This window comes from Nocardia sp. NPDC051832 (assembly GCF_040681285.1).
Classification (GTDB): domain Bacteria; phylum Actinomycetota; class Actinomycetes; order Mycobacteriales; family Mycobacteriaceae; genus Nocardia.
Window position 1 is genome coordinate 903,015 of sequence record NZ_JBFAYL010000002.1, and the last position, 112,099, is coordinate 1,015,113.

A 112,099-nucleotide genomic window follows, 5' to 3' on the forward strand; every position below is an offset into this window, starting at 1 on the left:
CCCTGGTCGGATGATCGGCCTCTACCGGCCGGGAACCTCACCGCTGCACCGCATCCCGGCCGGCCCGAAAATCCTGCTCCTGATCGCCGCGATCGTCTCGGCAACCCTGTTCGCCGACAGCCCTTTCCGAGTCGGCCTCGCCGCCGTGCTGGTCGCCGCCTTGTTCGCCCTGGCGCGCATCCCCGCCGGAGTCGCTGTGGCACAACTACGCCCGATGACCTGGATGCTCCTGATCATCGCCGTATTCCAGCTGATCCTGACCTCCCCCGCCCAAGCCTTCGTAGTCTGCGGCGTCCTGCTGCTCTCGGTAGCCCTCGCCGCCCTGGTCACCCTCACCACCCGCGTCACCGACCTACTCGACACCGTCACCCGCGCCCTCACCCCCCTGCGCCGCTTCGGCATAGCCCCCGACCGAATCGCCCTCCTCCTAGCCCTCGCGATCCGCTGCGTCCCCCTCCTCACCACGATCGTCCAAGAAGTCGCCGAAGCCCGCCGCGCCCGCGGCCTGACCTGGTCCATGACCGCCCTGGTAACCCCGGTCCTGGTCCGCGCCCTCCGCACCGCCGACGCCCTCGGCGAAGCCCTCGCCGCCCGCGGCGTCGACGACTGAATCGTCCTGGGCGGCAGCTACTTCAGGGCCTACACGGAGACGACGCGGATGTGCTTTCCGCAGAGCTTGACCATGTCGTCGGTATCGGAGGTGAGGATGACGGTCGGCTTGGTCGCCCGGAGCGCGGTGGCGGCCACTACCGCGTCGATTGCGTACTTGTGGCCATGCAGACCTGCCGTGCGGAGTAGGTCGATGGCGTGGAACGTGATCTCATCGGTGACCGGTTCGATCCGCAGGCGTGACAGATACCAGCGAAAGCGCTCATTCTTCGCGCGCATGTCGTACCCCTCCACGGGGGTGAGTGCGCTGACCGCGACCCGGAAATCGTTGTCTTGCGCTTCGCGGACAAACGCGGTGACCCGCTGGTCCGCCGCACACCACTTCGACAAGCCTTCGCTGTCGAGTATCACTGTCCCAGCGCTGAGCCTGCTTCGTGTTCGCGCCACCCTCATTCCCCCTGTAACTCGGGCGAGGATTTCACCTCGCGAAACAGCGCTGCCGCCTCATCCTTGAACTCCTGGGGAATCGGCGCGGCCTGGGCTTCGTTGGCGACCAGCGCTTCTTCCAGGAGATCTCGTTCGATCTGGCGCTCGACGGCGGCGTCGACGTAGGCGGAGAATCCCCGCGAGCCGACCCGGTCACGGATCGCGCGAATATTTCCGGCCCGCAGCGAGACGCTCACCTTTGCCGCCGGACCCTCTCCTGGCGGGAAGTCAGCAGGTAGTGCACTCATTCTTCAAGTTTACTACTCGAAGTGGCAATTCGTGGCGCTACTTCGCGGTGGTTGCGACGTGGTGGACGCCGTGGGGGAGGGGGATGTGCTGGATGGGGGTCAGGCGGTCGGGGGTGACGCGGTAGATCTGGAGGCCGGAGCCGGGGGAGGTGGGGGTGCGGGGTTGGTAGATGGTGGCCAGGAAGTAGTTGCCGGTGGGGTCGAAGGCGCCGCCTTCGGGGAGGATGCCGTCGAGGGGGTAGTCGCCGAGTTTGGTGAGGGCGCCGGTGGTGGGGTCGAGGCGGAGGAGGGAGACCGAGGCTTGGGGGTCGTGGGCCGGGGAGTCGGGGGGAAAGACGGTGCCGCGCATATTGATGGTGGCTATGCGGTCGCCGGCGGGGTTGATGGCGATGCCCTCGGCGGACTTGTCGGACTCGGCGGTGGCGGTGACGTGGTGGTCGCCGGTGGCGGTGAGACGGATGACGCTGAGTTTGGAGCGGGTGGCGGGTAGGCGTTCGGCGAGGTTGGTGGTGGTGAGGTTGCGGCCCCAGTCCGAGGTGACGTAGTGGCGGCCGTCGGGGGTGAAGCGGCCGACGAAGGGGTCGGCGCCCGTGGTGACGGGAGCGCCCCAGGGGCGCAGGCCGGTGTCGTCGACCGTGAAGAACGCGACGCGGTTCTGCGTGGTGATGTTCACCGCCACCGCGCGGCCGTTGGGGTGCCAGTGCACATTGGTCGCGAGCGCGCCGCCGCGCGGGCGGGCGGGGTCGCCGGTGATGCCGAGCGTGGCCAGGTCGTACTGGCGCGATTCGCCGAATCCCGTTGTGGTCCAGGGGATCAACTGGATGATCGAGGCCTCGGCGGTGTTGGATGCGGTGGCGATCCGGGCGCCGTCGGGGCTGACGGCGAGCGCCTCGGGGGAGTGCGCGATCGTCGTGGTGCCGATGATGCGCGGCGAGCTCGAAATATCCACGGCGAAAAGGCGATTGCCCTGCGGGAGCTGCTGCGCCCGGGTCATGCCGGGTTGGCGCTGACCGAGCCGTTCGGTCACGAAAGCGGTTGTGCCATCCGGGGATAGCGCGAGCACCTCCGGAGCCGAGGTCACCGAGTTGGAGACTTCCAGGTGTTCGGCGCTGACCTCGCCGTTGTCGATGCGCAACCGGGTGAGCAGGTCACGCTGCCCGTCCGGGGCGAGCACGCCGTCGACGTAGGTACTGGCCAGGTAGTCCCCGTCGGAGACGGTGACTATTCGTTCGATCGTCACTGCGGCTTCGTCACCGCCCGAGCCGCAGGCGGTGAGCATCATGAGGGCGAGACAGGCGGAGAGTGTAGTGCGGGTGCGCATACGGCCAGTTTCGGCGCGGCTGTGATCGTGATCAATCGGGATATCCGCCTGTGTGATAGTGCAATACGATCACAGCGTGGATCTGCGCTCGGTCGAATGCTTCATCCGGGTCGCGGAGACCTTGCACTTCGGCCGCGCCGCGGAGGAGCTGCATCTGAGCCAGCCCGCGTTGAGTCAGCGCATCCGGACACTCGAACGCGATATCGGCGCAAGGCTTTTCGAGCGCAACCGGCGGTCGGTGCGGCTCACCGCCGCCGGTCACGCCTTCCTGGCCCCGGCGAGAACTGTTGTCACACAGGGTGAAAGAGCCGTGGACTCGGCTCGCCGCGCGGCGCAGGGCCGGCAGGGCCGACTGCGGCTCGGCTGCACCGTGATCGCCTCCTACACCGCCCTCCCGCAGGCGATCCAGGAGTTCCGGACCACCTGTCCCGAGGTGGAGGTCGATCTGGTCGAAGTCAATTCGCCGGCGCTGGAAGCGGCGCTGGATCGGGGCGAGATCGACCTCGGCGTCTTGCATCCGCCGCTGGAACGCCCGCACCTGCGGCTGCGCGCGCTGCCCGCCGAACCGTGCGTCCTGGCCCTGCCGGCCGGGCACCGGCTCGCCGAGCGGTCCACCGTGTCCTTCGCCGACCTGGCGGGCGAGCCGATGCTGGCCGCGCCCCGTAGCGTGGGACCGGTGTTGTTCGACAAGATGGTCGCCTGTTTCCGCGCCGCGGGCGTGGAGCCGCGCATCGTGCAGGAGGCGACCCCGGTGACGACACTGGCCGGATTGGTCGCCGCGGGCGCCGGCCTCGGATTCGTCACGCGCGGAGTCGCGACGGCGACCCGGCCGGGAGTGGTCTTCCGGGAGGTCCCCGGCGCACCGGCGGTTCCGATGGCGGCGGCGTGGGCCGCGGCGGAGCCGTCACCGGCAGGGGGCAGGTTCCTGGGGATTCTGGCGCGTCATCTGGGGAGCGTGAGCGCCTAATAAAAAAGGGCAAGGAGTGCGTTCTCCTTGTCCCTTCTCAATATATAGCGCACCCGGGGGCTTGCGGCAAGGCCGGGGTGCTGGCGCATAATCGCTGGCCGAAGCCTGGACCTGCGGAAATGGGAGTTGCGAATGCCTGTGTCACCTCAGGGATATGAAAACGAATTGCGGTCCGAGCAGGACTACGTGGCCGGGCTCTACGAACGGCTGGACGCCGAACGCACCCGAGTGCGGGGGAAATACGGGGCGGCGCTGAAGGGCACCGGCGTCTCGGCGATGGAACGAGACTTCGAGGTCCGCGCGCTGGCCAAGGAGGCCAAGCGCCTCGACGTCGCCGACAACGGCCTGTGCTTCGGCCGCCTGGACGCCGTCACCGGCGAACGCTCCTACATCGGCCGGATCGGCCTCTTCGACGAGGCGGACGAGTTCGAACCGCTGCTGCTGGACTGGCGGGCGCCGGCCGCGCGCGCGTTCTATGTCGCCACCGCCGCGAGCCCGGAGAACATGAGCCGGCGTCGTCAGTTCCACACTCGCGGGCGGCGCGTGGTCGACTTCACCGACGAGGTCCTGGGCCGCCCCAGCGGCGACGAGCACGGTGCCGACGCGGCGCTGCTCGCGGCCGTCAACGCGCCGCGCGGGCAGGGGATGCGCGACATCGTCGCGACGATCCAGGCCGAGCAGGACGAGATCATCCGGCTCGAACATCCGGGCGTGCTGGTGCTCGAGGGCGGCCCCGGCACCGGTAAGACGGTGGTGGCGCTGCACCGCGTCGCCTATCTGCTCTACACCCAGCGCGAGCGGATGGAACGGCAGGGCGTTCTGGTCGTCGGCCCGAATCCGGCGTTCCTGAACCACATCGCGCATGTGCTGCCCTCGCTGGGCGAGACCAATGTGGTGTTCATGACCGCCGGTGAGCTGCTGCCGGGTCTGCGCACCACCGCCGAGGACGCGCCCGAAGCCGCACGGCTCAAGGGCTCGCTGCAGATCCTGGACGTGCTCGCGGCGGCGGTCGCGGATCGGCAGCGGCTACCCGCGGAACCGATCACGATCGAACTGGCGGACGCCACGGTGCGGATCGACGCCGGCACCGCCGAGTGGGCCAGGGACGAGGCGCGCGGCACCGGCCTGCCGCACAACGAGGCGCGCGCGAAGTTCACCGAGATCATCACCTATGTGCTCACCGAGCGGGCGATCGGCCGGATCGGCAAGGGCTGGCTGGACCGCTCGGACAAGGAAGCCTGGGAGCAGATGCGGGAGGACCTGCTCGCCGAACTCGCCGAGAACGAGGCGTTCACCGCCGCGCTGGACCTGCTCTGGCCCACGCTGTCCCCGGAAACCCTGCTGGCGGAACTGTATTCCTCGCGCGACCGGTTGCGCGCGGCCGGCGGCGACGAGGCGCTGTACCGGGCCGACGGCGCGGCCTGGACGGTCTCGGACGTCCCGTTGCTCGACGAACTGTTCGACCTGCTCGGTTCCGGCAAGCCGGTCGACGACGCCGCTGAGCGGGAACGCCGGGCCGAGGCCGCCTACGCCGCCGGGGTGCTGGAGCAGCTGCTGGTCAGCCGCGAGGACCACATGGACGACGAGGACCACCTGTTCGCCTCGGACATGCTCTTCGGTGCGGACCTGGCCGAGCGATTCGTCGAGCGCGACACCCGCGAGCTCGCCGAACGTGCTGCGGCGGACCGGGATTGGACCTACCGGCACATCGTGGTCGACGAGGCGCAGGAGCTGTCCGAGATGGATTGGCGGGTGCTGATGCGCCGCTGCCCGGGCAAGTCGTTCACGATCGTCGGCGATCTGGCGCAGCGCCGGTCGGCGGCGGGCGCGACCTCGTGGGGGCAGATGTTCGAGCGGTATGTGCCCGGCCGCTGGGTGTACCGGTCGCTGACGGTGAACTACCGCACGCCGGCGGAGATCATGTCGGTCGCCGCCGCGGTGCTGGCGGAGTTCGCGCCCGAGGTGCGGGCGCCGGAGTCGGTGCGTTCGTGTGGTGTCCAGCCGTGGGCCCGGAAGCTCGCCGACGATGAATTGTCTTCGGCTATCGAGGAATTCGTGCGGGACGAAGCGGGGCGTGCAGGCACCAGCATCGTGATCGGGCCGCCCGGTGTGCCGGGGACGGTTCCGGCTTCGGAGACGAAGGGCTTGGAGTTCGACGCCGTGCTCGTGGTGGATCCGGAGCGGATCCTCGCCGACGGTCCGCGCGGTGCGGCCGAGCTCTATGTCGCGCTGACCCGCGCCACGCAGCGCCTCGGCGTGCTCCATCACGGCCCCTTGCCGCAGGCTCTGGCCGGGCTCGCGGAGGTTGGGCCGCCCGCTCGGGTCGGAAATCGGCGGTAGGCCCGGGTTTCCGGGACGCATGGTGTCGGTTACGCGTCGGAACGGTCGCGGACCGCACACAATTCCCTAGCGTTTGCTGAATATTTGCTATACAGCATTCGGTGATCGTTCCGTTTGCTGTTCGGCGAAGGGAGTTGGCGGTGGCGATGCGGCGCAGACAGGTACTTGCCGGACTGGCCGGAGCGACGGTCCTGACCGGATGCGGACTTGTCTCGAAAGACGCCGGCCCGCCGCCCGCGCCGGCCGTCATCACCTTCGGCCCCGAGCCCGATGGTCCGGAAGTGGATCCGCGCAAGGTGGGCAGCGTGGCGGTTGCCGCTGGAACGCTGAAGTCGGTCGAGTGGGTCGACGAGACGGGCCGCGCGCTGCCGGGCATCCTCGCCGAGGACAGGAAGACGTGGTACAGCGTCGAACCGCTCGGCTACGGACACACCTACGCCGCGAAGGCGGTGGCCACCGGGGCGACCGGCGATGTCACCGCCACCAACACCTGCACCACGGTGCTGCCGCCGCGGCTGACCGACGTGTCCCTGCGCTCGGCCAGCCTGGACGACTTGGTCGAGGGTGACACCCACGGCGTGGGCTTGATCGTCGTCGCGGTCTTCGACGAACCGGTCGATCGGGCTGCGGCGGAACAGAATCTGAAGGTCATCACCGATCCGCCGGTGCCCGGCGCCTGGTTCTGGGTCTCCGATCGCAACGCGCACTGGCGCCCGGAGCGCTACCACCGGGCCCACAGCACCGTCACCGTCGCCGCCAACCTCTACGGAGCCCGGCTCGGCGACGGCCTCTACGGCGCCCGCGATCAGCGCGTCACGGTCAACATCGGACCCGAGCGCATCGCCATCGCCGACGACAACACCAAACACGTCGAGGTCTTCGAGAACGGAAACCTGGTGCGCAGCATGCCCACCTCGATGGGCATGGGCGGCGGCACCACCTCCGGCAGCAAATACCTGTCCTTCTGGACCCCGCCCGGCGTCTACACCGTCCTGCAACGCCAGCACCCGGTGGTCATGGACTCCGCCAGCTACGGCCTCACCGGCTCCGGCAGCTACAAGGTCACCATCAACTACGGTGTCCGCATCAGCCACGACGGCATCTTCCTGCACGAACTGGCGTCCAGCGTCTGGGCCCAGGGCAACACCAACGTCTCGCACGGCTGCCTCAACCTCGGCCCCGGCGACGCCGGCTGGTTCTACGACTTCATCGGCCAGGGCGACGTCGTCGAAGTCCGCAACACCGGTGGCGACCCCCTCACCATCTGGCAAGGCGGCGACTGGGGCATTCCCTGGGACCAATGGGTCGCCGGCTCTGCCCCGATCTGACCACCGACCTGCCTCGCGCTCGAGCATTGCCGAGTGTGCGGTCTCGACCCGTACTGCGGTGGCAGGCGGCAGATCTATACCCACTCGTGCTCCCGCAGCGGCTATCGGCTGTGCGGGAGCACGAGTGGGTATGTGGTTGGGAGTGCGGTCGCGGCGGTTAGGCCGCGGTGGCGAGCAGGCGGTTGGGGCGGGGCCAGCGGGGGTGGTCGGGGTCGATTACATAGGGATGGGTGTGGCGGTAGTGGGTTGCGTCGACGCGTTCGGCGTCGAGGAGGAGGGCTGGGTCGGTGGTGGTGATTTCGTGGAGGTGGGTCAGTTGTTCTGGGTCGTGCCGGGGCCACAGACGGAGGGCGAGGATGAGTCCGGTGGCGGCGAGGGTGAGCAGGGTCAGCCAGGTGACAGTGAAACCTGTTGTGGTGGTTAGCCATCCGGCGATGGGGTAGGTGATCAACCAGGCCAGGTGGGAGAGGGAGAATTGGGCGGCGAAGAGGGCGGGGCGGTCGGTGGGGCGGGCGGAGCGGCGGAGGATCTGGCCGGTGGGGGTGAGGATGGCGGCGGTCCCCGCGCCGATGGTGGACCAGATGGCGAGGGCGGCGTATCGGCGCCAGTCGCCGGAGTCGGCGGTGGACAAGGCGAGGGCGGCCGTTAGGCCGAGGAGGAGGGTGGCGGCGCCGGTGAGCATGACGGAGCGAGCGTCGATGCGGTCGAGGACGCGGGGGAGGGCCAGGGCGACGAGCATGGTGCCGAAACCGTTGGCGGCGAGCAGCATTGCCACGCCGGACTGGGTGCCGCCGAGAATGTCGCGGACGTAGTTGACGGTGTTGACCATGATGACCGAGCCGGCGGCGGCGACCACCAGATTCAGGCCGAGCAGGCCGCGCAGGCGAGGTGTGGCGGCGAAGATGCGCATGCCGACGGTGATGCGTTCGCGGAAGGAGCCGGCGGTGGCGGCTCCGGCGGCGGGGATTCGGGTGCCGAGGACCAGCGCGGCCGAGATGGCGAAACCGATCGCGGTGCCGACGAACAACCAGTGGAAGCTGATCAGCATCAGGGCGGCGGCCGCGAGCATCGGGCTCAGGAGGGTCTCCATCGTGGTGGCGAGCTGGGCCGCGGAGAGCGCGCGGGTGTATTCGCGTTCGTCGGGCAGGATGTCGGGAATGATCGCCTGGTACGTGGGAGTGTATGCGGCGGAGGCGGTTTGGAGGATGGCGATCAGCACGTAGATCTGCCAGATCTGGTCGACGAACGGTAGCGCCAGCACGATGGCGGCGCGGACGAGGTGCAGGCTCGTCAGGAAGCTTCGGCGGGGCAGGCGGTGGGCGTACGCGCCGACGATCGGCGCGACGGTGACGTAGACGACCATCTTGATGGTCAGTGCGGTGCCCAGGACGGCGGCCGCGGAGCTGCCGGCGAGTTCGTAGGCGAGCAATCCCAGTGCGACGGTGGTCAGGCCGGTGCCGAACAGGCCCGACACTTGGGCGGTGAACAGGCGCAGGTAGTCACGGTGGCGGAACAGAGTGGACATCAGAGGCTCTTTCTCGGGTAGTTGGCGGATCGCGGTTTCGTCGGCAGCAGCAATCGCACACGAGGGACTCCTTTCGGAAGGGCGCTGAGCGGGCAGAAAGGTGCCCGCTCAGCGGGTTTCAGGCGCGGGCGGCCGCGAGGGTGAAGGCGGCGGTGCGGACCACGTCGCCGTGCTTGAAGTCCAGGAACAGGCGGTAGGTGCCCGGTCCGGGGACCGCGGTGTGGAAGGTGATCTCCGGTCCGGGAGCGGTGACGCCGTCGCCGGGTTCACCGTTCGGGTGCACATGGACGTAGGCCAGATCACCGGCCCGAATGACCACCAGATGACCGAAGGCGGCCAGGTACGGCTGAAGATCGGTGACCAGCTGCCCGTCCTTGCGCACGGTGAGGGTGATCAGCTGACCCGCACCGTCCACCAGGTCGCCGTCGAGCGTGACCTCGTATCCGTCGACAGCCGCGGTCCGTGTGACCTCGGGGGTGGGCTGCGGCGCATAGGTACCGGCCAAAGCCAGATCCGCTCCGAGCGTGATGGTCTTGCCGAGCGCACGCGGCGCGATATCGGTGAACACCCGGTACGCACCGGCCTCCGGAAGGTTCAGCCGCACAACCCAAGTCCCGTCCGCGGTCAGCTCGGGATGTACATGCCAGAACCCGGTCAGCTCCCGCTGCACCACGATCAGATGCAGCTGCCGGTCATGAATCGCGTCGTACTCGGTGACAGCCGTGCCGTCGGGGCCCACGATCCGGAACCGGAAATCGATCTCGCCGGGTGCGGCGATCGGCGCGGCCAGCTCCAATGTGTAACCGTCCTGGGTGATTTGGAGCCCACCCGGCAGTCCGCCACCGTGTCCGGCGTGTGCGTCGTGCCCAGCATGCGCGGCGGGGGCGGCGGGGGCGGCGGCCTGCTGGTCGTGCCCGGCATGCGCGGCGTGGGTGGCGTGCTGGTCGTGACCGGCATGAGGGTCGTGACCAGCGTGCGCGGCGTGGGTGGCGGGGGCGGCGTGCTGAGCGTGGGCATCGTGTCCGGCGTGGGCTCCGTGCGCGGCCTCGGTGGTGTGGCCGGCGTCATCCCCGTGCGCGCCGTGGTGGTTGGTGTGGGTCTGGGTGGTGGTCATCGTCCCGGCCTTTCCGATCTTGTTTGTCCGACGACCAGAAACTTATACCCCCCTGGGGTATGACGCAACCGGGTGTGATGCAGCCCACTGGCGTGGAAACCTTTGCGGCGCAGGGTTGACATTTCAATACCCTACGGGGGTATGGTTCGGCCCCGAGTTCGAACACACCCGGAAGGACGGAACCGAAATGTCAACGCAGAATCCACCGGCCACGCGAAAGTGGTTGGCACTGGCGGTGATTGCCGCCGCACAGTTCATGGTCATCATGGACACCTCGATCATCGGCATCGCGTTGCCGAAGATGCAGGCCGAGCTCGGGTTCTCGCAGGAGAACCTGACCTGGGTCTTCAACGCCTATGTGATCGCCTTCGGCGGTCTGCTGCTGCTCGGCGGACGACTGTCCGACTTGCTCGGTGCCCGCCGCGTCTTCGGCGCGGGTTGGCTTGTGCTGCTTGCGGGTTCGGTCCTAGCCGGGGCCGCGGGCAATGTCGCATTCGAGCTGACCGGCCGCGTGGTCCAGGGCGCGGGCGCGGCGCTGATCGCACCGTCGGCGCTCACCCTGCTCATGATGCTGTTCGGCGGATCGCCGAAGGAGCTGACCAAGGCCCTCGCGGTATACGGCGCCGCGGCTCCGGCCGGCGGCACGGCCGGTGTGTTTCTCGGCGGCGTGATCACCGAATACATCAGCTGGCCCTGGGTTTTCTACATCAACATCCCGATCGCGCTGCTCGCGCTGATCGCCATTCCCGCCCTGATGCCCAGCGCACCCGCCCGCCGGGGTTCCATCGATCTGCTCGGCGCGATCACCGTGACCGCGGGCTTGGCCGCGGCCGTCTACGGCATCGTCCGGGCTCCGGAAGTGGGCTGGGGATCCGGTGAAACCTGGGGCGTCTTCGCCGCCGCTGCCGTCCTGCTCGGCGCGTTCGTGCTCGGCCAGACCAGGCACCGCGCTCCGCTGATGCCGCTGGGCATCTTCCGCGCCCCGAACCTGGCCGCCGCCAACATCGCTCAGCTCCTGCTCGGCGCGGCGTGGGTGCCGATGTGGTTCTTCCTGAACCTGTACCTGCAGCAGGTGCTCGGCTACAGCGCGTTCCCGTCGGGCGCGGCACTGCTCCCGATGACCACCTTGATCATGCTCGGCATGATCGTCCTGGCCCCGCGGGCGATGCAGCGTTTCGGCGCCAAGCCGATGATCGTCACCGGCCTGATCGTGCTGGCCCTCGGCTTGGGCCTGATGTCGCTGATCCGGCCGACCGGCAGCTTCTGGGTCGACGTGCTCCCCGCCTCCCTGGTCGCCGCGGGCGGCATGGCGCTGGCTTTCATCCCGTCCCTGGGCACCGCGATCGCCGCGGCCCGTCCGGAGGAGGGCGGTCTCGCCTCGGGCCTGGTGAACGTCAGCTACCAGGTCGGTTCCGCCGTCGGCCTGGCCGCGATGACCGCGGTGGCAACGGCTTTCGGCGCCGACCAACTCGGTGACCTCCCGCGCCTCACGGACGGTTTCGCGGCCGCGTTCCTGGGCGCGGCGGTGATCGCCCTGGCCGGAGCCGGGATCGCGGCGGTCACCATGCGCACCCCGGCGCAGGCGGAGGTGGTGCCCGAGACGGTCTGACGATGCCACCGGCACAGCACGGGTGGTCGCGGAATCTCCACGACCACCCGAATTGTGTCGCGGCTCAGCGTTGCAGCGTCGTCTCCTGCGTCATCCGGGACAGCTTCTCCGGATTGCGCACCGCGTAGAGGCCGGTGATCCGCCCGTTCTCGATGCGCACCGCCACCACGGTGTCGATCTCGTCGTCGAGCCGCAGCACCAGGGCCGGGTAACCGTTCACCTGCGTCGGCGCCAGCGTGGCCGCCGGATCGATCCGGCTCAGCACCCGCGCTACCACTTCCGCGCCCACGATCGGTTGCAGCGCAGCCTGTTTGACGCCGCCGCCGTCGCCGAGGAAGACGACATCGGGGGCGAGGATGTGCAACAACCCTTGCAGGTCCCCGGACCGGACCGCACGCTGGAACGCGGCCAGCGCCGCCTGGGTCTCGGCGGGCGAGGCGACGCCGCGCGGCCGCCGCGCGGCCACGTGTGACCGTGCGCGATGGGCGATCTGGCGCACCGCCGCCGGCGACTTCTCCACTGCCTCGGCGATCTCGTCGTAGTCCAGATCGAACACGTCGCGCAGCACGAATACCGCCCGTTCGGTCGGGGTGAGGGTTTCCAGGACCAGCAGCATCGCCATCGACAGGCTTTCGGCCAATTCGACGTCCTCGGCCACGTCCGGCGTGGTGAGCAGCGGCTCGGGCAACCAGGTCCCGACGTAGGACTCCTTGCGGCGGCCCAGTGTGCGCAGCCGGCCGAGCGCCTGGCGGGTGGTGATCCGCACCAGGTAGGCCCGGTGTTCCCGCACGGAATCGAGGTCTACTCCGGCCCAGCGCAGCCAGGTCTCCTGCAACACGTCCTCCGCGTCGGCCGCCGAGCCGAGCATTTCGTAGGCGACGGTGAACAGCAGATTGCGGTGGGTGACGAACGCCTCGGTGGCGCGATCTCGGAACTCTGGCACGTACACAAGACGCCTCTCGCGCCGGTTCTGTGACACCTCATATCGGTGGCGTAGGTCACAATTCGGTGCTGTCACAGGGCGCGGGTCCCCGGCATCTCATGGTCGTTCACCGCAACGCAACGAGTGAGGACGGCATCATGGAATCCCGTATCAACCTGGCAGACAACGAGATCGGCGCGAAGTTCGCCAAGCGGTTCGGCAACGCCAGCCTGGTCATCGCCCAGTCGCCGCTGTCGAAGACCATCCAGGAACTGGCGTCGCTGCGCGCCAGCCAGATCAACGGCTGCGGCTGGTGCGTCGACGTGCACACCAAGGAACTCGCCGCCGTCGGCGAATCGGCGACCCGGATCAACCTCGTCGCGGCCTGGCGCGAGGCCACCGTGTTCACCGCGGCCGAACAGGCCGCGCTGGCCTTCGCCGAGGAAGGCACCCGCCTGGCCGACGCCTACCACGGCGTGTCCGACGAAACCTGGGAGCTGGTGCGCGAGCACTACGACGAAGACCAGGTGATCGCGCTGGTCGGCGTGGTCGCCATGATCAACGCCGCCAACCGGCTCGGCGTCATCCTGCACCAGCAGGGCGGGTCCTACGAGGTCGGCACGTTCGGCTGAGAACGGAGCTGGGCCCCACCGGCTTTCCCGGCGGGGCCCAGCCGCCCGGATCACGAGGCCTGACGGGTCGGCATGATCGTGATCTGCTGCAAATTGACGCGCGCCGGCTGCGCCGCGAGGTAGTGGACCGCCTCGGCCACATCCTCCGGATTCAGCCAGGTGATCGTCTCCTTGGCGCCGGCCAGCCACTCCAGCGCGCCGGGATCGGTGACGTGGCCCTGCAATTCGGTGCCGACAATGCCCGGCTCGATCACCGACACCCGGACGTCCTTGGCCCCGAGCTCCGCGCGCAGCGTGCGCGACAGATGCGTCACATAGGCCTTGGTGCCCGAGTAGACCGCGAAGCCCGGGAAGATGTTCTGCGCCGCGATCGAGGACGTGTTGACCAGATCGGCCACGCCCTTCGCCGCCGCCGAGTCGATCAGCTGCGGCAGGAAAGCGCCGATGGCGTTCATCAGCCCGGACACGTTCAGGTCGATCTGCTGCTGCCACTGCTGCACCGCCACCTGCTCGGCCGGCGCGGGCAACATCACGCCGGCGTTGTTGAACAGCAGGTCGGCGGGGCCGAATTCGGCGGCGACGCGCTCGGCCGCCGCGGTCACGGCCGCGGCGTCGGTGACGTCCACCGGCACCGCCAGCGCGACGCCGCCGGCCTGCTCGATCTCCTTGACGAGCTGGTCGAGGCGGTTGGCGCGGCGCGCCAGCACCGCCACTTTCGCGCCCGACGCGGCCAGCCGCTTGGCGGTCGCTTCGCCCAGGCCGCTCGAGGCGCCGGTGACGACGGCGACACGTCCGGCGAAGGTGGAGGCATTCTGAGTCATCTGGGTTTTCTCCTCGGTGTCGTTCGCGGCGAATCGGCCGCGTACTAAAGACAACTCCGCGCGAGCGCCCTTCCGAGGGTCAAAACCGGCCCTGCTCGACCTCGGTCCGGCGAACCTCGGTCCAGCAGACCCACCTTGGTTGCCACCGGTGTGCCCGGCACCCGGCACACTGGACGCCTGAACGTCGACGACATTCCGATCGGCGGGACCGGGGGGCATCCCATGCGCCGGGTGAGAACATCAGTACTGCACCACCGCGGTCATTGGAGTCCCGTAGGCCGACCAGCCCTCGATCGAGAAACGTTGCCTCGACGCAGGCTGCGCCTCCCTGGCTGGGGTGCTCTTAACCAGCGTGCCCCGGCTAGATCGACGTTCACGCCTCGAACTCCTTCGCCAACCGCTTGAGCCGATGCTTGCCGTCCGTCACGCCCAACGCCAGCTGGCTGAGGGGCTGGTCTGCCGTCAGCTATCGGGCAACGGTGGTCGGACTGTCGAAATACTGTCTGGAACCGAAGCTTCGACATACACCGTTGTCGGCTCGATGGATTGGCCGGTGCTGCTGTCGGTCGGAAATTCCATAATGACGAATGGGCCGCTGCCGCCACTGAGTGGGAATCCGGCCGCGAGCGGAACGATCCGCACTTCGACGTTGTGAAACGCCGTGATCTGCTCCTGGTTCATAACCCTTCTCCTCGGGTCTCCGGGTCTCCGGCTTTGCTGTGACGTCGGCCTTCTCAACGTGACCGGATCCTATCGTGCAGATGGCGGGGCAGCCCAGTCACGACCTGCCACACCGCTACGTTCCGGCCCAGTTCAGGGGTCGGTGGTGGCCGCTGGTTGGCGGTTGAATCACCCCACATCGCAGCAGCTTTCGTGGTGCGCACAATCCGGTCGACGGGTTGACAAACCAATCGCAGCCAGCCAGGGTTGGTGCGGCTGTAGCCGACTGTTCGAAATCAAATGGGGGCATTGATGCCAATCGACCAGAAACCGCTGCCCACTTTGGGCAGCATATTTTGCTGTGAGGTGTTGTGATGGCGGGTGGATTTTACAACCACTTCGATGACCCTGATGAGTACTGGGACGAGGAGCCTAGACAGCTCAATGTCAACCCTCCGAATCCGGTTTTCAGGCCCATCGCACCGCAACCAGAACCTCCGCGTCGGGCCACGCACGTCGAGCATCATTTCGACGCACCTTCGACGGCAGCGTCACCACAACTTGCAGGCACCTCCTCCACCTCAACGGAGTTCCGGAACTCAGGCCGATTGGCGGATGAAACTCACGGCCAGATCGCCGCGTTCCATGCCCGTGTTCGTGGTGCCTTAGACGGGGTTGAGAGCCACCCGCATACCGCACGATCTGATAATGGGTTGGCCGTTGCCGTCGTGTCGGGTGATGGGCGTCGAATCGTCGACATCTCACTATCGCGAGGCCTCGGCGATCTCAGCCGTCCGGCATGGGCGTTGACTGAGGAATTGACCACGACCTGCGAGGCCGTAGTAGATGCGGTGAATCGAGCCCGGCAGTCTGCGCACGATCTTGGAATCGAAGGTCTCCGACGAGAGTTTCCCGGTTTGTTCGATCTACTGAACGACTTGCGATGGGAATAGGTCGCGGCGACAGACGCCAGAGAGTTCTAAAGCGCACAGTAAAGGTGAGGGAAATTGTCTGAGCTAAATAGTGTGTACGATCTAGTTGACGAGATAAATCGAAACTGGGACCGAACTGTCGCGGACATTCGAAACGGTAAGCCGCAGCCAATCGATACGCACTCGATGAAAATCGTGGACCAACATGACGGTTCTGAATTCGGAACGGTAGTGATCGATGATCTTGGAACCCTCAGATCCATCACGCTGGATCCATACGCGGTAGTCAGATCCAATGAGCACGAGATTCTGGCAGCAATAATCGCAACGATAAATGCGGCATTTACGAGAGCATCTGACGCCTGGGTCGAAGGGAAAAACTAGTGACAGACTTTCGTGTCGTACCGGATGCGTTACGAACACAAGCAAAAGAACTTGAATCCACATCAGGCCACTACCTGACCTCATCGAGGTACGTCGCGGACAATCGCATGGGGGCATATGTACTCGGCGTTCATGGGCGTGATGTCGCAACCGTATTTAATGACCAGCTACTGTTGGCGGTTGAAAGCAAGTTGAAGCAGACACAAAAATCAATCCAGGAAGCCGCGGAAAAGATCGCCTATGTTGCATGGGTATTTGAGAACAAGGATTACGAGTACTATCAAAAATTCGGATACCAGAACGAGCGGCTAGGTAACTGATCGTGGGCAGTCGAACAACCAAGGGGTACGCGGTACCCGAAGATCACAACCCGCTCAAACTCTCCGACGACCTGGTATTCCCTTGGGGTGCTGCGAGCACGGTGGTGACAACTGCGCAAGAGCTTGGGATTCCTCTTGTGAAAGAAGCCGTTGACACAATTCACGCCATGTTGGGAAATCCAGGCGAGGTCGCCAAGGTTGTCCAAGCTTGGCAAGAGACTGTCAAGGAACTAACCAAAGCCATCGATGGCAGTGACGATGGAAAGAGCCTTGCCACTGCAAAGGAGGAGTTGGGTGCCCGCTGGAATGGTGGCGCACGAGAAACGGCTGTTCTCTATGTCGACCGGATTATTACGGCGACGAAGGAAACACGCGGCGTTGTCGAAGACATCGCCAATAAGATCGACTCATTTCGATCTGCGATCATCGATAATTACAAATCTGCCATCCAAGCGATCTCTAAGTGCGCCCAAATTCTCGTTACCCTCGGTGGTGGACTCGCAAAAGCTACCTTTGAGATTACCGAAGGTAAGATACCAGTCGGCGACTACGTTGAGAAGGGGACAAAGGCGATAGCCGAATTCATGGCGGTAGCGGATAAAGTAGCTACAGACATAATCGACTACAGAAATAAGCTGCTCGAAAACTTGAGTGTCATCTTGACATCTGCTGCAAAGATCGAAGTCCCTGGCGAGATGGCGGCCTCCGCGGGCGATGAAAACGCTTGGGTCCCACGGTATCCGACTGGCCCGGCAGTAGGGACCGTTCCTGCCAAATGAGACATCGGCGAGCGCGCACTACAACGATTCTTGGACTCATAGCCGTCTGTGTTATGGCGGGGGGTGTGGGATGCTTCAGTCAGGCGAGCGAGACCGAACAAGCACGCTTCACGAAAGTGCCAGAAGATTGTTCAGTTTTGATCCAGCCAACTGAGAAAGAATTGAAGGAATATGCCCCCTCATCGCTTACCGAAAGAGAGGGATTCAGTCATGTAGACATGTCGGAGTTGCCGGATTCTGTGCGCAAACGCACACTGATGTGCAGCGCGAACTTCACTGACCCTGTGTTGCCGATAGGCAGCGGTGTCGGGGGCAATCCTCGATCCCGATCTGTATCCGTGACGTTGAAAGTTTTCGCCGATCCAATGAATGCGGTATCGACGGCAATCAATTCCGTCCAAACGATCAGAAGTCAGTTTTCCGGGAACGCCGAGGATCTCAGTGTTGGCGACAGAGGTTTTATTGGAATCGGGAACGATTCTGGGCGAGTTGTTCGAGCGAATGCGTACTTTCAGATCAGCAACCTGATTGTCGATGTGATCGCATCAGGTGAGAACTTTTCCGGGATCTCAGATACGTCGTCAACCGGATCGCCCCAACTCATTTCAGAAGTCACAGAAGCCGCAGAATCTGTTGCGCGGGCAGTTGCCAACAACGTCGAGGTGATAGTGCCTTCGAAATAACAGGCGACTGGCCCCACCGTCTGAGCGGTTCTGTGCCAACAGATTCCCTGCCACCGTCCCAGTTTCAGGGTGCGGGCCTGGAGGTCGAATGGCTCGATGTCCGCGACTGCGATCCCAGGTCCGCCTGACGGCTGGTGTTTGACGTCATCTGAGCCTCCTGAGAACCCCAATACCGCCCTGAGAGGCACCCGTTTCTTGACGGGTACCTCTCTTTTGTGCAAATTGTTGTATTGGCGTGCGAAAATGGCCCATTCTCCTCGGTGTCGTTCGCGGCGGATCGGCCGCGTACTAAAGACAACTCCGCGCGAGCGCCCTTCCGAGGGTCAAAACCGGCCCTGCTCGACCTCGGTCCGGCGAACCTCGGTCCAGCAGACCTACCTTGGTTGCCACCGGTGTGCCCGGCACCCGGCACACTGGATCCGTGGAGCACAATGCCGAGCTGAAGGAGTTCCTGCGCAGCCGCCGCGCGCGCCTGAACGTCGACGACATGCCGATCGGCGGGACCGGGGGCGTGCGCCGGGTCCCGGGCCTGCGCCGCGAGGAAGTCGCGCAGCTGGCCGGGGTGAGCGTGGATTACTACAGCCGCCTCGAACAGGGCCGCAACCTCAACGTGTCCGACGAGGTGCTGGACGCCGTCGCTCGCGCGCTGCGCCTGGACGACACCGAACGCTCCTACCTGTTCCAGATCGCGCGCGCCAACCCGCGCCGGGCTCGCCGCCGCAGCCCCGCTCGCGTGCAGCGCGTGCGGCCCGGTATCCGCCGCATCCTGGAAACCCTCGACGACGTGACACCGGCGTTCGTCTTCGGCCGCCGGATGGACGTGCTGGCCAGCAACCGCCTGGCGCGCGCCCTCATGACCGACTTCGAGGCGCTGCCGCCGCGTGACCGGAACCTGCTGCGCTACACCGTCCTCGACGAATCCACCCGCGAGCTGTACGCCGACTGGGAAGAGGTGGCCCGTGACAACGTCGGCGTCCTGCGCCTGGACGCCGGCCGCCACCCCGACGACCCGCTGCTGGCCGAACTCGTCGGCGAACTCTCGATCAAGAGCCCCGAATTCCGGCGCTGGTGGGCCGACCACAACGTCCGCGAACGCAGCTACGGCACCAAGCGCTACCACCACCCACTGGTCGGCGATCTCAGCATCGAGTACGAAAGCGTTTCGCTCCCAGGCGATCCCGACCAGACCCTCTGCCTCTACACCGCTGAAGCGGGGTCGGCTTCGGAGTCGGCGCTACGCCTGCTCGCCAGCTGGACCGCGAGCGCACCCGCGGTCACCGAGCTCGCTCCATAGCGTTACCGCGGCGTCGTCGGCCTGCCGTGGTCAGGCAGCGGAGGCGAGCTGATTCGTCCACACCGCGAGTCGGACGCGGGCTCGCGAATTGCGGACCAGCGCGGCAGGTTTCGCTTGCTCGGGGCCTTCGTAGTAGCCGCCGTTCACCACCGGCGTCGCCGGTGCGCTCAAAACGCTGAGCAGCGCGGCGGGACCATCCAGCGGGGCTTCGGCGTGGCTGCGGGACTCCGGCATGTCGATCTCGAAATCCGCGGGATCCACGTTCACCACAGTCAGTTCGGCGGGGCCGGTTTCGGCCAGCGAACGGCCGAACATGGTGAATGCCAGCTTCGACTGCGCGTAGACCGCCAGCGGGGTGTAGATGCCGCGCGTGCGATCCAGGTCCGAGTACTCGACGGTGCCGGCCCGGTGCAGCCGCGAGGTCACGTTGACGACGCGGCCGTGGGACGCGGCAAGCTTCTCAGCCAGTGCCGTGGTCAGCCGTTGCGGTGCGAGATAGTTGACCTGGAACGTCAGTTCGTAGCCGTCATTGGTGTGGGATTTGCGATGCGTCGCGGGGCTGGAGGCAGCATTGATCAGCGCGTCGAGCCGGGGCCGCAGGGTGAGTTCGCGGCCGAGTTCCTCCACTTCCGCCAGGCAGCGGAAGTTGGCGTGCACCGGGGACAGCAGGTCGGCCGGCACACCATCGAGCACCAGCCAATCGATCGCCTCGTCGGCGGCGGCCTTGGTCTGCGCATGACACAGGACTTGGGTGCCATCGCTCGCCAGCCGCCGCGCGGTCGCATAACCGAGGCGTTCGTCGACGCCGGTCACCAGCACGGTCCGGAACTCGGAAGTGAACTCGGACATGATTCTCCCATCGGGTGAGGGTGTGCGGCCGCTCCAAGTGCGGTCATGGCTGCCAGCAAAATCGAACACCTTCCTGGTCGGCAAGATTCCGGCACGGAATTGATGAATTCCTAGCGCGCCAACGGATTTCGGCTGCCTCGCCGCCGTCAAAATTTCGTCAAAGGGCGCTGAGCCGGCTGGTGTGGCCTTTGCGCACGAGACCGGCGGTTACTTCTCGCGAGCGCGGTCGATGGGTGCGCCGGAGAGGCGTCAGCGAGTCGCAAATTCGGGTTCGGGCCCCTGGTCGCCGCCTGCCAGGTCATGCGATGGTCTGACACCGGCTCGACGTGGAAGAGGTTCGGTGATGCTGAAGTTCGGGGTGACCCCGTGGCAATTGCGCAGTGCCGCAGGGAAAATGGGTGATCTTCGGGATCAGGTGAACGGCATTCTCGGTACCCTGGAACGCTCGCTGGCCGCGAAGGGGGCGGCGTGGGGCGGTGACGGGTACGGCAGCACCTTCGCCGACGGTACGCAGGGGTATCTCGCGGCGTGGGAGAACCTGACCGAGGGAATGGACAATACCGTGACCACCCTGGACTCTTACTCCGACGGGCAGTACAAAGCCGCCGAGCTGCTCGAGCGCACAGACCACTTTTCCGCGCGAAAGCTGCGGTGACGGGTGTCGATCAGCATCCCCAGCGAGCTCGAGTGGCTCGGCTGGGTCGCCGGCTCGGACTGGCCCGACGGTAACGAAGACAAGATGTGGGCGATCGCCGAGGACTGGCGCAGAGCCGCCGCCGACATCCGCGACCTGCTGCCGGATCTGGCCGCGGCCCGGAAAGCGACCCTCGAGGCATATCCCTGGGGCGCGGGCGTCGAGGCCATCACCGCACGCCTCGACGAACTCGACCACGGCCCACAGTCGCTGGAGCGGCTGGCCGAGGTGATGGAACTGGTGGCCGAATCCGCCGACGGGCTGGCCACCGAGCTCGAGTACACGAAAATTCTGGTGGTCAGCTCGCTGGCCATGCTGGCCTTCGAAATCGTTGCGGCCTGGACCTTTCCGCCCACCGCGCCGTTTGCCGAGGCCACGGCGATCGCTTTGACCAGGGTGGCGGTGCGGCTGCTCGGTCAGCGAGCAGTCAGCGCCATCGCGCAGTTCGCCGCCAAGACCGGCATCGCGGCGCTGACGAAGTTCCTGGCCAAGCATGTCGCCTTCAGCACGCTGCTCGGCGGCGGTCAGGACCTCGCCATCCAGGCGTATCAGGTCGGCGCGGGTCACCGCGACGGCATCGATTGGAAGCGCGTCGGAACCACCGCCTACACCGCGGCAGCGGCAGGCGCCGTGGGCGGACCTGTCGGAGGCCTGCTGGCGAAAGGGGCCGCGAAAGTGGCGCTGCCCGGGGGACGGTGGGCGGATATGGGCAAGGGAGCAGTCGTCGGAGCCGGATCCGGTATGGCCGGTGCTCTGGGTGCGTGGGGCGTCGGCGGTATCGAGAACGGCTGGACCTGGGATCCTCGCCTGCTCACCAGCGGCGCCGCCTATGGCGCGTTGACCGGCGGCAGCAAGGGTTTCCGCCATTCCGCGTTCGGACGTGGGCCGGCCGCAGGCGGTTTCAACGCCGCCAGGCCCGCGAATTTCGGTGCTGACGGCAGCGCGCCTGCGGTCCTGCCCTCCGGCGGGGTGCAGCCTGGTCGCACCGGTGCGGCGACGGTCAACGGCAATCGATCCGGGCAGCCGTCGAATTCGGGTGCGCCTGCCCGCATCAGGCTCTCGACCGATGGCTCCAATGGAACGCTCCGAGGCGCCCAGGGCAGCGAGCCCGCGCAGGCCACCCCTCGGGCTCCGGGCGGAGATGCCTCCGGTCACGGCCTGAGAGGCGCTGGGGCCGAAGGTGTCGACGGTCGCGGCGGAACCACCTCCGGCCACGGCCCGAGAGGTGCTGGAGACGAAGGTGCCGATGGTCGCGCCGGAACGCCGAACCCCATCGGCGCGAAGGAGACCGGCTTGCCGGGCACCGGCGCTGCCGACAGCGGAGTCGTGGCAGGACCGAAGGAAACCTTGGCGCCCGTGCACGGCGACGGAGGCGATACGTCCGCGCCTACTTCGATGACCGGTGACGGAGGCGATTCATCTGCGCCTGCGCCGATTGTCGGCCACGGTGACGGAGGCGATACATCCGCGCCTACATCGATGGCTGGCCACGGTGGTGAAGCAAGCGCGCCCGCCCCGCGCGAGACCGGCGAATCCGCCTCAGCCGCAACCCAGCCGACCAGTTCGGCCCAGGAGGGTGCGGCTCCGGCCGCACGCGAACACCTGCCGCAACAGGCGACAGCGCAGCAACCGTCCGAGTGGGCAACGGCTCAACCGCACGGTGATGGCACGGCCGAAATGCCGGCCATCGCACCCGGACAGAGTTCGGCATCCGGCGGCCAAGCTACCGCCGGCGCACCGGTCGCGGGCGAGAGCAGCACTCCGCGACCCGAAGCCGGGGCCGATGGTCGCACGGCCGTACCGGTGGGCCGGGGCGAGCCGCGTACAGGCGCATTCGAGGTCGCCCGGCCGAAGAGCGAAGCCCTCCAATCGGTTCAGAACAGATTGCGGCAGTGGGGTATCGATCCGGACGGACTGACTCCGGAGCAGCTGCGGCAGGCGAGCGAGGAGGCGCTGGCCCGCGCGGGCGACGAGTTCGCAGAACGAACAGCGGCCCTCGAAGGCGCCGGATTACGGCCCGGAGAGTTCGCGATCGAACGCAGGCAGTTGCAACGCCAGATCAACGAATTCCTCGAGCTACGCGCGACCTTGCGATCCGACCTCGACCAGCTCGGAACCAACGCGGGAACGCAGCCGATCACCGGCGAGAATCGCTCTTCGACACCGGATCCGCAACCCCGCACCGGGGTAACACCCACGCCGGACCATGAGCGCGGACCGCAACCCACCCCGGGCGAGCGGAGGACCGGCGAACTCCCCGACACCACCTCGAAAATCCCATACACCCCAAGGTATTTCGGACTCCCACCAATCCCGCAGTTCGAGGCCGCCGCGCCGCCGGCCCAGTCGGTTTGGGAACCGCATCCATCACCGCAGCCAGAACCAGCGCCCGCACCCGAGCCAGAGCCCAAACCCGAGCCTGAGCCGGAACCGGAACCGGAACCCGAGCCCGAGCCGGAACCCGAACCCGAACCGGAACCCGAGCCTGAGCCGGAACCTGAACCGGAACCGGAACCGGAACCGGAACCGGAACCTGAGCCCGAGCCGGAGCCGGAGCCCGAGCCCGAGCCGGAACCTGAACCGGAGCCGGAACCTGAGCCGGAGCCGGAACCCGAGCCCGAGCCGGAACCTGAACCTGAGCCGGAGCCGGAACCCGAGCCGGAACCTGAGCCGGAACCTGAGCCGGAACCCGAGCCCGAGCCGGAACCCGAGCCCGAGCCAGAGCCGGAACCTGAACCTGAACCCGAACCGGAGCCTGAGCCTGAGCCGGAACCTGAACCCGAGCCCGAGCCGGAACCTGAACCGGAGCCGGAACCTAAGCCCGAGCCGGAACTCGAACCTGAGTCGTAGCCGCGGGTCGGTGGCAGCGGTCATCGCTGCCACCGGAATCAATGCCCCAGTGCCGTATCGGCGTTCGCCCTCAGATTGCGGTTGTGGCCGACAGCGGGTCGAGCGATACCGGTAAGCGTTGAACCCACCGGAAAATGCTTGCGGCCGTGGATGACTCGGTAGCGGGCGCCCGGGTCTCGGGACGCCCGGGCGGTCACGGGTGCAGCCAGAGATCCCAGCCCATACACAGCACGGCCGCAGTCAGCGCGCCGAGGCCCAATGCGGTCATGATCGCCCACACTTCGATCGAGCGGCCGCCGCCGAGCAGGATCAGAGCCCCGAACACCAGCGTCATCAGTGGTCCGGCGAAGCGGTATCTGATTACAAACGGTCGCAACGTCTTGTCTCTCTTCCTGCTGGCGTCAGGACTACTGTGCAGGGCGACCGACCGCGTAACCGCTGATACTTACGGAATCCAAACGCTCGGGCTGTCGGCGCGCACGTCGTAATCCGGACTCCGGCCCGCGGGCGTGACTAGATGGAATGCTGGTGGCCTGGACTCGTCGAGGGAGGTGTGCCGTGGTTTCCGATTCGGAGTTGAATCCCGCTGCGGTCGAGGTCGGCAGTTTCTTCCCGCAGGATCCGCAGGCCGTGTGGCTAGCCCTGACCGAGCCCGACCTGATCGAACGCTGGCTGATGCGCTCGGTCGGTTTCGCCGCCTGCCCCGGAACGCATTTCATCTTCCTGCTGCCCACCACCCAGCCTTCCAGCGAGATCGCCTGCGAAGTCCTGACCGCCCGCCCCGCCGCCCGGCTGACCCACACCTGGTTCGACCTGCGCGCCGCCCATCCCGCCCGCTGGGTCGTCGACTGGACCATGCAACCGCAGGGCCGCGGCACCCGGCTCCTGCTCACCCAAACCGGTTTCGACATCAACGACCGCCGCCAGAAGATGATCCGCAACGCCATGGAACGTGGCTGGAAAACGAGCTTGGTCCGGTTGCGCACGGTGCTCGACGAAGCGTGACGCTGACGGTTTCGCCTGCGACGGTGCGCCGCCTGCCGGCACGTATCGTGGCGGATTGGGACTGGGGTGACGAGAACCGGAGGGTTTGAAGTGCGGGTGCGGCGGCGGTCGTTGCTGAAGTGGAGCGGACTGGCGGTGACCGGATTGCTCGTTGTCGTGGCCGGATCGAATGCGTGGTTGTGGCTGGTGTCGTCGGGGCATCGGTCCGAGCCGGCGCAGGCGCCGATCGCGCCGGTGGTGATCGTGCCGGGTGCCAAGGTGGCCGCGGACGGCACGCCGATGTCGTATCTGCGCGGGCGGCTGGACGTCGCGATCGATCTGGTGCGGGCGGGGAAAGCCACCGGAATTCTGGTCTCGGGTGACGCCGGTGGCGTCTCCGGCGACGAAATCGCCTCGATGACACAGTATCTGGTGGCGCAGGGGATCGATCCGGGACTGATCCGAGCCGACCCGGCCGGCCTGTCGACCCGGGAGACCTGCGAGCGCGCCCACCAGCGCTTCGGTATCGAGCGCGCCCTCATCGTCACCCAGTACGAGCACCTGCCGCGCGCGGTCGCGCTGTGCCGGGCCGCCGGCATCGACGCCGACGGCGTCACGGCGTATTGCGAATGCCGTCGAATCACCGTGGTGCGCAACAATCTCCGCGAATGGCTCGCCGCACCCAAAGCGATCTTCGCGCTGATCTTCCGAAGCCCCTAGACTTCCGCTCGAAAGGAGGGCCTCTGGTGAAGCGAAACCTGAACTGCCCCTGTGGCGAACACATCGTCGGAACGGACGAGGACGACCTGGTCGAAAAGACCCGCAAGCACCTCACCGAAAACCATCCCGGCCACGACTACTCGCGCGACGAAATCCTTTTCATCGCCTACTGACCCCGCACCGCGAGTGGCGCCGTGGCGCCACTCGCGGGCTCGGAAAATGAGTTGCCGGGCTGGTGCGGCCGCTGAGAGGGTGGGGTCTCGGCGGAGTGACCCAGGGGGAGTGTGATGAGTGATCTGCTGCTGGAAGGCGTCGTCGGATCGATCGCCTACGGGCTCGATACCCCGGCCAGCGATGTCGACTATCTCGGTGTCTACGTCGAACCGACGCGGACCTTCCTCGGGCTGAATCCACCGACTCGCGACCGAGGCACCCGGCACGGCCGGGACGGCGCCGACGCCACCTACCACGAGGTCGGGAAGGCGATGGGCCTGATCCTGTCCTGCAACCCGACAGTCACCGAGATCCTGTGGCTCGACAAGTACACCGTCGCCACCGATTTCGGCGTCGAGCTGGTGAGCCTACGGTCGAATTTCCTTTCCGCGCAACGGGTTCGGCATTCGTACTTCGGCTACGCGATGGCGCAGTTCCGCCGGATGCTGCAACGCCGGGAAACCCAGGGACTGCAGGACACGCGCCTGCCCAAGCACGCGCGGCACACCATGCGATTGCTGTGGCAGGGCTACGAGCTCTACACCACCGGCGTCCTGCCGGTCCGATTGCCGGACCCGGAACCGTATTTCGAGTTCGGCCGCCAGCTGATGACCGAGTCCGGCGAGGCCGCGGCGAAGGCGCTGATCGCGGAATACGAGCAGAAGTTCGACACCGCGAAAACGGTGCTGCCGGAGCGGCCGGACGAGGCCCCGCTCGAGGACTTTCTGCAACGGCTGCGGCGGGCGAATCTGGACTAGTCGCCGCCGCCCATCTCGCCGATGTGGTGCGATCGATCGCAGGGCCGGAACTGGTTCGCGAACGCTCGACGACACAGGAGGCAACGAGATGAAGCTGCAATCCGGACAGGTCGCGGTGGTGACCGGCGCTGCCAACGGGATCGGCCGCGCCCTGTCGGAAGCGTTGCACGCCCGCGGGATTCGCGTGGTGCTCGCCGACATCGACGGCGAGGCACTGGCGCAGGCCGCCGCCGAGATCGGCCCGGAGACGGTCGCGGTGCCGACCGATGTCTCGGACCCGGCGCAGGTGCAGCGCCTGGCCGACGCCACTCTCGAGCATTTCGGCCGGGTCGACCTGATCTTCAACAATGCCGGGCTGAGCGCGGGCGGCCCGATCTGGCTGGTCGAACCCGGCGACTGGCGCCGAATCTGGTCGGTCAATGTGGAGGGCGTCGTCAACGGCATGCGCACCTTCGTTCCGCTGCTGATCGCGGCGGGACGCGGCCATGTCGTCAACACCGCGTCCCTGGCGGGCATCACCACCGGCATGTTCAACGGCCCCTATGCCGCCAGCAAACACGCCGTCGTGGCCCTCACCGAGGTGCTGCGCGGCGAACTCGCCTTGCTGGCCCCGGAAATCGGCGCCACCGTCGTCTGCCCCGGACCGGTCGATACCCAGATGATGCGCGCGGTCACCGACGGGATCGGCGCCTTGCTCGGCGACGGCGACGGAGATGCTCTGCCCCCGCAACCCGCCGAAGGCTGGTTCGCCGCCCTCAGCCCCGGCCAGTGGCAACGCCTCGCCCCCACCCTCGCCCCGATCATCCACCTGGCCGCCGAGATGATGCCCGCCGCGCGCGCCGCCGAAATCATCCTCGCCGCAGTCGAATCCGACCGCCTCTATGTCACTACCCATCCCCACTGGACGCCCCAGGTCACCGACCGCGTCACCAGGATGGTCGCCGATCTCGACGCGTCGACGTAGCCGCTATTCGGCCGCGCGGAGGGCGTCGACGAACGCATCCAGGGTGCCGGGCTCGAACGGTCCCGGCACGCTGTGCTCGACGCGATGGTCTGTGATCTGGTTCGCGACCAGGTCATAGCTGCGGATGTACGCGGTAGCGGTGGCGGTTCGGGTCCTGGTGAAGTCGGTTGCCCGCGCCAGTCCGGCGTCGACGGCGCGCAGGCGAGCGGCCAGCACCTCCACGGCGCGCCGCTTGTTCGAGTACTGGTTGGTCAGCTCGGCACTGTAGGCGGTGATCCCGCTGGGCAGGTGCGTCAGGTGTACCGCCTGCTGGTTGCCGGCCGGGCGGGTGGATCGGGAGCAGTAGAGATCGATCCGCAGATCGGCCTCGTTGAGCGAAACACGCTCGGGGCGCGCCGTTTGCGGGTAGGCGAGCACCTCCGCGCCGGTCGTGCACGGCTGCTCGGCGGGTTCGACGACCGGGAATCGCCGGATCCGGTGGCCGCCGGTTTCGAACTCGAAGGCTGCCCAGGTCCCGCCGCGGCCGCTGATCGACAGTGTGACGCGGCGGTACCCGAACAGCTCCGAGCGCACCTCTTCGAGGTGCTCGACCGCCCAACCATGGTGCCGGGCATAGGTCCGGTACTGATCGGCGAGGTCGGCGACGAAGAGCGCGGATTCCTCGTCGTCCGCTACGGCCCAGACTTCGAGCAGCACATTGTCCCTGTGGTGCGGGTCCCGCGGTCGCAGCAGGACCGCCAGCTCGTCGGTCAGTTGGTCGACGCGGCGTCGCAGATCGGTGACTTCGGCGGTGAATGCCGGTTCCGCGCACGCCAATTCGCGTGCGGCGGCCAACTCGTCCTGGGCTTCGCGCAGTCAGGTGTAGGCGGCGATCGCGGGGTGCAGCTCGGTCAGCCGCTCGCTGACGCGACGGAGTTCCGCCGCGTCGGCGTAGAGCGACCGATCACCGAGCCGGGCCTCCAGCATCTGATGTTCGGCGAGCAGATCGCGCATTCGCGAGTCGTTCGGGTCCACGGGTCTACCTCCAGGCACCGAGTATCGCATTCGGCGATCGGATCAGCGCGACAGTTCGGCGGCGCCCGCGCGGGCGAATTCCTCGTCGAGGTCGCCGCTCGGCGCGCCGGCGACGCCGATGCCGGCGATGGGGGCGTTGCCGGCGGTGACGGGGACGCCGCCGGCCAGGAAGAGCGTGCCGGGGATGTCGGCCAGGCGCGGGGCCCCGGCGAGACGGTTGCCGAGCTCGGAGGTGGGGGCGTTCCAGGAGACGGCGGTGAAGGCTTTGCGTTCGGCGGAGTCGTAGGACTGCGGCCCGGCGCCGTCGCCGCGCAGGGTGACCAGGGTGTTGCCATCGCGGTCGACCACCGCGACGGTGACCCGCTGGTTCTTCAACTCGGCGGCGTCCAGGGCGGCCTGGGCGGCGCGGGTGGCGGCATCGAGGGACAGATGGGTGCTCTGGCGCAGGTTGCCGGGGGTGGCGTCGGCGGCGAGCGCGACCTGGGCGGTAGCCGGGGTGTCGGAGCCGGTCAGGTCGACGGCGATGGCGCCGGCGCCGATCGCGGCGAGGACCGCGGCCCCGGTGACGAGGCCGGTGAGGGTGCGACGGGAGGTGCTCATGGTGGGGATCCTTTCGGCGGGGATGCTGTGTTGCTGCTTCGATCCTGCGGCACCACCGGGGTCCGCCGAATCGGCGAGCGAGCCGGAGAATGCTGGTAGCCCGGTGGATGCCGGTGTCGTCCGATCGGCTGATACGGACCGTTTGCCGCACGGGCAGAATGGGACGGTGACCGATAAAGCGGAGGTGAGCGACGACCGGGTGCTCGGCGTGATCATGCATGCCGCGTTCCTGTTGCTGGTCGCCGCTTCGCTGGCCCGCTTCCTGCTGCGGCATCCCGATTCCGCTCGCACCCCGGCGATCATCGCGGGGTCGGTGGCGGTAGCCGGGCTCTACGCGCTCGGCGCGCGCCGCGGCCGCGTCGTCTGGCTCGCGCTCGTCGTGGCGCTGTGGATCGTGCTGGTCGCGCTCGCGCCGAGCTTCGCGTGGTGCGCGGTGCCGCTGCTGTACACCGGATTGCGGATCCTGCCGCTGCGGACCGCGCTGATCCTGGTCGCGGTGCTCACCGCCTTTGTCGCGGGCGCGCAGATCAGGCTGGCCGGCTGGCCCGACCCGGCCGTGCTGGTCACCCTGCCGACGGTGGTCGTGCTCGCCACCGCCGTGTTCGTTGCCATGCGCCGGCAGTCCGAACGCCGGCGCGTCCTCATCGACGACCTGATCCGCACCCGCCGCGAGCTGGCCGCGACCGAACGCCGCGCAGGCACCTTGGCCGAGCGGCAACGCCTGTCCATGGAAATCCACGACACCCTCGCCCAGGGTTTGTCGAGTCAGCGGATGCTGCTCCAGGCCGCCGACCGCATCTGGGACACCGATCCGGGCCGCGCCCACGACCACGTGCGCTCCGCCGAGGCCATCGCGGAGCAAAATCTCACGGAGGCAAGGCAGTTCGTCCGCGACCTGGCGCCCGCCGACCTCGCGGCCAGCGGCTCGCTGGCCGCGGCGCTCAGCGCGCTGGCGCACCGGGAGAACACCGCCGGCCTCGCCGTCCGCTTCCACGCGGACGGCGAACCGCCGCGCCTGCCGGACCGCGTCGAAGCGACCCTGCTGCGCATCGCGCAGGGCGCGCTGGCCAATGTTCGCGAACACGCCCGGGCGCGGACCGCCACCCTGACCCTGACCGGACTCGGCGATCAGGTCGTCCTCGATATCGCCGACGACGGCAGCGGTTTCGACGCCTCGGCCCCGCTGCCCGAATCCGGTGATCGCGGTTACGGGCTGGCGGCCATCCGCGCCCGCTTGCAGCAGTTCGGCGGCACCTTGACGATCGAATCCACCCCGGGCGAGGGCACCGTGCTGTCCGCCGCCATTCCGTTGGGAGAGAAATGAATTCGCCTGTGCGCGTCCTTGTCTGCGACGACCACGCGGTCGTGCGCGCGGGCCTGCTCGCCCTGCTGTCCAGCGCCCCCGACATCGACGTGGTCGGCGAGGCGGGCACCGGCGAGGAAGCCATCGCGCTCACCGCCCGCCTGCACCCCGACGTGGTGCTGATGGATCTGCAACTCGGCGACGGCATCGACGGTATCGAAGCCACCCGCCGGATCACGCTGTCCGGCAACGCCACCCACATCCTTGTCCTCACCACCTACGACACCGACGCCGACATCACCCGCGCCATCGCCGCGGGCGCGACCGGCTATCTCCTCAAAGCCGAACGCCCCGAAGAACTGTTCGCCGCCATCCGAGCCGCCGCCGCGGGCCGTCCCGCGCTGTCCCCGCCGGTCGCCCAGCGCGTGCTGGCCCGCATGCGAAACCCCGTGCCGACCTTGACCGCCCGCGAACTCGACATCCTCGCCCAGCTCGCCCACGGCCACGGCAACCGGGAAATCGCCCGCGCTCTGCACATCAGCGAGTCCACGGTGAAAACCCACCTCGGCCGGATCTACGAGAAGCTCGGCGTCGACACCCGCGCCGCGGCCGTCGCGGTCGCCACGGAGCAGCGCCTGCTCGGCTGACCCGCGCGGCGACGAATACTGACCGACCCGCCGGCCGGTACGGTAGGCGGAGTGCATTTCACGAATGTGGTCGACGACGAGCCGAGGTCAGCCGCGCGCTGAGTTCACTTGCCGCGCAACCCCAGGCTGCGCAGTTCCAAGGCCGCCAGCTCCCGCACCGTGGCGTCGTCGCCGCGGCGCCACGCGTTGACGACATCCGGATCGATCCGGTTCAGGCTGCGCAGCGGTTGATTGGCGAGAGCACGCAACGCGAGCAGATCGCGTCCGGCGGGCGCGGCGCGCAGACTCTTCGCCGCGCCCGCCCGCCGCATCCAGCGCACCCGCCGCGGCAGCCACACGAACAGCACCAGGCCGATCGGAAAGATCAGCAGCCCGACGGCGAGGGCCACGGCGAGATCGTCGACCAGCCCCTGCTGATCGTGTCCGGCCTCCGCGATCGAGCGCGCGGCCGCGGCGGCCTTGTCGAACGGTGTGGTCAGCTCGTCGCCGACCACCGGCACCCGCCCGACTTTGTCACCCACATCGCCCAGGTTCTCGGCCATCCCGTTCCCGGCTCCTTCGAGCTTCTGCCCGGGCACAGCCAGCTTGCGCACGAGATCGTGGACCCACCACGCAGCCCGCACTGTGGCATACACCCATGCCACCACCAGCAGATCCGACAGCACCTGGCGGCCGGCGACCATCCCGCGATCGGCGTAAATCTTCACCCGCCAAGGTTCCTCCGCCGCCCGCCGCCACCGGGCTGATTTGGCGCGATCCACCGCGGATCTGCTTGCCCTCAACCGAGGTTGAGGTGATGGAGTGGCCGTATGCGACTTGATCAAGTGACTGTGGGAGCGACCGACCTCGGACGGACCGAGGCTTTCTACACCCTGTTGGGGTTGCGGGCCATCGTGCGGACGAGTGACTATCTGCGATTCGAATGCCCGGACGGCGACAGCACCTTCTCGGTGCATCTTGTCGAGCGGGTGCCGGGGGACGAGCAGATCACCATCTACTTCGAGACCGAGGCGCTCGATGCGGAGTGTAAACGGTTGCGGGAAGCGGGAATCGCCTTCGACCAGGAGCCCGCTGACATGTCGTGGCTGTGGCGGGAGGCGCGGTTGCGCGATCCGGACGGGCACCGGCTGTGCCTGTTCTGCGGCGGGGTGAATCGCCGGAATCCGCCGTGGCGGCTGGCCTGATCGCCAGGTCCCGCAGCGCGGTATCCTGATGTGACTGCGGTCACAGTTTGGTAGCGATTTCCGGTCGAAGCCACGTCAGCCCTTTTCAACACCTTTGCTAAGTCTTTACTATCACCCAGTTCCTCGCGTAACCGGGTAATTGCCGCTCGATTTCGATGCCTGTACATGTTCGACCGATGAACCGAATCCGGCGCTGCCGGTTCGGCGAAGGAGAAATATGTCCACCGACACCGATTCCGCACCACGGACGTCGCCGCGCGGCAGCGCGCACAACTTCTTCGACTTGCTACGGCCGGTACTCCGGCACGATCTACCGGCTTCGCTCGTGGTTTTCCTTGTGGCCCTTCCTCTTTCGCTCGGAATCGCGGTCGCCAGCGGCGCGCCCGTGGCGGCCGGTCTGGTGGCCGCGGTGGTCGGCGGCATCGTGGGCGGCGCCCTGGGCGGCTCGGCTCTGCAGGTGAGCGGGCCCGCCGCCGGGCTCACGGTCGTGGTGGCCACGACCATCAGCCAATTCGGCTGGGCAACTACGTGTTTCATCACCGTGGCGGCCGGTGTGCTGCAAGTGGTGTTCGGGCTCAGCCGCATTGCCCGTGCGGCGCTGGGGATCTCGCCGGTGGTGGTGCACGCCATGCTGGCCGGTATCGGCATCACCATCGCGCTGCAACAGATTCACGTGCTGCTCGGCGGTTCGTCGCACAGCTCGGCCTGGCGCAATGTCGTCGAACTGCCCGGCCAGCTGCTGCACTCGCACGGCCCGGCGGTGCTGATCGGCGTCACCGTCATCGTGATCCTGCTGAGCTGGCGGCATCTGCCCGCCCGATTACGGGTGGTGCCGGGACCGTTGGTCGCGGTCACCGCCGGAACCGTGCTGTCGCTGGTACTTCCGGTCGAGGTGGCCCGGATCCCGCTGAACGGCAGTCTCTTCGACGACCTGGCCTTGCCGCGCCTACCGGAGGGCAACTGGTTCGCGGTGGGCGTCACGGTGCTCACAGTGGCGTTGATCGCCAGCGTGCAGAGCCTGCTCTCGGCGGTCGCGGTGGACAAGATGCACGGGGGCGAGCGCACCGATTTCGACCGCGAACTGCTCGGTCAGGGGGCGGCGAACGTGCTCTCCGGGTTGTTCGGCGGCCTGCCGGTGGCCGGGGTGATCGTGCGCAGCGCCACGAATGTCGAAGCGGGAGCGCGCAGCCGGGCCTCGGCGGTGTTGCACGGCATCTGGATTCTGGTGTTCTCGGTGGCCCTGGTCGGGCTGGTGCGCCAGATCCCGACCGCCGCCCTGGCGGGCCTGCTCATCGTGATCGGCATCCAGCTGGTGAAGCTGGCGCACATCCGGCTCGCGCATCGGACCCGGGACCTGGTGGTCTACGCCGTCACCATCGCCGGCGTGGTGTTCCTGAATCTGCTCGAGGGCGTGCTGATCGGCCTGGCGCTGGCCTTCGGGCTGCTGCTGTGGCGCGTGGTCCGGGCGCACATCGTGGCGAAACCGCTGCCCGGCTGCGAATTCGGCGACCACTGGCTGGTGACGATCGAAGGCAGCTGCACCTTCCTGGCATTGCCGAAGCTGACCTCGGAGCTGGCGAGAATTCCGGAGCAGGCGGTGGTCCGGCTGGAGATGAGCGTCGACTTCCTCGACCACGCCGCCTACGAGATGATCGAGGACTGGGTGCACCGGCGCCGGAACAGCGGCGGCGTAGTGGAATTCGTGGAACTCGGGTCGGTGCGGATGGCGGCGGCGACGGCGGGCCCGCCCACCCGCGGGCACTCCCGCAAGGCGGTCGAAGAAGCGATCGGGCCGTGGCGGCGCACCGCGAATCGGGTGGATCCGGTGGTCGCGGGGATCTCGGCCTACCACCGCGGGCACGCGCATCTGCTCCGCCCGCATCTGGACAGTCTGCGCAATCAGCAGGAAGCCGACACATTCTTCCTGACCTGCGCCGATGCCCGGGTCGTGCCCAATGTGATCACCAACAGCGGCCCCGGTGACCTGTTCACCGTCCGCAATGTCGGCAACCTGGTGCCGGTCGGCAACACCGACGCCTCGGTGGAGGCCGCGCTGATCTACGCGCTGGAGAAGCTGGACGTGCGCACCGTGGTCGTGTGCGGCCATTCCGGCTGCGGCGCAATGGATGCGCTGCATCGTGCGGTGCAGACCGGCCAGGCGCTGGGGGACTGGCTGGCGCACGCGCAGCCGAGCTTGGCACAGTTCCGGGTCGGGCATCCGGTCGCGCGCGCCGCGGCCGCGGCCGGGTTCGCCGAGGTCGACCAGCTGGCGATGGTGAACGTGGCGTTGCAGTTGGAGACGTTGCACGCGCATCCCGCGGTGAATCGGGGGATGCGGGAGCGCGGAGTCGCGGTCCGGGGGTTGTTCTTCGATCTCGCGACCGCGCGGGTCATCGAGGTGACCGTCGACGGCATCGCCGAGTTCGAGGACACGCCCAGTCGCGTTGCGGCGGAACCGGTTTGATCCAGCAATGTGGTGACGCTCACAGCTTTGCAGTGTTATGGTCCCAGCCACTTCGAGGCAACTTCTTAAGTTTTGCTAAGTCTTTACCAATAGCCTTGGGCGGATTTACTTGCCGACCCAACGGCGCGTCGGCGATCGCCTCATCATCACTGGACCTGGAGGAGCCATGGCTGTCGTAAACGACCCAGCCCCACCTGTGCCCGGACCCGGAACGGGTACCCGATCACTGTCTGATCGTCTGAATTCTCTTGCGCGCCACGATATTCCCGCATCGATCGTAGTCTTCCTGGTCGCGCTGCCGTTGTCCCTCGGTATCGCCGTCGCCTCGGGTGCGCCCGTGGCCGCCGGCCTGATCGCCGCCGTCATCGGCGGTATCGTCGCCGGTTTGGTCGGCGGCTCCACCCTGCAAGTGAGCGGCCCGGCCGCCGGCCTGACCGTGGTCGTCGCCGAGTCGATCAGCCAATTCGGTTGGCGCACAACCTGTTTCATCGTGGTCGCGGCGGGCGTGCTACAGATCCTGTTCGGGCTCAGCCGGATCGCGCGGGCCGCGCTGGCGGTCGCGCCGGTGGTGGTGCACGCGATGCTGGCCGGTATCGGCATCACCATCGCGTTGCAGCAGATGCACGTGCTGCTCGGCGGGTCCTCGCACAGCTCGGCCTGGAACAACATCGTCGAGTTGCCCGGTCAGCTGCTCAATCTGCACGGCGGCGACGTGTTCGTCGGCGGCGTGGTCATCGCGATCATGCTCGGCTGGCGCTTCGTCCCCGCGCAGATCCGGGTCGTCCCCGGCCCGCTGGTCGCGGTCGTCGCGGCGACCGTGCTCTCGCTGCTGCTGCCCACGGGCGCGGAGCGCATCGTGCTGGACGGCTCGCTGTTCGACGCGATCGGCCTGCCCCAGGTGCCGGACGGCGGCTGGTCGGCCATCGCCGTCATGGTGCTGACCATCGCGCTGATCGCCAGCGTGGAGAGCCTGCTCTCGGCGGTCGCGGTGGACAAGATGCACAACCTGCCGCGCACCAATTTCGACCGCGAGCTGATCGGGCAGGGCTCGGCCAACGTGCTCTCGGGTCTGGTCGGCGGCCTGCCGGTCACCGGCGTGATCGTGCGCAGCGCCACCAATGTGCAGGCGGGCGCCCGGTCCCGGGCCTCGGCGGTGCTGCACGGCGTGTGGATTCTGCTGTTCTCGGTCGCCCTGGCCGGGCTGGTGCAGCAGATCCCGCTGGCCGCCCTGGCGGGCCTGCTCATCGTGATCGGCATGCAACTGGTGAAGCTCGCGCACATCCGGCTCGCCCGGCGCACCGGTGACCTGCTGGTCTACGGCGTGACCATCGCGGGCGTGGTGTTCCTGAACCTGCTCGAGGGCGTGATCATCGGCCTGGTGCTGGCTTTCGCGCTGCTGTTGTGGCGGGTGGTCCGGGTCGCGATCGTGGCCGAGCAGATTCCGGCGTCGCAACGCTGGCTGGTCACCATCGACGGGTCGTGCACCTTCCTCGCCCTGCCGCGGCTGTCCTCGGCGCTGGCGAAGGTGCCCGCCGAGGCCGACGTCACGGTCGAGATGACCGTCGACTTCCTCGACCACGCCGCCTTCGACGCGCTCTCCGAATGGGTGCGGCAGCAGGAAATCCACGGCGGCAGTGTGGAATTCGTGGAGATCGGCAGTGCCCGGATGGCGGACGCGTCCAGCGGCCCGCCCGCGCGCGGGTTCGGCCGGGCCATGTTCGACGAGGTGCTGGGTCCCTGGCAGCGCGACGAGGAGGAGCAGCGGGATCCGATCACCGCCGGCGTCGCCGCCTACCACCGCAGTCACGCCCACGTGGTGCGCCCGCACCTGGACGAACTGCGCGACCACCAGGATCCGGATTCGTTCTTCCTCACCTGCGCCGATTCGCGAGTGGTGCCGAACGTGATCACCAACAGCGGCCCCGGTGACCTGTTCACCGTCCGCAATGTCGGCAACCTGGTACCCGAGGAAGGCGATGTCTCGGTCGAGGCAGCGCTCGTCTTCGCACTGGAGAAGCTGAACGTGCGCTCCATCGTGGTGTGCGGGCACTCCTCCTGCGGCGCCATGGCCGCCCTGCATCGCGGCGACCACCAGCAGATGGCGCACACCGGAATCGGCGCCTGGCTGGCGAAAGCACAGCCCAGCCTGGACCGCTTCCAGCTCGGCCACCCTGTCGCGAAGGCCGCCGCCGCAGCCGGTTTCGGCGAGGTCGACCAGCTGAGCATGGTGAACGTCGCCCTTCAGTTGGAGACCCTGCACCGGCATCCGTCGGTGCGCGCCGCGATCGCCGAACGCGGTGTCACGGTGTCGGGCATGTTCTTCGACATCGCGTCCGCGCGGGTCATCGAGATCACCGTCGACGGGCTGGCGCACTTCGAGGATCGTCCGGCCGCACCGGAATTGGTCTGACCCACACCGAACCCGCCCGGGCCCTACGGGGATTCCGGGCGGGTTCGCACCTTCGCAAGAATCCTTTAAGGACCGTTGAGCAGGCGACTCGTACTGTGGCTGGTGTGAGCACCGAGCTGGAACAGACCGAGACAACCGCACCCGGCCGCTGGCGCGCCTTCCGCGATGCCATCACCGAGCGCCCTACCCTGAACCTCACCTACCGGATCGGGGTCGCCGTAGTCGGTGTCGCGGTACTGATCCTGGGGGTGCTGGCGATTCCCTACCCCGGCCCCGGCTGGGCGATCGTGTTCGCCGGACTCGGCATCCTCGCCACCGAATTCGCCTGGGCTCGTCAGGCATTGCACTGGCTGCGAGGCAAGTACCGGCAGGGTATGGCCTGGTACACCAGCCGAGGTGTGGTCATGAAAGTATTCGCGGCAGCGCTGACGTGTCTGTTCGTCGTCGCTACGCTCTGGGTTCTTGGCACTTTCGGGATGATCGGCGGCTGGATCGGAGTCGAATGGAAGTGGTTGCACAGTCCCCTGACCTGGTGAACGTTCCGGGTACAGCACTGACCGAGCCGGAGTGGCTGACGGCCCGGATCGCGGAGATGGGCGATTCCTGGGGCACCACCACCCCGCGCATCGCGGGCACGCTGTGGTGGTGCATGACCGCCTCGGCGCTGGTGGAACAGCTGGCCCGGGCCTACGTCGACGGCCGCCCCGCGCCGGAGCCGGCGCTGGATCGCCTCGACTGCGCGGTGCGGCCGGACGGCGGTATCGAACGCGTCCATATTCTCCCCGGCGACGCCGCCGAGGAACTCCCCGGTGACGACGCCGGCTGGTCCCATCGCGCCGCGGCCGCCGCGGCGTTGCGCGAGACGCTGTCCGCGGTGATTCCGGCGGTCGCCGCGGTCTCCGGCGCCGGCGTGCCGTCGCTGTGGGCGATCGTGGCCGATGCCGCCGGCAACCGCGCCCGCGATGCCGGTGATCCCGAGGCCGGGGCCCGGCTCGCCGCCGACGTCGGCGGCAAGCTCCCGGTGCCGCGCTTCGTCGAGATCGGCGGCCGCACCTTCGTCCGCCGGATCTCCTGCTGCCTGGTTTACGAGGTTCCCGGCTGCGACATGTGCACCAGCTGCCCGAAACGCCCTGCGGCGGAGCGGGAAACCTTGCTGGCGAAGCTGGCCGCGGAGAGCTGACCCGCCCGGCCCCGGCTGACGCGGCGACGCGCCGTCGGTGTGGTGCCGATAGCATGGTCGCGCCGGAGCTCAATGCCGCCGGTGATGACGCGTGCGGGAAAGACCCGCATAACAAATAACGCCAAGGAGAAGGCCGCCGTGAACGCCTCAGCCCCCCAGACCCTCGCCGTGCGCATCCTGGTGCCGGCCGGGACTACGGCCGGCGCTGCGGTGCGGGAGGCGGGCCTGCCCACCAAGGGCCCGGACACCGTCGTGGTGGTCCGGGACGCCGAGGGCGCGCTGAAGGATCTGTCCTGGATTCCGGAAGCGGACACCGAGGTGGAACCGGTCGGCGCCGATACCGAGGACGGCCGCAGCGTGATCCGGCACTCCGCCGCGCACGTGCTGGCCCAGGCGGTGCAGCAGGAGTTCCCGGAGGCCAAGCTCGGCATCGGCCCGCCGATCAAGGACGGCTTCTACTACGACTTCCAGGTCGAGCGTCCGTTCACCCCGGAGGATCTGGCCAAGCTGGAATCCCGGATGAAGAAGATCATCAAAGGCGCGCAGCGGTTTTCGCGCCGGGTGGTCGAGATCGAGGACGCCCGCGTCGAACTGGCCAAGGAGCCGTTCAAGCTGGAGCTGATCAACGACAAGTCCGGGATCGACGATCCCGAGGTGATGGAGGTCGGCGGCAACGAGCTGACCATCTACGACAACCTCGATCCGCGGACCGGCGAGCGCGTCTGGGGCGACCTGTGCCGGGGCCCGCACATCCCCACCACCAAGTTCATTCCGGCCTTCAAGCTGACCCGCTCCTCGGCCGCCTACTGGCGCGGTGACCAGGACCGCGAGGATCTGCAGCGCGTCTACGGCACCGCCTGGGAGTCGACCGAGGCCCAGGACGAGTACCTGCGCCTGCTCGAAGAGGCCGAACGCCGCGACCACCGCAAGCTCGGCCTGGAGCTGGACCTGTTCAGCTTCCCCGACGAGCTCGGCTCCGGCCTGCCGGTGTTCCACCCCAAGGGCGGCATCATCCGCAAGGAGATGGAGGAGTACTCGCGCCGCCGGCACGTGGCGGCGGGCTACGAGTTCGTCAACACCCCGCACATCACCAAGGGGCACCTGTTCGAGGTCTCCGGCCACCTCGATTGGTACAAGGACGGCATGTTCCCGGCCATGCACCTCGATGCCGAGCTGAACGACGACGGCACCGTGCGCAAGCCCGGCCAGGACTACTACGTCAAGCCGATGAACTGCCCGATGCACAACTTGATCTTCCGGGCGCGCGGCCGGTCCTACCGTGAGCTGCCGCTGCGGATGTTCGAGTTCGGTTCGGTGTACCGCTACGAGAAGTCCGGCGTGATCCACGGCCTGACTCGCGTGCGCGGCATGACCCAGGACGACGCGCACATCTACTGCACCAAGGAGCAGATGCACGCGGAGCTCACCAGCACCCTGGAGTTCGTGCTCGGTCTGCTCAAGGACTACGGCCTGGACGACTTCTACCTGGAGCTCTCCACCAAGGACCCGAAGAAGTTCGTCGGCTCCGACGAGCTCTGGGAAGAGGCCACCGAGACCCTGTCCAAGGTCGCCTCGGCCTCGGGCCTGGAGCTGGTCCCGGATCCGGGCGGCGCCGCGTTCTACGGCCCGAAGATCTCCGTGCAGTGCAAGGACGCGCTGGGCCGCACCTGGCAGATGTCGACCATTCAGCTCGACTTCAACCTGCCCGAGCGTTTCGAGCTGGAGTACACGGGCTCCGACGGCGGCAAGCATCGCCCGGTGATGATCCATCGCGCGCTGTTCGGCTCCATCGAGCGGTTCTTCGGCGTGCTCACCGAGCATTACGCCGGCGCCTTCCCGGCCTGGCTCTCGCCGGTCCAGGTGGTCGGCATCCCGGTCGCGGAAGCCTTTGCCCCGCACCTGGATTCGGTGATCGAGCAGCTGCGGGATCGGGGCATCCGCGCCCAGGTCGACCGCAGCGACGACCGGATGCAAAAGAAGATCTTCAACAACACCGCGCAGAAGATCCCGTTCATGTTGCTGGCCGGCGAGCGGGACGTGACCGCCGGCGCGGTCAGCTTCCGGTTCCGGGACGGGACCCAGGTCAACGGTGTACCGGCCGCCGACGCGGTGGCCACCATCGAGGCCTGGGTGCGCAACCGGGTCAACGATTCGCCGACGGCTGAGGGCTTCGACATCGTTCAGGCCGGGCAATGACCGAGAGCGACTTCGAAGACAGCATCGTGGATCGCGGCGCGGGGGAACCCGATCGGCTGCAACGGCTTTGGACGCCCTATCGGATGTCCTATATCGCCGAAGCGGCCGCCGCCCCGCGCCCCGCGGACGCGAGCGGGCACCCCTTCACCGACATCCCCAAGATGTCGGACGAGGACGGATTGATCATCGCCCGTGGCGAATTGGTGTATGCGGTGCTGAACCTCTACCCGTACAACCCGGGTCACATGATGGTCGTGCCCTACCGCCGGGTCGCCGACCTCGAAGCGCTCACCGACGCGGAAGCCCTGGAGCTGATGGCGTTCACGCAGCGCGCGATCCGGGTGATGAAGAGCGTGTCGCGTCCGCACGGTTTCAACGTCGGGCTGAATCTCGGTGGCGTGGCGGGCGGTTCGCTCGCCGACCATCTGCACCAGCACATCGTGCCGCGCTGGGGCGGCGACGCGAACTTCATCACCGTCGTGGGCGGGGTGAAGGTGATGCCGCAGCTGCTTCGGGAGACCAGGGCGCTCCTGGCTGCCGCCTGGAAAGAGACGGAATAGCCGCGTGCTGAGCTTCTTCGGTCGCGAAACGTTCGCGAAAGCGACTGCGCCGCTGGGCAAGGCGCTGGTCAAGACCGGGCTCACCCCCGACGCCGTGACCGTCATCGGCACCACCGCCTCGATCGCCGCCGCCGTCACCCTGTTCCCCTCCGGGCACCTGTTCTGGGGGACCATGGTGATCTGGCTGTTCGTCATGTTCGACATGCTGGACGGCGCGATGGCGCGGGCGCGCGGCGGCGGCACCAAATACGGTGCGGTGCTCGACGCCACCTGCGACCGGGTGGCCGACGGCGCCATCTTCGGCGGACTCGCCTGGTGGGCGGTGTATCACGAGCACAACCGGTGGCTGTTCTTCGCCACGCTCGTGGTTCTGGTCACCTCCCAGGTGATTTCGTACGCCAAGGCGCGCGCCGAGGCCAGCGGGCTCTCGGCCGACGGCGGCTGGATCGAGCGGCCGGACCGGCTGATCATCGTGCTCGTCGGGGCCGGGCTGACCGGCATCGGCGGACACTGGGGTATCGAATGGCTCACGTGGGCAGTGCATGTGGCGATGTGGATCCTCGCGGTGCTGAGCATCGTGACGGTGTTCCAGCGCGTGCTCGCCGTGCGGAATTCGCCCGGCGCGCGCGATGTCATCGCACCGGCGCGGCCGCAGGCTCCGGAGGCGCCGTGACCGGCGCCTGTGCGCAACAGGAGGATTCGGGGGATGAGTGACTTGCAGGCGATGCTGACCGATCGGGCCTACGCCGCCGGATGGCGGTTGGTGCGGGCGCTGCCGGAGCAGGCGGCGCGCAATCTCTTCAACGCGGGCGCGGATCGTTTCGCGGCCGGCGGCGGGCCGAAACAGTTGCGGCGCAACCTGGCTCGCGTGCTGAGCGTGACGCCGGAGCATGTGCCGGACGAGCTGGTCCAAGCCAGCATGCGGTCCTACGCCCGGTACTGGCGGGAAGCGTTCCGGCTGCCCGGCATGGACCATGCCGCACTGGGGCGCGAGCTGTCGGTGCAGGACATCCACCATCTGGAGGCGGCGCTGGACGCCGGGCGCGGCGCGGTCTGCGTGCTGCCGCACTCCGGGAACTGGGATATGGCCGGGGTATGGCTGGTGCAGAATCACGGCACCTTCGCCACCGTCGCGGAACGGCTGAAGCCGGAATCGCTGTTCGAGCGGTTCGTCGAGTATCGGGAAAGCCTCGGTTTCGAGGTGTTCCCGCTCACCGGCGGGGAACAACCGCCGTTCGAGGCGCTGGCCGAGCGGCTGCGGGCGAACAAGGTCGTCTGCCTGATGGGGGAGCGGGATCTCACCGGTAAGGGTGTGCCCGTGGACTTCTTCGGCGAACGCACCTGGATGCCCGCTGGCGCCGCGAAACTGGCGATCGAGACCGGCGCGGCGCTGATCCCGGTGCACACCTGGTTCACCGTCGGCGCCGACGGCCGCGAAGGCTGGGGCATGAAGACCGAAGCGCCGCTGGATGTTTCGGTCGGCGTGGCCGCGGCGACGCAGGCGCTGGCGGATCGGTTCGCCGCGAATATCGCCACCCACCCGGCGGATTGGCACATGCTGCAGCCGCTGTGGGAAGGCGATCTGTCCGCCGAGCGCCTGGCTCGCATCGCCGCCGTCCAGGATCCCCGATGAAAATCGGCATGGTCTGCCCGTATTCGTTCGACGTGCCGGGCGGCGTGCAGGCCCACGTGGTCGAGTTGGCCCGGGTGTTCATCGAACGCGGGCACAAGGTGAGCGTGCTCGCGCCGGCCTCCGAGGAGACGCCGCTGCCGGATTTCGTGGTGTCGGCGGGGCGGGCGGTGGCGATTCCGTACAACGGGTCGGTGGCGCGGCTGTCGTTCGGGCCCATGGCCTACACCAGGATTCGGCGCTGGATCGACGGCAACGACTTCGACGTGCTGCACATTCACGAACCGAACGCGCCGTCGCTGTCGATGCTGGCGTTGAAGATCGCCGAGGGGCCGATCGTCGCGACGTTCCACACCTCGACCACGAGGTCGTTGATACTCAGTACTTTTCAGGGTGTGCTGCGGCCGTATCACGAGAAGATCAGCGGGCGGATCGCGGTGTCGGAGCTGGCGCGGCGCTGGCAGGTCGAGGCGCTCGGGTCGGACGCGGTGGAGATTCCCAACGGTGTCGATGTGCCCGCGTTCGCGCGGGCCCCGATGCTGTCCGGCTATCCGAGACCCGGTGGGACCGTGCTGTTCCTGGGCCGCTACGACGAACCGCGCAAGGGGATGGCGGTGCTGCTGGGGGCGCTGCCGGAGCTGGTGCGCCGGCATCCGGACGTGCAGATCCTCATCGTCGGGCGAGGCGACGAGGCGGATCTGCGCCGCGAAGCCGGGCCGCTGGCCGAGCACCTGCGATTCCTCGGGCAGGTGTCGGATGCGGAGAAGGCTTCGGCCATGCGCAGCGCCGATGTCTACGTGGCGCCGAATCTCGGTGGCGAGAGCTTCGGCATCATCCTGATCGAGGCCATGGCCGCCGGAACCGCCGTGGTGGCCAGCGAACTGGACGCGTTCCGCCGGGTGCTGCGCGACGGCACCGCCGGAATGCTGGTCCCGGTCGGCGATTCGGCCCGGCTGGCCGCAGCCCTCGATACCCTGCTCACCGACCGCGAACGCCGGGAGGCGCTGGTGCACACCGCGAATCAGGTTGTCGGCGAATACGATTGGCCGGTGGTCGCCGAGCAGATCCTGCGGGTCTACGAGACCGTCACCGTCGGCCACACCCGGGTGCGGGCCGCCGGATGATTACTTTCTCCGCCACCACGGTCCTCGTCCTCGCGCTGATCGCGGCGGTCGTGCTGTCGATCGGCGTCTGGGCCTACTCCACCGCCAATCGGCTGGACCGCCTGCACGTGCGCTCCGATCAGTCCTGGCAGGCGCTGGACAGCGCCCTGGCCCGGCGCGCGGTCGTCGCCCGCGCGGTCGCGCTCGCGATCGCCGACGCCGAGCAGGCCAAACGCCTGTCCACGCTGGCGGCGCAGGCCGAACGCGCCTGCCGCACCGACCGCGAAACCGTCGAGAATCAACTCTCCGCGGCGCTGTCCGTGGTCGACATCGGTGAGCTGCGCCCGCAGCTGGTCGCCGAGCTCGCCGACGCCGAAGCTCGCGTCCTGATCGCCCGCCGCTTCCACAACGACGCCGTCCGCGACACTCTCGCGCTGCGCACCCGCCGCCCGGTCCGCCTGCTGCACATCGCCGGCACCGCGCCGCTGCCCACCTACTTCGAGATCACCGAGCGCGTCACCCCCGCCGCCTCCACCGGCCTCGAGGTCGACACCGTCCGCACCTCGGCCCGCGTCGTCCTGCTGGACGAGGACGACCGTGTCCTGCTGATGCGCGGCAACGACCCCGCCACCCCCGAGATCTCGTTCTGGTTCACCATCGGCGGCGGCGTCGAACCCGGTGAATCCCTGCGCGACGCCGCGGTCCGTGAACTCTGGGAAGAGACCGGCTACGAGGCCAACCCCGCCACCCTGCGCGGGCCGATCTGGCGCCGCGTCGCCGTCTTCCCCTTCAACCGCGAACTCATCCGCGCCGAGGAACTCTTCTACGTCCTGCGCGTCCCCGCCTTCGAACCCGAACCCGGCAACTTCACCACCATCGAACGCCGCTCCATCACGGCCAACAAATGGTGCACCCCCGCCGACATCGTCGCGATCGACCAATCCGGCGAAACCGTCTACCCCTACCATCTGGAAGACCTGCTTCCCGCGGCCATCGCCGCGGTCGCCAGCGAGGCGGAGCTGGAAGTCACCTCGATCCGCTGATTCCATTCACCGGGACTGAACGTATTCGGTTCGGGGACAACCATTGTCAGCGATGAGACCCGAGTCTAGCCTTAGATCTCATGAACGCCGGCAATGGTGGCAGGCAGCCGCGAATCGCCATCGTCGGCGCGGGGATCTCCGGGATCTGCATGGGCGCCGAGCTGTTGCGGGCGGGTCTGGGCGATTTCACGATCTTCGAGAAAGCCCACGATTACGGCGGCACCTGGCGGGACAACACCTATCCGGGTTTGGTGTGCGACGTTCCATCGCGGTACTACCAGTTCACCTTCGCGAAGAATCCGGACTGGACGCGGCTGTATCCCAGCGGCGCGGAGGTCAAGGACTATCTGGTGCGGGTGGCCCGGGAATCGGGGCTGGACAACCACATTCGGTTCGGCTCGGAGGTCATCGGCGCTCGGTTCGATGATTCCGGCTGGTGGGTGACGACGCTCGACGGCAGCGAGCGTTTCGATTTCCTGGTGTGCGCCACCGGGTTTCTGCATCGGCCCCGGATCCCGGAGATCACCGGGCTGGACGGCTTCGCCGGATCGGTCTTCCATTCGGCGCGCTGGGATCACGCCGTCGACCTCACGGGCAAGCGGGTCGGGATCATCGGGTCCGGCTCCACCGGAACGCAATTGGTGAACGCGCTGGCGGGGCAGGTGCCGCGCGTGACTTTGTTCCAGCGCACCCCGCAGTGGATTCTGCCGACCGCCAACCGCCAGATCTCCGCGGTCACCAGGATGCTGCACCGGCGAATTCCGGTCCTGGGGGCCGCCGCCTATCTATTGTGGCGCGAACTGTTCGGCTTGTTCTCGAAGGGATTGATCGCGCCGGGGTTGACCCGCACGCTGATCGGCCGCGTCGTCGCGGCGAATCTGCGCACGGTGCGCGACCCGGAACTGCGCCGGAAGCTGACGCCCGACTACGAGCCCATGTGCAAGCGGCTCGTCGTCTCCGACGGCTTCTATCGTGCCGTGCAGCGGGCGGACGTCGAGGTCGTGACCGCCGGTATCGAGCACGTCGATCGGACCGGCGTGGTCACCGCGGACGGCGTGCACCACGAGCTCGACATCCTGGTGCTGGCAACCGGATTCGACTCACACGCCTACATGCGCCCGATGGCGATCACCGGCGCGCGCGGGCACACTCTCGACCAGGCCTGGGCAGCGGGCCCACAGACCTTCCAGGGGTTCATGATTCCGGACTTCCCGAATCTCTTCACGCTGATCGGGCCGTACAGTCCCTTCGCCAACCATCCGCTGACCGCGGTCGCCGAGGTTCAAGCCTGGCGTATCACGACCTGGATGCAGCGGTGGCGTGCCGGCGAATTCGAGACCGTGGCACCCACTGCGGCCGCGCACGCGCGATTCCTCGCGGGTCTGCGTGCCGCCATGCCGGGCACGGTCTGGACCTCTGGTTGCCAGAGCTGGTACCTCGGCGCGGACGGGCTGCCCGAACTGTGGCCGTCGAGTCCGGCCGCCTACGAAAAGCTGATCCGGCGGCCGCCGGATCGCGACGACTACCACCTGGGTCACCGGATCCAGACAGTGAAGGCCGACTGATGCGCATCGATGTCCCCCCGCCGCTCCTGCGAAAAATGTTGTGGCTCATGGCTGGTTGGCTGTTCGCGGGCGGCGCGGACTGGCCTGCGGTCCGGAGCCGGATGGCGGTCGGCGGACCACTGGCGGGTCCGCCGCGCGGCGTCCGGGTCGTCCACTCCGAGCTCGACGGCGTGCCCTGCGAAATCCTCACCCCGCCGGGCGGGACCACCGATACCGCGCTGCTTTATCTGCACGGCGGCGGCTTCGCGATCGGCTCCGCGCAGACGCACCGCTCGCTGACCGGGCATCTCGCCGTCGCGATGAACGCCACCGTGTACGCGCTGAACTACCGGCTGGCGCCCGAAAATCCTTACCCCGCGGCCAACGACGATTGCCTGGCCGCCTACCGGGCGCTGCTCGCGCGCGGTATTCCCGCCGCGCGGATCGTGGTCGCGGGCGATTCGGCGGGCGGCGCGCTGAGCCTGGATCTCGCGTTGCGCGCATCCGCGCAGGGGCTGCCCGGGCCGGCTGCGCTCGGATTGATCTGCCCGGTCCTCGATTTGAGCGCCGAGTCCTCGGTCTTCACCGGTCCCGCCGACCGCGAGCCGCTGCTCACCGCCGCCCTGATGCGCCGGTTCCTCGATGCCTACCTGCCTGACATGTCGCAGCGGGTTCGCCGGGAACTGTCCCCACTGCATCGGGAGCTGGCCGGCCTGCCCCCGATCGTGCTGCAGACTGCCGAGGACGATCCGCTGCACGGCGACGCCCTGCGCCTGGCCGATCGGCTCCGCGATTCCGTTGTGCCGCTGGGATTCCGGAGCTATCCCGGGCTGTGGCATGCCTTCCACGCGGTGCCCATGATGTCGGCTCGGGCTCGGGCGGCACTCGACGAGCTGGCTGCCGCGCTCACGGCAGCAGGCGACGCGCCGCGCCGGTAAGCATGCCGCGCACCAGCTCGGCACTCTGATTCATCGTGCACATGCTGGTGAACGCGGCCAGCAGCAGATGCCCCAGCAGATAACCGACCTGCTCGCGGTCGGGCGGAGCCAGATCGTCGCCGATCAGCACGTCGAACCGCGCGAGCATGAAGGCGTAGAGCTCCTCGCGTTCCCGCTCGGCCGTCGGGTCGCCGGAGATCACCGCGAGCACCACGGCCGAGGTGAGCGGCAGGTCCGCGCCGGTGCGATCGATGATCGCGCCGAGCGCCGCCGCCATCGTGGCGGCGGCGCCGCCCGTAGCTCGTTGCGCGGGAACGGCATCGGTGGCCGCCCGGGCCCACTGCGCTCCGACGGCGGTGAGCAGTTGATCCTTGCTGCTGAAGTAGCGGTAGACCGTGGCGCGCGCGACCTGCGCCCGGTCCGCGACCTCGTGCATGGTGACCGCCGGATACCCGCCCGCGGTGGCCAGCTCCCGTGCCGCGGCCAGCAGCCGTTCGCGCCGCTCCCGCTGACTGGACGAGAGGGCGCGCACGGTGGTGAACGTGGCACGAGCGGAGGGATTCATGTGGTCATTCTGCTGGGTGGGATGGATTCCGGGTACCTGAGACGCGAGTCTAGACACCGATCTACAGTGTGCCGCAACAGCACCGAAAAGCTTGTCGCACTGGAGGAATCATGGCCGCACACACACCGGGCACCGGCGTCATCGTCACCGGCGGAGCGTCCGGAATCGGCAGGGCCTGCGCTCGGGCCCTGGCCGCGGTGGGCCGGCCGGTCGCGCTCTGGGACCTGGTGGGCGCCGCCGCCAAGGACGAGGCCGCCGCGATCGCCGAGGAGTTCGGCGTCGCCGCCCTCGGGGTCGGCATCGACGTCACCGATACCGCGGCGATCGACGCAGCGGTCGCCCCGACTCGCGAAACTCTCGGCAGCATAGGCGGACTCGTGCACGCGGCCGGCGTGGTGCGCGCCGAACCGGTCGGCTATCTGGACGCGGAGAAGTGGGACGCCGTGCTCGATGTGAACTTGCGCGCCGAAGCGCTGCTCGCGCAAGCGGTCTGGGCGGATCTGACCGCGAACCCCGGCTCCGCGGTGGTCGGCATCTCCTCCATCGAGGCGTTCATCGGCCAAGCGTTCATTCCCGCCTACGCGGCGTCTAAGGCCGGGCTGCTCGGGCTCACCCGCTCGATGGCACACCTCGGCGGCTCGGTCGGCGTCCGAGTCAACGCGGTGTGCCCCGGCTATATCGACACGCCGATGCTGCGCAACGGTGTACCGCCGGAGTACATCGAGGCGCAGGCGGCGAAGTCGATTCTGGCCCGGCTCGGCCGGCCCGAAGAGGTCGCTCAGGTCGTGCGGTTCCTGATGAGCGATGAGGCGTCCTTCGTAACCGGCACCGAGATCGTGGTCGACGGCGGCACCATGGCCACCGGCGGGCAATAGCAGCTCGGCGATCAGTCGAATGTGCAACCGCTGAGCGGTTTTCCGGCCAGCCGGTCGAGCAGGTACGGGATGACATTGTCGACGAAGCCGTCGATGAGTTCCGGCCCGAAGTGGTTGGGGATGGTGGCGCCGGGGAGGATGGCGGGCAGATGATTGGTGCGGAAGGTGACGGTGGCGCCCCGCGCGCACCAGTCCTGAGCCAGCTGGCGGACCTGGGCGTAGGGGATGGTGTCGTCGTTGATGCCGCTGGTGACCAGGACGGGGACTCCGGGAGTGCGATGGCCGATCCGCTGCTCGGCGAGAATCGCGGCGGCTTCGGGGAGTTCGCGCAGGTGATCCGGTAGTGGGCGGCCGTCCACGGTGAGCTGGGCGGTGCGCAGGAACGGCCGCTTCAGGATGACATCGCCGATGCAGTCGTTGGCGAGCGCGTCCAGCGTCGCCTTGCCTCCTGGCGTGACACGGCGATCGACCTCGGTCGCCAATGCCGGGTACCGGTCCCGGAAACCGTTGAGGGCGAAGCCGATCGCGCCGCCGATCAGATTGCCGCTGTCGATCTGGCCGATCACCGCGAACAGGTCCGCGGGTGGCGCCCCGGCCCAGACGCCCTTCAGATCGAGTTCCGGTGCGTACTCCGGCTGCAACTCCGCGGCGGCGGCCGTCGCGCCGCCGCCCTGGGAGTAGCCCCAGAACGCCAGCGGTGTCGCGGATCCCGTGCCCGCCAGGTGGCCGGCGGCACGCGCGGCGTCGAGCACCGCGTGCGCGGACTCGGTCCGGTTGACGTAGGTGTGGATGCCCGGTGTGCCCAGGCCGATGTAGTCGGTGATGAAGACATTCGCGCCCAGCCCGCTCCACGCGGCGAGCGCCACCGCCTCCTGGTTCGGCGACATCGAGCGCCGGTCCAGATCGACGATGAAACCGGTCGATACCGCGACCGACGCGGCGCACTGGTCGCCCTGGCCGACGGTGCCCGGCGCGATCACGATCGTCGGCCGCGCGCCCGCGCCCTGCCACGGGCGGGTGCCCGCTACATAACTGCCGGTGACGGCTACCGGTGTGCCGTCCTGACGCTGTGAGGTGTACATCACCCGCTGGCCGGCTACCGGCCACTCGGTGCCGGGGACGGTGGCCAGTACCGACATCGGCTCGGTCCGGATGATCGAACCCGGCGTGCCGGCGAACTGTGCGGGCGGATGATAGAACGCGCTGACCGGTTCGGCCGCGGCATCGGTTGCGCCCGTGACGATTCCGGCGGCGGCGCAGCAGGCCAGCGCGGTGCTCAGCGCGAGGCGGCGTAGTCGCGGTGGGGTAGTGACAGCGTGCATGGGTTTCTCCAGATATTCGCTCGCGCACCGGTGCGCGAGGTTGTTCGGTGACCGGAAGGTCAGATCACAGTTCCGACGTCGTGGGCGACGAGGTTGTCCAGGGCGCGTTCGGCGACGGCCGCGATGGTCATGGACGGATTGCAGGCGGCGGCGTTGCCGGGTAGCAGCGCGCCGTCGACGACGTAGAGCCCGCGTTGCCCGAGCACCCGGCCGTCGAGATCGCAGACCGTGCCCATGCAGGCCCCGCCGAGTGGATGCCAGGTCGACGGGAACAGGGCGTTGGTGTCGGTGAGAGTGCTTCCCGCACCGGCGATCCGGTTGGCGGTCGGGCCGATGTGCTGATCGAAGGTGTACTTGTCGCCGTCCGCCGGCCAGTGCAGGATGGCGTCGTCGGTGCGCGAGTCGTAGACGAAGCGGCCGCGGCTGTCGCTGACGCCGTAGCCGACCAGCATCGTGCTGTGCGCGTCCAGGGGCATCGGTGGCGTAGAGGCCTGGATGAGGGTGTGCGCGCTGTGCGGGTCGTCCCAGTTCAGGCTGCCGTAGACGACCGGGCCACCCTGTGCCGCGCCGAATTCCTCGGTGAGGTTGGTCCATACGTAGATGCGGTCGGCGTTGGTGCCCCAGCCTTGCCCGAGGTTGTCGGGCAGATCGGGGATCTGCCCCTTGGCCGCCGCGCGCACGAGCAAGCGGGTGGTGTTGAGACTGCCCGCCGCCAGGACCAGGGCGTCGGTGGTGAGAATCTTGTTCTCCAGCACCGCGCCGGTGGTGTCGATGCGATCGATGTGCACCAGCCAGCGCCCGTCGGCGGCGCGCTCGACATCGGTGACCTGGTGCAAAGTCTCGACGGTGACTCGCCCGGTCGCCTCGGCTCGCGCCAGATAGGTGACGTCGACCGAATGCTTGCCGCCGTTGTTCACGCCGAGCGCGCCGGAACCGTTGGTGTAGGAGGCCGCCATCTCCCCGCGCAGCTCGGCGAGCGCGAAATTCCAGTCGATCGGCATCGGGATCTTCGACAGCGGCAGTCCGGCCCGGCGCACGTGCTCGGCGAAGATCCGCGGAGCCGCATAGGTGGGGCTGGCGATGAGTTCGTCGGGCGCGACGGCCAGGCCGAGCATGCGCTCCACCCGCCGGTAGTGCACCCGGTCCATCGTGGCCCAGTCCAGTTCCGGCGGCAGGTGCGCGTTGAAGACCGCCTCGGCGGGCTGGAGCGACATCCCCTGGTAGATCAGGGATCCGCCGCCCACGCCGGCGGCGCACAGTGCGGTCATATTCACCCCGGACACCGCGTCGATCAGTCCGGTGTAGCGCTCGACGTCGAGGCTGCTGCCGAAGGGGCTGCGCATGGACTGGTGCCAGAGCATGCGCGGGTCGGGACGCGTCGGGTTCGGAAATGTGTCCGCGCCGGGCCCGGTCGGCCAGCGGATCCCGCGTTCGAGCACGGTGACCGGTACCCCGGCCTGCGCCAGCCGCAGTGCGGCCACGCCGCCGCCGAACCCGGAGCCGACCACGACGACGCGATGATCTTCGCGGGTGAGCGGGACTCTGCTGGGCGTCGCACCCGCGGTCCGCGTGCCCAGGAGCATGGCTCCGGCCGCGGCCGCCCCGGTCAGCAGTGACCGGCGCGATATCTCTGGCATACAAGAACTCTCGATCGACCCGGATGAGTAACTCGGTTACTCAAGTAACGGCGTTACTGTAGCGGGGTGAGCAAGGACACGGAAGAGGCTCTGAAAGCCAAGATCATCGACGTGGTCCGCGTACAGCTGGAAACCGAGGGCTACGACGCGGTCCAGTTGCGCGAAGTGGCGCGCCGCGCCCGGGTCTCGCTGACGACGATCTACAAGCACTTCCCGACCCGCGACGAATTGATCGTGACGACGCTCGAGGCGTGGATGGCGGACAACGCCTATGTCGCCATGGAATCCCCGCCGCCGGGGGAGTCGATCTACGACGGCCTGATGCGAGTGATCCGGCACGTGTTCGAGCCCTGGGAACGGCATCCGCGGATGCTGCGGGCCTACCATCGCGCGCGCACCGGGTCCGGCGCCCAGCGCCTGGACAACCATGGCCTGGACGCCGTGCTTCCGATCGCCGCCGCCGTACTCGCGGGGGCCGAGGAGGCCTATCTCCAAGACATCGCCACGATCCTGTCGAACATGGTGTTCGCGCTGCTCGGGCAATGCGCCGACGGCACCCTCGAGGTGGCTCAGGCGCTGCCGTTGATCGAACGCGCCGTCTATCGGCTCACCGCCGACAATGTCCCCGAGGCGACCGCGGCCGTGGCCCGGCGCGCGTCCGCGAGCCCGGCGACGCCGGCGTTGGGCCCCGAGATCGCCGCGCCCTATCGCCGCAGCGGCCCTCCGGAGGCGTGACCAGAACGGTGTGATCTGCTTCACGATCCCGTCGGCTTCGGGACTGGATCGGTGCCCGGAGGGTAAACCGTTCGGGACGCACCCGGCACCGGGTGTCGGCGTTCCAAAGGTTTTGGGGCGGTCCCTGTTCGGCCAGCGGAGGTAACTAGCTCATGTCGTACATGCTCTACGATTTCCTGTTGCCCCTGCTGGGCCCGGCTGCCGCGGAGTATTGGGCGACGCTGCTGGTCGTCGCCCCGCTCTGACGGCGGTCCTCAGGGACCAGGCCAGTGGTGTTCAACTGGCTATCTAGTGGCTTTCTGAGCGGGCCTAGAATTGGGTCGATACTTCTTCAGCGATCCGATTGGCACACATGACTCAGGAGACTGCCGTGACCACGCCCGAGACCACCAACACCGTCGGCACCGCCCGCGTGAAGCGCGGCATGGCCGAGATGCTCAAGGGCGGGGTGATCATGGATGTGGTTACCCCCGAGCAGGCCAAGATCGCCGAGGACGCGGGCGCCGTCGCCGTGATGGCGCTGGAGCGCGTCCCCGCCGATATCCGCGCCCAGGGCGGTGTGTCCCGGATGAGCGACCCGGACATGATCGAGGGCATCAAGGCCGCCGTGACCATCCCGGTCATGGCCAAGGTGCGCATCGGCCACTTCGTCGAGGCGCAGATCCTGCAGAGCCTGGGTGTCGACTACATCGACGAGTCCGAGGTGCTGACCCCCGCCGACTACGCCAACCACATCGACAAGTGGCAGTACACCGTGCCTTTCGTCTGTGGCGCCACCAACCTGGGTGAGGCGCTGCGCCGCATCACCGAGGGCGCGGCGATGATTCGCTCCAAGGGCGAGGCCGGCACCGGCGACGTCTCCAACGCCACCACCCATATGCGCCAGATCCGCGCCGAGCTGCGCAAGCTGCAGGCGCTGCCCAAGGATGAACTGTTCGTCGCGGCCAAGGAACTGCAAGCGCCCTACGAGCTGGTGTGCGAGGTCGCCGAAACCGGCAAGCTCCCCGTGGTGCTGTTCACCGCCGGTGGCATCGCCACCCCGGCCGACGCCGCGATGATGATGCAGCTCGGCGCCGAGGGCGTCTTCGTCGGCTCCGGCATCTTCAAGTCCGGCAACCCCGCCGACCGCGCCGCCGCCATCGTCAAGGCCACCACCTTCTACGACGACCCCGACGTGCTCGCCAAGGTCTCCCGCGGCCTGGGCGAAGCCATGGTCGGCATCAACGTCGACGAGATTCCGCAGCCGCACCGCCTCGCCGAGCGCGGCTGGTAATCAGCTGGGGCGCTGGGTAGTCGATTGCTGGGGGGATGCGAAAGGTCAAGGGGTGCAGACATGAATCGGTGGCGGGGCGGGCCCTTCGCCGTGCGCCCGCTACCAGCGCGCATACCCTCCAGCTAACGCCAGCTACTTTTCCAGGAGTGGGGTGCGGCAAATTTACTGCCAGCAGATTCGCGGCTACTGTTTGCAGTGAATCACCGGTGAGCACAGTCGAATACACGCTTCTGGCAAGGAGTCCGCATGCTGGAAATCGACCAGTTCACCTATGGCTGGCTTACTCCCGTTCTGGCCTACGTCATGTCGGTCACCGGTTCGTTGCTGGCGCTCCGCTGCATGGTGCGGGCCCGCACCGGCGACGGGCACGGCGGCTGGATCGCGATCGGTGCGGTCGCGCTCGGCGGCACCGGGATCTGGGTTATGCATTTCATTGCGATGCTCGGGTTTTCGGTCCGCAACGCCACCATTCGCTATGACATTCCGGTCACCCTGTTCAGCGCCGCGATCGCGATGGGCGTGGTGTGGGTCGGCCTGTCGATCGTGGTGCGGCGGCACGGCGACATCCAGGCGCTGCTGACCGGCGGCGCCATCACCGGGCTCGGGGTGGGGGCCATGCACTATTCCGGCATGTACGCGATGAAAACCGATGCGGCCGTTCGGTACGACCCGTGGATCGTGCTGCTGTCACTGGTGATCGCGGTGGTCGCCGCGACGGCCGCGCTCTGGTTCACGCTGCATGTGCGTGGCCTCGGGGCCACCATCGGGGCGGCGCTGATCATGGGGATCGCCGTGTGCGGAATGCATTACACCGGAATGTTTTCCATGCAGGCGCATGTCGCCGAGCACATGCACGCACCGGCCGGAGCGCAGGCCGGGCAGCTGCTTACCCCGCTGATCGTGGCGGTCAGCATGGTGACCATGGTGACGCTGTTGCAAGTCGGGCTCAGCGAGATCGACGAACCGGACCTCAGCCGGATCGCGGGGCAGCGGGCCAGCCGGTACTGGCCGAGCCAGGACGGCGGCGACCGCGGACCGTCCGACGAAACCGCTAGAGGGACATTTCGGCATCGGCATCGGCGGTGGTGAGGTCGAAGAGCCGGGCCAGGGTGATCGCGGTGAATTCGTCCAGGGGATAGAACAACTCGATCGCCAGCTCCGACAGCGTGATATCCGAGGGCGCGCCGAAGGTGACCATCGTGCTGAACATGCGTAGCTCGCCCATCGGGGTCGCGATCCGCAACGGCACCAGGAACGGGGTCGGATCGCCCGGGTCGGCTTCGGTGCCGGGCGGCACCGGATAGCGGGAGACCTCCTCGTACAGGTCGCGCAGGATCGGGTCGCCGGTGGTCTGGACCTGGCGTAACAGCCGGTCCAGCAGGAACTCTCGCACCTGGCCGTGGTTGATCATGTAGCTGGTGGCGCTCGAGCTGCCCGGGTGCAGGGCGAGGCGATACATATTGGGCCGCTCCAAGAGCTGCTCGTCGACCTCGTCGCGGAACAGGCCCATCGCGCGGTTCGTGGTGACGACGTTCCAGTATCGATCGACCACCACCGCGGGATACGGTTCGTGCGCGGTGAGCATGGCATCCAGCGCGGTGCGCGCCGAGGAGAGTTCGGCGTCGTCCAGACTGCTCTCCCGGTACTCCGGGGCGAACCCGCCTGCCAGCAGGATCGAATTCCGTTCGCGCAGCGGCACTTCCAAGACATCGCAGAGCTTCAGCACCATGACACGGCTCGGCTGCGCCTTACCGGTCTCGATACACGACACGTGCCGCGCCGAACTCTCGGCGGCCAGCGCCAGCTCCAGCTGACTCCACCGCCGCCGCTGCCGCCACTCCCGCAGCAGCGCACCCACCGGAGATTCCCGCACCGAACCCGTCACCCCGACAGGTTATCGACCGCGGGGTCCGCACCTCCATGACCTCTGAGGTCATTGAGGCCATGACCGCCGAGTGGCACCGTCGCTGCCATGACGACTTCGACGATTCTCGACACCGGCCCCGGATTACGAACGACACTGCGGGTAGACGGCTGGAGCACCGGCGCGTTCGGTGTCTTCCTGCTGGCCGCCGCCCCCGTCCTGCGCGACCCGCTCGGCCTGCCGGCTTCCTGGTCGGTGCCCTTCGGCGTCGCCATGCTGGGCGGCGCGGCGGCCCTGTTGCTCATCGCGGGTTACCAGGAGATCCCGGCACGCCTGTCCGGCGGCGTGGTCGCGGTCAACGCCGTGTCCGTGGTGGTGCTGGTGGAGCTCGCCTTCGTCGGCCTGATCCCGCTGACGGCTTGGGGGAGCGCCTTCCTGCTCGTGGGTGCGGCATTCGTCGCGACCTTCGCCGCCCTCGAATACGCGGGCCTACGCCGTGGGGACCGGTGAGATCATGACCGACGAAACAGCAGTCCTTGAATTGCTCCGCACCCAGATGGACGCCTGGGCCGCCGGCGACGGCGCCGCCTTCGCCGCGACCTTCACCCCCGATGCCGACTTCGTCTCGGTCATCGGTGAATTCATCCGCGGCCGCGCCGAACTCGCCACCGTCATGCAGGAGGGCTTCGACGGGTTCATGAAGGGCACCCGCATGGCCGAACCCGACACGCGCACAATCCGATTCCCCACGCCCGACACCGCGGTCCTCGTCACCGTCGGCGACAAACCGATGCCGCCCGGCGCGGCCGCCCCGCCCGAGGCTCGATCCGTCCAGACCCGGGTCGCGGTGCGCGCCAACGGGACCTGGTTGTTCACCACTTTCCAAAACACGCGCATCAGCCAGTTCCCGACGTGAGCTAGGCCGCCACCCGTACCGCCGGTCGGTCCGGATGATCCCAGGCAACCAGGATGTCGGGCTCGGCGTCGCCGGTGCGCTGATGCGTACGCACGGCGTCGACGGTGAACAATTCGGCCGGGTCGGTGCGTCGGCGCAGCGCACCCTCCGACATACGCAGCGCCACGGAGAGATCGAATGCGAGACTCCGGCCGAGCAGCATCGGCCCCGCCAGCAGCAGCACGGTATGCGGTGCGGCGGTGCGGATCCGGGCCCGCGCCGACCGGTCGGTGCGCTCGTCCCACAGAGCGGGCAGCCACTGCCCGTGCCGCCGGAGCGCGACCAGCACTTCGCGATTCACCCCGTCGTAGTCGAACCATGCAGTGCGATAGGTGAACTCGTCGGTCGGATCGTATTCCAGGCGCAGGGAGGCCGGGCGCACGAAATCGTGCAGCGACACCACCTCGGCCGGGCGCCCGCCGGTCCGGAGTCGCTCGGCTACCTGCCGCGCAAGAGCGAGGGGGTCCGCGGCATCGGCTCCGTCGACCGCGATCACCGCGTGCCCCGCCAGCTCCGTCGCACGCGCGGCGATCAGATCGGCCAAGGCGGAGGGCGTGATGGCGGTGAACTCGGGCACCGCACCATCATGCTCGAACTCTTCGACCCGGCTCACAGCTGTCTTATCGTTCCCACAGAGCCACTGGATAGCTTCAGGATTCGACTCTGATCGAACAAAGGACGAGCAGTTGAAGCTTCGCAACACCGGACGTATCGCCATCGCCGGCCTGGCCCTGGTGGCCGCGCTCGGCCTGACCGCCTGCGGCAGTGACGACAAGCCGGACTCGAAGCCGACGAGCACCAGCACCACCAGTGCTCCGGCTACGAGTGCCGCGAACCTGCCGCCGGTTCCGACCGCAGCCGAGTTGAACGCCCAACTCCAGAAGGCTCTCGATCCGAGCGTGCCGAACGCGGAGAAGCTGGGCTGGATCCAGGGCGCCGAAGCGGACCCGGAACTGCCGAACCGCCTCGCCGAGGCCTACAAGAGCACCAACGCCAGCATCGAGGTCACCGATGTCACCGCCTTCGGCGACACCGTGAACGCCAAGGCGAAGCTGGTCTTCAACGGCCAGGAGAACATCGCTGACGTGCCCTTCGTCGCCGAGGACGGCAAGTGGAAGGTCCAGAAGACCTGGGTTTGCCAGATGCTCCAGCTGGCCAACCAGCCCTCGGCGGCCTGCCCCGCCTGATCGCACCAGCCGCGCCCGAACTTCCGTGGGCCCCAGAATTGCGGGCGCGGCGGCGGGCCCGGCGCTCGATAAAATTCGACGCATGAACCGTCATCGGAAGCCATCCCCGATGACGAATGGCCCCGGTGGTTTCGGTTTCGACGCGCAGCTGCGGTCGATCGCGGAACTGGCGGGGTCGAACGCGATTCCGCGCCGGTCCGCGCCACGAGCAGCGCCGCCGCCGGAGCTGGCCGCCGACGCGCGACTGGACGGCTCGATCGTTCCGGAAGCGCGAACCCCACGCGATTCCGATTCGGTGGCGGGCTCGGCGCTCGCAGTACCCGCTCCGCGCGGCGTCTTTCTCACCGGAGCCGCCGGATTCCTCGGTGCTCACCTGCTGCACGAGCTGGCGGCACGGACCGACGCCGAGGTGCACTGCCTCGTGCGCGCCGCCGATCGGGACGCGGCCCGCGCCAGAATCCTCGCCGCGCTCCACCGCTACCGCCTGTGGAGTCCGCAGGTCGCCGCCCGGGTGATCCCGATCGCGGGCGATCTCACGATGCCGCAGTTCGGCCTCCCCACCGCTGAATACGCCGCGCTCTCGCGCGACGTCGACGCCGTCATCCACAACGGCGCACGCGTCAACCACGCCGAGCCGTACGCGCGACTACGCGCGGCCAACACCCTCGGCACCGCGACGGTGCTCCGATTCGCTTGCACCGCGATCCCGAAACCGGTGCATTTCGTGTCGACGACATCGGTCGGATCGGCGACCGCGGCACCCATGTCCCCGGTTCTCGAATCCGCTCGTCCGGCACTCGGCGAGCTGTCCGGCAACGGCTATGTCCTGAGCAAATGGGTGGGCGAGGTCCTGACCGCCCAAGCCGCCGCCCGCGGTCTACCGACCGTGATCCATCGCCCAGACCGCATCTGCGGCAATCCGCACACCGGCGCAGCCAGCCCCGACGACGCCTTCTGGACTCTGGTCCGGGCAGCGATCCTCTTGGGCGGCGTACCTCCCGCCGACCTCGAAGTGAGTCTCGTCCCCGCCGACTATGTGGCCTCCGCGATCGTGCACACCCTGATCCACGCCACTGCCGCGCCGTCGGACCGCCCGGTCGATAGCGCTGCCGCGCCGGTCCACCACTTGGTCAACCAAACCTCGATCCGCTGTGGACTGGTATGGGAACGACTGCGCCACAAAGGTTTCGAGATCGTCACTATGCCGGTATCGGGACTGGCGGCCCGGCTGGAAACCGCCGCGGGCGACGACCCCGATCTCGCTCGCGCGCTCATTCTGGGGGAGCAAGCGGGCTTTTCAGGTACGCCGGTCTCCTGGGACGACTCGAACGCACGCATCGCCCTGGCCGGCTCCGGCATCGACTGCCCGCCGATGAGCATCGATTTGATCGACCGGCACATCGACTACTTCGTCCAGACCGGATTTCTTCCGGCCCCGCGTCACTGATCCGGGCGGTGGGCGAGAACTGCGAACATGGTCACCGAGAAGTGATAGTCGCCGATCTCGACGCCGTGCCGCAGATCCGCGATCAGTTGGTCCCGCTGCTCAGCGGTGATGGCCCCAGCGGCCACCGCGTGGTCGGTGCTGGCACGATACATGGTGTCGATGATCCCGAGATCCCAGATGACCGCGTCGGCGCCGATGTCGTCGACGACCAGGCCCGCGGCGGTGAGCAGACCGCGCAGATGCCGCCCGGAGTCGTGATTGGTGGTCTGGCTCAACCATGAGTCGTTCAGGGCGCGAACGACTTCGGGATCACCGGGATGAATGATGCCGGTCGACCAATCACTGTCGACGAGCACCACCCGGCCACCCGGCCGCAGGACGCGGGCGATCTCCGCGGTCGCCCGAGCGGGATCGTCGAGATGCTGATAAACCCGCTCGCAGCGCACCGCGTCGATACTGGCATCGGGAAACGGCAGGTTGTACGCGTCGCCCTTGACGAACTCGGCCCGCACGCCCAGCGCCGTGGCGCGCGCCTCGGCCTCCACCAGCATGGCCGGATTCGGATCGACACCGGTGGCCGCACCGGTGGGGCCGGCCAGTGCGGCCAGCGCCACCACTTCCGAACCGGTCCCCGACCCGATATCGATCACCCGATCACCCGGCCGCACCGCCAAGGCGTCCAAGGTCCACCGCCGTAGCCGCCGCACGCCCGGCAACGCGGACTGCGCGTCCAGAATGCTGACGAGCAGTGCCTGATGCTCGCTGTCGCCGGGCTGATCAGCGCGGAAGGACGGTGTGGACCCGGGCTCGGCCATGCTCCCGTTGTACTCCGATCCCGGCCGCTAGGCCAGGATGATCAGGGGTTGCGTTTCGGTTGCCGGACTGGTGGATTCGACGACGGCGGTCAGGCGGATGCGGGACTCGCCGAGCGTCCCGCTGAAGGCGCGTCGGCCGTCGGCGACATCGCGCGCGGTGGTGGAGTCGTGCAGATTCAGCGCCCGCGCCCACGCCAGCACCTGCGAATTCGCTTCCCGTGCAGGTAGATCGGGGTGACAGGTGCCGCATAACTCGGCTTCCGCGTCGCCGAAACGAGCGCAGCAATCCCACATCCAGCTCAGTGGGGGTAGGTCGGCACCGGCGATTTCGGTGGCATAGGAGTTCACCAGCTCGGACACGGTGGTGATGGCACGCATTGTCAGCGACTCGGTCACACGCGACAGGGTGTCACCTGTTTGCCTGGGTTGTCCGTAACCCGCAAGCCAAGCGTGTCGGTGCGGAATGCGCCGGATAATGTTGCGCGCATGGCGACGATCGAAGAGGCGCTGGAGATCGAGCGGCTAGAACGCGACATCTTCCGCGGCGCATCCACCAAGACCCAGTTGCCGCGCACGTTCGGCGGCCAAGTGGCCGGGCAGGCGTTGGTGTCGGCGGTGCGGACGGTCGATCCGCAGTTCCAGGTGCATTCCCTGCACGGCTACTTCCTGCGGCCCGGCAATCCGGAAGAGCGCACCGTCTACCTGGTGGACCGGATCCGGGACGGGCGTTCGTTCTGCACGCGGCGCGTCACCGGCGTGCAGGACGGCAAGGCGATCTTCACCATGTCGGCCTCCTTCCACTCCGGTGATCAGGGGCCCGAGCATCAGGACGTGATGCCGCTGGTCTCCGAGCCCGAGGGCCTGCCCGACGCGCAGACCACGATGAGCCCGGAACGCCTGTGGGCCATGCGCGAATGGGAGCACTGGGACATCCGCCCGGTTCCGCCCGGCGAGGTGTCCCGCCGCGACGGCGTCGTCTCCCAGCAACAGGTCTGGTTCCGCTACCGGCATCCGCTGCCCGACGACCCGCTGTTCCACGTCTGCACGCTGGCCTATATGAGCGATATGACGCTGCTCGGTTCCTCGAAGGTCATCCACCCGGACGAGGAGACCCAGAACGCTTCGCTCGATCACGCCATGTGGTTCCTGCGGCCCTTCCGCGCCGACGACTGGCTGCTCTATGACCAGTCCTCGCCGTCGGCGGGCTTCGGCCGCGCGCTGACCGGCGGCAAGATCTTCAACCGTCAGGGCGAACTGGTCGCGGCCGTCGTCCAGGAGGGTCTGATCCGGACGATGCGCGAGGGCGGGCAGCATGGCTGAGCAGTCGGTGATCGCCGCGCGGGAGCCGCAGCGGGCCACGAGTTCGCCCCGTATCGGCGTACTCGCTTTGCAGGGGGATGTCCGCGAGCACTTCGCGGCCCTGGAACACGCCGGCGCGGAACCGGTGAGCGTGCGCCGCCGGTCCGAACTGGACGCGGTCGACGCGCTGGTCCTGCCGGGCGGCGAGTCCACCACCATCAGCAAGCTGCTGGAGGCCTTCGAACTGCTCGAACCGCTGCGCGCCCGCCTCCGCGACGGCATGCCCGCCTTCGGCTCCTGCGCCGGGATGATCCTGCTGGCTTCCGAGGTGCTCGACACCCGCCCCGACGCCCAGCACCTGTCGGGCATCGATATGACGGTGCGCCGCAACGCTTTCGGCCGCCAGGTCGACTCCTTCGAAACCGATCTCGACTTCACCGGCCTGGATTCCCCGATCCGCGCCGTGTTCATCCGGGCCCCCTGGGTGGAGCGCGCGGGGGCCGGCGTCGAGGTGCTCGCGACTGTTCCGAGCGGCCCGTTCGCCGGGCGGATCGTGGCGGCGCGCCAGGGCAATGTCCTGGCCACCTCGTTCCACCCGGAGGTCACCGGCGATCTGCGGGTGCACGATCTGTTCGTCGGCATGGTGCGCGCTACTGCGTAGCCGCGCTCCGGACTACGTACCGAAAGCGCTGATCAACGCCGCGGAATCGAGTATTCGCTACTCGTGATTCCGGTCGTGGCGACCGCGACGATTATCTGATCCGGGCAGCCGAATCGTCCCGGAGTGGTGCTGCACCACTGGATGAAAAGACGCACGATCATGACGAATCACGAATACCCGGCCGAAGAGCGGGTTTGCAATCTGGTTCCTTCCCGCGAAACCGAGCAGGACTGGACTTTTGGTGACGCGGTCGCGGCCGGCACGCTGGGCGTGGTGGCCGCGCTCCCGCAAGCGGTGGATCTGCGCCGCGACTGGTGGACTATCGGCGATCAGGAGGACACCGGCTCCTGTGTCGGCTGGGCGACGGGGGACGGGCTGATGCGCTATCACCTGGTCACCGCGAACCGGATCGACAAGGCCGATCGGGTCTCGCCGCGTTTCATCTGGATGAGCTCGAAGGAGACCGACGAGTTCGTTCAGCGGCCCGAGACCTTCATCGAAGGCGGCGGCACCTCGCTGAAGGCCGCGGTCGAGGTGACCCGCAAGTACGGCGCGGTGCGCGAAGAAATGCTGCCGTTTCACATCGTCACCAAGATGTACACCGGTGCGGAGAACGTGTTCTGGGCGCACGCCGCGCAGCAGCGGGTCGCCTCCTACTTCAACCTGGGCAAGAATCTCGCCAACTGGAAGGCTTGGCTCGCCAACAACGGGCCCATCCTCGCCGGCTTCGGCGTGGACCAGACCTGGGACAACGCCACCGCCAACGGCGGGGTTCTGGAGGAATTCGTGCCCGGCACCGTGCGCGGCGGACACGCGGTCGCGATCGTCGGCTATCAGGCCAACGGCCGCTTCATCGTGCGCAACAGCTGGGGCACGGCCTGGGGTGACCACGGTTTCGCCTATGCGACGCCGGCCTACATCGCGGGCGCGTTCTTCGACGAGTCCTACGGAATCACGCTCTGATCAAGCCCTGGGAAAGCTTCCGTGACCGGCCGAGTAGTCTGGTGAAGTTTCCAGACGTGCAATCGACCTGAAGGAAGTAGGGCATGAGCGGCCACTCCAAATGGGCCACCACCAAGCACAAGAAGGCGGGTATCGACGCGAAGCGCGGCAAGCTCTTCGCCAAGTTGATCAAGAACATCGAGGTGGCGGCCCGGACTGGTGGCAGTGACCCGGGCGGCAACCCGACGCTCTACGACGCCATCCAGAAGGCGAAGAAGTCGTCGGTGCCCAACGACAACATCGAGCGTGCGCGCAAGCGCGGCGGCGGTGAAGAAGCCGGTGGCGCGGACTGGCAGACCATCATGTACGAGGGCTACGGCCCCAATGGTGTCGCCGTGCTGATCGAGTGCCTCACCGACAACCGCAACCGTGCCGCGGGCGAGGTCCGGGTCGCGATGACCCGCAATGGCGGCAATATGGCCGACCCGGGCTCGGTGTCGTACTTGTTCGGCCGCAAGGGTGTGGTCACCCTGGAGAAGAACGGCCTGTCCGAGGACGACGTGCTGATGGCGGTGCTCGACGCGGGCGCCGAAGAGGTCAACGACCTGGGCGATTCCTGGGAGGTCATCAGCGAACCGGGTGATCTGATCCCGGTCCGCCAGGCCCTGCAGTCCGCCGGCATCGACTACGACTCGGCCGAGTCCGGCTTCCAGCCCTCGGTGTCGGTCGCGGTCGACGCCGACGGCGCGCGCAAGGTGTTCAAGCTGGTCGACGCGCTCGAGGACAGCGACGACGTGCAGAACGTGTACACCAACGTCGACATCTCCGACGAGGTCATGGCGCAGCTCGACGACTAGCCTTTGGCCAGGTCTTCGTAGTACTCCGCGAGAGCGGGGTAGTAGTCGCCGAAATCGGGGCGGTCCACACCTGTGTGGGCCGCCCCGAACATGTCCAGGTAGTACTCCCACCCCGCCCCGATCTGCGGCACCATTCCCAGCTGATCGCCGCGCAGATGCTGAATGAAGCGGAATTCGGTGGTGTCGCTCTGCTGGGTCAACTGGACTTCGAGCAGCCACGAGCCGGCCTCGTCGGTCGCGGAGACCTCCAGGCGGTGCGGCGGTTCGCAGACCTCGATGCGCATGTCCGTCCAGGGCTGCCCCTCTTCGAAACTCATCTGCACCTTGATGGTGCGGCCCGGTCCGGCTTCGCCCGTCCACGGCCCGTACCAGCGGGCGGTGCGGTCTGGTTCGGTCAAGCTCATCCAGACGTCCTCGATCGGCGCGCGATAGGTTCGGGTCAATACCAGGTCGTGGCCGGCGTCGGTGGTGTGCAGGCGGCCGGTGGGTTGGATGGTCATGCTGTGTTCTCCTTTGTCGTCTGCCGGGCTGCCTCGGCACGGTGTTCGCGCCGGGTTCGGTAGACCTCGGTTTCCAATGCGTCGAAGCGGCGCTCCCAGGCGCCGCGGCCGAATCGCGCGATCCACTCGGCGAGTTCGCCGAGCGGTCCGGCATCGAGGGTGTAGATCCGCTCTCTGCCCACGAGTTCGGCGCGGACCAGCCCGCTTTCGCGCAGCACGCGCAGGTGCCGGCTGATCGCGGGTCTGCTGATGTCGAATCGTGCGGCGATGTCGCCCGCGGCCAGCTGCTGTCCATCGAGCATTTCCAGGATCTCCCGCCGGATCGGGTCGGCGATCGCCCCTGCCACTTCGTCCACGAGAAAAGCGTAACCGACTGGTTACGCGTTGTCGATGATGATTGCCGGATGGGAGGATTCAGCCATGGTTTCGCTGGTATTGGTCCGTGGTGACATCACCGCGCAGTCGGTCGACGCGATCGTCAACGCCGCCAACTCCTCGCTGCTCGGCGGCGGGGGAGTCGACGGCGCGATTCATCGCAAGGGCGGGCCGGAGATCCTGGCCGAATGCCGTGCGCTACGTGCCTCGCAGTACGGCAAGGGGCTCAGAACAGGGCAGGCCGTGGCGACTACCGCGGGCAAGCTGGATGCCCGCTGGGTCATTCACACGGTCGGCCCGGTCTGGTCGGCCACCGAGGACCGCTCCGATCTCCTTGCCTCCTGTTATCGCGAATCCCTGCGCGTGGCAGACGAACTCGGCGCTGCGACGGTCGCGTTTCCGGCGATCTCCACCGGGATCTACGGCTGGCCGCTCGACGACGGCGCGCGCATCGCGGTGGAAACCGTGCGCGCCAGTGCGACTCGGGTGTCGGAGGTGCGGTTCGTTCTCTTCGACGAAACGGCGTACTCTGCGTTCGCCGCTCAGGTTGCCTGAGCCCGCTGGAGTGTCCTTGCGGAGAGTCGTACCGGATTCCACTAGACTCTCGAACAGTTGTTCGTGTCTGCGAGAGGGGTTTTCGTGCGGGTGATGGGCGTGGACCCCGGGCTCACCCGGTGCGGAATCAGTATGGTCGAGGGCGGGCTCGGCCGGAAGGTCACCGCCATCGCCGTGGATGTGGTGCGCACCCCGCCCGAGATGGATCTGGCGCAGCGGTTGATGCTGGTGGCCGACGCGGCCGAAACCTGGATGGACACACACAAACCCGAGGCCGTCGCGATCGAGCGCGTGTTCGCGCAGCACAATGTGCGCACCGCGATGGGCACGGCGCAGGCCGGCGGGGTGATCGCGCTCGCGGCGGCGCGGCGCGGCATACCGGTGGCCTTTCACACCCCCAGCGAGGTGAAAGCGTCCGTCACCGGCAGCGGCACCGCCGGCAAGGCGCAGGTGACGGCGATGGTGACGCGAATCCTGGGGTTGGCGGTGGCGCCGAAACCGGCGGACGCGGCTGATGCGCTGGCGCTGGCGATCTGTCATTGTTGGCGGGCGCCGCTGCTGGATCGGATGGCCAAAGCCGAAGCGCAGGCGGCCGAGGTCCGCAGGCGCTACACCGAAAAGCTTGCTGAACAACGGAAGGCGGTACGCGGGTGATCGCGTCGGTACGCGGTGAGGTGCTCGAAATCGCGCTCGACCACACGGTGCTCGAGGCGGGCGGAATCGGGTACCGGTTGAACGCGACCCCTTCGACGCTGGCCACGCTAACCCGCGGCGAGGAGATCCGGCTCTACACCGCGATGATCGTGCGCGAGGATTCGCAGACTCTGTTCGGGTTCGCCGACACCGAATCGCGCGACCTGTTCGGTCTGCTGCAAACCGTGTCCGGGGTGGGCCCGCGCCTGGCCATGGCGGTACTCGCGGTGCTGGAGCCCGAAGCGCTGCGCAAAGCGCTCGCCGAGAGCAATGTGGCGGCGCTGACCCGCGTGCCCGGCATCGGCAAGCGCGGCGCCGAACGCATGGTCGTCGAACTGCGCGACAAGGTGAATCTCATTCCGGTACAGGCCGGTCCGCCGGGCAGCGGCCCCGGCGTCGCGGTCACGCCGGTGCGTGACCAGGTGGTGGAAGCGCTCACCGGCCTCAGCTTCCCGCTGAAACAGGCCGAGCAGGCCGTGGATTCGGTGCTGGCCGAGCAGCCCGCCGCCGACACCTCCACCGCGCTGCGCGCCGCTCTGAGCCTGCTCGGCAAGAACCGCTAGGCCGCCATGGAATACGACGAGACCGCGGACGAGACAGCATCCGACGAGCAATCCCAGGTCACCGCAAGCTATTTGAAGTCCGACGGGGACATCGAGGCCAGCCTGCGCCCGAAATCCCTGGACGACTTCATCGGCCAGCCGCGCGTCCGGGAACAGCTGGCGCTGGTGTTGCGCGGCGCGAAACAGCGCGGCGGCACACCCGATCACGTCCTGCTGTCCGGCCCGCCCGGCCTCGGCAAGACCTCGATGGCGATGATCATCGCCGGCGAACTCGGCACCGCCCTGCGCATCACCTCCGGCCCGGCGCTGGAGCGCGCCGGCGACCTCGCGGCCATGCTCAGCAACCTGGTCGAGGGTGACGTGCTGTTCATCGACGAGATCCACCGCATCGCCCGCCCCGCCGAGGAAATGCTGTACCTGGCCATGGAGGATTTCCGCGTCGACGTGGTCGTCGGCAAAGGCCCCGGCGCCACCTCGATCCCGCTGGACATCGCCCCGTTCACCCTGGTGGGCGCGACAACTCGCTCGGGCGCGCTGACCGGCCCGCTGCGCGACCGCTTCGGTTTCACCGGGCACATGGATTTCTACGAACCCGATGAGCTGCTGCGCATCCTGCTGCGCTCGGCCGAGATTCTCGGCGTCGAGATCGAACGCGACGCCGCCGCCGAGGTCGCGGGCCGTTCCCGCGGCACGCCCCGCATCGCCAACCGCCTGCTGCGCCGCGTCCGCGACTACGCCGAGGTGCGCGCCGACGGCCGCATCACCCGGCCGATCGCGCAGGCCGCCTTGGAGGTCTACGACGTCGACGCGCTGGGCCTGGACCGCCTGGACCGAGCCGTCTTGTCCGCCCTGGTCCGGGGTTTCAACGGCGGCCCCGTCGGCGTGTCTACCCTCGCAGTCGCGGTCGGGGAGGAAGCGGCCACCGTCGAAGAGGTTTGCGAACCGTTCTTGGTCCGCGCCGGGATGGTCGCCCGCACCCCGCGCGGGCGCGTCGCCACTGCCGCTGCCTGGGAGCACCTCGGCCTGGTCCCACCCGCTGATTTGGCCTTCGGTTCCATCGACGTCCGCGCCCGCGAACCGCAGCCGACCCTGAGCCTGTTCGACCGCCCCTCGTCGGCGGACAGCTAATCCCTGGCGTCCGTTGCGGCCCTTTCCTGCGGGTGTGTTGGGTCTCCAACTCTGAGCGACAATCTGTCCCGGTTCCGTCGGTTGTCGCTCGGAGTTGGACGTAGGTGTCTGCCGCACAGCCGGAAACCGTGCCCGGCGACGACATGTCCCAAGCGAGAGCAATCTGACAGCTAATGGCTGCGTGCCGTGCGGGCCGTAGCGAACTCGGTGACAACACATTTCGGCTAGGGCGTGGTTACAGCCGATATCTGGACGGGCGCACTGCGGATCTCCCCGCTACAGTCGGTCGCATGACCGTGGTGCAGTCTGTTGTCGATCGTTTGCCGGAGCCCTATCGCTCCAAGGCGATTCAGCACCGCGAGCTGATGAAATTCGCGGTGGTCGGCGCTGTCACCTGGTTCATTGACACCGGTGTGGTGTACGCCGCGAAGTTGACCGTGCTCGGTGAGAAACCGCTGACAGCGCGGCTGTTGGGTGTGCTGATCGCGATCATCGCCTCCTACATCCTCAATCGGGAGTGGTCGTTCCGGACCCGGGGCGGACGTCAGCGCCACCACGAAGCGGCCCTGTTCTTTGCGGTCAGCGCCTTGGGTGTCGTTGTCACGCTGATCCCGCAGGCGATCTCGCTCTACGTCTTGAACCTGCGGGTGCCGCACGTGGGCCCGCTCACCCAGGCGGTCGCCAACTTCGTCACCGGCCAGATCCTCGGTGTCCTGCTCGCGATGGGCTTCCGCTTCTGGGCGTTCCGCCGCTTCGTCTTCCCGGACGACCTGCGCGAAGCCGAATTGCACAGCGTCCAGGGCTGAATCAGTGGTGGTGGCTCTTCTCGAGCGCCGTGATCACCAAGTCCAGGAACGCGTCCACCTCGTCGCGTGCGTAACCGCGGGTCCCGAGCCGGGCCTCGGTGAAATGCACGCCCCGGACATCCGCGGTGGTCAGACTCCCCGGCCCACCATGCGCGAGCGTCGCGGCGACGAGATCCATGAACGCGTCGACTTCCTCCTCGTGATAGCCCCGCCGCCCGACGGGCGCCGACGTGAACCGCATCCGGTGCACGTCATCGGGGCTGAGTAAGGCGGCCGGACCGGAACCGTTGCCGGCGGCCGGCACCGGCCGGGTCCCGCGCTGCCGGATCTCCAGCTCGATCCGCACCCGATCCAGGAACTCGTCGACCTGGTCGGCCTGGTAGCCGCGCCCGCCGAAACGGGGCGCGTCGAAGTGCACATGCCGCACGTCGTCGGCGGTCAGGACGCCTCGTCCTTCCAGCGTCGAGGCGACCAGCTCCAGGAACGCGTCGACTTCGTCCGCGTGATAGCCGCGATGCCCGACCGGTGGCATGGCGAAATGGATCCGGCTCACGTCCTCGGGGGTCATCACTCGAAATATTGTGTCAGGGTCCCAGACGCGGTGCTCAGTCTTTGCTGAACGCGCCCAACCGATCTCAGTCCTTGCGCACGCCGTCGATGAGCAGGCGGCGGATCGCCTCGGTGAGCGCTTCGATCGAGGTTTCGTCCGGATCGCGCAGGCCGTGCACGATTCCGGCGAGCAGCATGCCGGTGACCGCCTTGGCGGTATTGAGGGTGTCGAGATCGGCGCGCAGGTAACCGAGTTCGACGCCGTGCTCCAGATATCCGGCGGTCAGGGCGTCGGCGGTGTCGAGCAGACCGTAGAGCCGGGCGGTGAGTTCGTCGTCGATGCCGGTGGCGTGGAACAGCAGGAGCTGGGCGATCCGGCGGTCCTGGATCAGGATGCGGGTGAGCGCGGTGCCGATCCGGTCCAGCTGCGCCCGGTACTCGTCCAGGCTGGTTGCCGCGTCCGGGGCGTTCTCGGTGCCCAGGGTTTCCACGATCCGCGCGGCCAGATCATCGATGACGTGGTCGATGATGTCGCGTTTATTGCTGAAGTACCGGTAGAAGGTGCCGTGCCCGATGCCGAGCTGACCTGCGATATCGGCGATGCCGGTGGCGTGATAGCCCTTCTCGGCGAAGCAGACGAAGGCGGTGTCGATGATGCCTTGGCGCAGTTCGGCTTTACGGCGCGCTACCGCGCCGCCGGCCGCTGCTCGCGGGGCTCGGGTCGTTGGCTTCGTCACCTGCACGATGATACAGTCGTCACAAACGGAATGATGTGTCATTCCGTGATGCAAGTGTCACAAAATCTTCTGGAGGTTCGACGTGGCGCCTCAATTCGATGCCATCGTGGTCGGTGCGGGATTCGGCGGAATGGGTGCGGGCATCGAGCTCGACCGGCTCGGCCTGAGCAATTACGTGATCCTGGAGCGGGAGGCCGATCTGGGCGGCACCTGGCACGTCAACCACTATCCGGGACTGGCCGTGGACATCGCCTCGGTCACCTACTCCTACTCCTTCGAGCCCAACCCGTTCTGGTCGCGCCTGTTCGCGCCGGGCAAGGAGCTCAAGCGCTACGCCGAGCACGTGGCCGGCAAGTACGGCCTGCGCCGCCGGATGCGCTTCGGCACGGTCGTCGACGGCGCCCGCTGGGACGAGGAGCACCAGCACTGGGTGGTTTCCGTTCAGGGCGGTGAAACATTGACCGGCCGTTACCTTCTCACCGCGACGGGCTTCCTCTCCCAGCCCTACACCCCGCCGTTCCCCGGTATCGAGACCTTTGCGGGCAAGATCATCCACACCACCGCGTGGGAGGACGATTTCGACCTGACCGGCCGCAAGGCCGCGATTATCGGCACCGGCGCCACCGCCGTGCAGCTGGTCCCCGAGGCCGCGAAGAAGGTCGCCGAGCTGACCGTCTTCCAGCGCACCCCGATCTGGGTGGTGCCGAAGGTCGACGCCAAGATCCCGGCCCCGGTGCAGCAGCTGTTCGCGAAGGTCCCCGCCACCCAGAAGGCCGCGCGCCTGGCCAACACCACCATGCTCGAAGCGCTGATGGTGGTCGGCGTCCTGCACTACAAGCAGGCGAAACTGCTGAACAAGGGCGCAGCCGTGCTGGCCAAGGCGCACCTGTTCGCACAGGTCCGCGACAAGGAAACGCGCAAGCAGCTGACCCCGAAGTACGACTTCGGCTGCAAGCGCCCCACCTTCTCCAACCACTACTTCAAGGTCTTCAACCAGCCGCACGTGCACCTGGAGACCAATTCGATCGAGCGCATCGAGGCCGACGGCATCGTCACCGCCGACGGCCACAAGACCGAGATCGACACCTTGATCCTGGCCACCGGCTTCAATCTGTGGGACGTGAACTTCCCGGCCATCGAGATCATCGGCCGCGAGGGCGTCAACCTCGGAAAGTGGTGGCGCGACAACCGCTTCCAGGCCTACGAGGGCATCACGGTGCCGAAGTTCCCGAACTTCCTGAGCCTGAACAGCCCGTACTCCTACAGCGGTCTGTCCTACTTCACCACCATCGAGGGGCAGATGAAGCACATCGCCCGCCTCTTCGGGGAGATGTTCCGGCGCGGCGAGCACACCTTCGAGGTGACCCAGCAGGCCAATGATCGTTTCCTGGACCAGGTCACCGACAAGCTCGGCGCCTCGGTGTTCTACGGCGGCGACTGCGCCACCGCGCGCAGCTACTACTTCAACCAGCACGGCGAGGCGGCGCTGCTGCGCCCGAACAGCACCGTGAGCACGCACAAGCAGGCGGTCAGCTTCCCGCTGGACGACTATTCGTTCGGCGCCGAGCCGGTAAAGGCCTCTGCCTGAACCAGGTACGGTCCGGGCCCCGCCGTTGTCGCACGGCGGGGCCCGCTGCCGTGTTGAGGCGTGCCGGTGTGGCGGTTGATACCGGAACTGGCAGACTAGGGGCGTACATGCCCATTCATCCACAAGATTAGGGACTGACTTCGACGATGGACCTTCTGCTCATCATGGCGGTCGGCTTGGCCGCGCTGATGTTTTTCCAGTTCCGCAGCCAGCGCAAGCACCAGGCGAAGGTGGCCGAGATGCAATCCGGCCTGCAGGTCGGTGTCGGCGTCATCACCACGTCGGGTCTGTACGGCACGGTCGTCGACGTCGACGAGGACACCGTCGACCTGGAGATCGCCGAGGACGTCGTCACCACCTGGATGCGCTCGGCGATCCGTGAGATCCGCGCCGAGGAGACCGCCACGGCCGAGGAGCCGGAAGCGGTGACCCCGGCTGCCGAAGAGCCCACGGCCGTTGTCGACGATGCGCCCGAGCAGCCCGAAACCCGGCTGACCAAGGACTGACCTCTTCCGCCGCACCGCCCGGAGCCATATCGTTCAGCACTGCCCGGGCGCGTGCGCGCTTGTGCTTTCGTTCCACTCGACTTCCGCCTAGGAGATACCTGCTGTGCCACCTTCTCAGGGATCGGCGCAACATCCGCTCCGGCTGCTCGGCGTCTACGCCGCGCTGCTGGCCGTGATCTATGCGCTGGTGTTCTTCACCGGGGACAAAGCCCCGACGCCCAAGCTCGGCATCGACCTGCAGGGTGGTACCCGGGTCACGCTGACCGCCCGTACTCCCGACGGCAGCAAGCCGAGCCAGGACAGCCTGAAGAAGGCGCAGGAGATCATCGAGAACCGCGTCAACGGTCTCGGTGTCGGCGGTTCCGAGGTCGTCATCGACGGCGACAACATCGTCATCACCGTGCCCGGTGACGACGGGCAGCAGGCGCGTGCCCTGGCCACCACGGCCAAGCTCTACATCCGCCCGGTGCTGGCGGCGGTCCCGGTCGGCCCGGACGGCAAGGTGCCCACGCAGGCGACCCAGCCGACCCAGCCGGCGCCCGCCCCCGAGGCGCCCGCGGTCGTGCCGCCGGCCGATCAGCCGCCCGCCGAGGTTCCGCCCGCGGAACCCGCGCCGCAGCCCCGCGTCTTCCCGGCGCAGGCGCCGACGCAGCCCGCCGATCCGGGTGGCCTGACCCCCCAGGAGATCGCACAGAAGGAAATCGCCGAGGCGAAGGCGACCCGGCAGAGTTCCGATCCCGCGGTGCAGCAGGCCGCGGTGCTGGCCATGGACTGCTCCAAGCCGGACCCGCTGGCCGGCAACGACGATCCGGCGCTGCCGCTGATCACCTGCTCGGTGCCCAACTCGCCGAACCCCGAGGTGTACCTGCTCGGCCCGAGCAAGATCGACGGCCAGGAGATCAAGGACGCCACCTCGGGCCTGAACTCCCAGCAGGCGCGGCACGAGGTGAACCTGGAGTTCAAGTCCGGCGGCAGTGACGCCTGGGCCGCCATCACCGGTGACGCCATCAAGCAGCAGTCCCCGCAGAACCGGGTCGCGTTCGTGCTCGATTCGCGGGTGGTCTCCGCCCCCGTCGTGCAGCAGGGCCCGCAGCTGGGCGGCCGCACCACCATCTCCGGCAACTTCACCGCATCGAGCTCCAAGGAACTCGCGAACACCCTGAAGTACGGTTCGCTGCCGCTGTCGTTCCAGACCTCCGAAGCCGAAACCGTCTCGGCGACACTGGGTCTGTCCTCGCTGCGCGCGGGTCTGCTGGCCGGTGCGATCGGCCTGCTGGTCGTGCTGCTCTACTGCCTCGCGTACTACCGGATGCTCGGATTCCTCACCGCCATCTCGCTGTTCGCCTCGGGCCTGGCGGTATACGGCATCATGGTGCTGCTCGGCCGCTGGATCGGGTTCACCCTGGATCTGGCCGGTATCGCCGGTCTGATCATCGGTATCGGTATGACCGCCGACTCGTTCGTGGTGTTCTTCGAACGCATCAAGGACGAAATGCGCGAAGGCCGCAGCTTCCGTTCCGCGGTGCCGCGCGGCTGGGCCCGTGCCCGCCGCACCATCCTGTCCGGTAACGCGGTCAGCCTGATCGCCTCCGCGGTGCTCTACATCCTCGCGGTCGGTCAGGTGAAGGGCTTCGCGTTCACCCTCGGACTCACCACCGTCCTCGACGTCGTCGTGGTGTTCCTGGTGACCATGCCGCTGGTCATGCTGGCCTCGCGCTCGCAGTTCTGGGCCAAGCCCGGCGTGAACGGCCTGGGTGCGATCCAAGAGGTGGCCAGGGAACGCCGGGCCGCCGGCGCCACCGTCTCCGAAGGTGTGAGGACTCGATGAGCAACCAGACCAGCCCGTCGCTGCGCAAGCGGGACGCCGAGGACGCCGTGGACTACGACGCCAACTTCGACACCCGGTCCCAGCACGGCTTCTTCAGCCGGCTCTACACCGGCACCGGCGCGATCGACGTGATCGGCCGCCGCCGGATGTGGTACCTCATCACCGCCGCCATCCTGCTGGTCTCGCTGGCCAGCATCCTGTTCCGCGGCTTCAACTTCGGCATCGACTTCGAAGGCGGCACCCGGATCCAGTTCCCGGGTTCGGTCGAGCAGAGCCAGGTCGAAGAGGTCTACCGCGGCGCCATCGGCACCGATCCGGAATCGGTGCAGAAGGTCGGCGCGGGCTCCACCGCCAACATGCTGATCCGCTCCGAAGCCCTCGATCAGGGCCAGGTCGAGAAGTTGCAGGCGGCGCTGTACGCCGAGTTCCAGCCGAAGGATTCCAGCGGCAAGGCGAGCCTGGCGGCGATCAGCGTCTCGGACGTGAGCGAGACCTGGGGCGGCCAGATCACCAAGAAGGCGTTGATCGCGCTCGCGGTGTTCCTGGCCATCGTCGCGGTCTACATCACGATCCGCTTCGAACGGGACATGGCGATCGCCGCGCTGGCCGCGATGGTCTTCGACGTCGCCGTCACCGCGGGCATCTACTCGCTGGTCGGCCTGGAAGTCTCGCCGGCCACGGTGATCGGCATCCTCACCATCCTCGGCTTCTCGCTGTACGACTCGGTGATCGTCTTCGACAAGGTCGAGGAGAACACCCGGGGCGTGCTGCACGTGAACCGGCGGACCTACGGCGAGCAGGCCAACCTCGCGGTCAACCAGACGCTGATGCGATCCATCAACACCGCGCTGATCGGCATCCTGCCGATCGTCGGCCTGCTGGTGATCGCGGTCTGGCTGCTCGGCGTCGGCACCTTGAAGGACCTGGCGCTGGTGCAGCTGGTGGGTCTGCTGGTCGGCACCTACTCGTCGATCTTCTTCGCGACGCCGCTGCTGGTGTCGCTCAAGGAGCGCTTCGGTCCCGTCGCCGCGCACACCAAGAAGGTGCTGGCCAAGCGGTCGGGCGTCGCGAGCGCTCGGGCGCTGGCCGCGGCCGAGCAGCGGGCCGTCGCGGCCACCGGACGGCCGCCCTCGGATGCGGAGATGCGCCGCGCCGCCGGGCAGACCCCGGAGCCGGGTGCGCGGCCGAGCGGGAAACGGCACAAGCGAAGGAACTAGTACCCCAGGGGGTTTCGTTCATATGCAGCGATCACGCGTCACGCCGCGGTTGATCGGACTGGTCGCGGTGGGCGCTTCGGTCGTCGCGCTGGCGGCCGGGTGCTCGGGTAAGAACCAGGTGCCGTCCATCGGCTACGCCGTCGATGTCGCGATCGCCAGCTACAACGGCGGCAGCACCCTGGGCGCGAGCAGCGGTTCTCCCGCTGTTCTCGGCCGGGTGCTGACCGGGTTCTACTACACCGGGCCGGACGGGCAGCAGGTCGCCGACACCGATGTCGGCACCGCCAAGGAGGTGCCGGGCGAGGCCCAGACCATCCAGTACCGGCTCAACCCGGACGGGGTGTACTCCGACGGCGTGCCGACCTCGTGCGACGACCTGTATCTGACCTGGGCGGCCCGCAGCGGCCGGTTCAGCAAACCCGGCGGCGGATCGCTGTTCGACGCCGCGAGCACGGCCGGCTACGCCGCGATCGAGCGGGTGGAGTGCCAGCCCGGGTCCAAGGACGCCACGGTGGTGTTCCGGCCGGACCGGCATTACCAGTACTGGCGGAATCTGTTCACCGCCGGTGAGCTGATGCCGGCGCACGTCGCGGCGCGCGCGGCCAACGTGCCGAACGTGGTGACGCCCTTGCAGTCCGGTGATTCCGGGGCGGTCGGGCGGCTGGCCGATTTCTGGAACACCGGATGGACTCTGTCCAGTGGTCTGGACGTCACGAAGTTCCCGTCCTCGGGTCCGTATCGGATCGAATCCTTCAGTCCTACCGACGGTTTGGTCCTGGTCGGGAACGAACGGTGGTGGGGCAACAAGCCGGAGACTGGGCGCATCGTGGTGTACGGCAAGTCCGCCGATCTCGGGAAGAAGATCGGCGACGGGGCCGTCAGCGTCGTCGATATCGGCGGCGAATCGCTCAAAGATGTGAACCTGGACGGGTATTCGACGCGCACGGTGCCCGGCCGGGGTGCCGAGCAGCTGGTGCTGGCGACCGGGGGAGTCTTCGGCGCGGTCGACGCGCGCCGTGGTTTCGCGCTGTGCGTGCCCCGGCAGGAGCTCTACAACCAGGTCGGCCGGGCCAAGGATCTGCCGGCCACCGCGCTGGGGTCCGGGCCGCTGAACTCCCGGACGGTGCAGGAGGATTCGCTGTTCTACCCGGCGGTCACCGGCGCCGCCAAGAAATACCTGAACACCGACATCCCGGGCGCGACCGGCGCGCTTGCGGCAGGAAAGGCCGCCGGGCAAACCATCCGCATCGGGTATCTCGGGCCCGACGAGCGCCGGAGCCGGACCGTCGCCATGATCGCCGAATCCTGCAAGGCGGCGGGCATCACCGTGGTCGACGCGGGCGCGGCCGACTTCACGCCGAGTCAGCTCGGCGAGGGCAAGGTCGATGCCGTCCTCGGCAGCACCGCGGCGGTTCCCGGCCCGGCCGGCGCGCTCTCCGGCATCGCGGCGACCAGCGCGTTGCGCACCGGAAACGGCCTCAATTTCGGTCGATTCGGCAATGGCCGCTACGATTCGATCACCGATCAGCTTGCCGCCGACGATAATTCGACGGCGCAACTGAATCTGCTCACCGAAGGCGAGAACCTGCTGTGGGCGGAGATGCCGAGCATCCCGTTGTTCGCGACTCCGCGCACTATCGCATTCGCCGACGGTCTGCAGAACGGTCTGGCGGGCCCCACCCAGGCGGGGTCCGGATGGAATATGGACCGCTGGGTGTTGAAGCGGTGAGCGCAGGTGACCATGGAGAGGGCTCGATGAGCAAGCACGCGGCGATCGAATCCGAGGAGCTAGTGGCCGAGCGGACCGCACAGGCGGGCCAGCTGGTGCAGCGCCTCACCCGCTGGCGGGACGACTTCCCGACGCCCGGAGTGCGTTTCGCGGATCTGACCCCGGTGTTCGCCGATGCCGAAGGCTTCCGGACGGTCATCGACTGCCTCGCCGCCTGTGCCCCCGACGCCGATCTGGTGGCGGGGGTCGACGCGCGCGGGTTCCTGCTCGGCGCGGGTGTGGCCGCCACGCTCGGCACCGGCGTGCTCGCCGTGCGCAAGGCCGGCAAGCTGCCGCCGCCGGTCCTGAACCGCGAGTACAGCCTGGAGTACGGCTCCGCGGCGCTGGAGATCCCGGCCGACGGGCTGGACCTGGCCGGCAAGCGGGTGCTGCTGCTGGACGACGTGCTCGCCACCGGCGGCACGCTGGCCGCCGCGGCCGATCTCTTCAGCCAGGCCGGCGCCGAGATCGTCGCCGCCGCAGTGGTTTTGGAGCTGGAGTTCCTGAACGGGCGCGAGCGCCAGGGCGACTATCCGGTCACCTCGATCGTCAAGATCTGAGCCGGCCGCCGGGATTGTGACCCAGAACTCACTGGCGCAATCCTGGGATGTCTGCGTAACCTAGTCAGGTCTTGTTCCCGTTGATCGGAGTCATGCCGTTGAAGTTCTGAGGTAGCGCTTTCGGGCGGCCCGCATAGTGCGCGCCGCGATACCGTCGCACCTCAGGAGGACGCATGTCTTTTCTGTCTATTTCCGATCTCACTTTCGCCTGGCCGGATGGCACCCCTGTCTTCGATGGGCTCTCGGCCGTGCTCGGCACCGGCCATATCGGTCTGGTCGGCAGCAACGGCGCGGGCAAGTCCACGCTGTTGCGGTTGATCACCGGTGAACTGGCCCCGCTGAGCGGATCCCTCACCGTCTCCGGGCATCTCGGGTACCTGCGGCAAGATCTCGGTCTCGCCGCCGGGCGGCGCGTCGACGCCGTACTCGGCATCGCCGGCGTCCGGAAAGCGTTGCACCGCATCGAATCCGGCAGCGGCGACGAAGCCGACTTCGACCTCGTCGGCGCCGCCTGGGATGTCGAGGAACGCGCGATCGCGCTGCTGGGCCGGCTCGGCCTGCACTACCTCGCCGATTCGGCCGCTCAGCTGGATCGCACCCTGGACACCCTGTCCGGCGGTGAGACGGTACTGCTCGGGCTGGTCGCGCAACTGCTCACCGAACCCGAGGTGCTGCTGCTCGACGAACCGACCAACAACCTGGACAACGTTGCGCGGGAACGCCTGTACGAGGTGATCGGGCAGTTCTCCGGCACGGTGCTCACGGTCAGTCACGACCGCGAACTGCTGGATCGGATGACCACCATCGCCGAGCTCCGGCAGGGCGAAATCCGTTTGTTCGGCGGGAATTTCACCGAGTATGAGCGGATCATCGAGGCGGAGCAGGAAGCGGCCCGCGCCGCGATCCGCGACGCCCGCAGCGATGTCCGCAAGCAGGCGCAGGAACTCGTCGAGGCCCGCATCAAACTGGACCGCCGCAAGCGCTACGGCCAGAAGATGTGGGATCAGAAGCGGGAACCGAAAATCATCATGGCCGAGCGCAAACGGCAGGCCCAGGTGTCGGCCGGGAAACTGCGCAACAACCACATGGAGAAGCTGGAGGACGCCAAACAGCACCTGGATCAGGCGGAGGAATTGCTGCGCGCCGACAAGGAGATCCGAGTCGAGCTCCCCGATACCAGGCTCTATCCCGGCCAGGATGTCTTCGAGCTGGACGAGGTGCGGCTGGCCTGCGGTCCGACGGTCACCATGACGGTGTCCGGCCCGGAACGCATCGCGCTGACCGGTCGCAACGGTGCGGGTAAAACCACACTGCTGCAACAGATCGCGGATCTGGGTCCGAAGGTGCCCTGGCGGATGCTGCCGCAGCGCCTGGACCTCTTCGACGAGGAGCTGACGGTCTTCGAGAACGTCGCGGCGGCGGCGCCACACGCCACGCCGCAACAGATTCGAGCCCAGCTGGCGCGGTTCCTGTTCCGCGGCGCCGACGCCGACGTGGCGGCGGGCGCGCTGTCCGGCGGCGAACGCCTGCGGGCGGCGCTGGCCATGCTCCTGCTGGCCGACCCCGCCCCGAAGCTCCTGCTGCTGGACGAGCCGACCAACAACCTGGACCTGCCCAGCCTGCAACATCTCACGCAGGCCCTGTCCAGTTTCGAGGGCGCGCTGATCGTGGTCAGCCACGACCCGCGCTTCCTCGACGACATCGGGGTCACCCGCCGGGTGGAACTCACCCCGGAGGGCCTGGTCGAGACCTTGGTCCGGTGAGCGGGGTGGGAATGAAGGCGTACGACCTGGGGTTCGGCGAGGATCCGGAGAAGTTGCTCATGGAGCCGAGCGGTGCGCCGCTGCCCACCGCCGCTCCGGAGCTCCGGCGCACCGATCCGGTGCGCGCGGGCTGGTGCGGCAGCCACGGCCCGGCCATCGATTCGGCGATGTGGCCGCGTGGCCCGATCACCGGTCGGCCGATGATGCACGCGCTGACCCTGCGACTACCCGCCGACTATCAGCGCCGCGGCCCGGAGTTCCCGGCTATCGCCTTCTTCCAGGGTGAGGGTCAGTTCGCCGATCCGGACAGCCCGGTGACCGGCGACCTCGATTCCGAGGATCCGTTCCTCCGGGATTTGGGCGGCGCACGAGCCCACCCGCAACTCAACCTGCTGGAAGACATCATCGGCGGCGCGTTCGCGCTGATCTGGCTGCGCGCGAACGAATTCGACGGCGGGCCGACCCCGCCGCCCGCCGATCCCCGCCGCGCTGGTGAACACGACGGCGACGATGGCGGTTGCAACGCTTGGGACGATGTCGAACCGACGATCTCCGTCTGGCTTGCCGAACGTGAGGACCCCAACACCGGCAGCGCGCCCGTCGAAGACGGTGACGACGACTACCAAGATCCCTTCGACGACGACTGCGAGTTCCGCGCCTGGGCCGACGAGCTGTACGGCCGATCTCATCTGGGCGGTACCGCGTTTCCGGTCCAGAACACGCCCGACGACCTGACGCCCTACTACCTCGAGATCGAGGAGATGTCGGGCTTGAACTTCGGGTGCGGCAATGCCCGAATCGACCTGGAGTCGGACGTTTTCGACTGGTCGTGCGGCTGAAACCGCTCTCAATCCAGCTGAGCTGCCAGCTTTTTCGGAGCGACCTGTCGGTAGGCGTCGCGGATGATCTCGGCGATCTCGGGCCAGTCCGGGTCGATGTCGAGGCGGACGCCGAGCCAGCCGCGATGCCCGACGTACGGGGGCTTGAAGAAGCGTTCGGGTTCGGTGTCGACGAGCTCTTCCTGAGCGCCCGCGGGGGCCGGGCACCAGATGGTGTGCCCGGCCTCCTCGTAGGCGTCTTCGGTGAACATCGTGAAGACGGTTTTACCGCGCACGAAGAAGGTGGGGCAGCCGTGGCTGAGCCGCTCGCTGCTTTCCGGTAGTGCCAGGCAGATCGCCCGGATCTGGGTCAACGGGTCCACCCTCGCAGTGTAATTCCTTGACGGTGACTGTTTTGGTGGCTTAGACTAAAACAGATCGAACGGGAGGACAGATCATGGGATACGGACATTGGGACGACACCGCCTACCGGGCGGCCAAGACCTATCGGGCCAGCCGGGGGCTGGACGACTTCGGGTACACCGCCGAGCTGCGGGACAAGCCCTACGACACCTGGCAGGCGCACCCGTCGCTCGATCCGCTCGGCGTGGGCGTGCGCGAATGCCGGGATTCGGCCGATCACGGCAACTCGCTGCCGATCGCGGTGCTGTTCGACGTCACCGGCTCCATGGGGCAGGTGCCGATCATCATGCAGCGCAAGCTCGGCAAGCTGCACGGCCTGTTGCAGCGCAAGGGGTACGCCGACGATCCGCAGCTCCTGTTCGGCGCGATCGGCGACGCCGACTGCGACCGAGTTCCGTTGCAGGTCGGCCAATTCGAGTCCGACAACCGGATGGACGAGCAGCTCCGCAACATCCTGCTCGAGGGCGGCGGGGGCGGCCAGAAATCCGAAAGCTACGAACTGGCCGCCTATTTCATGGCCACCCACATCGCCACCGACGCCTGGGACAAGCGCCGCAAGCGCGGCTACCTCTTCCTCATCGGCGACGAACTGAACAAGAACAAGCTGGCATCCCGGCACATTCGCTCGGTCATCGGCGACCATGTGCGCAAGGATGTCTCGGTCGAATCGATCTACCGGCAGCTCGCCGAACGCTGGCACGTGTACTACATCCTGCCGAACCAGTCGAGCTACTACAACGACCCGGAAATCGCCGAGCACTGGCGCGAACTGCTCGGCCAGAACTTCCTGAAACTCGACGACCCCGCCGCGGTCTGCGAACTCATCGCCCTCACCATCGGCCTCGAGGAGGACCGCGTCGACCTCGACACCGGCCTGGCCGACCTGGCCGACCTCGGCTCCGCCGCCGAAGCCGCGGCCGTCGGAAACGCGCTGAGCCCCAAGGCCCCCCGCGCGCTGCCGCCCGGCTCGCACTGACGGCCGAATGGAGTGTGCGGCGCCGGCCGCAGGGATCGGCGAGCACTGAAGGGAGTGGAAGGTGGACGGGCAGCACATCATTGTGGTGGATCTCGGGTTCGGGGACGCAGGGAAGGGTGCGACTGTTGATTGGTTGTGCTCGGCGGAAGCGGACCTCGGGGTGTCGGCTGTGGTGCGGTTCAACGGGGGTGCGCAGGCCGCGCACAACGTGATCGCCGGTGGACGGCACCACACCTTCGCGCAGTTCGGGGCCGGGACGTTCTCGGACGTCCCGACATTGCTGTCGCAGCACATGCTGGTCGAGCCGATCGCGCTGGCGGGGGAGGCGCGGCAGTTGGCGGCGCTCGGAGTCTCGGATCCGTTGTCGCTGTTGCGGATCGACGGCCGGGCATTGCTCACCACACCGATCCATATTGCGGCGAACCGTGCCCGCGAGGACGCGAGGGGTTCCTCGCGGCACGGTTCCTGTGGCCGGGGAATCGGCGAAACGGCCTCGTATGCACTGGAATACGACGCGCCGACGGTTGCCGACTGTCTACGCCCGAAAGTGCTCCGCCAGAAGCTCGATCTGCTTGCGGCGCACTACGGTCCGCTGATCGCGCCGAGCGCCCACCGCTACGAGCCGATCGCCGACCTCGTCGAGATGTACCGGGAATTCGCCGCCGCTGTCAGCATCGTGGACAGTGCCGAACTGTCACGACTGGCCCGCCGCGGCCGACTGATCTTCGAAGGCGCACAAGGAGTTCTGCTCGACGAATGGCGTGGATTCCACCCCCACACCACCTGGTCCACGGTGGAGCCCCGCAACGCTCGCGCCATGCTCGCCGCCATCGGCGCCACCGCCTACACCCTGGGCGTCACCCGCACCTACATGACCCGCCACGGGGCAGGGCCTTTCCCCACCGAAGACCCGACCCTCGACATCCCGGAGCCGCACAACACCTTCGGCCCCTACCAGGGCTCCTTCCGTCGCGGCCACCTCGACCTCCCCCTGCTGCGCTACGCCATCGCCGCCTGCGCCGGACCCACCAGCCACCGCCCGATCGCGACCCGTGCCGGTATCGACGGCCTCGCCCTCACCCACCTGGACACCCAATCACGTTATGCAGCAACCGGATACCGCACCGCAGAAGGAAACCTGCACGACCTTCCACTCGGTACATGGCGTGACCTGCCCCATCAGCAGCACCTAACCGACTTGCTCGCAACCGCCGAGCCCCTCCTCGCCGAGCTGCCACCCGATCGAATCGGCTGGCTGTCAGCGCAGCTCGGGATCCCGATCGTCCTGACTTCCAACGGCCCGGACCGCACCGACCGCACACCGCTACCGGCGACCCGCGCGGCGGCGTAGACGGGCTTGGTGGAGCGATCAGGGGAGATCGACGGGGTCGGCGCAGCTGGTGGGTGGGTCGACGAGGGTGCAATCGGCGGGCGGGCGGGTCGGTCGGTAGTGGAAGGGGACGCCGCCCTCGTTGACGATGGTGGCGTAGGTCGCGGCGGCCGGGGTGGGGACGCGGGTGAGGTCGCCGTTGCGGGCGTCGACGGAGTAGAGGCCGAATCGCGGTGTGTAGCTGCCCCATTCGTAGTTGTCGGTGAGGCTCCAGTAGTTGTAGCCGATGATGTTCATGCCGTCGTCGGCGGCGCGCTGGAGCCAGTAGACGGTGTCGCGAAGGTGGTCGCTGCGGGTGTAGCCCTCGCGGCGGGGGCTGTCGTTCTCAGTGGTGATGCCGTTCTCGACCACGAACAGCGGCTTGCCGGGGAAGAGGCGCGCGTAGCGGCGGAGGGCGAAGTAGATGCCTTCGGTGCGGACGGGGAGTTCCCAGAGGTCGGACGGGTCGCGTTTCGGGGGCTCGAAAGCGTAGTAGTAGTCGAAGCCGATGTAGTCGAGGCGGGGGCCGATGTCGGCGAGCAGGGAGCCGTTGATCTGGAGGTCGTTGCCCGCGACGTAACCGACGTTGCTGGTCACCATGGCGTCGGGGCGGCGGGCGTGGATGTGCTCGTAGATGGCGTTGTGGGCGGCGGCGACGCGCTTCTCCATGACCCGGCGGTCGGCGTCGCGCAGGTTCACCTCATGGCTGATGTAGGCGACAGGCTCATTGATGGTGACCCACAACGGATTTCGGTCCACGTAGCGGTCGACCACCTTGCGCATGTTGGCCAGCCAGTCGCGCACCATGTCCGGGTGATCCCAGCCGCCGCGGTCGTAGGCCCAGCCCGGGTACACCCAGTGGTCGAGGGTGAGCATCGGGCGCATACCCGCCTGAATGATCTTGTCGATGACCTTGTCGTAATAGCTGAACGCCGCGGCGTCCCACTCGTCGCGACCGTCCGGTTGCAGGCGCGCCCACTCGATTCCGATCCGGAACACCTGAACCCCGAGCCCGGCGGCGAGATCGATGTCGGCGGCATAGCGGTGATAGAAGTCGACGGCGTCGCCGTACTCGTCGAATTCGGGGTTCTGCTGGATGTAGCGCAGCCAGTTGCTGTCCGGCGCTTCGCCCTCGGATTGGAAGCCCGACACCGAGACGCCCCACAGGAATCCGGGCCCTAGCGTGCGCACCCCCGCCGCCGGCGCCGCGGCGGGCACCAGCAGCGCGACCATCGTGGCCGCGAGGGCAGCAGCGGCGCGCCGAGTCCGAGTGCGCATCCCCCGCGAAAGTAGCGGACTATTCGCCAGCCGGCCAGACGCGGGTCAGTGCCGGTACTCGCCCGCGCACACCGCCCGCCCCGGCGGTTCCGGCCCGGTGGCGTCCGGCAGGATGGTGCGCCGTGGAGCAATCGGTGGTTTCGGTCGATGTGGTGACACTCCGCTTCTGGGATACCGACAGCGGAGTCACCCTCGGCATCGCGCCGCGTGAACACGAGCCGTTCACCGGCGAACTCGCCCTCCCCGGCGTGCTGCTCGGCCGCGGCGAACGCCTCGCCGTAGCGGCCAGACGCGCCGTGCACACCAAGCTAGGCGTGCCGGAGGCGGCGATCGGCGCCGTCGGCCAGCTGGTCACCTTCGACGAACCCAACCGCGACCCCCGCGGCCCGACCCTCTCCATCGCCATGTGGGCGGTCGCCGGCGTGCACGAGGGCCCGGCGCAGTGGGCTCCGTTCGACGACCTGCCCCCGCTCGCCTTCGACCACAACGCCATCGTCGAAGTCGCCCGCACCCACCTCACCCGCCTGCTGTGGAAAGACCCGGCCTTCACCCGCGCCCTCACCGGCGCCGAATTCCCCGCCACCCGCGCCGTCGACCTCGCCACCACCCTCCTCGGCGTCCGCCCCGACCCCGCGAACCTCAACCGCACCCTGGCCGCCATCCCCGGCCTCACCCGCACCACCGAACGCCGCCGCACCAAACCCACCGGCCGCCCGGCCGCCGTCTGGGCCTTCGCTCCGGACTGACCCGCTCAGCGGCGGGGCGCGTACATAATGATCGCGACCCCGACCAGGCAGATCGACGCGCCCAGATAGTCCCAGCGGTCCGGGCGGAACTTGTCGACCACGATGCCCCAGGCGAGTGAACCTGCCACGAAGACACCGCCGTACGCCGCGAGAATGCGCCCGAAGTTCGGATCAGGCTGAAAGGTCGCGACAAACCCATAGGCCCCGAGCGCCACAACGCCCCCGGCGATCCACAAGACCCCCCGCTGTTCCCGCAACCCCTGCCACACCAGCCACGCGCCACCGATCTCGGCGAGTGCGGCCAACGCGAACAACAGCAACGAACGGGCGATCATCACCGCCCGAACCTACAACCCCGCACCCGATCACCGGCCCGCGCCATATCCCACACCGCCGCCCCCCACACAGCTTTCTCGATCAGGCGACAGCCGCGGTTGGTTCGACGGTGTAGACGGCGTACGGGCGGCGCAGGACCGGGTAGGAGACGTTGCGGACGGGGACACCCCCGGGTGTCTGCCCGGATTCGGTGCCGGCGTGTGCGTGGCCGTGCAGGGCGAGGTCGGCGCGGCCGTGGTCGATGGCGGTGGCGAGTTCGTGGCAGCCGAGGCCGGGATAGATGCGGATCGGCTCGCCGAGAAGGGTCTCGACGACGGGGGAGAAGTGCATCAGGGCGATCCGGATGTCGGTGTCGAGGGTGTCGAGCGATTGGCGCAGGATGTCCGCGTCGATCGGCCCGCGGAGCATCCGCTCCCGGTGTTCGGGGTTGGCGTTGTCCGGGTCGCCGGGGAGTCCGGGATAGCCGCCGCTGCCGCCCATGACCCCCGCGATGCCGACGCGGACGCCGGCCAGCTCCAGCGTCACGGTGTCGCCTTCGAGCATCCGGACGCCGTGCGCGGTGAGCATCGCCGCGATCCGATAGCCCTGTTTGCGATCGTGGTCGTGGTTACCGAGCACCCCGACCATCGGGATCGGGACCCGGTCCAGTTCGGCGCACAGCAGCTCCGCCTCCACCATCCGCCCGCCCTCGGTGAGGTCGCCCGCCAGTAGCAGCACGTCGGCGTGCTCGGCGAGCTGGAGAAACGCAGGCCGGAATTTCCCGGCGACGATCGGTCGCATATGCAGATCGGCGATGGCGGCAACACGTACGGTCACGGCCCCAGCCAGCCATAACCGCCGAAAGGTGTCAACATAATTCGCTCCTGATACCAACCCGGGATTCACCTATCGGTCGTTGGTCCTGCGCCGAGACTAAAGTGGTGATCTGGGCGGTTGCAGCGCCGGCCCGGAGGGCCTAGTCGCTTGCGACGCAGCATCCGGGGGTGTGGGGGGTGTCCCCCGCAGAATCCGGATAGGGTGTTGCGATCGAGGCGCGGAGAGGCGGTGGCATGGCTCAACACTTGGGCGAGGCGAATGTCGGGCAATCGGCATCGTCCCCGGAGTCGAACGGTGCCCCCACCCCGGCCGACATGCCCGGCGCCGCCAAACCGAGCGCCGCGAAGCCGCCCGTCCGCGAGCCGGGCGCCGCCGCGGCCGTGCCCACCTCGGCGTCTCGCCGCGTCCGCGCCCGCCTGGCCCGCCGGATGACCGGTCAGCGGGGCATCGCCGCGGTCAAGCCGGTGCTGGAGCCGCTGGCCTCGGTGCACCGCGAGCTGTATCCGAAGGCGAACCTGACGCTGTTGCAGCGCGCCTTCGACGTCGCCGACGAGCGGCACGCCCATCAGTTCCGCAAATCGGGCGATCCGTACATCACGCACCCGCTCGCGGTGGCCAATATTCTGGCCGAGCTCGGTATGGACACCACCACGCTGGTCGCGGCGCTGCTGCACGACACCGTGGAGGACACCGGCTACTCGCTGGAGCAGCTGACCAGCGAGTTCGGTCAAGAGGTCGCGCACCTGGTCGACGGCGTCACCAAGCTGGACAAGGTCAACCTGGGCGCCGCCGCCGAGGCCGAGACCATCCGCAAGATGATCATCGCGATGGCCCGCGACCCGCGCGTACTGGTCATCAAGGTCGCCGACCGCCTGCACAACATGCGCACCATGCGCTTCCTGCCGCCGGAGAAGCAGGCGAAGAAGGCCAAGGAAACCCTGGAAGTCATTGCGCCGCTGGCGCATAGACTCGGGATGGCCACGGTCAAGTGGGAGCTCGAGGACCTCGCGTTCGCGATCCTGCACCCGAAGAAGTACGACGAGATCGTGCGCCTGGTCGCCGACAGAGCGCCGTCCCGCGACACCTATCTCGCGAAGGTGCGCGCCGAGATCGTGAATACCCTTGCGGCATCCCGGATCACCGCGATCGTCGAGGGCCGCCCCAAGCACTACTGGTCGATCTACCAGAAGATGATCGTCAAGGGTAAAGACTTCGACGACATCCATGATCTGGTCGGTATCCGCATCCTCTGCGACGAGGTGCGCGACTGCTACGCCGCGGTCGGCGTGGTGCATTCGCTGTGGCAGCCGATGGCGGGCCGGTTCAAGGACTACATCGCCCAGCCCCGCTACGGCGTCTATCAGTCGCTGCACACCACCGTCGTCGGCCCCGACGGCAAGCCGCTGGAAGTGCAGATCCGCACCCAGGACATGCACCGCACCGCGGAATTCGGCATCGCCGCGCACTGGCGCTACAAGGAGACCCGCGGCAAGCACTCCAACGACTCGACCGAAGTCGACGACATGGCCTGGATGCGCCAGCTGCTGGACTGGCAGCGCGAGGCCGCCGACCCGGCCGAGTTCCTGGAGTCGCTGCGCTTCGACCTGAAGTCGCCGGAGATCTTCGTCTTCACCCCGAAGGGTGATGTGATCACGCTGCCGCAGAAGTCGACTCCGGTCGACTTCGCCTACGCCGTGCACACCGAGGTGGGGCACCGCTGCATCGGCGCGCGGGTGAACGGGCGGCTGGTCGCGCTGGAGCGCCAGCTCGAAAACGGCGAAGTGGTCGAGGTTTTCACCTCCAAGGCGCAGAACGCCGGACCGAGCCGGGACTGGCAGAACTTCGTCGTCTCCCCGCGCGCCAAGGCCAAGATCCGGCAGTGGTTCGCCAAGGAACGCCGTGAAGAGGCGCTGGAATCGGGCAAGGAGCAGATCTCCAAGGAGGTCCGCCGCGTCGGACTTCCGTTGCAGCGCTTGATGAGTGTGGACGCGATGACCGCGGTCGCGCACGAACTGCACTACACCGACATCTCCACCCTCTACACCGCGGTCGGCGAGCATCAGGTCTCCGCGCACCACGTGGTGCAGCGGCTGATGGCCCAGCTCGGCGGCATCGGCGACGTGGAGAACGAACTCGCCGAACGTTCCACACCCTCGACCACCCCGAGCCGGCAGCGCGTCACCGGCGACGCGGGCGTGCTCGTCCCGGGCGCTACGGGCACCGTGGCCAAGCTGGCCAAGTGCTGCACCCCGGTGCCGGGCGACGAGATCATGGGCTTCGTGACCCGCGGCGGCGCGGTCAGCGTGCACCGCACCGACTGCACCAACGCGGGATCGCTGCGCGAGCAGTCCGAGCGCATCATCGACGTGGAGTGGGCGCCCTCGCCATCCTCGGTGTTCCTGGTGGCCATCCAGATCGAGGCCCTCGATCGCACTCGCCTGCTCTCGGATGTGACCAAGGTGCTGGCCGACGAGAAGGTCAACATCCTGTCCGCCTCGGTCGCCACGCACGGCGACCGGGTCGCGATCAGCAAGTTCACCTTCGAGATGGGCGATCCGAAACATTTGGGGCACTTGCTCAATGTGGTGCGCAATGTGGAAGGCGTCTACGACGTCTACCGGGTGACCTCCGCAACGTAACCCTGGGTAACGACCGCGTGTCGGGTGCGTGAATTCGTTGCGTTGTGGGTAGATTTCCACTCACAAGCGAACCATGGCGACGTCAGTTGTCCGGCAGCACACCGGATTCCAGGCCCGCGCACACTTCGCCGGAGGGTTGCGGCACCGATCGCGAGATCGGAAATCCGTCGAATACATTCCGGCGCCGCGCCGTCCTGTGTTCAGCATCTCTTCCATATGGGTGGAAACTTTCCGCGATGGCGGCAGTGATAGCCGGAATCTGTTACCGTCGAATGCGTTTGAGGGCGTCAAGATTCACCTGTGGCAATACGGATTGATTGCGAATCGCTATGGCCAATTACCCGGCAAGAATCGCGGGGGTGCTCAGTGCACTCACCGTTGCTGTGGCATTCGCGATTACCGGTCCGGTTGCCGCCCAGCCCGCCCCCTCGACCAGCCTGTCGATAGATAGCTGTCCGGCCTTGTACGCGTTGGGAATTCAGGGCACGGGGCAGTCCTCCCCGGATGCCGCGCCGAGCACCGACACCGGCATGCTGTCCACGGTTTTCCGCCCGATGCTGGCCAAAGCCCCCGACGCCGGACTGGTCGATCGCGCCTATGTCCCTTACGAATCCAGCTTCGGCGGCTTCACCAACGGCGGCACCACGCCCTACGCGCAATCGGTGTCCGAGGGTCTGACCAGGCTCCGGTCGATGGCGCAGGCGGTGGCCGAGCGCTGCCCCGACACCAGGCTGGCGGTCGTCGGGTACTCCCAGGGCGCGCACGTGGCCTCGTTGTTCGCCCAGGAGGTCGGGCAGAGCAAGGGCGTCGTCCCGCCCGACAAGATCGCTGCCGTAGCGCTTTTCGGCGATCCCACCCGCAACTCCGGCGCCCCGCTGTTCCCGGGCTCGCCGGGCAAGACCAACCCGGACGCCGCCCCCGGCACCGACGGCGCCGAAGTCGCCACGATCGCCGCCCTGAACCAGACCCCGGCGTCCGGCGGCGGTATCGCCCCGGAACGGGACACCGCGAAGAATTTCGCGGCCCTCACCGGCCGCGTCGCGAGTTTCTGCACGGCGGGCGATCTTTCGTGCGATGCCCCCGAGGGCGCGCCGATCCTGCGGGCCGTGGCCAATATCGCGGGCCAGGCCCAGGTCAGCGGCGGCGACCCGATCGCCTCGCTGGTCTCGGTCGCGCAGGCGCTGGCCTACACCTCGATCAAGACCGTCACCAAGGTGGTCAACGAGGACATCTCCGGCAGCTCGCTGTCGAATCTGTCCATCTCGCCGAAGAAGTCGATCTCCGAGCGCCTCGCCGACGCCTCCGACCCGCGCACCCCGATCGACATCAACGGCGCCTTCCAGGCCCTGCTGAAGGTCGGCATGATCGGGCTCAACGCGGTCGTCACCGTGGTGAAGGCGGTCATCAATCCGGCTACCATCGCCGAACTCGCCACCGCCGGCCTGGCCAACCCGGTCGCCGGGCTGGCCCTGCTCGGGGTCAAACTGCTCGGCGCGATTCCGGAACTGATTCCGCCGACCACCATCTCGCGGCTGGTCAACCAGGCCTTCACCGCGGTCGTCCAGAACATCACCGACAACAGCGAACTGCTCAATGTCACCACCTGGGTGAAATATTGGGAGACGGTTCAGCGGCACGGCGCCTACGACTCCGCGGCGGTCACCGCCAGCGGCGACGCGCCGGTCCGCTTCGTGGCCGACTGGTTCGCCGCGCTGGCCCGTGATCTGGACGAAAAGCTGGGCAGCGGCGCCGCGCCGCAGCCGGTGAGTACCACGCCGAAGCCCCGATTATCGGTACCCGCTACCGGCGCGTCGACTACGCCGAACCCATCGAGTGCGGGAGAATTTCCGTTTGGGAACGGAGCCAATCGCGCCCCATCCAGCGGCGCGTCGGTTACGTCCACCGCGGTACCCGGCACCCCCAGAGTTGGTAACCCGTCCTTGACGAACTGATTGCCGAGAGGTCCGAACCGATGCGACACCAGTTGCCCGGCGCCGCGGGAAGGGGGGAATGTTGAAGTCGTACAAAGAACTGTCACGGTGGTTCCCCGCCCTGGAACCGGAGACCGGCACGCAAGCGCCCGCGTCGGTGCGCGAGGACGAGTTCCGCGCCGACGACGACGGCCCGGCCCAGTACCCGCACTACATCCGCGAACCCGACCCCGACGACCCCGAGGTGGCGCGCGCCCGCGCCGAGGTCCCCACGGATCTGGCCTCGCGCCGCAGCGAATTCACCGGCGGCTGGTCGGATTGGGTCGGCGGTGACGCGCCGAGCGCGGCCGAGGACTACGACCGCGACGCCGATCTGGTCCGCTTCCCCTGGCCCGATGACGACTACGACGTGGACGAGGACGAGGAGCCCGCTCCGGTCCGCGCGCGCAAGCGGCGCGGCCGCGGCCAGGTGCTGGCCGTGCTCGTGGTCGCGGTGCTGCTGCTGGCGCTCGCGGGCGTGGGCGCGGTGTGGTTGCTGAAGTCCGCGGGCGGCAACAACAGTGCCGGCGCGCCGCGCGAGTCCCTGCAATTCACCGCGGGCAGCGCGCAATCCGATCCGGCCGCCACCTGCCCGGTCGAGCGCACCGATCTCGTCGTGCGCAGCTCCGAACCCGGCGGCACCGGCTCCGGGCCGGACGCGATCCTGTCCTTCCAGTACGCCTACTACGTGGAACGCGACGCCGAACGCGCGGTGCAGGTGGTCGCCCCGGGCGCGTCCGTGTCCCCCGCCGAGGTGATCCAGAACGGCATCGAGACGATCCCGGCCGGCACCACGCACTGCGTGCGCGTCGTGACGCTGGGCGACAACAGGTATTCGGTGGAGATCACCGAGCAGCGGCCGGGCGGCGCACCGGCCACGTACAACAAGCAGACGGTCACCACCGCGGTGGTCGGCGGCCGCACCCTGATCACGGGCATCGCGGCCGGATGAAGGAGAGCTGAGAACGATGGGAGACGACTGGAGCCGCTGGCTCGACGACACACCCGAGGCGGGTGAGCCGGCGAGCAGCCCCGCGCGGGCTGGTCTTTTCGAGCGACCTGCAAGCAGTCGCTACGGTCGAGCTCCGGTGGTGCGGTTACGGCGGAACAAGCAGGGCGGCGGGGGCGCGGCAGGCACCGGGGAAGAGTCCGAGACACAGCGCTCACAGCGCCCGATCCTGGTGGTAGGCGGTTGCGGTGGTGCGGGGGTCACCACGACGGCGCTGGGTATCGCGGGCGAATTGGGCATGGCGGGCACGCCGACAGTGGCGGTGGACGCGACCACGGCGGGCAGCGATATCGCCCTGCGCGGCGCCGACGAGCACTTGCATCCGATCAGCTTGCAGTCCTGGCTGTACGGCCGCGGCAACGACGAACCGGCCCCGGTGAAGGAATGCCTGTCCCTGGCGACCTCGGGCATCGGACTGCTGTGGCGAGACGCGGCGCCGCTGCGCCGGCGTGCGACTTACCTCACGGTGGCGCGGGCCATCGACGACGCCGGGTTCACCGGGGTATACGACGGCGGCAGCGCGATTGCCGGGCGGCAGCTGCGTCCGCTCCTAGATGACTCCGATGTGGCTCTGGTGCTTGCCATTCCGGCTCGCGCCGACGCCGCGAACCGGCTGCGCGTCACCCTGGAATGGCTCGACGACCAGTACGGAGACGCTACCGAAGGACAGGGGGGCGGCATCGTGGGGGACACCACCATCGTTATCTCGCACCAGCTTCCGGGCGCGGAATCGCGCGTAGCCGATCATTTGCGTGAGCATCTCTCGGGCTGGGTCCGCGATATCCGCGAGATTCCCTACGATCCGCACCTGGCGCGCGGCGAACTGGTCCGGCACGCGGCGCTGGCGCCGGAGACCCGACGAGCCTATGGGCGGCTGCTGGCGGGGGTGGCATCATGACCGCCGCCATGTCGAAACTAGGTCTGCGCAAGCAAACTCCGCAGCCGGCGGGTGTCGTCGCCCCGCCGGAATCCCGTCGTGCTCCCGTCTGGGAGCGTCCCGTGCCCGGTATCGGCCGCGCGCCGCTGGTGTGGCTGCTGGGCGTGCACGGCGGCGCCGGGGCCACCACGCTGGCGCACGTGCTCGCGCCCGCCGCGGATGCCAGTCGCCGCTGGCCCGGCGTCTTCGAACGGGAATCCCCCTATGTCGTGCTGGTGGCCCGGGAAACCATCGCGGGCCTGACCCGCGCCCATGATCTGCTGCGCCAGCACCATTTCGGTTTCGGCGGTCCCTCGGAGGTGCTCGGATTGATCACCGTCGCCGCCAGACCGGGGCGGATGCCCGTGGAGATCCGCCGCTATCGCGACGTCGTCGGCTCGCTCGCCGGGCCGATGTGGCAGGTCCCGTGGTACGAGGAATGGACCCTCGTCGAAGCCGACGCCCTGCCGGTGTGGTCCCCGGGTGATCCGCTGCCCGAACGTAAACGCAAGATCGATCCGCTCGCGGAGGTACCGCTGGAGGTCCGCGAACTCGGTGCCGATATTGTCGCCACCGTTCGCGAAAAGATCGACGCCCGTACAGCTTTCGAGGAGGGGGAGGAGCCGTGAGGGCGGTCGCCGAACCTTCGGATTTCGAGAAAGGCACCCGATGAGCTCGTTACTCCTCGCCGTGCAGGACACGGTGCTGGCCCAAGTCGGTAACCCGACCCCCGAGGCGCCTCCGGGTTCGGAGAAGTTTCTGCAGCTGGTCAGCTATCTCACCTGGTTCGTGCTGCTCTCGGGCATCTGCGGAATCGTGTACGCGGGCGGCAAGTTCGCCTGGGAGAAGTGGACCGGCGGCGGTCTGGAATCGCCGAAGATGGTGGCCGGGGCCATGATCGGCGGTGTCATCGCGACCAGCGCGGGCACCATCATGAACGCGCTCATAGGCACCTGATGACGACGACTACCGTGACGCTGGCCTACAAGCAGTTGCCGTCGGAGGTCCTCGAACCGCTGATGCAACTGCTCAACTGGTTGCTGTGGTTCGTGCTCCTGATCTGCCTGGCCTGGATGATCTTCTCGGCGGGCCGGCTCTGGATCGCGTTCCGCAGCGATATGGCGATCAACGACGCCACCCACGGAGTGTTGATGAGCCTGATCGGAGCGACGGTCGCCAGTACGGCCTCGGGGATCGCATTGGCGTTCCTACCGACATGACAAAGACGCTGGGTGCGGCCGGCCTGATCGGCCTCGTGGTGCTCGCACTGGTGGCCGGCTGCGGCTCCGACCAGGACGCGGCGCCCGATATCGACGCCGGCCCGACCGGCGTTCGCTGGCAGGGCTACCACGGTGTGGCCCTGCCGCACACCGACCAGGGCCCGAAGTCGACCGCCGGCGGCGCCGCGACCGGTTTCGCGCAGGCACCGGCCGGGGCCGCGGTGGCCGCGATCACCCACACCGTGCGCATGTCGGTGGCCCCGGACAACCAGTGGGCGAAAGTCATCGCCGAGGAAGTCGTCCCCGGGCCTGCCCGCGACGAATGGTCGGTGAACCGCGTGCAGTTGTCCATCACCGGCCCGGCCGCACCCGAGTACGCGCCCCGCCTGCTCGGCTACAAGATCACCGGCTACACCCCGCAGAAAGCGGCGACCGACATCTATACCGAATACTCCGACGGCTCCCGGGCGGTGAACCACACCACCGTCGAATGGTTTCTCGACGACTGGCGGCTGCGCCTGCCCGACCCCGGTTCGACCACCCGGCCCATCGACGCGATCACCGAATTACCGGACGACATAGTCAAGTTGGAGGCACCGAAATGAACGCGAAGGAGAAGGAGCCCGCGTACCCGCGTGACCGGGTCTCCTTCGGCGCGGTCGCGTCCGCCGCGGTGCTGGCCCTCATCGTGATCGTCGGGGCCGTCATGTTCTTTACCCGGGATCAGAGCGGTTCGATCGAGGATCTGACGGCCGCGAATTCCGGCACCGGGCAGGGTTTCACCGATCCCGAGGTCGATATCTTCGGGCGGCGGGTGGACATTCCGAACAATTCCGCGGGTCAGCCGCTGCCGCAGGATCCGGGTCGGCAGCGCCGGCCCGCGGACCCGGATTGGCTGACCGGCGCGCCGATCGGTACCACGCAGCCGCAGGGCTGGCAGCGGGTGTACGGGGCCTCGGTGCCGTTCTCCACTTCCGACGGACCCACCCGGATCGAGGACGGTCTGGCCGTCGGCTACGCGCACACGCCGCAGGGTGCCGCGCTGGCCGCCGCGCAGATCACCTACCGGCTCAACGCGCGCCCGGCCGACCGGGATCTGTACGTCCGTCAGGTGCGGGTGTCCGCCCAGCAGATCGCCGCCTACGACAAGGCCTTGAACGAGAATCGCCTGCCGAAACAGCAGCCGGAGAAGGTGACGCGGTACTTCGTCGCCTCGGACGCGTTCAAGGTCGAGAACTACGCCGACGATCTCGCCATCCTGCAGCTGGCCACCCGCGGTGAGGTCGTCAACGGAAAACAGCTCTGGGTCGCGATGCGCCTGGTGATGGTGTGGGACGCGGGGGACTGGCGGCTCAAGCCCGCGACCTCGAGTGGTTCGCAGACCGAGATGATCGAGTCGCTGGCGGGATGGACCAAATGGTGACCCGCGGCCCCCGCGCCGGCGTGCGCCGGTCCCGGCTCACGCTGCTGGGCTTGGCGGCGACCGTCGCCGTGCTGGTGGCGGTGGGCGTGACCGTGTCGGCCCTGCGGGACAACGGGTCCGAGGGTGACCGGGTGCTGGCCACCAACGCCTCGTCCGGTCCGCTGCGGGAGACGACGGCCGCGGCTCCGGCCGGGTTCGCCGGTGCGGCGGTGGACGTCTTCGGTCGCCGCGTCGACCTCCCGAACAACCCCGCGGGTCAACCGCTGCCGCAGAACGCCGTGCGGCAGCGTGGGTCCGCCGACCAGGATTGGCTGACCGCGCCGCCGGCCGGCACTCGCGGCGAGGGCGGCTGGCAGCGCGTCTACGGCGTCTCGGTGCCGTTCTCCACCTCGGACGGCCCGGCGCGGGTCGAGGACGGGCTCGCCCTCGGCTACGGTCACACGCCGCAGGGCGCGATCGTGGCCGGCGCGCAGATCATGTATCGCGCGAACGCGCGCCCGGCGGACCGCAAGCTGCGGGAACGTCAGATGGCGCTGACCGCGCAGGAACAAGCGACCTACCAAGCCAAGCTCGCCGAAGGCGGTGTGCCGGAACAGCTTCCGGAATCCGCGGCGAAATGGCTGGTCGCCTCGGACGCCTTCCAGATCGAGAGTTATACGCCCGAACAGGCGACAATGCGCATCGCCACGCGGGCGCAGGCCGGCGAGGGCGGCGGCAACAGATGGATGGCAACACGTTTGGCAGTGGTGTGGATCGACGGTGATTGGCGATTGAAGTCGGTACCTGGTCCGGACGGTAGACCGCAAACCGAAACCATTACGACGCTGACGGGGTGGACGCCATGGTGAAAAAGCTCCTCACAATCCTAGCGGTGATGTTCACCGTGATGGTCGCGACACCGACCGTGGCCTACGGTCAGACCTACGGTTTCGACCAGCAGTGCAACGAGATTCACGACACCCTCGACGGGGTCGGCATCCCGGGCACGCCCTCGCTCGGTGATCTCGCCTCGGCGGTGTGCAAGGGCGGCAACGCCACCACGCACCCCGGCGACGCGGCCGCGGCGGTGCGCGACAAGGCCTGGGACTCCACCTTCGGCAAGGTCGTCGACTCGCTGATGAACGGCCTCGGCGAGGCGCTGATCCTGGCGCTGACGTTCTGGATGAAAGTGCCGAACGAGGCCGCCAGCGACGGCGGTTCGCTCTTCACCAAGATCAACGATTACACCTATCAGATCCAGATCATGCTGCTGATAGCCTCGGTGATCATCTCCGGCGGCCGGTTGGCCGCGGCCCGGCGCGGCGGCGTCTCCGGTGAGGCCGAAGAGGGCTTCCGGATGTTCGCCCGGGTGGTGTTCTCCTCCTGGATGCTCGGCGCGATCATCGTCGCGGGCACCCAGGCCTCGGATCGGTTCTCCGAGTGGATCATCGAGGATTCGACCAACGGCAATGCCCGGGACTTGGCCGAGCTGATGGTGAAAACCTCGAAGCTGCAAGCATTCTCGCCGGGCTTGGTGTTGATCATCGCGATCGTCGGCTTGCTCGGCGCGCTCGCGCAGATCATTCTCGCCATCGTCCGGCAGGGTCTGCTGCTGGTCGCCGCCGGTGTGCTGCCGTTGGCGGCGGCGTCGTCCGGCATGGATATCGGTAAGAGCTCCTACCAGAAACTGGTCGGCTGGATCATCGCGTTCATGCTGTACAAACCGGTGGCCGCGATCGTCTACATGATCGCCTTCACGACCGCGGGCCACGTCGACGGGCTGACCTCCACCACCGGCCTGCCCGAAGGCGAAGAGGCGCAACGCATGCTGGTCGCGATCGTGCTGCTGTGCAGCGTCGCGTTCGTCCTGCCCGCGCTGATGCGCCTGGTCACCCCGGCCGTCGCGATCGTCGGCTCGGGTGGTTCCGGTTTGACCGCGGCGGGCGGCACCTTGGTCGCCGCGGCCGCGCTCGGCGCGATGGGCACCAAGGCGGTCGGCGTGAAAGGCACCGCGGCGGCGGGCTCTCCGGGTTACGTGAGCGGCAGCGGCACCGGCCCGCCGGGCGGCGCGGGCGGTCCGCGCGGCGGCGGTGGCCCACCCCGTCCGGTGCCACCGCCACGCCCCGGCGGCGGAGGCGGCCAAGCGGCCGGCGGCGGTGACGCTCCGCGCGCCTCTGGGCCTGCGGGCGCGACGCCCGTATCGTCCGGTGCGGCGCGTGCGGCGGGCCGGATCGGTGCGGCCCGGGCCGCGACGAGCGGGCTCAGCAATGCCGAACAAAGCATGGGTGATATGGCCGGTGACCGTTGGGCGAATCGTTCGCCCGACCTCGGGAGGAGCACCATTCCGCGATGACGATGACCGATACCTACGAGCGCCGCTCCTACGGGCTCTGGCAGAAGCCGCGCAGCGCGGGCCTTTTCGGCCTGCGCTGGGAGGAGACCGTGATCGGCTTCGTGGTCGTGATCACGGCGCTGATCACGGCCATGGTCGGCGGCTTCAAATGGGGTTTGATCGTCGGCGGTTTCGGCGTTCTGGTGATGGTGCCACTGGTGTGGCGAACCGGAGGGCGCTCCGGCTACGAGACGGGAATCATGATGTTCAACTGGATGCGCTCGCGTAAGCACGGCGAGCATGTGTACCGCGGCGGCCGGTTCTCCCGGATCCCCGGCGGCGTCACCCGGCTGCCGGGCCTGCTGGCGCCCTCCAAGTTGTACGAAGGCATCGACGCCGGCGGCTACAGCTTCGGGATGATCCACCTGCCCCAATTCGCCCAGTACACCGTGGTTCTGCGAGCCTGGCCGCAGGGCCACGAGGCCGTCGACCAGCCGGTGATCGATCGCTGGGTCTCGGCCTGGGGCACCTTCCTCGCCTCGGTCGGCCAGACCTCCGACATCGTGGCGGTGGTCCCGGTCATCGACACCGTGCCCGAGACCGGAAACCGTTTGCTCACCGAGGTTTCCACCATCACCCGCCCGGACGCACCGGAGCTGGCCCAGCAGGTGATGTACGAGCTGGCCACCGAACTGCCGCAGGAACGAGTGCAGCTGCTGCCGCGCGTGGCGATCACCTTCAAGGCCACCACCGCCGAGCGCCGCAAGAACCCGGCCGAGGAGGCCGTGGAGATCGGCCGCCGGTTGCCCGGCATCTGCGCGGCGCTGGCCGAAGCGGGCGTGCGCGCGCAGCCGATGTCGGCCGACGAGGTGATCGCCTTCATCCGCCGCAGCTACGACCCGGCCTCGCAGGCCGATCTCGAGGTCGCGGCGTCGGATCCCGAAGGGCACGGCCTGGATTGGGCCGACGCGGGCCCGGTCTCGCACGACGAGAAGTGGGACCACCTGATCCACGACGGCGGCCGCTCGGTCACCTGGGAGATGGACGCCGCCCCCGAGGGCGCGGTGGACGAGCGGGTGCTGCAACGGCTGCTCGCGCCGAATCCGGAGGTGCCGCGCAAGCGCATCGCCATTGTCTACCGGCCGCATTCGGCCGCCGACGCGGCCGAGATCGTCGACGACGACTTCAAGAACGCGCTGGTGGCCCAGCAGAGCGAACGCGGCGTCGTCTCGGCGGCGGCGACGCTGCGGGTGGGCGCCACCCAGCAGGCCCGTGAGGAGCAGGCCCGGGGTCACGGTGTGACCCGCTTCGGTGCGCTGGTGACCATCACCGAGCCGCTGCGCGGTGATCTGCCGCGCATCGAAGCCATCACGCGCGACCTGTCCACACAGGCGCGTTTGAAGATCCGGCGGTGTTACCGCTACCAGTCGGCGGCCTTCGCGGCTTCGCTCGGCTGCGGGGTGATTCTGCCGGAGCACGCGACCATTCCGAAGGCATTGGCGGGGTAGGCGATCCATGGACCACGACGACGATCTGCGCGGGCCGGGTAGCGACCCCGGCGGTTCGACCACGGCCGAGTCGACCACGTCCGGGCGCGACGAGGCTCCGGCCCGCCGCAAGCACCGCGACGACGAGTGGACGTTGTTGCCCGCCGGGGACCGGCCGGGCCAGGCCGAGCCGCCGCGGGTGCGGCAGCGCTCGGGCATCGAGGAGATGCCCGAGCGGCGACGTCCGGCCGACCCGGCACAGCCCGGCAGCGCCGGCGCGGAGCGTCGTCGGCCGGCGGAGCCGGCGCAGCCGAGCGGTTCCGGTCGTCGCCCGGCTGACCCGGCACAGCCGAGCGGTGCCGGTGCGGATCGTCGTCGCCCGGCGGAACCGGCACAGCCCGGCAGCGCCGGCGCGGAGCGTCGTCGTCCGGCCGACGAGCAGGCCGAGCGGGAGCGCCGTGCGCGCGAGGCCGCCGAGCGGCGGACACGGCCCGAAGGCGCCCGCCCGGAGCGGCAGCGCGCCGATCGCCCGCAGGCCGAGAAGTCCCGTGCGCCACGAAGTTCCGCGGGGCGGGTGGATACCGGCAAGCCGTCCCGGGACGCCGCGATGCCGCGCCCCCCGCGCGGCGAACGGGCCACGCGCGCGGAGCAGAACAGCCGCGCCGAGCAGGCCCGGCACGCCAAGAGCCGGGTGGAGCCGCAAGCCCGGAAGGACCGCAAGGGCCCGCGCTCGGAGAAGGTCGACTACGCCGCCGACCGCGCGATGGGCACCCCCTACCTGGACAAGGCCGCCCTGCGCGCGAAAGCCAAGGCGGACAAGCGCACCAAGCAGGGCCCGGCGCTGCTCGACGAGGTCACCCGCTCCCGGCTGGAAGCCCTCAGCCGCGAAGGCAACGGTCTGCGCGCCGCCTGGGCCGCCTTCCGGGTGCGCACCGACGACATGCGCCGCCGCAACTACGCCGCGCGCGCCGAGCAGGTCTACGTCGACGGATTCGACCGCAGCACGGCGCAACTCACCGACCGCGGCTTCGCGGGCGCGGGCGGCGGCCGGATGAACGTGGTCGGCCGCCCGGTGGAATATCGCGCCACCACCGCGCAGGTCGCGGGTCTGTGGCCGTGGTCGGTGGGCGCGGGCGCGCCGCTGATCGGCACCCCGCTTGGCTCGCACCTGCACACCGGCGCCCCGGTCTGCTTCGACCCGATGAACTGGTTCCTGCGCGGCAGCTTCATCACGGCGCCGAGCCTTTTCGTGCTCGGCCTCAACGGTTTCGGCAAGTCCTCGCTGGTGCGCCGGATCGTGCTCGGCGGCATCGCGCAGGGCATCACCCCGCTGATCCTGGCCGACGTGAAACCGGACTACCGCAAGATGGTGGAACTGGTCGGCGGCCAGGTCATCGACCTGGGTTACGGCCACGGCAAACTGAATCCGCTGGCCGCGGGCGTGCTCGGCTCGGTGGTGCCGCTGCTCGACGAGTTCCCGGCGCTGCAACTGCAAGTGCTGCAGGATCTCCGGGCCCGCCAGGTGACGCTGATCGCCGGTCTGGTCGAGCTGGTGCGCGGCGCGCGGGTGCGCGACTACGAGGAAACCCTGATCGCCACCGCGCTGCGCATCCTGTACCAGCCGGGCAGCGGTTACACCCCGGACCAGCCGCCGATAATGGAGAACCTGCTCGAGGTGATCGTCGCCGGCGGTGACGAACTCCGGCTCGACGCCGGCGCGGACGATGTCGACGAATACAACATCGCGATCAAGGGCCTGCGCCGTTCGCTGCGCGCGCTCACCCAGGGCCCGTTCGGCGCGATCTTCAACGGCCAGACCTCGGTGCCGATCGACACCAGCTCGGTCGCGGTCTGCATCGACGTCTCGCACATCCCGACCGGCGACAAGAAGCTCAAAGCCGCTGTGATGCTGGCCTGCTGGGCCGACGGGTTCGCCTCGGTCGAGGCCGCGCACGTGCTGTCGGACGCCGATCTCGGCCCGCAGCGCTACTTCCAGGTGGTCATGGACGAGCTGTGGCAGGTGCTCGGGCTCGGCGACTTCATGGTCGACCGCGTCGACGAGCTGACCCGTCTGCAGCGCGGCATCGCCACCTCGCTGATCATGATCAGTCACACCATCAAGGACTTGCAGGCCCTCGGGTCCGAAGCCGCCATCGCCAAGGCGCTGGGCTTCCTGGAACGCGCGCGCGCCAAGATCTTCGGCGCGCTACCGGGTGAAGAGGTCAAGCGGCTGGACAGCATCGTGCCGTTCACCTCCGCCGAAACCGAGATGGTGACCGGCTGGTCCGCGCCGCAGGCGCTGACCGGCGAGGCGCTCAAGCCCGGCCAGCAGCGGCCCTCGCCGCCCGGCACCGGCAAGTTCCTCATCAAGATCGGCGAAGACCGCCGGCCCGGTATTCCGTTCCATATGGAGTTCACCTTGTCCGAGCGGGAAAGCGGCATCCACGACACCAACTCGCGCTTCAGTGAGTTCACCGAATCCACCACGCGCGGAACGGATTCACCGGGGAGTGCGGCGTGAGAAGGACGCAGTTATGATGCCGCACAGGTCGTATCGGAGAGTGTCGCCGGAGGTGCGCAAAGCCGCCGTCGAGCAGGTCGTCGCGCTGACCGACAAACTCCGCAGCGAATCGGAAGCCTGCCGTGTGGTCGCCGAGCAGATCGGCGTCCACACCAACTCGGTGCGCAACTGGGTCCGCGCCGCCGAGGGGCCCGGCCTCGATCGCCTGGACGCGACCGCCCTGCGCCGCAAAGTAGCGCTCCTGCAACAACAATTGGCCGCCGCCGCGGAAATGAACCGCACCCTGGCCGACACCCTCAACGAAGCCCGCCGACAGTCGTGAATTGCGGCGCCTGCGGCACCGCGTGTTCGCGGCCCCTGATGTCTCGCGTCCGAGCGGCCGAGACTCGCGCCTGCGGCGCATGCGCTTCGGCCGCTCGGACGCGAGACGGCCGCGAACGGGTCGGTCGTAAGACTCCCTCCGGAGGGGGCTGGGTCGGGCACGGAGGGGGCCCCGAGTGAACGCAAAAGGCATTTTGTGGATGGCCCTGGGCATTGTGGTGGGGTTGATCGCCCTAGTGCTGGTGGTGGTGCTGCCCTCGGTCGAGGACCCGTGCGAGGGCTCGGCCGTGCTCGGCGCCTCACAGACCGCGCTGCCCCCGCTGGGCGGCTGGGCGCCCGGTGATCCGCGCGCCGCCGCGGCCACCTCGGTGGATCCCAGTGCGACACAGACTAATCCGACCGTGACGGGGACGCCGTCACTGGCCGCCGGGGTGGGTCCGCTGAATCGGACCCTGCCGCTGGCCGCGGGCACTTTCACGGTGTCCGACACCTTCGGCTCGCGCGGCGGCGATCACCGCGGCGTCGACATGGCGGCCACCGACGGTACTCCGATCTTTTCGGTGTCCGACGGCAAAGTCGTGGCGGCGGGCCCGGCTTCGGGCTTCGGCAACTGGATCGTGGTCGACTCCATCGACACCAACGGCCGCGGCTACTCCGCGGTCTACGGGCACATGTGGGACAACGGGGTGCTGGTGCGCGTCGGCGACACCGTGACCGCCGGACAGCAGATCGGCATGGTCGGCTCGGCGGGCGAATCCAGCGGCCCGCACCTGCATTTCGAGATCGTGCCCGGCGGCCGGTTCACCGGCGGCCGGCACATCGACCCGCTGCCCTGGCTGGACGGCGCGCCGACTCCGGATCTCGGTGGGGCGCAATGGTATTCGAACGATCCTCGGTGCAGTCGCGGTTTCGGCACCCAGGGCGGCGCGCTCGCCGACGGCAAGGTGCCCGAGGAACTCGAGATCTGGTATCGCCGCGCGGGTTCGCTGTGCCCGGAGGTCAGCCCGTCGCTGCTGGCCGCACAGGCCAAGCAGGAGTCCGGATTCCGGCGCGGCCTGACCTCGCCGGCCGGCGCGCAGGGTCTGGCGCAATTCCTGCCCGGCACCGCGGCCTCGGTCAATCCCGACGACGGGCAGCCCTACGTGATCGATGCCGACGGCAACGGCGTGGCCAGCGTGTGGGACGACGGTGACGCCATCATCGGCCAGGGCCGCTACATGTGCGCCATCGCCGGGAAGGTCAGCCAGTGGCTCGCCGAGGGGCGGGTGCAGGGCGATGTCACCGCGCTCACCCTGGCCGCCTACAACGCCGGTGAGGGCGCGGTGCTGGCCTCCGGCGGGATGCCGAATCAGTATGCGGCGCATATCTCCGAGACTCAGCCCTACGTCCGCAACATCCTCGCGATGGAGCCGCAGTACCGGTCGCCCGGTTCGCAAGGCCGCTTCACACCCGAGGAGGGCGCGGGCGGCCCGCAGATCGTGGAGGCCGCGCACGACTGGCTCGGCACGCCCTACGTCTGGGGCGCGGGCGGCCCGCAGGGGCCCAGCGGCGGCGGACTGGACGGTCCGGGACTCACCGCGGCGGCGGTGTTCGCGGCGTCGTCCGGAACCGTCACCCTGGCTCGTACCGTCGAACAACAGTGGGAGGCAGGCGCGGAAGTGTCGATGCGCAAGATCCAGCCCGGCGATCTGGTGTTCAGTTCGTTCGGCCCGCGCGGGCCCGCCGAGGTCGGCATCTATTCCGGCAACGGCACGATGATTCAGGCCGTGCCCGGCGCCGGTGGTTCCGGCAGTGTCACCGAGGTGCCGGTGCCCGGCGACGCGCGCGCCAGGAGGGTGCTGTGAAACACGCCGGGACGCGAGTTGGGCACGGACCCGCACAGCGCCGGTCCGGGCGGTTAGCCTGGAAGTACAGGAGTTTTGTGTCCGATTATCCGATTCGTTCATCGAAACTGGTGGTGGTGCTGGTGACGAGCGTGGCGGTGCTCGGCGCGGGCTGCGCGCGCGACAAGGACGACGGCGCGAATTCCGGTGCGTCCCAATCGGCCACGGCCACCACGCGGTTGCTCGAAAATGTCCCCGCGCCGGATCCGGTCACGCCCGACGGCGTCGCGGTCACGGCGTTGCGCGAGATCTTCACCTGGCGCCCGGCCACCGAAGCTCCGGGCGCTGCCCTGGAGCGGGCCCGGAAATGGCTGGGCCCCAGCCTGATCCGCGTACTCGACGCGCAACCGGCGCTGACCGGCGCGGCCTCCAGCACCGTGACCACGACGACGCGGGTGACGGGTCTGGGCCCCTTCGCGACCACGGTGGCGCCGACGACGACCGCCGAGCCGACGACCAGCACCGTCCCCGTCCCGATCGAAACCGCGCCGAAAGTGACGTTGCAGTGGGCGGACTGGGCGAAGGCGAAAGCCGTGGTCGAGGCCTTCACCTTCGCGTCCGGGGAGAAGCCGCCCGGCGGCGGCGCCCCGGACACCGAGCAGTACAAGATCGGCATCGAACAGACCGTGGTCTACCCGAACGGGCGCAAGGAAGCGCTGCCGCCGAGCACCGTGATCGCCACGGTGGTGCGCACGCCCGCGGGCTGGCGGCTCGACGCATACCGCTGACACACAAGAAGTTTCGGCACCCGGCGTCTTGGCAGAAAGGATCGAGGAGGCAGGACATGGCTAAAAAGAAGAAGGTGACCGACCCGGCGGCGGTCGGTCCCGATCCCGCCCTCATCCTCATCTACATCGGCCTGTCCCTGTTGGGCGTCTTGTGGGTGGCGTTGCATCTCGGCAACGCGCTCGCGGTGGTCCGGCAGGACATCCCGGTCAACCCGATCTCCATCGTGGTCGCACTGGTGCGCGGCGAGTTGACCTGGCCCAAGCCGGCCACGGTCATCGTGATCCTGGCGGCGGCGCTGGTGGTGATGTTCGTGCTGGTGCGTAAGCGGCTGGCCAAGCAGAAGACCGTGGGCAAGCTGCCCGTGGACGACAAGGCCGGGTACATGGGCAGCGGCGGCGCCATCGCGGCGCTCACCGAGGCCGGCGTGCGGGAGAAGGCCGAGCAGCTCGGCATGAAGCTGGGCTACAAGGACGCTCCCGGCGTGCCCATCGGCATCAGCGTCGCCGACGGCACCATGCTCTACGGCTCCTACGAGGATCTGCACCTCGACATCTGGGGACCGCGGCAGGGCAAGTCGACCTCCCGGGTGATCCCGGCGATCCTGTCCGCCATCGGGCCGGTCCTGAGTACCTCCAACAAACGCGACGTGGTCGACGCGACGCGGGATGTGCGCGAGGCGAAAGGCAGCCCCACCTTCGTCTTCGACCCGCAGGGCGTCGCGGACGAGGATCCCACCTGGTACTGGAATCCGCTGGACTGGGTAGACGCGCGCCGCGAAGGCTGCGAGATGCGGGCCCAGCGCCTGGCGGGCCATTTCGCCGACGCCGACAACGGTTCCGACGCCCCGGCCGCCGACCAGTTCTTCGACCTCGAGGCCGAGGATCTGCTGGCGGCGCTGTTCCTGGCCGCGGCCGTCGCCCGCCGGCCCATCGTGCAGGTCTGGGATTGGGTCACCAACCCCGGTGACACCGAACCCGTCGAGCTGCTGCGCGCCGCCAGCCACGACTACACCGCCTCCGGCCTGGCCATGCAGTACAACGCCGATCCCCGCACCCGCAGCGGCATCTTCGGCACCGCGAAGAAGATGATCCGCTGCCTGCAGCTGTCCAACGTGCACCCGTGGGTGCTGCCCGGCGGTGACCGCCGCCAGTTCGACGAGCTGGAGTTCGTGGAACGCAACGGCACCCTCTACAGCCTCTCGCTGGAAGGCCGCGGCTCGGCCGCCCCGCTGGTCAGCGCGCTCACCGAAGCGGTGGTCGACGTGGCCATGCGCAAAGCGTCGCGCTCGCCCGGCGGCCGGCTGCCCATTCCGTTGCTGGCGGTGCTCGACGAGGCCGCGAACGTGGTGCGCTGGAAGGACCTGCCCAAGCAGTACAGCCACTTCGGCTCGCGCGGGATCGTCGTGATGACGGTGCTGCAGTCCTGGGCGCAGGGTGCGCGCTGCTGGGGCGACGCGGGCATGCTCGCGCTCTGGTCGGCGGCCAACATCAAAGTGCTCGGCAGCGGCGTCGACGACATGAACTTCCTGCGGGACCGTTCCGAGGCCATCGGCGAGTACGAGTCGATCTCCTCCTCGGTCTCGGAATCCAAAGGCGGCAAGAGCTATTCGCGTTCGCTCGGCGCGTCGAAGACGTTCACCGTGCACGCGCTCACCACGCTGCCCAAGGGCCGCGCGATCGTGTTCACCTCCGGCCAGCCGGCCGTCCTGGTTCGCACGGTTCCGTGGTGGGAAGGCGACTACGCTAACGAGATCAAGGCGTCGATCGCACAGCACGATCCGACCCGCAAGACCACCATTTCCGATCTGATCGGCTCGCCCAAGCTGACCAAGAACGTTCCGCCCCAAGACTCCGGGCAAGTAGAGGAGGTTCGTCCGCTGTGACTGAACAGCAGCAACAACCGATGATCTACACCAACGTCGTGGAGTTCGTCGAGAACTACCTGAGCCTGGTCTATCGGCGTCAGGTCACCGACATCAGTGAGACGGTGTGGTGCCCGGAGTGGTGGAAGCACGCCGAGGCCGTGGCGCGGCTGGACGCGCTGTGGCGGGCCTGGGAGCACTACCGGCTCGAACCCAGTACCGGGCTGAGCATCTGGTTCCTGGACCACGCCGATCCGCACATGACCAAGCTGTTCGACCCGCGCGGGCCGTTCAAATACTGCAGCGTCCGCAACGGTCACAAGGACATGCTGAGTCCCCTACCCCTGAAGTCTCCGGCGCAGGGCATGTTCGGCGATCCCACGATCGGTGACTTCCGCATGTAATCCGCTGCCGCACACAGCAGAACGCCCGCTGCTCGCAGCGGGCGTTCGGTGTTTCGGTGGGGGAGAGCTACTGCCGGACGCGTTCCAGACCGCGGGCTTCCATTTCCCGGCCGCGAGCCGCGATGGCCCGGGCTTCCTCGTTGCGCTTGCGCACGGCCTCTTCGGGCGGCTGCGCCTGCCCTACTTCGATGAGCATCCGTACCGCGGCCAGTTCCGGCGCCACCCCGAGGCGGGTGAGGTGGGCCGCGATGGCCTGGCGGCGTTCCTGGGAGTCGTACCGGACGAGGGGTTGCTTGGCGGCGCTGGCGGTGGCCGCCATGCGCGTGGCCTCGGCTTGCGCGGAGAACCGGTCCTTCTCCAGCGAAATGCCTTTGGCCGGTGCGCCTTTCTCCACCAGGCGCGCGAGCTCTACGTTGCGCGGGTCCTTGGCTTTGAAGTCGCGCGCCTCGCGGATCTGAAGCTCCCGGGCTTCCTTCATCCGGGCTTCGGTGACCTTGACGCGAGCTTCGGCTTCCTTCTGGCCACGCTCGCGGGAACGCAGCGCGACAAGGGTCGCAAGCTGCAACATAGTCCTCATCATGGCCGCGGTCTCCCGGCCGATGTCGTCCAGTTCCTCGGACATGGCTGCTCCCCGATGCTGCAGTGATCACTATGGATGTTGTGGTGCTTCGTCCGGACATCGCCGCGCGAACTGTAGCCCGTTGGACAATGCCCCGCCTGCAAACGTGGACACCCGGAGGACTCGTGTCGCGGCTTCCCTAAGGGGATCGCCCATCTGATTTAGGGATGGCTACGCTACGTGTACTCCTTGGTTCGAGATTACCCGAGAACTGCCAGCACCAATCGCATGGACGTGCCGGATTCAGCATATATCTCACTATTCCGTCCCGCATCGGGAAGTTCAGGAGGAAATCAGGTTTAAGGGCACCCTTGCCGGATGATTAGGTGTGCCTACCCTTTTGGGGGTCTACCTGGGGATACGGCACGGGCCCGGTACCTGTGGGGTACCGGGCCCGAAGTCAATGCCTCTGATCGGAGTGTTGCCGATCAGTTGTCGAGCAGGACCGACTGGATCTCCACCGGCGTGAGCGGCTTGCCGTCGCCCGGGCCATTGGCGTCGTCGCTGCCGCCCGCGGCGACCTTGTCCAAGGTGGCCAGGCTGTTCTCGTCCACCGATCCGAAGATCGTGTACTGCGGCGGCAGCTGCGAATCGCCGTAGACGATGAAGAACTGGCTGCCGTTCGTGCCGGGGCCGGCGTTGGCCATGGCGAGTACGCCGCGCTTGTAGTCGACCGGCGTCTGAGCGCTCGGATCGGTCTCGGCGTACTGATCGGTCGGGTACTCGTTGGCGAATTGGTAACCGGGCCCGCCCATTCCGGTGCCGGTCGGGTCACCGCACTGCAGCACCTTCAGGCCCGCGCCGGTGGTCATCCGGTGGCAGGAGGTCCCGTCGAAGTACTTCTGCTTGGCCAAGCTGACGAAACTGTTGACCGTGCACGGCGACTCGGCGTTGTTCAGCGTCAGGCCGATCGGGCCCGCGCTGGTCTCCATGCTCATGCTGATCTTGGCGTTCGCGCCCGTGGTGGGCACCTCGGTCTTCTCCGGCTTGGTCACCGGCTTGTCGGCCGGCTTGGCGCTGTCGGAGTACGTGCAGTTGACCAGGTCCGCCTTCGGCTTCGCGGACGGCGGCGCGGACGCGGTCAGCGAGGCATCGGGCTGGGCCGTGTCGTCCTTCTTGTCCTCACCCTTGGTGAGGAAATACACGCCGGTGGCGGCCGCTACCGCGACGACCACGCCGAGTACCGATCCGGCGATGGTCAGTTGCTTGCGCCTGCGCGCCCGTTCGGCACGGTTGGCCAGCTGGCGCTCGAGCTTGCGTTTCGCCGCCGCTCGTCGCTGTTCGTTGGTCGGCACTACCACGTTCCTCCCGTTTTCCGTTCCGTTCGGGGAAGAGTGTGCCATCCCTACCTGAGACACCCGCGCACTTCCCTGAGAACAAGCGCGGCGCGCGCCTGCGATAACCGGTTGGACTTCGGTGGGCACGGTGGTGGAAACTTGCCCTCGTGACCAAGACCAGCAGCTTCTCCGCCCCGAAGGGGGTCCCGGATTACGTGCCACCCGGTTCGGCCGAGTTCGTCGCGGTGCGCGACGGCCTCATCCGCGCCGCCCGACTGGCCGGATACGGGCATATCGAGCTGCCGATCTTCGAGGACACCGGGCTGTTCGCGCGCGGTGTCGGGGAGTCCACGGATGTGGTCACCAAGGAGATGTACACCTTCGCCGATCGCGGCGACCGCAGTGTGACGCTGCGGCCCGAAGGCACCGCCGGCGTGATGCGCGCGGTCATCGAGCACGGGCTCGATCGCGGGCAGCTGCCGGTGAAGCTCGTCTACTCCGGTCCGTTCTTCCGCTATGAACGGCCGCAGGCGGGGCGCTACCGGCAGTTGCAGCAGGTCGGCGTCGAGGCCATCGGCGTCGACGACCCGGCGCTGGACGCCGAGGTGATCGCGATCGCCGACGCGGGCTACCGCGGTCTCGGGCTGGACGGTTTCCGGCTGGAGCTCACCTCGCTCGGCGACGACACCTGCCGTCCGCAATACCGCGAGCTGCTCCAGGACTTCCTGTTCAAGTTGCCGCTGGACGAGGAGACCCGCCGCCGGGCCGAGCTCAACCCGCTGCGCGTCCTCGACGACAAGCGGCCGGAGGTGCGCGAGCTGACCGCGGACGCGCCGCTGATGATCGATCACCTCTCCGAGTCCGCCAAGGCGCACTTCGATCAGGTGCTCGGCTACCTCGACGCGCTCGGCGTGCCGTACGTGGTGAATCCGCGCATGGTCCGCGGGCTGGATTACTACACCAAGACGACCTTCGAGTTCGTGCACGACGGTCTGGGCGCGCAGTCGGGCATCGGCGGCGGCGGCCGGTACGACGGGCTGATGGCCCAGCTCGGCGGGCAGCCGCTGTCCGGCATCGGGTTCGGTCTCGGCGTCGACCGCACGATGCTCGCGTTGCAGGCCGAAGGCAAGGCGGCGGGCGATCCGGCGCGGTGCGAGGTGTTCGGCGTGCCGATGGGCGAGGCCGCCAAGCAGCGCCTCGTGGTCGTGGCCGCGCAACTGCGGGCGGCCGGGGTGCGGGTCGACCTCGCCTACGGCGGACGTGGCGTCAAGGGGGCCATGAAGGCCGCCGACAAGTCGGGCGCGAAGTACACACTCGTGCTCGGTGATCGCGACCTCGCGGAGAACACCATCGGCGTCAAGGACATGTCGAACGGTGAACAGCGGCAGGTGACCCTGGACGAGGTCGTCGCCGTCGTTCGCGAGTCGCTCGCGGGATAATCCCCGCTCCGCGCCCCGCGCGGAGGTAACCAGGTGTCTCGAAGCTCGTTGCGCGGTACCGTATCTGCGCACCTCGGGGTGCGGACCGTGTCGGCGGCCTGTGAGCGGTCGCCAGCGGTGGTGTCGCGGAGAGGCTGGGGCAGTGCAGAGCAATACTGGGGGCTCGGACGGTAATTCGCCGATCGGCCTCGATCTGGTGGCTCCCGAGGTGTACGCGCCGATGCTGCGCCGCCTGGCGCTGGCGGCCACCGGCATCGGGGTCGGCGCGGCACTGCTCGCGGCGACGGTGGCCAGCTGGCCGGTGGCGCTCGCGATCGGCTTCGCTGTCGGGGCGCCGACCGTCGGCTACGCGATGGCGTCGCGGCGACGGCGGATGTGGCTGAGCGGGACCACCATTCACGCACAGCGGATCCTGGGCGCGCGCCGGATCGAGGTGGCCGCGGCCAACGGGGTCGAACTGCTGGTGTTCCCCGGGCGTTTGAGCCGCATCGTCCTGCGCGTCACCACCGGCCCGGACACGCAGATCATCCCGCTGGCCATGTACACCGACGCGGGCAGCGGCCGCGAACTACACCTGCTCGGCCTGCGCAAGCTCGCCGACGCGCTCGCCGCGAGCCAATTGGCCGCCGCCGTAGCCGTTTCGGCGGTCCTGGTGCAGCAGCTCAAAGCCGAGGCCCGGGACGCGGGACTGGGGGAGCGGCCGCTCTACCGTGCGGTGCAGCTGGTCCGGGCCAAGGAGCTGGTCTCGCCGATCGTGCTGACGGATCGCGAAGTCGCCGAGCTGACTTGACGCATCCCGCGCAGGTACGCATGCAGTGCGTGTTTGCACGCGATGCAAACACGCACAGGCTGCGGAACTTTCGCGGCGCTGGACTGATTCGCGCAGGTCGAGAGTCTATCGCCGATGGGCGGCGACGGCGTCGACGTTGTCGGAGACACGCTGGAGCAGGCGAACAAGGGTGTCGTACCCGTCCGGGCCGAGGCCTTCGACGACGGCGGCGCGTTCGCCGTCGATGAGCTCGGCGACGGCGCGAGTCTCGTTCGCGCCCAGGTCGGTTGGCGTGTAGCGGCCGTCCGCGGCCACGCGTACCCAGCCGCGCTCGACCAGCGCCGCGACGTGCGGCTCGACAGTCGGTTCCTGGTCGTCGAGGAAATGCGCGAGCGCGCGATCCAAGCCGGCGCGGTCGGCGGGTTCCTGGCGCAGTGTGTTGAGGATCTGCCAGGACCGGCGGGTCAAGTCACGAGCGCCGAGCAGGGCGGCGAAGTTCTGTTCCAGTCCGTTGTGGATGTGCGTGAGGTAGTAGCCGAGCGGCTTGGTGGTCATCTTCAGCTCCAGAAAGATTGTAAAAGTACAAGTATATGTAATTTAACATGCATCTGTAGGATGGCGAGAATGACGGAGATGGACCCCGCGACAGCGGCGATCGAGCGGGCCATGGTGGCGATCCGGCGCAGCCAGACCCGCCGCACGCTCAACCGCCTGCGCGGGGAAGGTCCCGCGATCGACCCCACCGTGTTCGGCGTGCTGGACGCCGTGGCGGAGCGCGATGGCGACTGCACGGTGGGCGACATCGCGACCGCGCTGGACGTCGATCAGCCGCGCGCCAGTCGCCTGGTGGCGGGTGCGGTCGCCGACGGCTTGCTGGAGCGGCGAGCTGACCGCGTCGATGCCCGTCGGGTCCTGCTGCACCTGACAGCCGACGCGCGCGTCGCACTCGAACACGCGCGCAGTGTGCGGCAGGAATTTTTCGGCCGCGCGATCGCCGACTGGCCGGACGCGGACCGCGCCGAATTCGCCCGCCTGCTCACTCGATTCGTAGCCGACTTCCAGTCTGTCACCACAGCAATTCCGGACCGGTGAGCAATGTCTACTGTTCCGTAGCTCACGCCTAGCTTTCGATAGCGGTGAGAATCGATAGGCTGGGGAGTGAATGTACTTCTATCGCAAGGAGTTCGTTGTGAGCAGCGCTGCCGCCCGGAAAACACCCGTAACCGTCGCCGTCACCGGCGGCGCCGGACAGATAGCCTACGGTCTGCTGTTCCGGATCGCGTCCGGCGCGATGCTCGGTCCGGACACCCCGGTGCGGTTGCGGCTCTTGGAGATTCCCGCGGCGGTCGCGTCCCTCGAAGGCGTGGCGATGGAGCTCGACGACGGCGCCTTCCCGCTGCTGGAGTCCATTGATATCAGCGACGATCCGTGGATCGGGTTCGACGGGGCGAACGTCGCGGTGCTGGTCGGCGCCCGGCCCAGAACCGCGGGCATGGAACGCGGCGATCTGCTGGCCGCCAACGGGCCGATCTTCACCGAGCAGGGCCAGGCCATCAACGCCAGCGCCGCCGCCGATGTGAAGGTGCTCGTGGTCGGCAACCCGGCGAATACGAACGCCTTCATCGCCATGAGCAACGCTCCGGATGTGCCGGCCGAACGATTCACCGCGCTGACCCGGCTCGACCACAATCGCGCGATCGCGCAACTGGCGAAGAAGACCGCCCGGCCCGCGGCGGAGATCGAACGAGTCGCGATCTGGGGCAACCACTCCGCCACCCAGTACCCCGACATCACGCATGCCACGATCGGCGGCCGCCCCGCCCTCGACCTGATCGATGACCAGACCTGGGTGCGGGAGGACTTCATCCCGACCGTGCAGCAGCGCGGCACCGCCATCATCCAGGCGCGTGGCGCGTCCTCGGCGGCCAGCGCGGCCAGCGCCGCCCTCGATCACATCCACGACTGGGTCCTCGGCACCCCCGAAGGCGCTTGGACGTCGATGGCGGTGCCATCGGACGGTTCCTACGGCGTCCCCGCCGGCCTGATCAGCTCCTTTCCGGTGGTCTGCGCCGAGGGCGGGTACCGGATCGTCGACGGTCTCGACGTCGACGACTTCTCGCGCGCCCGGATCGACGCCAGCGTCGCCG

At 68.1% G+C, this 112,099-nt stretch carries 116 protein-coding genes (2 of these 116 only partly in view); 83 read left to right on the forward strand and 33 right to left on the reverse strand.

Annotated elements, in window-relative coordinates; genetic code table 11:
• On the forward strand, nt 1-14 hold the 3' end of the coding sequence (locus AB0M14_RS14035; RefSeq protein ID WP_364993784.1) for an ABC transporter ATP-binding protein. 667 nt of this gene lie to the left of the window's left edge; the window shows 14 of its 681 coding nt (coding positions 668-681); its start codon lies off the left edge, out of view; the stop codon is at nt 12-14.
• A complete protein-coding gene (locus tag AB0M14_RS14040; RefSeq protein ID WP_364993787.1) occupies nt 11-610 on the forward strand; it encodes an energy-coupling factor transporter transmembrane protein EcfT in 600 nt (199 codons plus the stop codon). Before AB0M14_RS14035 ends, AB0M14_RS14040 begins: the two co-directional genes overlap by 4 nt.
• A 29-nt stretch (nt 611-639) precedes the next feature.
• On the opposite strand, the gene AB0M14_RS14045 is transcribed toward AB0M14_RS14040, so the two are convergent.
• Genes AB0M14_RS14045 through AB0M14_RS14055 form a run of 3 tightly spaced genes read right to left on the reverse strand, consistent with a single transcriptional unit; the run spans nt 640 to nt 2,664 of the window.
• Entirely contained in the window at nt 640-1,056 is a 417-nt protein-coding gene (locus AB0M14_RS14045; protein WP_364993789.1) for a PIN domain-containing protein, read from the reverse strand.
• Between the two features lie 2 nt (nt 1,057-1,058).
• Complete coding sequence (locus AB0M14_RS14050) at nt 1,059-1,343, reverse strand: hypothetical protein (RefSeq protein WP_364993792.1); 285 nt, start codon at nt 1,341-1,343, stop codon at nt 1,059-1,061.
• A gap of 37 nt (nt 1,344-1,380) precedes the next feature.
• Complete coding sequence (locus tag AB0M14_RS14055) at nt 1,381-2,664, reverse strand: beta-propeller fold lactonase family protein (RefSeq protein ID WP_364993794.1); 1,284 nt, start codon at nt 2,662-2,664, stop codon at nt 1,381-1,383.
• A 76-nt stretch (nt 2,665-2,740) separates the two neighbouring features.
• On the opposite strand from AB0M14_RS14055, the gene AB0M14_RS14060 reads away from it, so the two are divergent.
• The 3 genes from AB0M14_RS14060 (at nt 2,741) to AB0M14_RS14070 (ending at nt 7,299) form a co-directional block, all read left to right on the forward strand.
• Nucleotides 2,741-3,631, forward strand: coding sequence for a LysR substrate-binding domain-containing protein (locus tag AB0M14_RS14060; protein ID WP_364993798.1), 891 nt, complete (start codon nt 2,741-2,743; stop codon nt 3,629-3,631).
• Between the two features lie 132 nt (nt 3,632-3,763).
• The gene (gene helR, locus AB0M14_RS14065) at nt 3,764-5,971 is read left to right on the forward strand and encodes an RNA polymerase recycling motor ATPase HelR (protein WP_364993801.1); all 2,208 of its coding nucleotides are present in this window, start codon (nt 3,764-3,766) and stop codon (nt 5,969-5,971) included.
• Between the two features lie 146 nt (nt 5,972-6,117).
• Entirely contained in the window at nt 6,118-7,299 is a 1,182-nt protein-coding gene (locus AB0M14_RS14070) for an Ig-like domain-containing protein (RefSeq protein WP_364993804.1), read from the forward strand.
• A 157-nt stretch (nt 7,300-7,456) separates the two neighbouring features.
• Here the strand turns inward: AB0M14_RS14070 and AB0M14_RS14075 are convergent, their stop codons facing one another.
• Both AB0M14_RS14075 and AB0M14_RS14080 read right to left on the reverse strand, forming a co-directional pair.
• A complete protein-coding gene (locus AB0M14_RS14075) occupies nt 7,457-8,824 on the reverse strand; it encodes an MFS transporter (RefSeq protein ID WP_364993807.1) in 1,368 nt (455 codons plus the stop codon).
• Nucleotides 8,825-8,942: 118 nt separating this feature from the next.
• Nucleotides 8,943-9,938, reverse strand: a complete 996-nt coding sequence (locus AB0M14_RS14080) for a hypothetical protein (protein ID WP_364993810.1) — start codon at nt 9,936-9,938, stop codon at nt 8,943-8,945.
• A gap of 187 nt (nt 9,939-10,125) precedes the next feature.
• Here AB0M14_RS14080 and AB0M14_RS14085 point away from each other — a divergent pair, with 187 nt between their 5' ends.
• Entirely contained in the window at nt 10,126-11,547 is a 1,422-nt protein-coding gene (locus AB0M14_RS14085; RefSeq protein WP_364993813.1) for an MFS transporter, read from the forward strand.
• Nucleotides 11,548-11,611: 64 nt separating this feature from the next.
• On the opposite strand, the gene AB0M14_RS14090 is transcribed toward AB0M14_RS14085, so the two are convergent.
• Complete coding sequence (locus tag AB0M14_RS14090) at nt 11,612-12,490, reverse strand: RNA polymerase sigma-70 factor (RefSeq protein ID WP_364993816.1); 879 nt, start codon at nt 12,488-12,490, stop codon at nt 11,612-11,614.
• A gap of 137 nt (nt 12,491-12,627) precedes the next feature.
• Between AB0M14_RS14090 and AB0M14_RS14095 the strand changes: the two genes are divergently transcribed.
• Nucleotides 12,628-13,101 carry a carboxymuconolactone decarboxylase family protein gene (locus AB0M14_RS14095; protein WP_364993819.1) on the forward strand — a complete coding sequence of 158 codons (474 nt, stop codon included), beginning with the start codon at nt 12,628-12,630 and terminating at the stop codon, nt 13,099-13,101.
• A gap of 50 nt (nt 13,102-13,151) precedes the next feature.
• Here the strand turns inward: AB0M14_RS14095 and AB0M14_RS14100 are convergent, their stop codons facing one another.
• The 3 genes from AB0M14_RS14100 to AB0M14_RS14110 all read right to left on the reverse strand — a co-directional run bounded on the left by AB0M14_RS14100 (nt 13,152) and on the right by AB0M14_RS14110 (nt 14,603).
• Nucleotides 13,152-13,922, reverse strand: coding sequence for an SDR family oxidoreductase (locus AB0M14_RS14100; RefSeq protein ID WP_364993822.1), 771 nt, complete (start codon nt 13,920-13,922; stop codon nt 13,152-13,154).
• Between the two features lie 79 nt (nt 13,923-14,001).
• Nucleotides 14,002-14,208 (reverse strand): DUF397 domain-containing protein, encoded by a 207-nt coding sequence (locus tag AB0M14_RS14105; RefSeq protein ID WP_364995772.1) that lies wholly within the window; start codon nt 14,206-14,208, stop codon nt 14,002-14,004.
• 176 nt (nt 14,209-14,384) lie between these two features.
• Nucleotides 14,385-14,603 (reverse strand): hypothetical protein, encoded by a 219-nt coding sequence (locus AB0M14_RS14110; protein WP_364993825.1) that lies wholly within the window; start codon nt 14,601-14,603, stop codon nt 14,385-14,387.
• A gap of 1,294 nt (nt 14,604-15,897) precedes the next feature.
• Here AB0M14_RS14110 and AB0M14_RS14115 point away from each other — a divergent pair.
• The 4 genes from AB0M14_RS14115 (at nt 15,898) to AB0M14_RS14130 (ending at nt 18,974) form a co-directional block, all read left to right on the forward strand.
• Nucleotides 15,898-16,218 carry a hypothetical protein gene (locus AB0M14_RS14115; RefSeq protein WP_364993828.1) on the forward strand — a complete coding sequence of 107 codons (321 nt, stop codon included), beginning with the start codon at nt 15,898-15,900 and terminating at the stop codon, nt 16,216-16,218.
• Between the two features lie 2 nt (nt 16,219-16,220).
• Nucleotides 16,221-16,997, forward strand: coding sequence for a hypothetical protein (locus tag AB0M14_RS14120; RefSeq protein ID WP_364993830.1), 777 nt, complete (start codon nt 16,221-16,223; stop codon nt 16,995-16,997).
• A gap of 53 nt (nt 16,998-17,050) precedes the next feature.
• Nucleotides 17,051-17,680, forward strand: a complete 630-nt coding sequence (locus AB0M14_RS14125) for a hypothetical protein (RefSeq protein WP_364993833.1) — start codon at nt 17,051-17,053, stop codon at nt 17,678-17,680.
• 421 nt (nt 17,681-18,101) lie between these two features.
• Nucleotides 18,102-18,974, forward strand: a complete 873-nt coding sequence (locus AB0M14_RS14130; RefSeq protein ID WP_364993836.1) for a helix-turn-helix transcriptional regulator — start codon at nt 18,102-18,104, stop codon at nt 18,972-18,974.
• A 30-nt stretch (nt 18,975-19,004) separates the two neighbouring features.
• On the opposite strand, the gene AB0M14_RS14135 is transcribed toward AB0M14_RS14130, so the two are convergent.
• Nucleotides 19,005-19,823 carry an SDR family NAD(P)-dependent oxidoreductase gene (locus tag AB0M14_RS14135; protein ID WP_364993839.1) on the reverse strand — a complete coding sequence of 273 codons (819 nt, stop codon included), beginning with the start codon at nt 19,821-19,823 and terminating at the stop codon, nt 19,005-19,007.
• Nucleotides 19,824-20,166: 343 nt separating this feature from the next.
• Between AB0M14_RS14135 and AB0M14_RS14140 the strand changes: the two genes are divergently transcribed.
• Together AB0M14_RS14140 and AB0M14_RS14145 are read left to right on the forward strand one after the other, a co-directional pair.
• Complete coding sequence (locus AB0M14_RS14140) at nt 20,167-20,478, forward strand: WXG100 family type VII secretion target (RefSeq protein WP_364993842.1); 312 nt, start codon at nt 20,167-20,169, stop codon at nt 20,476-20,478.
• A 3-nt stretch (nt 20,479-20,481) separates the two neighbouring features.
• On the forward strand, nt 20,482-23,367 hold the full coding sequence (locus AB0M14_RS14145; protein ID WP_364993845.1) for a hypothetical protein: 2,886 nt from the start codon (nt 20,482-20,484) through the stop codon (nt 23,365-23,367).
• Between the two features lie 193 nt (nt 23,368-23,560).
• On the opposite strand, the gene AB0M14_RS14150 is transcribed toward AB0M14_RS14145, so the two are convergent.
• Entirely contained in the window at nt 23,561-23,701 is a 141-nt protein-coding gene (locus AB0M14_RS14150) for a hypothetical protein (protein WP_364993848.1), read from the reverse strand.
• 224 nt (nt 23,702-23,925) lie between these two features.
• On the opposite strand from AB0M14_RS14150, the gene AB0M14_RS14155 reads away from it, so the two are divergent.
• The 5 genes from AB0M14_RS14155 (at nt 23,926) to AB0M14_RS14175 (ending at nt 27,006) form a co-directional block, all read left to right on the forward strand.
• On the forward strand, nt 23,926-24,372 hold the full coding sequence (locus AB0M14_RS14155; protein WP_364993851.1) for an SRPBCC domain-containing protein: 447 nt from the start codon (nt 23,926-23,928) through the stop codon (nt 24,370-24,372).
• Between the two features lie 90 nt (nt 24,373-24,462).
• Nucleotides 24,463-25,071, forward strand: a complete 609-nt coding sequence (locus AB0M14_RS14160; protein WP_364993853.1) for an ElyC/SanA/YdcF family protein — start codon at nt 24,463-24,465, stop codon at nt 25,069-25,071.
• Nucleotides 25,072-25,097: 26 nt separating this feature from the next.
• Nucleotides 25,098-25,244 (forward strand): DUF1059 domain-containing protein, encoded by a 147-nt coding sequence (locus AB0M14_RS14165; RefSeq protein WP_364993856.1) that lies wholly within the window; start codon nt 25,098-25,100, stop codon nt 25,242-25,244.
• 114 nt (nt 25,245-25,358) lie between these two features.
• On the forward strand, nt 25,359-26,042 hold the full coding sequence (locus AB0M14_RS14170) for a nucleotidyltransferase domain-containing protein (RefSeq protein ID WP_364993858.1): 684 nt from the start codon (nt 25,359-25,361) through the stop codon (nt 26,040-26,042).
• A gap of 88 nt (nt 26,043-26,130) precedes the next feature.
• On the forward strand, nt 26,131-27,006 hold the full coding sequence (locus tag AB0M14_RS14175) for an SDR family NAD(P)-dependent oxidoreductase (RefSeq protein WP_364993861.1): 876 nt from the start codon (nt 26,131-26,133) through the stop codon (nt 27,004-27,006).
• A 3-nt stretch (nt 27,007-27,009) separates the two neighbouring features.
• Here AB0M14_RS14175 and AB0M14_RS14180 read toward each other — a convergent pair whose 3' ends face one another.
• The 3 genes from AB0M14_RS14180 to AB0M14_RS14190 are packed head-to-tail and all read right to left on the reverse strand — an operon-like array spanning nt 27,010 to nt 28,620.
• Nucleotides 27,010-27,861 carry a PCRF domain-containing protein gene (locus AB0M14_RS14180; protein WP_364995774.1) on the reverse strand — a complete coding sequence of 284 codons (852 nt, stop codon included), beginning with the start codon at nt 27,859-27,861 and terminating at the stop codon, nt 27,010-27,012.
• Nucleotides 27,862-28,020, reverse strand: a complete 159-nt coding sequence (locus AB0M14_RS14185; protein ID WP_364993863.1) for a hypothetical protein — start codon at nt 28,018-28,020, stop codon at nt 27,862-27,864.
• 42 nt (nt 28,021-28,062) lie between these two features.
• On the reverse strand, nt 28,063-28,620 hold the full coding sequence (locus AB0M14_RS14190; RefSeq protein ID WP_364993865.1) for a heme-binding protein: 558 nt from the start codon (nt 28,618-28,620) through the stop codon (nt 28,063-28,065).
• 166 nt (nt 28,621-28,786) lie between these two features.
• Between AB0M14_RS14190 and AB0M14_RS14195 the strand changes: the two genes are divergently transcribed.
• Both AB0M14_RS14195 and AB0M14_RS14200 read left to right on the forward strand, forming a co-directional pair.
• Complete coding sequence (locus AB0M14_RS14195) at nt 28,787-29,944, forward strand: sensor histidine kinase (RefSeq protein ID WP_364993868.1); 1,158 nt, start codon at nt 28,787-28,789, stop codon at nt 29,942-29,944.
• Complete coding sequence (locus AB0M14_RS14200; protein WP_364993871.1) at nt 29,941-30,570, forward strand: response regulator transcription factor; 630 nt, start codon at nt 29,941-29,943, stop codon at nt 30,568-30,570. The genes AB0M14_RS14195 and AB0M14_RS14200 overlap by 4 nt, the downstream gene beginning before the upstream one ends.
• Nucleotides 30,571-30,674: 104 nt before the next feature.
• On the opposite strand, the gene AB0M14_RS14205 is transcribed toward AB0M14_RS14200, so the two are convergent.
• Nucleotides 30,675-31,277 carry a hypothetical protein gene (locus AB0M14_RS14205; RefSeq protein ID WP_364993873.1) on the reverse strand — a complete coding sequence of 201 codons (603 nt, stop codon included), beginning with the start codon at nt 31,275-31,277 and terminating at the stop codon, nt 30,675-30,677.
• Nucleotides 31,278-31,379: 102 nt separating this feature from the next.
• Here AB0M14_RS14205 and AB0M14_RS14210 point away from each other — a divergent pair, with 102 nt between their 5' ends.
• The 13 genes from AB0M14_RS14210 (at nt 31,380) to AB0M14_RS14270 (ending at nt 46,822) form a co-directional block, all read left to right on the forward strand.
• Nucleotides 31,380-31,754, forward strand: a complete 375-nt coding sequence (locus tag AB0M14_RS14210; RefSeq protein ID WP_364993876.1) for a VOC family protein — start codon at nt 31,380-31,382, stop codon at nt 31,752-31,754.
• Between the two features lie 217 nt (nt 31,755-31,971).
• The gene (locus AB0M14_RS14215; protein ID WP_364993879.1) at nt 31,972-34,218 is read left to right on the forward strand and encodes a bifunctional SulP family inorganic anion transporter/carbonic anhydrase; all 2,247 of its coding nucleotides are present in this window, start codon (nt 31,972-31,974) and stop codon (nt 34,216-34,218) included.
• A 166-nt stretch (nt 34,219-34,384) separates the two neighbouring features.
• Nucleotides 34,385-36,628 carry a bifunctional SulP family inorganic anion transporter/carbonic anhydrase gene (locus tag AB0M14_RS14220; protein ID WP_364993882.1) on the forward strand — a complete coding sequence of 748 codons (2,244 nt, stop codon included), beginning with the start codon at nt 34,385-34,387 and terminating at the stop codon, nt 36,626-36,628.
• A 104-nt stretch (nt 36,629-36,732) separates the two neighbouring features.
• A complete protein-coding gene (locus tag AB0M14_RS14225; RefSeq protein WP_364993885.1) occupies nt 36,733-37,164 on the forward strand; it encodes a TIGR02611 family protein in 432 nt (143 codons plus the stop codon).
• Nucleotides 37,161-37,808, forward strand: a complete 648-nt coding sequence (locus AB0M14_RS14230; RefSeq protein WP_364993888.1) for a (2Fe-2S)-binding protein — start codon at nt 37,161-37,163, stop codon at nt 37,806-37,808. Before AB0M14_RS14225 ends, AB0M14_RS14230 begins: the two co-directional genes overlap by 4 nt.
• A 138-nt stretch (nt 37,809-37,946) precedes the next feature.
• Complete coding sequence (thrS, locus tag AB0M14_RS14235; protein WP_364993891.1) at nt 37,947-40,004, forward strand: threonine--tRNA ligase; 2,058 nt, start codon at nt 37,947-37,949, stop codon at nt 40,002-40,004.
• Nucleotides 40,001-40,564 carry an HIT domain-containing protein gene (locus AB0M14_RS14240; RefSeq protein ID WP_364993894.1) on the forward strand — a complete coding sequence of 188 codons (564 nt, stop codon included), beginning with the start codon at nt 40,001-40,003 and terminating at the stop codon, nt 40,562-40,564. The genes thrS and AB0M14_RS14240 overlap by 4 nt, the downstream gene beginning before the upstream one ends.
• Before the next feature lie 4 nt (nt 40,565-40,568).
• Entirely contained in the window at nt 40,569-41,237 is a 669-nt protein-coding gene (gene pgsA, locus AB0M14_RS14245; protein WP_364993897.1) for a phosphatidylinositol phosphate synthase, read from the forward strand.
• A 33-nt stretch (nt 41,238-41,270) separates the two neighbouring features.
• Nucleotides 41,271-42,197, forward strand: a complete 927-nt coding sequence (locus AB0M14_RS14250; RefSeq protein ID WP_364993899.1) for a phosphatidylinositol mannoside acyltransferase — start codon at nt 41,271-41,273, stop codon at nt 42,195-42,197.
• Nucleotides 42,194-43,318, forward strand: coding sequence for a glycosyltransferase family 4 protein (locus AB0M14_RS14255; RefSeq protein ID WP_364993902.1), 1,125 nt, complete (start codon nt 42,194-42,196; stop codon nt 43,316-43,318). The genes AB0M14_RS14250 and AB0M14_RS14255 overlap by 4 nt, the downstream gene beginning before the upstream one ends.
• Nucleotides 43,318-44,340, forward strand: coding sequence for an NUDIX domain-containing protein (locus tag AB0M14_RS14260; RefSeq protein WP_364995776.1), 1,023 nt, complete (start codon nt 43,318-43,320; stop codon nt 44,338-44,340). The genes AB0M14_RS14255 and AB0M14_RS14260 overlap by 1 nt, the downstream gene beginning before the upstream one ends.
• A gap of 80 nt (nt 44,341-44,420) precedes the next feature.
• Entirely contained in the window at nt 44,421-45,905 is a 1,485-nt protein-coding gene (locus tag AB0M14_RS14265) for an NAD(P)/FAD-dependent oxidoreductase (RefSeq protein WP_364993905.1), read from the forward strand.
• A gap of 47 nt (nt 45,906-45,952) precedes the next feature.
• Nucleotides 45,953-46,822, forward strand: a complete 870-nt coding sequence (locus tag AB0M14_RS14270) for an alpha/beta hydrolase (protein WP_364993908.1) — start codon at nt 45,953-45,955, stop codon at nt 46,820-46,822.
• On the opposite strand, the gene AB0M14_RS14275 is transcribed toward AB0M14_RS14270, so the two are convergent.
• On the reverse strand, nt 46,791-47,387 hold the full coding sequence (locus tag AB0M14_RS14275) for a helix-turn-helix domain-containing protein (RefSeq protein ID WP_364993911.1): 597 nt from the start codon (nt 47,385-47,387) through the stop codon (nt 46,791-46,793). The genes AB0M14_RS14270 and AB0M14_RS14275 overlap by 32 nt on opposite strands.
• Nucleotides 47,388-47,497: 110 nt before the next feature.
• Between AB0M14_RS14275 and AB0M14_RS14280 the strand changes: the two genes are divergently transcribed.
• Entirely contained in the window at nt 47,498-48,262 is a 765-nt protein-coding gene (locus tag AB0M14_RS14280) for an SDR family oxidoreductase (protein ID WP_364993914.1), read from the forward strand.
• A gap of 11 nt (nt 48,263-48,273) precedes the next feature.
• Here AB0M14_RS14280 and AB0M14_RS14285 read toward each other — a convergent pair whose 3' ends face one another.
• Together AB0M14_RS14285 and AB0M14_RS14290 are read right to left on the reverse strand one after the other, a co-directional pair.
• A complete protein-coding gene (locus AB0M14_RS14285) occupies nt 48,274-49,584 on the reverse strand; it encodes a lipase family protein (protein WP_364993917.1) in 1,311 nt (436 codons plus the stop codon).
• A 59-nt stretch (nt 49,585-49,643) separates the two neighbouring features.
• On the reverse strand, nt 49,644-51,221 hold the full coding sequence (locus AB0M14_RS14290; protein WP_364993919.1) for a GMC oxidoreductase: 1,578 nt from the start codon (nt 51,219-51,221) through the stop codon (nt 49,644-49,646).
• A 66-nt stretch (nt 51,222-51,287) separates the two neighbouring features.
• Between AB0M14_RS14290 and AB0M14_RS14295 the strand changes: the two genes are divergently transcribed.
• The 3 genes from AB0M14_RS14295 to AB0M14_RS14305 all read left to right on the forward strand — a co-directional run bounded on the left by AB0M14_RS14295 (nt 51,288) and on the right by AB0M14_RS14305 (nt 54,318).
• Nucleotides 51,288-51,956 carry a TetR family transcriptional regulator gene (locus AB0M14_RS14295; RefSeq protein WP_364993922.1) on the forward strand — a complete coding sequence of 223 codons (669 nt, stop codon included), beginning with the start codon at nt 51,288-51,290 and terminating at the stop codon, nt 51,954-51,956.
• A gap of 370 nt (nt 51,957-52,326) precedes the next feature.
• The gene (gene pdxS, locus AB0M14_RS14300; protein ID WP_364993925.1) at nt 52,327-53,229 is read left to right on the forward strand and encodes a pyridoxal 5'-phosphate synthase lyase subunit PdxS; all 903 of its coding nucleotides are present in this window, start codon (nt 52,327-52,329) and stop codon (nt 53,227-53,229) included.
• 246 nt (nt 53,230-53,475) lie between these two features.
• Nucleotides 53,476-54,318 carry an MHYT domain-containing protein gene (locus tag AB0M14_RS14305; RefSeq protein WP_364993927.1) on the forward strand — a complete coding sequence of 281 codons (843 nt, stop codon included), beginning with the start codon at nt 53,476-53,478 and terminating at the stop codon, nt 54,316-54,318.
• Here AB0M14_RS14305 and AB0M14_RS14310 read toward each other — a convergent pair.
• Nucleotides 54,281-55,114 carry a helix-turn-helix transcriptional regulator gene (locus AB0M14_RS14310; RefSeq protein WP_364993930.1) on the reverse strand — a complete coding sequence of 278 codons (834 nt, stop codon included), beginning with the start codon at nt 55,112-55,114 and terminating at the stop codon, nt 54,281-54,283. The genes AB0M14_RS14305 and AB0M14_RS14310 overlap by 38 nt on opposite strands.
• A gap of 87 nt (nt 55,115-55,201) precedes the next feature.
• Between AB0M14_RS14310 and AB0M14_RS14315 the strand changes: the two genes are divergently transcribed.
• Together AB0M14_RS14315 and AB0M14_RS14320 are read left to right on the forward strand one after the other, a co-directional pair.
• Nucleotides 55,202-55,603 carry a hypothetical protein gene (locus AB0M14_RS14315; RefSeq protein ID WP_364993932.1) on the forward strand — a complete coding sequence of 134 codons (402 nt, stop codon included), beginning with the start codon at nt 55,202-55,204 and terminating at the stop codon, nt 55,601-55,603.
• A gap of 4 nt (nt 55,604-55,607) precedes the next feature.
• Complete coding sequence (locus tag AB0M14_RS14320) at nt 55,608-56,009, forward strand: SgcJ/EcaC family oxidoreductase (protein ID WP_364993935.1); 402 nt, start codon at nt 55,608-55,610, stop codon at nt 56,007-56,009.
• Between the two features lies 1 nt (nt 56,010).
• On the opposite strand, the gene AB0M14_RS14325 is transcribed toward AB0M14_RS14320, so the two are convergent.
• On the reverse strand, nt 56,011-56,625 hold the full coding sequence (locus AB0M14_RS14325; RefSeq protein ID WP_364993938.1) for a hypothetical protein: 615 nt from the start codon (nt 56,623-56,625) through the stop codon (nt 56,011-56,013).
• A 109-nt stretch (nt 56,626-56,734) separates the two neighbouring features.
• On the opposite strand from AB0M14_RS14325, the gene AB0M14_RS14330 reads away from it, so the two are divergent.
• On the forward strand, nt 56,735-57,235 hold the full coding sequence (locus tag AB0M14_RS14330) for a hypothetical protein (protein ID WP_364993941.1): 501 nt from the start codon (nt 56,735-56,737) through the stop codon (nt 57,233-57,235).
• Nucleotides 57,236-57,317: 82 nt separating this feature from the next.
• Nucleotides 57,318-58,682, forward strand: a complete 1,365-nt coding sequence (locus AB0M14_RS14335) for a thioester reductase domain-containing protein (protein WP_364993943.1) — start codon at nt 57,318-57,320, stop codon at nt 58,680-58,682.
• On the opposite strand, the gene AB0M14_RS14340 is transcribed toward AB0M14_RS14335, so the two are convergent.
• Nucleotides 58,676-59,497: a methyltransferase domain-containing protein gene (locus AB0M14_RS14340; protein WP_364993947.1), complete on the reverse strand. Its 822-nt coding sequence runs from the start codon at nt 59,495-59,497 to the stop codon at nt 58,676-58,678. The two genes, AB0M14_RS14335 and AB0M14_RS14340, sit on opposite strands and share 7 nt — an antisense overlap.
• A gap of 27 nt (nt 59,498-59,524) precedes the next feature.
• Nucleotides 59,525-59,893: a hypothetical protein gene (locus AB0M14_RS14345; protein WP_364993949.1), complete on the reverse strand. Its 369-nt coding sequence runs from the start codon at nt 59,891-59,893 to the stop codon at nt 59,525-59,527.
• 90 nt (nt 59,894-59,983) lie between these two features.
• On the opposite strand from AB0M14_RS14345, the gene AB0M14_RS14350 reads away from it, so the two are divergent.
• The 4 genes from AB0M14_RS14350 (at nt 59,984) to AB0M14_RS14365 (ending at nt 63,256) form a co-directional block, all read left to right on the forward strand.
• A complete protein-coding gene (locus AB0M14_RS14350) occupies nt 59,984-60,817 on the forward strand; it encodes an acyl-CoA thioesterase II (protein WP_364993951.1) in 834 nt (277 codons plus the stop codon).
• Nucleotides 60,810-61,457, forward strand: a complete 648-nt coding sequence (gene pdxT, locus AB0M14_RS14355) for a pyridoxal 5'-phosphate synthase glutaminase subunit PdxT (RefSeq protein ID WP_364993953.1) — start codon at nt 60,810-60,812, stop codon at nt 61,455-61,457. The genes AB0M14_RS14350 and pdxT overlap by 8 nt, the downstream gene beginning before the upstream one ends.
• 159 nt (nt 61,458-61,616) lie before the next feature.
• Nucleotides 61,617-62,420, forward strand: a complete 804-nt coding sequence (locus AB0M14_RS14360) for a C1 family peptidase (RefSeq protein WP_364993956.1) — start codon at nt 61,617-61,619, stop codon at nt 62,418-62,420.
• An 83-nt stretch (nt 62,421-62,503) separates the two neighbouring features.
• Nucleotides 62,504-63,256, forward strand: coding sequence for a YebC/PmpR family DNA-binding transcriptional regulator (locus AB0M14_RS14365; RefSeq protein ID WP_364993959.1), 753 nt, complete (start codon nt 62,504-62,506; stop codon nt 63,254-63,256).
• Here the strand turns inward: AB0M14_RS14365 and AB0M14_RS14370 are convergent.
• Both AB0M14_RS14370 and AB0M14_RS14375 read right to left on the reverse strand, forming a co-directional pair.
• On the reverse strand, nt 63,253-63,756 hold the full coding sequence (locus AB0M14_RS14370; protein ID WP_364993962.1) for an SRPBCC family protein: 504 nt from the start codon (nt 63,754-63,756) through the stop codon (nt 63,253-63,255). The two genes, AB0M14_RS14365 and AB0M14_RS14370, sit on opposite strands and share 4 nt — an antisense overlap.
• Nucleotides 63,753-64,112, reverse strand: a complete 360-nt coding sequence (locus AB0M14_RS14375) for a metalloregulator ArsR/SmtB family transcription factor (protein ID WP_364993965.1) — start codon at nt 64,110-64,112, stop codon at nt 63,753-63,755. Before AB0M14_RS14375 ends, AB0M14_RS14370 begins: the two co-directional genes overlap by 4 nt.
• Nucleotides 64,113-64,176: 64 nt before the next feature.
• Between AB0M14_RS14375 and AB0M14_RS14380 the strand changes: the two genes are divergently transcribed.
• The 5 genes from AB0M14_RS14380 to AB0M14_RS14400 all read left to right on the forward strand — a co-directional run bounded on the left by AB0M14_RS14380 (nt 64,177) and on the right by AB0M14_RS14400 (nt 67,876).
• Nucleotides 64,177-64,686 (forward strand): O-acetyl-ADP-ribose deacetylase, encoded by a 510-nt coding sequence (locus AB0M14_RS14380; RefSeq protein WP_364993967.1) that lies wholly within the window; start codon nt 64,177-64,179, stop codon nt 64,684-64,686.
• Nucleotides 64,687-64,770: 84 nt separating this feature from the next.
• Nucleotides 64,771-65,340: a crossover junction endodeoxyribonuclease RuvC gene (gene ruvC, locus AB0M14_RS14385; protein WP_364995779.1), complete on the forward strand. Its 570-nt coding sequence runs from the start codon at nt 64,771-64,773 to the stop codon at nt 65,338-65,340.
• Nucleotides 65,337-65,942 carry a Holliday junction branch migration protein RuvA gene (gene ruvA / locus AB0M14_RS14390; protein ID WP_364993970.1) on the forward strand — a complete coding sequence of 202 codons (606 nt, stop codon included), beginning with the start codon at nt 65,337-65,339 and terminating at the stop codon, nt 65,940-65,942. The genes ruvC and ruvA overlap by 4 nt, the downstream gene beginning before the upstream one ends.
• A 6-nt stretch (nt 65,943-65,948) precedes the next feature.
• Complete coding sequence (gene ruvB / locus AB0M14_RS14395) at nt 65,949-67,070, forward strand: Holliday junction branch migration DNA helicase RuvB (RefSeq protein WP_364993972.1); 1,122 nt, start codon at nt 65,949-65,951, stop codon at nt 67,068-67,070.
• 290 nt (nt 67,071-67,360) lie between these two features.
• Nucleotides 67,361-67,876 (forward strand): GtrA family protein, encoded by a 516-nt coding sequence (locus AB0M14_RS14400; protein ID WP_364993975.1) that lies wholly within the window; start codon nt 67,361-67,363, stop codon nt 67,874-67,876.
• A 1-nt stretch (nt 67,877) separates the two neighbouring features.
• On the opposite strand, the gene AB0M14_RS14405 is transcribed toward AB0M14_RS14400, so the two are convergent.
• The gene (locus tag AB0M14_RS14405) at nt 67,878-68,444 is read right to left on the reverse strand and encodes a DivIVA domain-containing protein (protein ID WP_364995782.1); all 567 of its coding nucleotides are present in this window, start codon (nt 68,442-68,444) and stop codon (nt 67,878-67,880) included.
• 67 nt (nt 68,445-68,511) lie between these two features.
• A complete protein-coding gene (locus AB0M14_RS14410) occupies nt 68,512-69,162 on the reverse strand; it encodes a TetR/AcrR family transcriptional regulator (RefSeq protein ID WP_364993977.1) in 651 nt (216 codons plus the stop codon).
• Nucleotides 69,163-69,244: 82 nt separating this feature from the next.
• On the opposite strand from AB0M14_RS14410, the gene AB0M14_RS14415 reads away from it, so the two are divergent.
• The 8 genes from AB0M14_RS14415 (at nt 69,245) to AB0M14_RS14450 (ending at nt 79,231) form a co-directional block, all read left to right on the forward strand.
• Nucleotides 69,245-70,750 (forward strand): NAD(P)/FAD-dependent oxidoreductase, encoded by a 1,506-nt coding sequence (locus tag AB0M14_RS14415; RefSeq protein ID WP_364993981.1) that lies wholly within the window; start codon nt 69,245-69,247, stop codon nt 70,748-70,750.
• Nucleotides 70,751-70,896: 146 nt separating this feature from the next.
• Nucleotides 70,897-71,256: a preprotein translocase subunit YajC gene (gene yajC / locus AB0M14_RS14420; protein WP_364993983.1), complete on the forward strand. Its 360-nt coding sequence runs from the start codon at nt 70,897-70,899 to the stop codon at nt 71,254-71,256.
• Between the two features lie 103 nt (nt 71,257-71,359).
• On the forward strand, nt 71,360-73,084 hold the full coding sequence (gene secD / locus AB0M14_RS14425) for a protein translocase subunit SecD (RefSeq protein WP_364993986.1): 1,725 nt from the start codon (nt 71,360-71,362) through the stop codon (nt 73,082-73,084).
• The gene (gene secF, locus AB0M14_RS14430) at nt 73,081-74,301 is read left to right on the forward strand and encodes a protein translocase subunit SecF (protein ID WP_364993988.1); all 1,221 of its coding nucleotides are present in this window, start codon (nt 73,081-73,083) and stop codon (nt 74,299-74,301) included. The genes secD and secF overlap by 4 nt, the downstream gene beginning before the upstream one ends.
• A 22-nt stretch (nt 74,302-74,323) precedes the next feature.
• Nucleotides 74,324-76,030 (forward strand): ABC transporter substrate-binding protein, encoded by a 1,707-nt coding sequence (locus tag AB0M14_RS14435; protein ID WP_364993992.1) that lies wholly within the window; start codon nt 74,324-74,326, stop codon nt 76,028-76,030.
• Between the two features lie 26 nt (nt 76,031-76,056).
• The gene (locus AB0M14_RS14440) at nt 76,057-76,629 is read left to right on the forward strand and encodes an adenine phosphoribosyltransferase (RefSeq protein WP_364993994.1); all 573 of its coding nucleotides are present in this window, start codon (nt 76,057-76,059) and stop codon (nt 76,627-76,629) included.
• Nucleotides 76,630-76,802: 173 nt separating this feature from the next.
• On the forward strand, nt 76,803-78,392 hold the full coding sequence (locus AB0M14_RS14445; RefSeq protein ID WP_364993997.1) for an ATP-binding cassette domain-containing protein: 1,590 nt from the start codon (nt 76,803-76,805) through the stop codon (nt 78,390-78,392).
• Entirely contained in the window at nt 78,389-79,231 is an 843-nt protein-coding gene (locus AB0M14_RS14450) for a hypothetical protein (RefSeq protein WP_364994001.1), read from the forward strand. Before AB0M14_RS14445 ends, AB0M14_RS14450 begins: the two co-directional genes overlap by 4 nt.
• Nucleotides 79,232-79,239: 8 nt before the next feature.
• Here the strand turns inward: AB0M14_RS14450 and AB0M14_RS14455 are convergent, their stop codons facing one another.
• Complete coding sequence (locus AB0M14_RS14455; RefSeq protein WP_364994004.1) at nt 79,240-79,593, reverse strand: MmcQ/YjbR family DNA-binding protein; 354 nt, start codon at nt 79,591-79,593, stop codon at nt 79,240-79,242.
• Between the two features lie 74 nt (nt 79,594-79,667).
• Between AB0M14_RS14455 and AB0M14_RS14460 the strand changes: the two genes are divergently transcribed.
• Both AB0M14_RS14460 and AB0M14_RS14465 read left to right on the forward strand, forming a co-directional pair.
• Entirely contained in the window at nt 79,668-80,609 is a 942-nt protein-coding gene (locus AB0M14_RS14460) for a hypothetical protein (RefSeq protein ID WP_364994006.1), read from the forward strand.
• A 61-nt stretch (nt 80,610-80,670) separates the two neighbouring features.
• The gene (locus tag AB0M14_RS14465) at nt 80,671-81,960 is read left to right on the forward strand and encodes an adenylosuccinate synthetase (RefSeq protein WP_364994009.1); all 1,290 of its coding nucleotides are present in this window, start codon (nt 80,671-80,673) and stop codon (nt 81,958-81,960) included.
• A gap of 18 nt (nt 81,961-81,978) precedes the next feature.
• Here AB0M14_RS14465 and AB0M14_RS14470 read toward each other — a convergent pair whose 3' ends face one another.
• Nucleotides 81,979-83,256: a family 1 glycosylhydrolase gene (locus AB0M14_RS14470; RefSeq protein ID WP_364994011.1), complete on the reverse strand. Its 1,278-nt coding sequence runs from the start codon at nt 83,254-83,256 to the stop codon at nt 81,979-81,981.
• A gap of 122 nt (nt 83,257-83,378) precedes the next feature.
• Here AB0M14_RS14470 and AB0M14_RS14475 point away from each other — a divergent pair, with 122 nt between their 5' ends.
• Entirely contained in the window at nt 83,379-84,002 is a 624-nt protein-coding gene (locus tag AB0M14_RS14475; protein ID WP_364994013.1) for an NUDIX hydrolase, read from the forward strand.
• Nucleotides 84,003-84,007: 5 nt separating this feature from the next.
• Here AB0M14_RS14475 and AB0M14_RS14480 read toward each other — a convergent pair whose 3' ends face one another.
• Together AB0M14_RS14480 and AB0M14_RS14485 are read right to left on the reverse strand one after the other, a co-directional pair.
• Entirely contained in the window at nt 84,008-84,337 is a 330-nt protein-coding gene (locus AB0M14_RS14480) for a YnfA family protein (RefSeq protein ID WP_364995785.1), read from the reverse strand.
• Between the two features lie 82 nt (nt 84,338-84,419).
• Complete coding sequence (locus AB0M14_RS14485) at nt 84,420-85,154, reverse strand: metallophosphoesterase (protein ID WP_364994016.1); 735 nt, start codon at nt 85,152-85,154, stop codon at nt 84,420-84,422.
• A gap of 233 nt (nt 85,155-85,387) precedes the next feature.
• Here AB0M14_RS14485 and AB0M14_RS14490 point away from each other — a divergent pair, with 233 nt between their 5' ends.
• The 18 genes from AB0M14_RS14490 (at nt 85,388) to AB0M14_RS14575 (ending at nt 105,848) form a co-directional block, all read left to right on the forward strand.
• The gene (locus tag AB0M14_RS14490) at nt 85,388-87,793 is read left to right on the forward strand and encodes a RelA/SpoT family protein (RefSeq protein WP_364994019.1); all 2,406 of its coding nucleotides are present in this window, start codon (nt 85,388-85,390) and stop codon (nt 87,791-87,793) included.
• A 359-nt stretch (nt 87,794-88,152) separates the two neighbouring features.
• A complete protein-coding gene (locus AB0M14_RS14495) occupies nt 88,153-89,745 on the forward strand; it encodes a cutinase family protein (RefSeq protein WP_364994021.1) in 1,593 nt (530 codons plus the stop codon).
• 58 nt (nt 89,746-89,803) lie between these two features.
• Entirely contained in the window at nt 89,804-90,715 is a 912-nt protein-coding gene (locus AB0M14_RS14500; protein WP_364994023.1) for a hypothetical protein, read from the forward strand.
• A gap of 16 nt (nt 90,716-90,731) precedes the next feature.
• On the forward strand, nt 90,732-91,670 hold the full coding sequence (locus AB0M14_RS14505) for a hypothetical protein (RefSeq protein ID WP_364994025.1): 939 nt from the start codon (nt 90,732-90,734) through the stop codon (nt 91,668-91,670).
• Nucleotides 91,667-92,317, forward strand: coding sequence for a hypothetical protein (locus AB0M14_RS14510; RefSeq protein WP_364994026.1), 651 nt, complete (start codon nt 91,667-91,669; stop codon nt 92,315-92,317). Before AB0M14_RS14505 ends, AB0M14_RS14510 begins: the two co-directional genes overlap by 4 nt.
• Before the next feature lie 40 nt (nt 92,318-92,357).
• Nucleotides 92,358-92,645, forward strand: a complete 288-nt coding sequence (locus AB0M14_RS14515) for a hypothetical protein (protein ID WP_364994029.1) — start codon at nt 92,358-92,360, stop codon at nt 92,643-92,645.
• Nucleotides 92,645-92,908: a hypothetical protein gene (locus AB0M14_RS14520; protein WP_364994031.1), complete on the forward strand. Its 264-nt coding sequence runs from the start codon at nt 92,645-92,647 to the stop codon at nt 92,906-92,908. The genes AB0M14_RS14515 and AB0M14_RS14520 overlap by 1 nt, the downstream gene beginning before the upstream one ends.
• Nucleotides 92,905-93,513, forward strand: a complete 609-nt coding sequence (locus tag AB0M14_RS14525; protein ID WP_364994034.1) for a hypothetical protein — start codon at nt 92,905-92,907, stop codon at nt 93,511-93,513. The genes AB0M14_RS14520 and AB0M14_RS14525 overlap by 4 nt, the downstream gene beginning before the upstream one ends.
• Nucleotides 93,510-94,331: a hypothetical protein gene (locus AB0M14_RS14530; protein WP_364994037.1), complete on the forward strand. Its 822-nt coding sequence runs from the start codon at nt 93,510-93,512 to the stop codon at nt 94,329-94,331. Before AB0M14_RS14525 ends, AB0M14_RS14530 begins: the two co-directional genes overlap by 4 nt.
• Entirely contained in the window at nt 94,316-95,179 is an 864-nt protein-coding gene (locus AB0M14_RS14535) for a hypothetical protein (protein ID WP_364994039.1), read from the forward strand. Before AB0M14_RS14530 ends, AB0M14_RS14535 begins: the two co-directional genes overlap by 16 nt.
• A 26-nt stretch (nt 95,180-95,205) precedes the next feature.
• Nucleotides 95,206-96,663 (forward strand): hypothetical protein, encoded by a 1,458-nt coding sequence (locus AB0M14_RS14540; RefSeq protein WP_364995788.1) that lies wholly within the window; start codon nt 95,206-95,208, stop codon nt 96,661-96,663.
• Nucleotides 96,660-98,150: an SCO6880 family protein gene (locus AB0M14_RS14545; RefSeq protein ID WP_364994042.1), complete on the forward strand. Its 1,491-nt coding sequence runs from the start codon at nt 96,660-96,662 to the stop codon at nt 98,148-98,150. Before AB0M14_RS14540 ends, AB0M14_RS14545 begins: the two co-directional genes overlap by 4 nt.
• A 7-nt stretch (nt 98,151-98,157) precedes the next feature.
• Complete coding sequence (locus AB0M14_RS14550) at nt 98,158-100,650, forward strand: hypothetical protein (protein WP_364994044.1); 2,493 nt, start codon at nt 98,158-98,160, stop codon at nt 100,648-100,650.
• A gap of 13 nt (nt 100,651-100,663) precedes the next feature.
• Complete coding sequence (locus AB0M14_RS14555; RefSeq protein WP_364994046.1) at nt 100,664-100,972, forward strand: transposase; 309 nt, start codon at nt 100,664-100,666, stop codon at nt 100,970-100,972.
• Between the two features lie 199 nt (nt 100,973-101,171).
• Nucleotides 101,172-102,815 (forward strand): peptidoglycan DD-metalloendopeptidase family protein, encoded by a 1,644-nt coding sequence (locus AB0M14_RS14560; RefSeq protein WP_364994048.1) that lies wholly within the window; start codon nt 101,172-101,174, stop codon nt 102,813-102,815.
• A 77-nt stretch (nt 102,816-102,892) separates the two neighbouring features.
• Nucleotides 102,893-103,582: a hypothetical protein gene (locus tag AB0M14_RS14565; RefSeq protein ID WP_364994050.1), complete on the forward strand. Its 690-nt coding sequence runs from the start codon at nt 102,893-102,895 to the stop codon at nt 103,580-103,582.
• 56 nt (nt 103,583-103,638) lie between these two features.
• The gene (locus AB0M14_RS14570; RefSeq protein WP_364994052.1) at nt 103,639-105,465 is read left to right on the forward strand and encodes a TraM recognition domain-containing protein; all 1,827 of its coding nucleotides are present in this window, start codon (nt 103,639-103,641) and stop codon (nt 105,463-105,465) included.
• Nucleotides 105,462-105,848, forward strand: coding sequence for a DUF4913 domain-containing protein (locus tag AB0M14_RS14575; RefSeq protein WP_307869657.1), 387 nt, complete (start codon nt 105,462-105,464; stop codon nt 105,846-105,848). Before AB0M14_RS14570 ends, AB0M14_RS14575 begins: the two co-directional genes overlap by 4 nt.
• Nucleotides 105,849-105,915: 67 nt before the next feature.
• On the opposite strand, the gene AB0M14_RS14580 is transcribed toward AB0M14_RS14575, so the two are convergent.
• Together AB0M14_RS14580 and AB0M14_RS14585 are read right to left on the reverse strand one after the other, a co-directional pair.
• Nucleotides 105,916-106,470, reverse strand: coding sequence for a hypothetical protein (locus AB0M14_RS14580; protein ID WP_364994056.1), 555 nt, complete (start codon nt 106,468-106,470; stop codon nt 105,916-105,918).
• A gap of 425 nt (nt 106,471-106,895) precedes the next feature.
• The gene (locus AB0M14_RS14585) at nt 106,896-107,762 is read right to left on the reverse strand and encodes a peptidylprolyl isomerase (RefSeq protein ID WP_364994059.1); all 867 of its coding nucleotides are present in this window, start codon (nt 107,760-107,762) and stop codon (nt 106,896-106,898) included.
• 149 nt (nt 107,763-107,911) lie between these two features.
• Between AB0M14_RS14585 and hisS the strand changes: the two genes are divergently transcribed.
• Both hisS and AB0M14_RS14595 read left to right on the forward strand, forming a co-directional pair.
• A complete protein-coding gene (hisS, locus tag AB0M14_RS14590) occupies nt 107,912-109,183 on the forward strand; it encodes a histidine--tRNA ligase (RefSeq protein WP_364994062.1) in 1,272 nt (423 codons plus the stop codon).
• Between the two features lie 142 nt (nt 109,184-109,325).
• Nucleotides 109,326-109,973, forward strand: coding sequence for a hypothetical protein (locus AB0M14_RS14595; protein ID WP_364994065.1), 648 nt, complete (start codon nt 109,326-109,328; stop codon nt 109,971-109,973).
• Nucleotides 109,974-110,078: 105 nt separating this feature from the next.
• Here AB0M14_RS14595 and AB0M14_RS14600 read toward each other — a convergent pair whose 3' ends face one another.
• Complete coding sequence (locus AB0M14_RS14600; RefSeq protein WP_364994068.1) at nt 110,079-110,507, reverse strand: MarR family winged helix-turn-helix transcriptional regulator; 429 nt, start codon at nt 110,505-110,507, stop codon at nt 110,079-110,081.
• Between the two features lie 69 nt (nt 110,508-110,576).
• Here AB0M14_RS14600 and AB0M14_RS14605 point away from each other — a divergent pair, with 69 nt between their 5' ends.
• Together AB0M14_RS14605 and AB0M14_RS14610 are read left to right on the forward strand one after the other, a co-directional pair.
• On the forward strand, nt 110,577-111,044 hold the full coding sequence (locus AB0M14_RS14605; protein ID WP_364994070.1) for a MarR family winged helix-turn-helix transcriptional regulator: 468 nt from the start codon (nt 110,577-110,579) through the stop codon (nt 111,042-111,044).
• Nucleotides 111,045-111,141: 97 nt separating this feature from the next.
• Nucleotides 111,142-112,099, forward strand: the 5' portion of a protein-coding gene (locus tag AB0M14_RS14610; RefSeq protein ID WP_364994073.1) for a malate dehydrogenase. The gene runs 56 nt beyond the window's last position; only the first 958 of its 1,014 coding nucleotides appear in the window; the start codon lies at nt 111,142-111,144; the stop codon falls past the right edge of the window.

Bases quoted from the DNA above. Each gene is read 5' to 3' on its own strand.
- AB0M14_RS14280 (WP_364993914.1), top strand. From the start codon at position 47,498: ATGGCCGCACACACACCGGGCACCGGCGTCATCGTCACCGGCGGAGCG.
- AB0M14_RS14505 (WP_364994025.1), top strand. From the start codon at position 90,732: ATGGGAGACGACTGGAGCCGCTGGCTCGACGACACACCCGAGGCGGGT.
- AB0M14_RS14175 (WP_364993861.1), top strand. From the start codon at position 26,131: ATGAAGCTGCAATCCGGACAGGTCGCGGTGGTGACCGGCGCTGCCAAC.
- AB0M14_RS14040 (WP_364993787.1), top strand. From the start codon at position 11: ATGATCGGCCTCTACCGGCCGGGAACCTCACCGCTGCACCGCATCCCG.
- AB0M14_RS14320 (WP_364993935.1), top strand. From the start codon at position 55,608: ATGACCGACGAAACAGCAGTCCTTGAATTGCTCCGCACCCAGATGGAC.
- AB0M14_RS14445 (WP_364993997.1), top strand. From the start codon at position 76,803: ATGTCTTTTCTGTCTATTTCCGATCTCACTTTCGCCTGGCCGGATGGC.
- AB0M14_RS14200 (WP_364993871.1), top strand. From the start codon at position 29,941: ATGAATTCGCCTGTGCGCGTCCTTGTCTGCGACGACCACGCGGTCGTG.
- AB0M14_RS14555 (WP_364994046.1), top strand. From the start codon at position 100,664: ATGATGCCGCACAGGTCGTATCGGAGAGTGTCGCCGGAGGTGCGCAAA.
- AB0M14_RS14135 (WP_364993839.1), bottom strand. From the start codon at position 19,823: ATGTCCGAGTTCACTTCCGAGTTCCGGACCGTGCTGGTGACCGGCGTC.
- AB0M14_RS14520 (WP_364994031.1), top strand. From the start codon at position 92,645: ATGACGACGACTACCGTGACGCTGGCCTACAAGCAGTTGCCGTCGGAG.
- AB0M14_RS14500 (WP_364994023.1), top strand. From the start codon at position 89,804: ATGTTGAAGTCGTACAAAGAACTGTCACGGTGGTTCCCCGCCCTGGAA.
- AB0M14_RS14085 (WP_364993813.1), top strand. From the start codon at position 10,126: ATGTCAACGCAGAATCCACCGGCCACGCGAAAGTGGTTGGCACTGGCG.
- AB0M14_RS14150 (WP_364993848.1), bottom strand. From the start codon at position 23,701: ATGACGCTGGTGTTCGGGGCTCTGATCCTGCTCGGCGGCGGCCGCTCG.
- AB0M14_RS14340 (WP_364993947.1), bottom strand. From the start codon at position 59,497: ATGGCCGAGCCCGGGTCCACACCGTCCTTCCGCGCTGATCAGCCCGGC.
- AB0M14_RS14255 (WP_364993902.1), top strand. From the start codon at position 42,194: ATGAAAATCGGCATGGTCTGCCCGTATTCGTTCGACGTGCCGGGCGGC.
- AB0M14_RS14535 (WP_364994039.1), top strand. From the start codon at position 94,316: ATGGACCAAATGGTGACCCGCGGCCCCCGCGCCGGCGTGCGCCGGTCC.
- AB0M14_RS14305 (WP_364993927.1), top strand. From the start codon at position 53,476: ATGCTGGAAATCGACCAGTTCACCTATGGCTGGCTTACTCCCGTTCTG.
- AB0M14_RS14140 (WP_364993842.1), top strand. From the start codon at position 20,167: ATGCTGAAGTTCGGGGTGACCCCGTGGCAATTGCGCAGTGCCGCAGGG.
- AB0M14_RS14285 (WP_364993917.1), bottom strand. From the start codon at position 49,584: ATGCACGCTGTCACTACCCCACCGCGACTACGCCGCCTCGCGCTGAGC.
- AB0M14_RS14545 (WP_364994042.1), top strand. From the start codon at position 96,660: ATGACGATGACCGATACCTACGAGCGCCGCTCCTACGGGCTCTGGCAG.
- AB0M14_RS14570 (WP_364994052.1), top strand. From the start codon at position 103,639: ATGGCTAAAAAGAAGAAGGTGACCGACCCGGCGGCGGTCGGTCCCGAT.
- AB0M14_RS14070 (WP_364993804.1), top strand. From the start codon at position 6,118: ATGCGGCGCAGACAGGTACTTGCCGGACTGGCCGGAGCGACGGTCCTG.
- AB0M14_RS14075 (WP_364993807.1), bottom strand. From the start codon at position 8,824: ATGTCCACTCTGTTCCGCCACCGTGACTACCTGCGCCTGTTCACCGCC.
- ruvB (WP_364993972.1), top strand. From the start codon at position 65,949: ATGGAATACGACGAGACCGCGGACGAGACAGCATCCGACGAGCAATCC.
- AB0M14_RS14170 (WP_364993858.1), top strand. From the start codon at position 25,359: ATGAGTGATCTGCTGCTGGAAGGCGTCGTCGGATCGATCGCCTACGGG.
- AB0M14_RS14220 (WP_364993882.1), top strand. From the start codon at position 34,385: ATGGCTGTCGTAAACGACCCAGCCCCACCTGTGCCCGGACCCGGAACG.
- AB0M14_RS14440 (WP_364993994.1), top strand. From the start codon at position 76,057: ATGAGCAAGCACGCGGCGATCGAATCCGAGGAGCTAGTGGCCGAGCGG.
- AB0M14_RS14125 (WP_364993833.1), top strand. From the start codon at position 17,051: ATGGCGGGGGGTGTGGGATGCTTCAGTCAGGCGAGCGAGACCGAACAA.
- AB0M14_RS14210 (WP_364993876.1), top strand. From the start codon at position 31,380: ATGCGACTTGATCAAGTGACTGTGGGAGCGACCGACCTCGGACGGACC.
- AB0M14_RS14470 (WP_364994011.1), bottom strand. From the start codon at position 83,256: ATGCGCACTCGGACTCGGCGCGCCGCTGCTGCCCTCGCGGCCACGATG.
- AB0M14_RS14055 (WP_364993794.1), bottom strand. From the start codon at position 2,664: ATGCGCACCCGCACTACACTCTCCGCCTGTCTCGCCCTCATGATGCTC.
- AB0M14_RS14350 (WP_364993951.1), top strand. From the start codon at position 59,984: ATGGCGACGATCGAAGAGGCGCTGGAGATCGAGCGGCTAGAACGCGAC.
- AB0M14_RS14190 (WP_364993865.1), bottom strand. From the start codon at position 28,620: ATGAGCACCTCCCGTCGCACCCTCACCGGCCTCGTCACCGGGGCCGCG.
- helR (WP_364993801.1), top strand. From the start codon at position 3,764: ATGCCTGTGTCACCTCAGGGATATGAAAACGAATTGCGGTCCGAGCAG.
- AB0M14_RS14530 (WP_364994037.1), top strand. From the start codon at position 93,510: ATGAACGCGAAGGAGAAGGAGCCCGCGTACCCGCGTGACCGGGTCTCC.
- AB0M14_RS14460 (WP_364994006.1), top strand. From the start codon at position 79,668: ATGGGATACGGACATTGGGACGACACCGCCTACCGGGCGGCCAAGACC.
- pdxT (WP_364993953.1), top strand. From the start codon at position 60,810: ATGGCTGAGCAGTCGGTGATCGCCGCGCGGGAGCCGCAGCGGGCCACG.
- AB0M14_RS14050 (WP_364993792.1), bottom strand. From the start codon at position 1,343: ATGAGTGCACTACCTGCTGACTTCCCGCCAGGAGAGGGTCCGGCGGCA.
- AB0M14_RS14480 (WP_364995785.1), bottom strand. From the start codon at position 84,337: ATGATCGCCCGTTCGTTGCTGTTGTTCGCGTTGGCCGCACTCGCCGAG.
- AB0M14_RS14240 (WP_364993894.1), top strand. From the start codon at position 40,001: ATGACCGAGAGCGACTTCGAAGACAGCATCGTGGATCGCGGCGCGGGG.
- AB0M14_RS14275 (WP_364993911.1), bottom strand. From the start codon at position 47,387: ATGAATCCCTCCGCTCGTGCCACGTTCACCACCGTGCGCGCCCTCTCG.
- AB0M14_RS14110 (WP_364993825.1), bottom strand. From the start codon at position 14,603: ATGAACCAGGAGCAGATCACGGCGTTTCACAACGTCGAAGTGCGGATC.
- AB0M14_RS14605 (WP_364994070.1), top strand. From the start codon at position 110,577: ATGACGGAGATGGACCCCGCGACAGCGGCGATCGAGCGGGCCATGGTG.
- AB0M14_RS14265 (WP_364993905.1), top strand. From the start codon at position 44,421: ATGAACGCCGGCAATGGTGGCAGGCAGCCGCGAATCGCCATCGTCGGC.
- AB0M14_RS14525 (WP_364994034.1), top strand. From the start codon at position 92,905: ATGACAAAGACGCTGGGTGCGGCCGGCCTGATCGGCCTCGTGGTGCTC.
- AB0M14_RS14100 (WP_364993822.1), bottom strand. From the start codon at position 13,922: ATGACTCAGAATGCCTCCACCTTCGCCGGACGTGTCGCCGTCGTCACC.
- AB0M14_RS14370 (WP_364993962.1), bottom strand. From the start codon at position 63,756: ATGACCATCCAACCCACCGGCCGCCTGCACACCACCGACGCCGGCCAC.
- AB0M14_RS14270 (WP_364993908.1), top strand. From the start codon at position 45,953: ATGGCTGGTTGGCTGTTCGCGGGCGGCGCGGACTGGCCTGCGGTCCGG.
- AB0M14_RS14400 (WP_364993975.1), top strand. From the start codon at position 67,361: ATGACCGTGGTGCAGTCTGTTGTCGATCGTTTGCCGGAGCCCTATCGC.
- AB0M14_RS14095 (WP_364993819.1), top strand. From the start codon at position 12,628: ATGGAATCCCGTATCAACCTGGCAGACAACGAGATCGGCGCGAAGTTC.
- AB0M14_RS14380 (WP_364993967.1), top strand. From the start codon at position 64,177: ATGGTTTCGCTGGTATTGGTCCGTGGTGACATCACCGCGCAGTCGGTC.
- AB0M14_RS14315 (WP_364993932.1), top strand. From the start codon at position 55,202: ATGACGACTTCGACGATTCTCGACACCGGCCCCGGATTACGAACGACA.
- AB0M14_RS14490 (WP_364994019.1), top strand. From the start codon at position 85,388: ATGGCTCAACACTTGGGCGAGGCGAATGTCGGGCAATCGGCATCGTCC.
- AB0M14_RS14405 (WP_364995782.1), bottom strand. From the start codon at position 68,444: ATGACCCCCGAGGACGTGAGCCGGATCCATTTCGCCATGCCACCGGTC.
- AB0M14_RS14540 (WP_364995788.1), top strand. From the start codon at position 95,206: ATGTTCACCGTGATGGTCGCGACACCGACCGTGGCCTACGGTCAGACC.
- secF (WP_364993988.1), top strand. From the start codon at position 73,081: ATGAGCAACCAGACCAGCCCGTCGCTGCGCAAGCGGGACGCCGAGGAC.
- AB0M14_RS14600 (WP_364994068.1), bottom strand. From the start codon at position 110,507: ATGACCACCAAGCCGCTCGGCTACTACCTCACGCACATCCACAACGGA.
- AB0M14_RS14290 (WP_364993919.1), bottom strand. From the start codon at position 51,221: ATGCCAGAGATATCGCGCCGGTCACTGCTGACCGGGGCGGCCGCGGCC.
- yajC (WP_364993983.1), top strand. From the start codon at position 70,897: ATGGACCTTCTGCTCATCATGGCGGTCGGCTTGGCCGCGCTGATGTTT.
- AB0M14_RS14510 (WP_364994026.1), top strand. From the start codon at position 91,667: ATGACCGCCGCCATGTCGAAACTAGGTCTGCGCAAGCAAACTCCGCAG.
- AB0M14_RS14250 (WP_364993899.1), top strand. From the start codon at position 41,271: ATGAGTGACTTGCAGGCGATGCTGACCGATCGGGCCTACGCCGCCGGA.
- AB0M14_RS14335 (WP_364993943.1), top strand. From the start codon at position 57,318: ATGAACCGTCATCGGAAGCCATCCCCGATGACGAATGGCCCCGGTGGT.
- AB0M14_RS14580 (WP_364994056.1), bottom strand. From the start codon at position 106,470: ATGTCCGAGGAACTGGACGACATCGGCCGGGAGACCGCGGCCATGATG.
- AB0M14_RS14515 (WP_364994029.1), top strand. From the start codon at position 92,358: ATGAGCTCGTTACTCCTCGCCGTGCAGGACACGGTGCTGGCCCAAGTC.
- AB0M14_RS14365 (WP_364993959.1), top strand. From the start codon at position 62,504: ATGAGCGGCCACTCCAAATGGGCCACCACCAAGCACAAGAAGGCGGGT.
- AB0M14_RS14080 (WP_364993810.1), bottom strand. From the start codon at position 9,938: ATGACCACCACCCAGACCCACACCAACCACCACGGCGCGCACGGGGAT.
- AB0M14_RS14215 (WP_364993879.1), top strand. From the start codon at position 31,972: ATGTCCACCGACACCGATTCCGCACCACGGACGTCGCCGCGCGGCAGC.
- AB0M14_RS14560 (WP_364994048.1), top strand. From the start codon at position 101,172: ATGGCCCTGGGCATTGTGGTGGGGTTGATCGCCCTAGTGCTGGTGGTG.
- AB0M14_RS14360 (WP_364993956.1), top strand. From the start codon at position 61,617: ATGACGAATCACGAATACCCGGCCGAAGAGCGGGTTTGCAATCTGGTT.
- AB0M14_RS14550 (WP_364994044.1), top strand. From the start codon at position 98,158: ATGGACCACGACGACGATCTGCGCGGGCCGGGTAGCGACCCCGGCGGT.
- AB0M14_RS14435 (WP_364993992.1), top strand. From the start codon at position 74,324: ATGCAGCGATCACGCGTCACGCCGCGGTTGATCGGACTGGTCGCGGTG.